The 110,388-nt window shown below is 64.0% G+C and carries 112 protein-coding genes, 1 tRNA gene and 2 pseudogenes (2 of these 115 cut by a window edge); 53 read left to right on the top strand and 62 right to left on the bottom strand.

Going from position 1 to position 110,388, the window contains the following annotated elements:
- The 3 genes in view from FJ972_RS08715 to FJ972_RS08705 are tightly spaced (at most 27 nt apart) and all read right to left on the bottom strand, a layout consistent with a single transcriptional unit that may run on beyond the window.
- A protein-coding gene (locus FJ972_RS08715) for a sarcosine oxidase subunit alpha (protein ID WP_140522450.1) crosses the window boundary here: on the bottom strand, window positions 1–502 show its 5' end (the start). 2,492 nt of this gene lie to the left of the window's left edge; only the first 502 of its 2,994 coding nucleotides appear in the window; the start codon lies at window positions 500–502; its stop codon lies off the left edge, out of view.
- The gene (locus tag FJ972_RS08710; protein WP_140496330.1) at window positions 499–810 is read right to left on the bottom strand and encodes a sarcosine oxidase subunit delta; all 312 of its coding nucleotides are present in this window, start codon (window positions 808–810) and stop codon (window positions 499–501) included. Before FJ972_RS08710 ends, FJ972_RS08715 begins: the two co-directional genes overlap by 4 nt.
- A 27-nt stretch (window positions 811–837) precedes the next feature.
- Window positions 838–2,091, bottom strand: a complete 1,254-nt coding sequence (locus FJ972_RS08705) for a sarcosine oxidase subunit beta (RefSeq protein ID WP_140496331.1) — start codon at window positions 2,089–2,091, stop codon at window positions 838–840.
- A gap of 265 nt (window positions 2,092–2,356) precedes the next feature.
- Here FJ972_RS08705 and FJ972_RS08700 point away from each other — a divergent pair.
- From FJ972_RS08700 to FJ972_RS08660, 9 genes and pseudogenes are all read left to right on the top strand, one after another.
- Window positions 2,357–3,114: pseudogene (locus FJ972_RS08700) on the top strand (SDR family oxidoreductase).
- A gap of 111 nt (window positions 3,115–3,225) precedes the next feature.
- A complete protein-coding gene (locus FJ972_RS08695; protein WP_140513719.1) occupies window positions 3,226–3,612 on the top strand; it encodes an SET domain-containing protein in 387 nt (128 codons plus the stop codon).
- Between the two features lie 179 nt (window positions 3,613–3,791).
- Window positions 3,792–4,058, top strand: a complete 267-nt coding sequence (gene rpsU / locus FJ972_RS08690) for a 30S ribosomal protein S21 (RefSeq protein WP_010911429.1) — start codon at window positions 3,792–3,794, stop codon at window positions 4,056–4,058.
- Window positions 4,059–4,199: 141 nt separating this feature from the next.
- On the top strand, window positions 4,200–5,042 hold the full coding sequence (locus tag FJ972_RS08685; protein ID WP_140496334.1) for a tetratricopeptide repeat protein: 843 nt from the start codon (window positions 4,200–4,202) through the stop codon (window positions 5,040–5,042).
- Between the two features lie 201 nt (window positions 5,043–5,243).
- Window positions 5,244–5,720 carry a DUF992 domain-containing protein gene (locus FJ972_RS08680; RefSeq protein ID WP_140522452.1) on the top strand — a complete coding sequence of 159 codons (477 nt, stop codon included), beginning with the start codon at window positions 5,244–5,246 and terminating at the stop codon, window positions 5,718–5,720.
- A gap of 415 nt (window positions 5,721–6,135) precedes the next feature.
- A complete protein-coding gene (locus tag FJ972_RS08675) occupies window positions 6,136–7,146 on the top strand; it encodes a hypothetical protein (protein WP_140522454.1) in 1,011 nt (336 codons plus the stop codon).
- Window positions 7,147–7,155: 9 nt separating this feature from the next.
- The gene (locus FJ972_RS08670; RefSeq protein WP_140522456.1) at window positions 7,156–8,163 is read left to right on the top strand and encodes a hypothetical protein; all 1,008 of its coding nucleotides are present in this window, start codon (window positions 7,156–7,158) and stop codon (window positions 8,161–8,163) included.
- Window positions 8,164–8,236: 73 nt separating this feature from the next.
- A pseudogene (locus FJ972_RS08665) lies at window positions 8,237–8,719 on the top strand (DUF992 domain-containing protein).
- Between the two features lie 178 nt (window positions 8,720–8,897).
- The gene (locus tag FJ972_RS08660) at window positions 8,898–10,334 is read left to right on the top strand and encodes an MFS transporter (RefSeq protein ID WP_140522458.1); all 1,437 of its coding nucleotides are present in this window, start codon (window positions 8,898–8,900) and stop codon (window positions 10,332–10,334) included.
- A gap of 16 nt (window positions 10,335–10,350) precedes the next feature.
- Here the strand turns inward: FJ972_RS08660 and FJ972_RS08655 are convergent, their stop codons facing one another.
- The 9 genes from FJ972_RS08655 to FJ972_RS08615 all read right to left on the bottom strand — a co-directional run bounded on the left by FJ972_RS08655 (window position 10,351) and on the right by FJ972_RS08615 (window position 19,499).
- The gene (locus FJ972_RS08655) at window positions 10,351–11,043 is read right to left on the bottom strand and encodes a response regulator transcription factor (protein WP_140522460.1); all 693 of its coding nucleotides are present in this window, start codon (window positions 11,041–11,043) and stop codon (window positions 10,351–10,353) included.
- Window positions 11,040–13,772 (bottom strand): sensor histidine kinase, encoded by a 2,733-nt coding sequence (locus FJ972_RS08650; RefSeq protein ID WP_140522462.1) that lies wholly within the window; start codon window positions 13,770–13,772, stop codon window positions 11,040–11,042. The genes FJ972_RS08655 and FJ972_RS08650 overlap by 4 nt, the downstream gene beginning before the upstream one ends.
- A 53-nt stretch (window positions 13,773–13,825) precedes the next feature.
- A complete protein-coding gene (kdpC, locus tag FJ972_RS08645) occupies window positions 13,826–14,395 on the bottom strand; it encodes a potassium-transporting ATPase subunit KdpC (RefSeq protein ID WP_140522464.1) in 570 nt (189 codons plus the stop codon).
- Window positions 14,396–14,407: 12 nt separating this feature from the next.
- Entirely contained in the window at window positions 14,408–16,501 is a 2,094-nt protein-coding gene (kdpB, locus tag FJ972_RS08640; protein WP_140522466.1) for a potassium-transporting ATPase subunit KdpB, read from the bottom strand.
- The gene (locus tag FJ972_RS08635) at window positions 16,498–16,728 is read right to left on the bottom strand and encodes a hypothetical protein (protein ID WP_224518924.1); all 231 of its coding nucleotides are present in this window, start codon (window positions 16,726–16,728) and stop codon (window positions 16,498–16,500) included. The genes kdpB and FJ972_RS08635 overlap by 4 nt, the downstream gene beginning before the upstream one ends.
- Window positions 16,729–16,740: 12 nt before the next feature.
- The gene (kdpA, locus tag FJ972_RS08630; protein ID WP_140522468.1) at window positions 16,741–18,441 is read right to left on the bottom strand and encodes a potassium-transporting ATPase subunit KdpA; all 1,701 of its coding nucleotides are present in this window, start codon (window positions 18,439–18,441) and stop codon (window positions 16,741–16,743) included.
- A gap of 22 nt (window positions 18,442–18,463) precedes the next feature.
- Window positions 18,464–18,553 (bottom strand): K(+)-transporting ATPase subunit F, encoded by a 90-nt coding sequence (gene kdpF / locus FJ972_RS08625; RefSeq protein WP_015315765.1) that lies wholly within the window; start codon window positions 18,551–18,553, stop codon window positions 18,464–18,466.
- Between the two features lie 429 nt (window positions 18,554–18,982).
- Window positions 18,983–19,207 (bottom strand): alkylphosphonate utilization protein, encoded by a 225-nt coding sequence (locus FJ972_RS08620; protein WP_140513729.1) that lies wholly within the window; start codon window positions 19,205–19,207, stop codon window positions 18,983–18,985.
- 202 nt (window positions 19,208–19,409) lie between these two features.
- Window positions 19,410–19,499 (bottom strand) — tRNA-Ser (locus tag FJ972_RS08615).
- 369 nt (window positions 19,500–19,868) lie between these two features.
- Here FJ972_RS08615 and FJ972_RS08610 point away from each other — a divergent pair.
- The 4 genes from FJ972_RS08610 to FJ972_RS08595 all read left to right on the top strand — a co-directional run bounded on the left by FJ972_RS08610 (window position 19,869) and on the right by FJ972_RS08595 (window position 22,819).
- Window positions 19,869–20,618, top strand: coding sequence for a hypothetical protein (locus FJ972_RS08610; RefSeq protein ID WP_224518923.1), 750 nt, complete (start codon window positions 19,869–19,871; stop codon window positions 20,616–20,618).
- Between the two features lie 129 nt (window positions 20,619–20,747).
- On the top strand, window positions 20,748–21,065 hold the full coding sequence (locus FJ972_RS08605) for a hypothetical protein (RefSeq protein WP_140513730.1): 318 nt from the start codon (window positions 20,748–20,750) through the stop codon (window positions 21,063–21,065).
- A 193-nt stretch (window positions 21,066–21,258) separates the two neighbouring features.
- Entirely contained in the window at window positions 21,259–22,248 is a 990-nt protein-coding gene (locus tag FJ972_RS08600; protein WP_140496350.1) for a BMP family lipoprotein, read from the top strand.
- 130 nt (window positions 22,249–22,378) lie between these two features.
- The gene (locus FJ972_RS08595; RefSeq protein ID WP_224655827.1) at window positions 22,379–22,819 is read left to right on the top strand and encodes a GNAT family N-acetyltransferase; all 441 of its coding nucleotides are present in this window, start codon (window positions 22,379–22,381) and stop codon (window positions 22,817–22,819) included.
- Here the strand turns inward: FJ972_RS08595 and FJ972_RS08590 are convergent.
- Window positions 22,814–23,191 carry a hypothetical protein gene (locus FJ972_RS08590; protein WP_140496352.1) on the bottom strand — a complete coding sequence of 126 codons (378 nt, stop codon included), beginning with the start codon at window positions 23,189–23,191 and terminating at the stop codon, window positions 22,814–22,816. The genes FJ972_RS08595 and FJ972_RS08590 overlap by 6 nt on opposite strands.
- A gap of 17 nt (window positions 23,192–23,208) precedes the next feature.
- The gene (locus FJ972_RS08585; protein WP_140513732.1) at window positions 23,209–23,418 is read right to left on the bottom strand and encodes a SlyX family protein; all 210 of its coding nucleotides are present in this window, start codon (window positions 23,416–23,418) and stop codon (window positions 23,209–23,211) included.
- A 215-nt stretch (window positions 23,419–23,633) separates the two neighbouring features.
- Here FJ972_RS08585 and FJ972_RS08580 point away from each other — a divergent pair, with 215 nt between their 5' ends.
- The 6 genes from FJ972_RS08580 (at window position 23,634) to deoA (ending at window position 29,855) form a co-directional block, all read left to right on the top strand.
- Window positions 23,634–25,166 (top strand): ABC transporter ATP-binding protein, encoded by a 1,533-nt coding sequence (locus FJ972_RS08580; RefSeq protein ID WP_140513932.1) that lies wholly within the window; start codon window positions 23,634–23,636, stop codon window positions 25,164–25,166.
- Entirely contained in the window at window positions 25,163–26,302 is a 1,140-nt protein-coding gene (locus tag FJ972_RS08575; RefSeq protein ID WP_140496356.1) for an ABC transporter permease, read from the top strand. Before FJ972_RS08580 ends, FJ972_RS08575 begins: the two co-directional genes overlap by 4 nt.
- Before the next feature lies 1 nt (window position 26,303).
- Window positions 26,304–27,275: an ABC transporter permease gene (locus FJ972_RS08570; protein ID WP_140522470.1), complete on the top strand. Its 972-nt coding sequence runs from the start codon at window positions 26,304–26,306 to the stop codon at window positions 27,273–27,275.
- 65 nt (window positions 27,276–27,340) lie between these two features.
- Complete coding sequence (gene cdd, locus FJ972_RS08565) at window positions 27,341–27,733, top strand: cytidine deaminase (protein WP_140522725.1); 393 nt, start codon at window positions 27,341–27,343, stop codon at window positions 27,731–27,733.
- Complete coding sequence (locus tag FJ972_RS08560) at window positions 27,730–28,536, top strand: purine-nucleoside phosphorylase (RefSeq protein ID WP_140522472.1); 807 nt, start codon at window positions 27,730–27,732, stop codon at window positions 28,534–28,536. Before cdd ends, FJ972_RS08560 begins: the two co-directional genes overlap by 4 nt.
- Window positions 28,536–29,855: a thymidine phosphorylase gene (gene deoA / locus FJ972_RS08555; protein ID WP_140522474.1), complete on the top strand. Its 1,320-nt coding sequence runs from the start codon at window positions 28,536–28,538 to the stop codon at window positions 29,853–29,855. Before FJ972_RS08560 ends, deoA begins: the two co-directional genes overlap by 1 nt.
- A gap of 30 nt (window positions 29,856–29,885) precedes the next feature.
- Here deoA and FJ972_RS08550 read toward each other — a convergent pair whose 3' ends face one another.
- From FJ972_RS08550 to FJ972_RS08540, 3 genes are all read right to left on the bottom strand, one after another.
- Window positions 29,886–30,449 carry a TIGR02281 family clan AA aspartic protease gene (locus FJ972_RS08550; RefSeq protein WP_140496364.1) on the bottom strand — a complete coding sequence of 188 codons (564 nt, stop codon included), beginning with the start codon at window positions 30,447–30,449 and terminating at the stop codon, window positions 29,886–29,888.
- A 186-nt stretch (window positions 30,450–30,635) separates the two neighbouring features.
- Window positions 30,636–31,265 carry a uracil phosphoribosyltransferase gene (gene upp / locus FJ972_RS08545; protein ID WP_140522476.1) on the bottom strand — a complete coding sequence of 210 codons (630 nt, stop codon included), beginning with the start codon at window positions 31,263–31,265 and terminating at the stop codon, window positions 30,636–30,638.
- Between the two features lie 130 nt (window positions 31,266–31,395).
- Window positions 31,396–32,370, bottom strand: a complete 975-nt coding sequence (locus tag FJ972_RS08540; protein ID WP_140513737.1) for an adenosine deaminase — start codon at window positions 32,368–32,370, stop codon at window positions 31,396–31,398.
- A gap of 133 nt (window positions 32,371–32,503) precedes the next feature.
- On the opposite strand from FJ972_RS08540, the gene ubiE reads away from it, so the two are divergent.
- From ubiE to coaBC, 4 genes are all read left to right on the top strand, one after another.
- Entirely contained in the window at window positions 32,504–33,280 is a 777-nt protein-coding gene (gene ubiE, locus FJ972_RS08535; protein WP_140522478.1) for a bifunctional demethylmenaquinone methyltransferase/2-methoxy-6-polyprenyl-1,4-benzoquinol methylase UbiE, read from the top strand.
- 13 nt (window positions 33,281–33,293) lie between these two features.
- Window positions 33,294–34,868, top strand: coding sequence for a 2-polyprenylphenol 6-hydroxylase (gene ubiB / locus FJ972_RS08530; protein ID WP_140522480.1), 1,575 nt, complete (start codon window positions 33,294–33,296; stop codon window positions 34,866–34,868).
- 74 nt (window positions 34,869–34,942) lie between these two features.
- Window positions 34,943–35,152 carry a FitA-like ribbon-helix-helix domain-containing protein gene (locus FJ972_RS08525; RefSeq protein WP_140496375.1) on the top strand — a complete coding sequence of 70 codons (210 nt, stop codon included), beginning with the start codon at window positions 34,943–34,945 and terminating at the stop codon, window positions 35,150–35,152.
- A gap of 2 nt (window positions 35,153–35,154) precedes the next feature.
- A complete protein-coding gene (gene coaBC, locus FJ972_RS08520; RefSeq protein ID WP_210239841.1) occupies window positions 35,155–36,627 on the top strand; it encodes a bifunctional phosphopantothenoylcysteine decarboxylase/phosphopantothenate--cysteine ligase CoaBC in 1,473 nt (490 codons plus the stop codon).
- 71 nt (window positions 36,628–36,698) lie between these two features.
- Here coaBC and FJ972_RS08515 read toward each other — a convergent pair whose 3' ends face one another.
- Window positions 36,699–37,274 (bottom strand): invasion associated locus B family protein, encoded by a 576-nt coding sequence (locus FJ972_RS08515; RefSeq protein WP_140522482.1) that lies wholly within the window; start codon window positions 37,272–37,274, stop codon window positions 36,699–36,701.
- 338 nt (window positions 37,275–37,612) lie between these two features.
- Between FJ972_RS08515 and FJ972_RS08510 the strand changes: the two genes are divergently transcribed.
- Both FJ972_RS08510 and FJ972_RS08505 read left to right on the top strand, forming a co-directional pair.
- Window positions 37,613–37,921, top strand: a complete 309-nt coding sequence (locus tag FJ972_RS08510) for a hypothetical protein (protein WP_140522484.1) — start codon at window positions 37,613–37,615, stop codon at window positions 37,919–37,921.
- Between the two features lie 123 nt (window positions 37,922–38,044).
- Window positions 38,045–38,521: an NUDIX hydrolase gene (locus FJ972_RS08505; protein ID WP_140522486.1), complete on the top strand. Its 477-nt coding sequence runs from the start codon at window positions 38,045–38,047 to the stop codon at window positions 38,519–38,521.
- Between the two features lie 5 nt (window positions 38,522–38,526).
- Here FJ972_RS08505 and FJ972_RS08500 read toward each other — a convergent pair whose 3' ends face one another.
- The 5 genes from FJ972_RS08500 to FJ972_RS08480 form a co-directional block, all read right to left on the bottom strand.
- Window positions 38,527–39,372, bottom strand: a complete 846-nt coding sequence (locus tag FJ972_RS08500; protein ID WP_140496383.1) for a citryl-CoA lyase — start codon at window positions 39,370–39,372, stop codon at window positions 38,527–38,529.
- Window positions 39,373–39,388: 16 nt separating this feature from the next.
- Entirely contained in the window at window positions 39,389–40,573 is a 1,185-nt protein-coding gene (locus FJ972_RS08495; RefSeq protein WP_140522488.1) for a CaiB/BaiF CoA transferase family protein, read from the bottom strand.
- A gap of 15 nt (window positions 40,574–40,588) precedes the next feature.
- Entirely contained in the window at window positions 40,589–42,112 is a 1,524-nt protein-coding gene (locus FJ972_RS08490) for a tripartite tricarboxylate transporter permease (protein ID WP_140522490.1), read from the bottom strand.
- A 4-nt stretch (window positions 42,113–42,116) separates the two neighbouring features.
- The gene (locus FJ972_RS08485; protein ID WP_140522492.1) at window positions 42,117–42,653 is read right to left on the bottom strand and encodes a tripartite tricarboxylate transporter TctB family protein; all 537 of its coding nucleotides are present in this window, start codon (window positions 42,651–42,653) and stop codon (window positions 42,117–42,119) included.
- Between the two features lie 130 nt (window positions 42,654–42,783).
- Window positions 42,784–43,761, bottom strand: coding sequence for a Bug family tripartite tricarboxylate transporter substrate binding protein (locus FJ972_RS08480; RefSeq protein ID WP_140496391.1), 978 nt, complete (start codon window positions 43,759–43,761; stop codon window positions 42,784–42,786).
- A gap of 183 nt (window positions 43,762–43,944) precedes the next feature.
- On the opposite strand from FJ972_RS08480, the gene FJ972_RS08475 reads away from it, so the two are divergent.
- Window positions 43,945–44,793 carry an IclR family transcriptional regulator gene (locus FJ972_RS08475; protein WP_224680568.1) on the top strand — a complete coding sequence of 283 codons (849 nt, stop codon included), beginning with the start codon at window positions 43,945–43,947 and terminating at the stop codon, window positions 44,791–44,793.
- Window positions 44,794–44,905: 112 nt separating this feature from the next.
- Here FJ972_RS08475 and FJ972_RS08470 read toward each other — a convergent pair whose 3' ends face one another.
- Window positions 44,906–45,445 (bottom strand): GNAT family N-acetyltransferase, encoded by a 540-nt coding sequence (locus tag FJ972_RS08470; protein WP_140522494.1) that lies wholly within the window; start codon window positions 45,443–45,445, stop codon window positions 44,906–44,908.
- 306 nt (window positions 45,446–45,751) lie between these two features.
- Here FJ972_RS08470 and FJ972_RS08465 point away from each other — a divergent pair, with 306 nt between their 5' ends.
- The 3 genes from FJ972_RS08465 to FJ972_RS08455 all read left to right on the top strand — a co-directional run bounded on the left by FJ972_RS08465 (window position 45,752) and on the right by FJ972_RS08455 (window position 48,785).
- Window positions 45,752–46,729: a tripartite tricarboxylate transporter substrate-binding protein gene (locus FJ972_RS08465; protein WP_140496395.1), complete on the top strand. Its 978-nt coding sequence runs from the start codon at window positions 45,752–45,754 to the stop codon at window positions 46,727–46,729.
- Between the two features lie 75 nt (window positions 46,730–46,804).
- The gene (locus FJ972_RS08460; protein ID WP_140522495.1) at window positions 46,805–47,266 is read left to right on the top strand and encodes a tripartite tricarboxylate transporter TctB family protein; all 462 of its coding nucleotides are present in this window, start codon (window positions 46,805–46,807) and stop codon (window positions 47,264–47,266) included.
- Between the two features lie 10 nt (window positions 47,267–47,276).
- The gene (locus FJ972_RS08455; protein ID WP_140513750.1) at window positions 47,277–48,785 is read left to right on the top strand and encodes a tripartite tricarboxylate transporter permease; all 1,509 of its coding nucleotides are present in this window, start codon (window positions 47,277–47,279) and stop codon (window positions 48,783–48,785) included.
- A gap of 1 nt (window position 48,786) precedes the next feature.
- Here FJ972_RS08455 and nth read toward each other — a convergent pair whose 3' ends face one another.
- Entirely contained in the window at window positions 48,787–49,590 is an 804-nt protein-coding gene (gene nth, locus FJ972_RS08450; RefSeq protein ID WP_140522497.1) for an endonuclease III, read from the bottom strand.
- Window positions 49,591–49,612: 22 nt separating this feature from the next.
- Here nth and FJ972_RS08445 point away from each other — a divergent pair, with 22 nt between their 5' ends.
- The gene (locus tag FJ972_RS08445; protein ID WP_140500184.1) at window positions 49,613–50,107 is read left to right on the top strand and encodes a DUF2244 domain-containing protein; all 495 of its coding nucleotides are present in this window, start codon (window positions 49,613–49,615) and stop codon (window positions 50,105–50,107) included.
- Window positions 50,108–50,152: 45 nt separating this feature from the next.
- On the opposite strand, the gene FJ972_RS08440 is transcribed toward FJ972_RS08445, so the two are convergent.
- Window positions 50,153–50,968 (bottom strand): class I SAM-dependent methyltransferase, encoded by an 816-nt coding sequence (locus tag FJ972_RS08440; RefSeq protein WP_140522499.1) that lies wholly within the window; start codon window positions 50,966–50,968, stop codon window positions 50,153–50,155.
- 114 nt (window positions 50,969–51,082) lie between these two features.
- Here FJ972_RS08440 and FJ972_RS08435 point away from each other — a divergent pair, with 114 nt between their 5' ends.
- From FJ972_RS08435 to FJ972_RS08420, 4 genes are all read left to right on the top strand, one after another.
- Window positions 51,083–51,961, top strand: coding sequence for a methylated-DNA--[protein]-cysteine S-methyltransferase (locus tag FJ972_RS08435; protein WP_140522501.1), 879 nt, complete (start codon window positions 51,083–51,085; stop codon window positions 51,959–51,961).
- A 163-nt stretch (window positions 51,962–52,124) separates the two neighbouring features.
- Window positions 52,125–53,030 carry a ribokinase gene (locus FJ972_RS08430; protein ID WP_140522503.1) on the top strand — a complete coding sequence of 302 codons (906 nt, stop codon included), beginning with the start codon at window positions 52,125–52,127 and terminating at the stop codon, window positions 53,028–53,030.
- 10 nt (window positions 53,031–53,040) lie between these two features.
- On the top strand, window positions 53,041–54,480 hold the full coding sequence (locus FJ972_RS08425) for an amidase (protein WP_140522505.1): 1,440 nt from the start codon (window positions 53,041–53,043) through the stop codon (window positions 54,478–54,480).
- A gap of 110 nt (window positions 54,481–54,590) precedes the next feature.
- Window positions 54,591–55,205, top strand: a complete 615-nt coding sequence (locus FJ972_RS08420) for a LysE family translocator (RefSeq protein ID WP_140522507.1) — start codon at window positions 54,591–54,593, stop codon at window positions 55,203–55,205.
- 173 nt (window positions 55,206–55,378) lie between these two features.
- Here the strand turns inward: FJ972_RS08420 and FJ972_RS08415 are convergent, their stop codons facing one another.
- Window positions 55,379–56,320: a nucleoside hydrolase gene (locus FJ972_RS08415; protein ID WP_140500193.1), complete on the bottom strand. Its 942-nt coding sequence runs from the start codon at window positions 56,318–56,320 to the stop codon at window positions 55,379–55,381.
- A gap of 301 nt (window positions 56,321–56,621) precedes the next feature.
- Between FJ972_RS08415 and FJ972_RS08410 the strand changes: the two genes are divergently transcribed.
- Together FJ972_RS08410 and FJ972_RS08405 are read left to right on the top strand one after the other, a co-directional pair.
- The gene (locus FJ972_RS08410) at window positions 56,622–57,047 is read left to right on the top strand and encodes an Hsp20 family protein (protein ID WP_013893014.1); all 426 of its coding nucleotides are present in this window, start codon (window positions 56,622–56,624) and stop codon (window positions 57,045–57,047) included.
- A gap of 76 nt (window positions 57,048–57,123) precedes the next feature.
- The gene (locus FJ972_RS08405; protein ID WP_140500195.1) at window positions 57,124–57,393 is read left to right on the top strand and encodes a DUF1150 family protein; all 270 of its coding nucleotides are present in this window, start codon (window positions 57,124–57,126) and stop codon (window positions 57,391–57,393) included.
- A 67-nt stretch (window positions 57,394–57,460) separates the two neighbouring features.
- Here the strand turns inward: FJ972_RS08405 and ptsN are convergent, their stop codons facing one another.
- The 6 genes from ptsN to lptC form a co-directional block, all read right to left on the bottom strand.
- The gene (gene ptsN / locus FJ972_RS08400) at window positions 57,461–57,925 is read right to left on the bottom strand and encodes a PTS IIA-like nitrogen regulatory protein PtsN (RefSeq protein ID WP_135898701.1); all 465 of its coding nucleotides are present in this window, start codon (window positions 57,923–57,925) and stop codon (window positions 57,461–57,463) included.
- Between the two features lie 58 nt (window positions 57,926–57,983).
- On the bottom strand, window positions 57,984–58,562 hold the full coding sequence (hpf, locus tag FJ972_RS08395) for a ribosome hibernation-promoting factor, HPF/YfiA family (protein ID WP_140522509.1): 579 nt from the start codon (window positions 58,560–58,562) through the stop codon (window positions 57,984–57,986).
- Window positions 58,563–58,828: 266 nt separating this feature from the next.
- Window positions 58,829–60,355: an RNA polymerase factor sigma-54 gene (gene rpoN, locus FJ972_RS08390; RefSeq protein WP_140522511.1), complete on the bottom strand. Its 1,527-nt coding sequence runs from the start codon at window positions 60,353–60,355 to the stop codon at window positions 58,829–58,831.
- A gap of 195 nt (window positions 60,356–60,550) precedes the next feature.
- Entirely contained in the window at window positions 60,551–61,369 is an 819-nt protein-coding gene (gene lptB, locus FJ972_RS08385) for an LPS export ABC transporter ATP-binding protein (protein ID WP_140500202.1), read from the bottom strand.
- Window positions 61,369–61,953, bottom strand: a complete 585-nt coding sequence (locus tag FJ972_RS08380) for an LptA/OstA family protein (protein ID WP_140500204.1) — start codon at window positions 61,951–61,953, stop codon at window positions 61,369–61,371. Before FJ972_RS08380 ends, lptB begins: the two co-directional genes overlap by 1 nt.
- On the bottom strand, window positions 61,940–62,653 hold the full coding sequence (gene lptC, locus FJ972_RS08375) for an LPS export ABC transporter periplasmic protein LptC (RefSeq protein WP_140522513.1): 714 nt from the start codon (window positions 62,651–62,653) through the stop codon (window positions 61,940–61,942). Before lptC ends, FJ972_RS08380 begins: the two co-directional genes overlap by 14 nt.
- A 383-nt stretch (window positions 62,654–63,036) precedes the next feature.
- Here lptC and sppA point away from each other — a divergent pair, with 383 nt between their 5' ends.
- The 4 genes from sppA (at window position 63,037) to FJ972_RS08355 (ending at window position 65,767) form a co-directional block, all read left to right on the top strand.
- Window positions 63,037–63,993, top strand: coding sequence for a signal peptide peptidase SppA (sppA, locus tag FJ972_RS08370; RefSeq protein ID WP_140522514.1), 957 nt, complete (start codon window positions 63,037–63,039; stop codon window positions 63,991–63,993).
- 80 nt (window positions 63,994–64,073) lie between these two features.
- Complete coding sequence (locus tag FJ972_RS08365) at window positions 64,074–64,358, top strand: integration host factor subunit beta (RefSeq protein ID WP_006200394.1); 285 nt, start codon at window positions 64,074–64,076, stop codon at window positions 64,356–64,358.
- Window positions 64,359–64,411: 53 nt separating this feature from the next.
- Window positions 64,412–64,744 carry a DUF1049 domain-containing protein gene (locus tag FJ972_RS08360; RefSeq protein ID WP_140522516.1) on the top strand — a complete coding sequence of 111 codons (333 nt, stop codon included), beginning with the start codon at window positions 64,412–64,414 and terminating at the stop codon, window positions 64,742–64,744.
- A gap of 57 nt (window positions 64,745–64,801) precedes the next feature.
- Complete coding sequence (locus FJ972_RS08355; protein ID WP_140522518.1) at window positions 64,802–65,767, top strand: ornithine cyclodeaminase family protein; 966 nt, start codon at window positions 64,802–64,804, stop codon at window positions 65,765–65,767.
- A 1-nt stretch (window position 65,768) separates the two neighbouring features.
- On the opposite strand, the gene FJ972_RS08350 is transcribed toward FJ972_RS08355, so the two are convergent.
- The 3 genes from FJ972_RS08350 to FJ972_RS08340 form a co-directional block, all read right to left on the bottom strand.
- Window positions 65,769–66,200: an EVE domain-containing protein gene (locus FJ972_RS08350; protein WP_140522520.1), complete on the bottom strand. Its 432-nt coding sequence runs from the start codon at window positions 66,198–66,200 to the stop codon at window positions 65,769–65,771.
- Window positions 66,197–66,592, bottom strand: a complete 396-nt coding sequence (locus FJ972_RS08345) for a VOC family protein (RefSeq protein ID WP_140513758.1) — start codon at window positions 66,590–66,592, stop codon at window positions 66,197–66,199. The genes FJ972_RS08350 and FJ972_RS08345 overlap by 4 nt, the downstream gene beginning before the upstream one ends.
- Window positions 66,593–66,684: 92 nt before the next feature.
- Entirely contained in the window at window positions 66,685–67,380 is a 696-nt protein-coding gene (locus FJ972_RS08340; protein ID WP_140522522.1) for a helix-turn-helix transcriptional regulator, read from the bottom strand.
- Window positions 67,381–67,514: 134 nt separating this feature from the next.
- Between FJ972_RS08340 and FJ972_RS08335 the strand changes: the two genes are divergently transcribed.
- The 6 genes from FJ972_RS08335 (at window position 67,515) to FJ972_RS08310 (ending at window position 74,472) form a co-directional block, all read left to right on the top strand.
- Window positions 67,515–68,588 carry a class I SAM-dependent rRNA methyltransferase gene (locus FJ972_RS08335; protein ID WP_140522524.1) on the top strand — a complete coding sequence of 358 codons (1,074 nt, stop codon included), beginning with the start codon at window positions 67,515–67,517 and terminating at the stop codon, window positions 68,586–68,588.
- Entirely contained in the window at window positions 68,588–69,448 is an 861-nt protein-coding gene (locus tag FJ972_RS08330; protein WP_140522525.1) for a TrmH family RNA methyltransferase, read from the top strand. Before FJ972_RS08335 ends, FJ972_RS08330 begins: the two co-directional genes overlap by 1 nt.
- 13 nt (window positions 69,449–69,461) lie before the next feature.
- Window positions 69,462–69,950: a signal peptidase II gene (gene lspA, locus FJ972_RS08325; protein ID WP_140522527.1), complete on the top strand. Its 489-nt coding sequence runs from the start codon at window positions 69,462–69,464 to the stop codon at window positions 69,948–69,950.
- Window positions 69,951–70,012: 62 nt separating this feature from the next.
- On the top strand, window positions 70,013–71,005 hold the full coding sequence (locus FJ972_RS08320) for an MDR family oxidoreductase (RefSeq protein WP_140500225.1): 993 nt from the start codon (window positions 70,013–70,015) through the stop codon (window positions 71,003–71,005).
- Window positions 71,006–71,090: 85 nt separating this feature from the next.
- The gene (locus tag FJ972_RS08315; RefSeq protein WP_140522528.1) at window positions 71,091–73,400 is read left to right on the top strand and encodes a PAS domain-containing hybrid sensor histidine kinase/response regulator; all 2,310 of its coding nucleotides are present in this window, start codon (window positions 71,091–71,093) and stop codon (window positions 73,398–73,400) included.
- Window positions 73,401–73,584: 184 nt separating this feature from the next.
- Entirely contained in the window at window positions 73,585–74,472 is an 888-nt protein-coding gene (locus FJ972_RS08310) for a GNAT family N-acetyltransferase (protein ID WP_140500229.1), read from the top strand.
- A gap of 117 nt (window positions 74,473–74,589) precedes the next feature.
- Here FJ972_RS08310 and FJ972_RS08305 read toward each other — a convergent pair whose 3' ends face one another.
- Together FJ972_RS08305 and grpE are read right to left on the bottom strand one after the other, a co-directional pair.
- Window positions 74,590–75,222: a trimeric intracellular cation channel family protein gene (locus tag FJ972_RS08305; RefSeq protein WP_140500230.1), complete on the bottom strand. Its 633-nt coding sequence runs from the start codon at window positions 75,220–75,222 to the stop codon at window positions 74,590–74,592.
- A gap of 155 nt (window positions 75,223–75,377) precedes the next feature.
- Window positions 75,378–76,013: a nucleotide exchange factor GrpE gene (gene grpE, locus FJ972_RS08300; RefSeq protein WP_140500232.1), complete on the bottom strand. Its 636-nt coding sequence runs from the start codon at window positions 76,011–76,013 to the stop codon at window positions 75,378–75,380.
- Between the two features lie 239 nt (window positions 76,014–76,252).
- On the opposite strand from grpE, the gene FJ972_RS08295 reads away from it, so the two are divergent.
- Both FJ972_RS08295 and FJ972_RS08290 read left to right on the top strand, forming a co-directional pair.
- Window positions 76,253–76,453: a hypothetical protein gene (locus FJ972_RS08295; RefSeq protein WP_140500234.1), complete on the top strand. Its 201-nt coding sequence runs from the start codon at window positions 76,253–76,255 to the stop codon at window positions 76,451–76,453.
- A gap of 164 nt (window positions 76,454–76,617) precedes the next feature.
- Window positions 76,618–77,640: a fatty acid desaturase gene (locus FJ972_RS08290; protein ID WP_140500460.1), complete on the top strand. Its 1,023-nt coding sequence runs from the start codon at window positions 76,618–76,620 to the stop codon at window positions 77,638–77,640.
- A gap of 107 nt (window positions 77,641–77,747) precedes the next feature.
- Here FJ972_RS08290 and FJ972_RS08285 read toward each other — a convergent pair whose 3' ends face one another.
- The 5 genes from FJ972_RS08285 to cysG form a co-directional block, all read right to left on the bottom strand.
- Window positions 77,748–78,281, bottom strand: coding sequence for a DUF934 domain-containing protein (locus FJ972_RS08285; RefSeq protein WP_140500236.1), 534 nt, complete (start codon window positions 78,279–78,281; stop codon window positions 77,748–77,750).
- A gap of 161 nt (window positions 78,282–78,442) precedes the next feature.
- Entirely contained in the window at window positions 78,443–79,207 is a 765-nt protein-coding gene (locus tag FJ972_RS08280) for a phosphoadenylyl-sulfate reductase (RefSeq protein WP_140500238.1), read from the bottom strand.
- On the bottom strand, window positions 79,182–80,852 hold the full coding sequence (locus tag FJ972_RS08275) for a nitrite/sulfite reductase (RefSeq protein WP_140522530.1): 1,671 nt from the start codon (window positions 80,850–80,852) through the stop codon (window positions 79,182–79,184). Before FJ972_RS08275 ends, FJ972_RS08280 begins: the two co-directional genes overlap by 26 nt.
- Window positions 80,853–80,900: 48 nt before the next feature.
- Window positions 80,901–81,194 (bottom strand): DUF2849 domain-containing protein, encoded by a 294-nt coding sequence (locus FJ972_RS08270; RefSeq protein WP_140500242.1) that lies wholly within the window; start codon window positions 81,192–81,194, stop codon window positions 80,901–80,903.
- Window positions 81,191–82,636, bottom strand: a complete 1,446-nt coding sequence (gene cysG / locus FJ972_RS08265; protein WP_140522532.1) for a siroheme synthase CysG — start codon at window positions 82,634–82,636, stop codon at window positions 81,191–81,193. The genes FJ972_RS08270 and cysG overlap by 4 nt, the downstream gene beginning before the upstream one ends.
- A 431-nt stretch (window positions 82,637–83,067) precedes the next feature.
- Between cysG and FJ972_RS08260 the strand changes: the two genes are divergently transcribed.
- Together FJ972_RS08260 and FJ972_RS08255 are read left to right on the top strand one after the other, a co-directional pair.
- On the top strand, window positions 83,068–83,517 hold the full coding sequence (locus tag FJ972_RS08260) for a host attachment protein (RefSeq protein WP_140513765.1): 450 nt from the start codon (window positions 83,068–83,070) through the stop codon (window positions 83,515–83,517).
- Window positions 83,518–83,732: 215 nt separating this feature from the next.
- Entirely contained in the window at window positions 83,733–85,517 is a 1,785-nt protein-coding gene (locus FJ972_RS08255; protein WP_140522534.1) for a cation:proton antiporter, read from the top strand.
- A gap of 136 nt (window positions 85,518–85,653) precedes the next feature.
- Here FJ972_RS08255 and FJ972_RS08250 read toward each other — a convergent pair whose 3' ends face one another.
- Together FJ972_RS08250 and FJ972_RS08245 are read right to left on the bottom strand one after the other, a co-directional pair.
- Window positions 85,654–86,091 carry a VOC family protein gene (locus FJ972_RS08250; RefSeq protein ID WP_140500250.1) on the bottom strand — a complete coding sequence of 146 codons (438 nt, stop codon included), beginning with the start codon at window positions 86,089–86,091 and terminating at the stop codon, window positions 85,654–85,656.
- A 91-nt stretch (window positions 86,092–86,182) separates the two neighbouring features.
- Complete coding sequence (locus FJ972_RS08245) at window positions 86,183–86,992, bottom strand: AraC family transcriptional regulator (RefSeq protein ID WP_140522536.1); 810 nt, start codon at window positions 86,990–86,992, stop codon at window positions 86,183–86,185.
- A 143-nt stretch (window positions 86,993–87,135) separates the two neighbouring features.
- On the opposite strand from FJ972_RS08245, the gene FJ972_RS08240 reads away from it, so the two are divergent.
- On the top strand, window positions 87,136–88,056 hold the full coding sequence (locus FJ972_RS08240) for a zinc-binding dehydrogenase (protein WP_140522538.1): 921 nt from the start codon (window positions 87,136–87,138) through the stop codon (window positions 88,054–88,056).
- 26 nt (window positions 88,057–88,082) lie between these two features.
- On the opposite strand, the gene FJ972_RS08235 is transcribed toward FJ972_RS08240, so the two are convergent.
- The 7 genes from FJ972_RS08235 to FJ972_RS08205 form a co-directional block, all read right to left on the bottom strand.
- Window positions 88,083–88,835: an SDR family NAD(P)-dependent oxidoreductase gene (locus FJ972_RS08235; RefSeq protein WP_140500256.1), complete on the bottom strand. Its 753-nt coding sequence runs from the start codon at window positions 88,833–88,835 to the stop codon at window positions 88,083–88,085.
- Window positions 88,836–88,885: 50 nt separating this feature from the next.
- Window positions 88,886–91,150, bottom strand: a complete 2,265-nt coding sequence (locus FJ972_RS08230) for a transglycosylase domain-containing protein (protein WP_140522540.1) — start codon at window positions 91,148–91,150, stop codon at window positions 88,886–88,888.
- A 137-nt stretch (window positions 91,151–91,287) separates the two neighbouring features.
- On the bottom strand, window positions 91,288–91,434 hold the full coding sequence (locus FJ972_RS08225; protein WP_140500260.1) for a hypothetical protein: 147 nt from the start codon (window positions 91,432–91,434) through the stop codon (window positions 91,288–91,290).
- Window positions 91,435–91,457: 23 nt separating this feature from the next.
- Window positions 91,458–91,712, bottom strand: a complete 255-nt coding sequence (locus FJ972_RS08220) for a GlsB/YeaQ/YmgE family stress response membrane protein (RefSeq protein WP_140500262.1) — start codon at window positions 91,710–91,712, stop codon at window positions 91,458–91,460.
- A 110-nt stretch (window positions 91,713–91,822) separates the two neighbouring features.
- Window positions 91,823–92,026, bottom strand: coding sequence for a hypothetical protein (locus tag FJ972_RS08215; RefSeq protein ID WP_140522542.1), 204 nt, complete (start codon window positions 92,024–92,026; stop codon window positions 91,823–91,825).
- Between the two features lie 83 nt (window positions 92,027–92,109).
- Window positions 92,110–92,730: a ribonuclease D gene (locus tag FJ972_RS08210; RefSeq protein ID WP_140522544.1), complete on the bottom strand. Its 621-nt coding sequence runs from the start codon at window positions 92,728–92,730 to the stop codon at window positions 92,110–92,112.
- Window positions 92,731–92,878: 148 nt separating this feature from the next.
- A complete protein-coding gene (locus tag FJ972_RS08205) occupies window positions 92,879–94,261 on the bottom strand; it encodes a M20/M25/M40 family metallo-hydrolase (RefSeq protein WP_140522546.1) in 1,383 nt (460 codons plus the stop codon).
- 474 nt (window positions 94,262–94,735) lie between these two features.
- On the opposite strand from FJ972_RS08205, the gene polA reads away from it, so the two are divergent.
- On the top strand, window positions 94,736–97,687 hold the full coding sequence (gene polA / locus FJ972_RS08200; protein WP_181173433.1) for a DNA polymerase I: 2,952 nt from the start codon (window positions 94,736–94,738) through the stop codon (window positions 97,685–97,687).
- Window positions 97,688–97,726: 39 nt separating this feature from the next.
- On the opposite strand, the gene FJ972_RS08195 is transcribed toward polA, so the two are convergent.
- The 8 genes from FJ972_RS08195 to FJ972_RS08160 all read right to left on the bottom strand — a co-directional run bounded on the left by FJ972_RS08195 (window position 97,727) and on the right by FJ972_RS08160 (window position 105,690).
- Window positions 97,727–98,131 (bottom strand): Fur family transcriptional regulator, encoded by a 405-nt coding sequence (locus FJ972_RS08195; protein ID WP_140500273.1) that lies wholly within the window; start codon window positions 98,129–98,131, stop codon window positions 97,727–97,729.
- A 184-nt stretch (window positions 98,132–98,315) separates the two neighbouring features.
- Entirely contained in the window at window positions 98,316–99,362 is a 1,047-nt protein-coding gene (mgrA, locus tag FJ972_RS08190; protein WP_140522550.1) for an L-glyceraldehyde 3-phosphate reductase, read from the bottom strand.
- A 133-nt stretch (window positions 99,363–99,495) separates the two neighbouring features.
- Window positions 99,496–100,638: a Gfo/Idh/MocA family protein gene (locus tag FJ972_RS08185; protein ID WP_140500277.1), complete on the bottom strand. Its 1,143-nt coding sequence runs from the start codon at window positions 100,636–100,638 to the stop codon at window positions 99,496–99,498.
- An 11-nt stretch (window positions 100,639–100,649) separates the two neighbouring features.
- Window positions 100,650–101,396, bottom strand: a complete 747-nt coding sequence (locus FJ972_RS08180; protein ID WP_140513775.1) for a sugar phosphate isomerase/epimerase family protein — start codon at window positions 101,394–101,396, stop codon at window positions 100,650–100,652.
- Between the two features lie 39 nt (window positions 101,397–101,435).
- The gene (locus FJ972_RS08175) at window positions 101,436–102,536 is read right to left on the bottom strand and encodes an ABC transporter ATP-binding protein (protein WP_181165360.1); all 1,101 of its coding nucleotides are present in this window, start codon (window positions 102,534–102,536) and stop codon (window positions 101,436–101,438) included.
- The gene (locus tag FJ972_RS08170; protein WP_140522552.1) at window positions 102,536–103,471 is read right to left on the bottom strand and encodes a carbohydrate ABC transporter permease; all 936 of its coding nucleotides are present in this window, start codon (window positions 103,469–103,471) and stop codon (window positions 102,536–102,538) included. Before FJ972_RS08170 ends, FJ972_RS08175 begins: the two co-directional genes overlap by 1 nt.
- Window positions 103,464–104,357 (bottom strand): carbohydrate ABC transporter permease, encoded by an 894-nt coding sequence (locus FJ972_RS08165; RefSeq protein WP_140500283.1) that lies wholly within the window; start codon window positions 104,355–104,357, stop codon window positions 103,464–103,466. Before FJ972_RS08165 ends, FJ972_RS08170 begins: the two co-directional genes overlap by 8 nt.
- A gap of 94 nt (window positions 104,358–104,451) precedes the next feature.
- On the bottom strand, window positions 104,452–105,690 hold the full coding sequence (locus FJ972_RS08160) for an ABC transporter substrate-binding protein (RefSeq protein WP_140522554.1): 1,239 nt from the start codon (window positions 105,688–105,690) through the stop codon (window positions 104,452–104,454).
- A gap of 402 nt (window positions 105,691–106,092) precedes the next feature.
- On the opposite strand from FJ972_RS08160, the gene FJ972_RS08155 reads away from it, so the two are divergent.
- The gene (locus tag FJ972_RS08155; protein WP_140500287.1) at window positions 106,093–107,136 is read left to right on the top strand and encodes a LacI family transcriptional regulator; all 1,044 of its coding nucleotides are present in this window, start codon (window positions 106,093–106,095) and stop codon (window positions 107,134–107,136) included.
- Window positions 107,137–107,238: 102 nt separating this feature from the next.
- On the opposite strand, the gene gndA is transcribed toward FJ972_RS08155, so the two are convergent.
- Both gndA and FJ972_RS08145 read right to left on the bottom strand, forming a co-directional pair.
- Entirely contained in the window at window positions 107,239–108,666 is a 1,428-nt protein-coding gene (gene gndA, locus FJ972_RS08150) for an NADP-dependent phosphogluconate dehydrogenase (protein ID WP_140500289.1), read from the bottom strand.
- A 136-nt stretch (window positions 108,667–108,802) separates the two neighbouring features.
- Window positions 108,803–110,388, bottom strand: the 3' portion of a protein-coding gene (locus FJ972_RS08145) for a copper resistance CopC/CopD family protein (protein ID WP_140522556.1). It continues 49 nt past the right edge of the window; the window shows 1,586 of its 1,635 coding nt (coding positions 50–1,635); its start codon lies beyond the right edge, outside the window; the stop codon is at window positions 108,803–108,805.

Below are 110,388 nucleotides of genomic sequence, written 5' to 3'. Positions count from 1 at the left end.
AGCGCGACGAGTAATGGTCGGGATCCGGCCTGTCGGGGGACACGCCAAGCCCGGCGGCTTCGCGGATCTTGGGTTCGTAGAGGCTCTTCCAGGCCGCCTTCGGCCACATGAAGGTCTTGTAGTAAAAGCCGGCCGAAAACAGCGGCGACGCCAGATCGTTGACCGCGCTGACGTCGAAGGACAGCGACGGCCAGCGGTTCTGCGAGTTGGCGGCGAGCCCGTCATAGAGCTCCTGCACGGTCGCGCGAACATTCGGCGTTTTGCGCGCGTCGTCGCGCACGATCTGCACCAGCGCGTTGGGCTCCTCCGCGCCGGCCGACAGCACGCCCCGCGGCCGGTGATATTTGAACGAGCGGCCTACCAGGTGCACGCCGTTGGCCAGCAGCGCCGAAGCCAGCGTATCGCCCTCGATGCCGGTATAGGACTGGCCGTCGAAGCTGAAGCGGGCGGTCTTGGCCTGGCTCAGGCGGCCGGCGCTCGGTATGCGGAACGCGCCGCTCATTTGGCAACCACTTCGCTGGAGTTTTTGGGCAGCTTGGAAGGCTTCGGCTCGCCGGCCTTGTAGGTCATGACGAACTTGTCGGTGACGGTGTCGCGCACGGCGTTGAAGAAGCGCGCACAGCCATGCATGTGTCGCCAGCGCTCATAGATGATGCCTTTGGGATTCGAGCGGATGAAGAAGAATTTTTCGAAATCCTCGTCGCTCTCGCCTGACATGTTGGCCGAGCGCGCGATATGCGCCTCGCCGGCGTTGCGGAACTCAAGTTCCGGACGCTCTTCCTCGCAATAGGGGCAGCGGATGAGAAGCATGTTTTCGTTCCTACAGCTCAGTCATCGTCAATGCGCCACCGCCGCCGCCGCCGCCTCGTCGATCAACCGGCCGGTGCGGAACCGCTCGATGGTGAAGGGCGCGTTGATCGGATGCGGATCGTCCCTGGCGATGGTGTGGGCAAAGACATGGCCGGAGCCGGGTGTCGCCTTGAAGCCGCCCGTGCCCCAGCCGCAATTGACGTAGAGGCCGGGCACCGGCGTCTTGGCCAGGATCGGCGAGCGGTCGGGCGTGACGTCGACGATGCCGCCCCAGGAGCGCAGCATCTTCATGCGCGTGAAGATCGGGAACATCTCGCAGATTGCGTCCAGCGTATGCTGTAATATGTGCAGGCCGCCGGTCTGCGAGTAGGAGACGTACTGGTCGGTGCCGGCGCCGATCACCAGTTCGCCCTTGTCGGACTGCGAGATATAGGCATGCACCGTGTTCGACATCACCACGCAGGGAACGACAGGCTTGACCGGCTCCGACACCAGCGCCTGCAGCGGATAGCTTTCCAGCGGCATGCGCACGCCGGCCATGTTCATAATGACCGAGGAATGGCCGGCCGCGACCACGCCGACCTTCTTGGCGCCGATGAAGCCGCGCGTCGTCTCGACACCGGTGACCGCGCCATTGGCCGCCCGCTTGACGCCGGTGACCTCGCAATTCTGGATGATGTGCACGCCCCGCGCCGAGGCGCCGCGCGCATACCCCCAGGCGACCGCGTCATGGCGCGCCGTGCCGCCGCGCCGCTGCAAGGCGGCACCGACGACCGGGTAGCGCGCATCCCTGGAAATATTGAGCGGCGGGCAGAATTCCTTCGCCTGCTCGGGTGTGAGCCATTCATTGTCGATGCCGTTCAGCCGGTTGGCGTGGACATGGCGCTTCAGCACCTGGATGTCGTGCACATTGTGCGCCAGCATCATGACGCCGCGTGCCGAATACATGACGTTGTAATTGAGCTCCTGGCTGAGCCCGTCCCACAATTTCAGCGCATGGTCGTAGATGCCGGCGCTCTCGTCATAGAGATAGTTGGAGCGGATGATGGTGGTGTTGCGGCCGGTATTGCCGCCACCGAGCCAGCCCTTCTCCAGCACCGCGACATTGGTGATGCCGTGCACGGTGGCGAGATAGTAGGCGGTAGCCAGGCCATGGCCGCCGGCGCCCACGATGACGACGTCGTATTCCTTCCTCGGCTCCGGCGAGGACCATTGCTCCTCCCAGCCCTTGTGGCCGCGCATGGCCTCACGCGCGATGGCGAATACAGAGTATTTCTTCACGTTCCAGCCTCGCGCCAAAGTCTCGCGGATTTGCGGCCGGGCTAGCAATTTCCCCCGGCGCGCGAGGTGTATCACTAGCGAAACAGCGCTGCCACCCTTGCGCTGTTTGCGACGGCTCTTGCCGTTTTGCGCCGCAACCGGCCGCGGCGTGCGAGGCCAGGGAAAATCGGCGGGTTCGCAGCTTTCGGGTGGCTGCGGCCATGCTCATTTGCGACGACGCATCCGACCGCCGGCAAGGCCGGCTTAGCGGAAGGATGACAGAAACATGCTCGCACTCGCCAACAAGATCGCCATCGTCACTGGCGCCAGTTCCGGCATCGGCCGCGCCACTGCAAAGCTCTTTGCCGAGGAAGGAGCCAAGGTCGTCGCCGCCGCGCGCCGCCAGGCCGAGCTCGATAGGCTTGTCGAGGAGATCGTGGAAACCGGCGGCACTGCGATCGCTCTTGCCGGCGACGTCAGGGACGAAGCCTATGCGAAGGCGCTGGTCGATCTCGCGACCGGTAGCTTCGGTGGTCTCGACATTGCATTCAACAATGCCGGCGCTGTCGGCATGATGGCGCCGCTGCCGGACCTGCCGCCGGCGTCGTGGCATGACACGATGGATACCAATCTGACCAGCGCCTATCTGGCCGCCAGGCATCAGATACCGGCGATGCTGGAGCGTGGCGGCGGATCGCTGGTCTTCACCTCCAGCTTCGTCGGCTATACCGCCGGCATGCCAGGCATGGCGGCCTACGCCGCGGCCAAGGCCGGCCTGATCGGCCTGACGCAAGTGCTGGCCGCCGAGTACGGGCCGAAGGGGTTGCGCGTCAACGCACTGCTGCCAGGCGGCACAGACACGCCCGGCGCGACCACAACCACGCCCGAGGCCCGCACGTTCGTCGAAGGCATCCATGCCTTGAAGCGGATGGCCCGGCCGGAAGAGATCGCCCGCTCGGCGCTTTATCTTGCCTCCGAGGCGTCGAGCTTCACCACGGAACCGCACTGTTCGCCGACGGCGGCGTGTCGATCAACCGGACGTGAGCGGTTTCGGCGCCGGCATGCGGATCAACGCGGGCCGCGATGTCGCAATCCGGGCTTGCATTTGGGCTCGAATTGACGATTCCGTTCTCTCCTTGGAAACGGGCCGGAACCATGCTGCTGATCAAAACCTATGTCGCCCAAAGCGCAATCGAGGGCGTCGGCGTGTTCGCCGCCGAGCCGATCAGGAAAGGCGCCTCGATCTGGCGGCTCGACCCGGATTTCGACCGGCTGATCCCGCTGGAAAAATACCAGGCGGCACCCTCGCATCTCAGGGAACTGCTCGACCGCTACGCCTATCCCAGCCCCGACCGGCCCGGCTTCATGGTCTATGAGGTCGACAATGGCCGCTTCATGAACCATTCGGCGACGCCGAACACGGACTTTTCGCAATATGGCGGGGCAACCGCGACCCGCGACATAGCGGCCGGCGAAGAGATAACCTGCGACTATGGCGAATTCTTCGAGGATTTTGAGCGGTTGCATCTGGCCACCGCGTAGTTGGCTGCCTATCTTGCGAGCGCCCGCTGGGCGAATTGGCCGCCTCCGTTCATTTCGGCTGTGGACAGCGCGGCGTGATTCTGCTATCAGCCGCCACAATTCGTGGTGTAAATCGCCGCGGAGGCTAGTGGCTATGGCCGCTTGCCTGTTGATATCAAACCCGAAAGACAGGATTGCCCGTGCAGGTACTCGTCCGCGACAACAATGTTGATCAGGCGCTTCGCGCTCTCAAGAAGAAGATGCAGCGCGAAGGCATCTTCCGCGAAATGAAGATGCGCGGTCACTACGAGAAGCCTTCCGAGAAGCGCGCCCGTGAAAAGGCCGAAGCCGTTCGCCGCGCCCGCAAGTTGGCCCGCAAGCGCGCACAGCGCGAAGGCCTGCTGCCGATGACGCCGCGTCCGGTGGCTGCCGGCGGTGCCGCCGGTGCAGCGCGTCCGCCGCGCTGATTAACGCCTATATTTCGTCCTTTTCGAAGGATACCAGGGGTGGCGCGATGCGGAATCGCCGCCACCTTTTTATTTTGATGTGACCCGGCCCGGAGGGGGGATCCGGACCTGAATGACGCGGCAAGTGAGGACAGGGCAGACATGAACGCAATCAGCGTGGAGAGCAAAACCACATTTCGTGGCTTTGCCCTGGCGACAGCCCTGCTTTCCGGATTGATGCTTGCCGGCTGCCAGACCTCGGGCCCGACCGGCGAGTTCAACAACATCGACAAGGCGCAAGGGTCGAGCGAGAACATCTCATCGCTGTCGGCGGTGATTCAGCGCAATCCGCAGGATCCTGAAGGCTACAATGTGCGCGGCTCGGCCTATGGCCGGGGCGGCCAGTACCAGGCGGCGCTCAAGGATTTCAACCAGGCCATCCAGCTTAACCCGAATTTCTACCAGGCCTATTCGAACCGTGCGCTCATCCAGCGCTTCCTCGGCAATCAGGAAGCAGCGCTGGCGGACTACAACCGCTCGATCCAGATCAACGGCAACTACGATGCCGCCTATATCGGCCGCGGCAATCTCTACCGGAAGGCCGGCCGCACCCAGGAAGCCTTCAACGATTTCCAGAAGGCGATCCAGCTCGACACGACCGATGCCCGCGCCTATCACAATCGGGGCCTGATCTATCAGAGCCAGGGCCAGCACAAATTCGCTATCGAGGATTTCTCGACCGCCATCTCGCTGGCCCCGGACGCCGCCGAGCCGTATAATGGCCGCGGCCTTTCCTACCTCGCCACCAATGACGAGGACAATGCCTTCTCCGATTTCAACATGGCCATCAAGCTCGACGGCAAGAACGCCGAGGCCTGGTCCAACCAGGCGCTGATCTACGAGCGGCGCGGCGACAAGGCCAAGGCGGCCAAGTCCTACCGCGAAGCCGTTCGGCTCGATCCCACCTACCAGCCGGCCAAGGATGGCCTCGCCCGCGTCAGCTGACATCAGGCAAGGCCGGCCAAGCCCACACGCGTCGGATGCGTGTCCGAAAGGACACGTATCGCCGCAGATCGCCATCAATCCGGTAACCGCGCGCTGACCCCGCTGCAAGCCGTGATCGCCTGCCTTGTTCGCGCCAAGGTTTCAGCGGAACGGTCTGGCCACCCAGCCGTTACTTTGAAGCGTTTTGCGAAAGGACCTCCCATGACCAAGAAACTCGTCTGCGCCGCTGCGCTCGCCACGACCATGTTCGCTGTTGCACCGGCAAGCGCCGGCAGATTGCAGCTCGGCACGCTCGACTGCACCATCGACGGCGGCACCGGCTACATCGTGACATCCAACAAGGGCGTGTCCTGTGTCTTCCGCCCCTATCATCACGGTCCGGCCGAGATTTACACCGGCGTCATCTCCAAGCTCGGCGTCGATGTTGGCAAGACGCACCAGGGCCAACTCGCCTGGGCCGTGTTTGCCGCGACCCGTGACCGCGACGCGGGCGACCTTGCCGGCAGCTATTACGGCGTCAATGCCGAGGCGAGCGTCGTGACCGGCGGCGGCGCCAATCTGCTGGTCGGCGGCTTCGACAGCGCCTTCATGCTGGAGCCGCTCAGCGTCCAGGCGCAGACCGGCGTCAACCTGGCCGTTGCCGTGACCTCGCTTGAGCTGATCCACTCTCTCAAGTAACGGCACGTTGATCTTCTCGGCACGGACGGCAACCGCGCGATGATCAAAATAGCGCGCGGTGGACTTGGTTCCGCCGCGCGCTTTGCATTTGCGAACTGCTGTGACCAGGCCAAGCTAGCAGATCGAAATTATTGCCGATGGAAGACTTGCTCGTTCTGTGCTACCAACCGGAAATGTTGCTGGCTCTGCGCGAAAATGCGCGCGAGCTCCGGCAGATGTAAAGACATCGTCGAATGCAATTTTGTTGCAGCTGCCGGAGGCCGTGATGGATTTCATCGAGCAGTTATTCGGATTTTCGCCCGATGGCGGGTCGGGATCCTTCGAACTTCTTCTGATACTCGCACCATTCTTGATTGCCGCTGTCTGGTTTTTCATGCGTCGACAGCGACGTTGACGAAATGGCCGCGGACTGGCCATGAACCCGCTCCCCAAAGTACTGGATTTCCTGAACGCGCTCGCCGACGCGTTCACCGAGTGGCCATCGAACCTGCGCCAGATCGCTGCCCGGATCTGCGCCCTCGCCAGATTGCTCTGCGAAAGAATGAAGCTCCCCGATCGGTTGGACCGAAGCGGGCCGCAACGTTGCGTCAAGATCAGCGACCCCGCCTATAAACGCCCGGATCCCCTGATCTACGCGCAGTATTATTTGATGGGCCAGGGCCTCGCCGTCACATGGGACAACCCCGACATCGAGATCCGAAGCGGCGGCAATCCTGTCGCACCACATATGCTGGCGCCCGACACCGAATATGAAATCGTCGCCCGTATCTGGAACAACTCGACCGAGGCCCCGGTCGTCGATCTGCCGGTGAAATTCTCCTATCTGAGTTTCGGCATCGGCACGGTGTCGCATTGGATCGATGAGACCAGGACCGATCTCGGCGTCAAGGGCGGGGCCAACCATCCGGCTTTCGCGTCGGTCAAATGGCGAACTCCGGCAGCGCCTGGTCACTATTGCATCCAGGTCCTGCTCGACTGGCTCGACGATGCGAACCCGAACAACAACCTAGGCCAGGACAACACCACCGTCGGTGTCGCCCATTCGCCCGCAAGATTTGAATTTCGCCTGCGCAATGGCGAGCGGGAGAGGATGGGATTTCGTCTCGAGGCCGATGCCTATTCCCTTCCTGAATTGCCGGTCTGTGAGCCGCGCCCTCGCCCGAGGCCGCGTCGCCGGCCCTTGCGCACCTTCCCCGGCACCATCGCGGCAGTGCCTGTCGGCCACACCCGTCAATCGCATCCTTTGCCCGCCGGCTGGCTTGTCACGTTCGAGCCCGCACAAGCGGACCTTGCCCCGGGTGAGGAAATCCCCGTCACTGTCAATATTGAACCGCCAGCCGGTTTCACCGGCCGTAAGGCAATCAACGTTCATGCTTTCTCGGCCCGCGGCCTCGCCGGCGGCGTGACGCTCTATGTCGAGCGATAGGGGGTCGCCATGGCTTATCGGCACTACACCAAATGCGTATCGGTCGGAAATCACCACGGCAAACAATACGGGCAGATGATCATTGCGGCGGCCGTGGTCGCTTTGCCGCTCATCCTTGTGGGCGCCCTTCCCGGACCGGCCGCCATGCTGGTGGCGCTTGCGGCCATATTGGCCTATTGCCGCTGGTGGCTGTACGACCGGCTGATCTGTCTCGGTGGCGACGAATGCGCGGTGGGCTGGCTGCTCAAGGTCGATCCGCCGGAGGAGAAGTCGGGACTGGACCGGTTCGACACCGACTACAGTCTCAATCTGGTGCCGGGCAATGTCGTCGAATTCACCAACCAGGCAACGGCCGAAAAGATAGCGCCGTTTGGACGCCTGATCGCCAACACGCCTGCGATCCAGGGCGCGGGCCTCGACTGGAAAGGTCAGGAAGCGCGCCAATGGGCCAATGACGACCCGACCGCGGTGCTGCATTGCGAGTTCGAAGGCGCTGGCGTCTACGACCTCATGATAGCCTGCCTTGCGGCAATTCCAGTCGCCACGGCCGCCGCGGTTGCTTGCGCCATTCCCTTCTTCGGCTGGATCGCCTGCGCGGTCCTGTCGCTCATCGCGGCGGTCATCGTCATCATAGGCGGCATAGTCGGCCTGCTCGACACAGCCAATCCGACGGATCTCGACGAGAATCTCGGCGATCTTCACGTCAACGATCCGACGCGCCGCGGCGCGGACATCCTGTTCGTCAAGGGAACGTGGGTCTACGATTCGGCACATGACGGCTGGAACGAAATCCATCCCATCAAGCACTGTCAGAAGATCGGCACCTGGAACAGCAGCTGGAACGAATCCCCGGTTCCCGACGGCAGCCCCGCGCGCTGGTGTGAAGCCGTTGAGACGGCAGGATCGCCATTGACCGTCGCATCCCAGCAGGAGCCTCAGAACCAGTGGACGATACATCCCGCCATAGACGGTTGCCGGCCAAAGCCCGACGATCACCGACCGGACCCCGTGCACTGACCTGGCATCCTTCGCTCGCGAAGCAGTGTCATCTGCTCCTCAAAGATGGCTGCAGCGAATGCACGAGGGGCCCATGACACGCAAAATGATCCTTGCTGCCATCGTTGCCATTGCCAGCCCCGCCTTGGCCCAGGCACAGGACCAGGGCATCGAGCTCGGCACACTTGAATGCGCCATATCGGGCGGCACCGGCTTCATCTTCGGCTCGAGCAAGGATCTGAGCTGCACCTTCACCCCTGCCGACAAGACTTTCGCGCCGGAAGCTTATTTCGGTGCCGTCAACAAATACGGCCTCGACATCGGCACGACCAAGCAGGCGGTGATGCGATGGCTGGTGCTGACGCCGCTGAAGAACATCTACGCGCCGGGCGCATTGGCCGGCGACTAAGTCGGCGCCAGCGCCGAGGTGACGGCAACCGTCGGCGCCGGGGCCAATCTGCTGGTTGGCGGCTCCTCGCAGTCCTTCACCTTGCAGCCGCTCAGCCTGCAGACCCAGACCGGCATCAATTTCGCCATCGGTGTCAGCCAGTTCCAGCTGCGCAGCACGGAGAACTGATTGGCCGGCGATGCCGGCCGGCCAGGGATGCGGGCATCCACGAACATGTCCAAAAAATCGCTTGAGCTCAAGCTTGGTTGAGGTTCTACAAACCCATCCGACCATGGTCCTGCCGGACCCCCGAGCCGGCTCCTGGCGCCATGCGTTTGCATCGGGATATGAAATTCGAGGGACCGAAGTGACCGACATCAGCACAAACAGGGTCGACTGGCGCGCATTGTGGGCGAGCGGCGACCTCGCGCGCTTCTGCTTCATCAGCCTCGGCATCCTGCTGCACGCCACCAACGAGACGATGGTGGCGACCGTCATGCCCGCCATGATCGGCGAACTGGCGGGCGTGCAGCTCGTCGGCTGGTCGCTGGCGATCTATGAACTGGGCGCCATCGTCGCCGGTGCCGCGGCCGGACGGCTGGTCAGCTATGTGGCGCTGCGCACCAACATGGTGGTCGCGGCGCTGCTTTACGCGGCCGGCGCGCTGATCTGCGCCACCGCGCCCTCGATGCAATTGTTCCTGGCCGGGCGCCTGATCGAGGGCCTGGGCGGCGGCGCGCTGGTGTCGCTGGCTTTTGTCTCGGTGGAGCGCCTGTTTCCGCGGGCCATCTGGCCGCAGCTTTTCGGTATCATGTCGGCGATCTGGGGCGTCGCCGCCTTCAGCGGGCCGATGCTTGGCGCGATCATGACAGAGCTTCTGTCATGGCGCTGGGCGTTCGGCATCTTCGTGTTCGGCGGTGCGGCGATGGCGCTGGCGAGCTTCGTCGTGCTCGACACGCCGGAAGCGACGAGGCCTAGTGCCGGCGCGGGCAAGGCACCACCCTTCCCGCTCATAGCGCTTGGCTGCCTTGCCGTCGCCGTCGTGCTGATCGCCTCGGCGGGCGTCGACATCGCCCTTCTGCGCTCATCGCTGCTGATGGTGCTCGGCCTGGTCGGCCTTGTGTTGTTTTTCCGTATCGATGCGCTGAAGCCGAAATCTCGGCTTTTCCCCTCGCAGCTGTTCTCGTGGCGCACGCCGGTCGGCAGCGGCATGACCATGGTCGCCGCCTTCTCGGTGGCGACCTGTTCCTTTGCCATTTACGGCCCGCTGCTTCTGACCACGCTGCACCACGTTCCGCTCCTGACCACCGGCTACATCATCGCCGCCGAATCGATCGCCTGGTCGATCCTGTCGATCCTTGTCGCCAACGCGCCACAGGAGCGTGAGAGATTGATCATCGTCATCGGCGCCCTGATGATCGCCACCGGCCTGGCTGGTTTCGCCTACACCATCCCGGCAGGCTCGATCCCGCTGATCCTGGTATGCGCCCTTTTGCAGGGTGGCGGCTTCGGCGTTGCCTGGCCGTTCCTGACGCGCGTCATCGTGGCCTCCGCGCCGGAAGATGAGCAGACCATCGCCTCGGCCGCGGTGCCGACCATGCAGCGCATCGGCTATGCGGTGGGTGCCGCCCTTGCCGGCATCGTCGCCAATGCCAGCGGCTTCTCGCAAGGCCTGAACCGGGACGCGGCGGCTGATGTGGCAACCTGGCTGTTTCTCGCCTTCGTGCCGCTCGGCATCATTGGCTGCGTCGCCGCCCTGCGCACATCGACGACCGCGAACCGGCTGCCGGAAGCTGTCGGCTAATCAGGCCAGGCAACGCTCATTCGACCTCGCGCAGGCGGTAGCCGACGCCGGTCTCGGTGGTGATGTAGCGCGGCTGGTCCGGCGTCTTCTCGATCTTCTGCCGCAACTGCCGGACATAGACCCGCAGATACTGCACGTCGGTCGAATCGTTCCACACCTGCTTCAGCAGGAACTGGTGCGTGAGAACCTTGCCCGCATACTGCACGAGAATGCGCAGAATGTCGTATTCCTTGGGCGACAGCTTTACCTCCTTGCCCCCGACCTTGACGATGCGCTTGACCAGATCGACGGAAAGATCTCCGGTTTGGAATACAGGCCTCTCGCCCTGCTGCTGGAACTTGTGCCGCAGTGCCACACGGATGCGCGCCACCAGCTCGTTCATTCCGAACGGCTTGGTGATGTAGTCGTCGGCGCCGAGTTCGAGCGCGTCGACGATGCCGGCCTCGTCGGCGCGGCTGGAGAGAATGACCACCGGGATATCGAGGCCGTCGTCGCGCCATTTGCGCAGCAGTTCATGGCCGCTCATGCCGGGCAGGCCAAGGTCGAGCAGCACGAGATCCGATTTTTCCTGCACCATCAGCTCGATAGCCGCCTTGGCGTTCGGCGCCTCGCTGACCGCGTAGCCCTGGCTGGCGAGGCCGACCCGGAGCAACTTGCGGATCGGCGGCTCGTCATCGACGACCAATATCCTGACGTTCGAATTGGTCATCGAGGCTGATCCGCGCTGGAGCCGATGCGATTGCCGATGTTGGGCAACTCCGCCGGCACCGGCATCCTGATGGTGAAGGCAGCACCCGAACGGTCGGTCCGGTTGGCGGCCGAGATCGTGCCGCCCATCGCCTCGATGAAGCCGCGGCAGATCGACAGGCCGAGCCCGGTGCCGGCGCGCACCTGGTCGCCCTTGCGCACCCGGTAGAAAGTATCGAACACGCGCTCAAGATCCTGCGGAGGGATGCCCAATCCCTCATCCATGATCTGAAGCACGACGGAGCCGATGTCGGTCCAGCCCTGCAGGCGGATCGTCGAGCCGGGCGGCGAATATTTCGACGCATTGTCGAGCAGATTGAACAGGACCTGCTCGAACAGCACAGGGTCGAGCTTCAGCATCGGCAGGTCGGGCGGAATATCGACCTCGATCTTGTGCTCGCTGGTGATCTTGCGGGCGCGATCGAGCGCGGTGCCGACGGCGTCGCCGACATAATGCAGCGCATAATTGGGCTCCATCGCACCGGATTCGATCTTGGTCATGTCGAGCAGATTGGCGATGAAGCGGTTCAGCCGCTCCGCTTCGTCGACCACCGTCGACAACAGCTCCGTCCGGTCCTGCTCGGGCAGATCAGGCGCGAACTCCCTGAGAGTGCCGGCCGCGCCCATGATGGCGGCGAGCGGCGTCTTCAGATCATGGGAGATGGAGGTCAGCAACGCCGAGCGCAGCCTGTCGGCTTCGGCCGCGAGCTTGGCACGGTCGACATCGGCGACGAGCTGGATGCGCTCGATGGCGACCGCTGCCTGGTCGGCCAGCGCGTCGAGCAGCCGCTGCTGCTCGGGCGTCAGCAGCGGACCTTGCTTGTCGTTGTCGAGGCCGACCACGCCGACCGCCGTGCGTCCGGTGCGCAGCGGCAGATAGAGCCGCTTCGCACCGGGCAGCGTATCGGCGCCGCGGCCGGCGGCGCGATCGTGCTCCCAGGCCCAGCGGGCGGCGGCGATATCGGCCTCGGCCAGCGTATCGTCGGGCGGATAGCCCGCCTTGACGGTGATGGCGCCGTTTTCGGGCAAAAGCAGTACGACCCGCAATTTCAGCATCGAGGCGATCTGGAAGGCCGTGACCCACAGAACGTCGTCGAGCGTGCCGGCGCCGGCAAGCTTCTTGGAAAACAGGTAGATATCTTCCGTGGCCCGCGCCCGTGAGCGGGCGGCGGCAGCCTGGCGCTGCACGCGCGCCGTCAGGTTGCTGGCGATGACGGCAACGACGAGGAAGACGGCAAACGCAACGATGCTCTCGGGATCCCTGATCGTCAGCGTGTAGCGCGGCTCGAGGAAGAAGTAGTTGAAGGCAAGGGCGCTCAGGAAACAGGCGTACAAGGCCGGCCACAGTCCGAACGTCACCGCCGATGTCAGCACCGCCAGCAGCAGCACGATCGCCAGATTGCGCACGTCGAGGAACTGATCCAGAACCGTGCCGACGGCCAGCGAGCCCGCGACATAGGCCGTGGCGAACAGATATGGCCATATCTGGAATGGCCGCTGCTCGGCCGCCGTCCTGACCTTTCTCGATGCTGCGTCGGTATCGCGCTCGGTTCCCGAGATGACATGGACGCTGATGTCGCCGGCATTGCGGATCAGATCATAGGTGAGCGAGCCCTCGATCAATTCCCGCCAGCGCGACCGGGTCGGCCTGCCGACCACGATATGGGTGAAATTGTTCGCCGTCGCATAGCGCACGATGTCCTGCGCGACGTTCTGGCCCGGAATGGTCGTCACCTCGGCGCCGAGTTGCTCGGCGAGGCGCAGATGGTTCGCCAGCCTGCCCTTCTCTTCTTCCGACATGGCGGCCGAACGAGGCGTGTCGACATGAAGCGCCGTCCATGGCGCGCGGAGCCGGTCGGCCAGCCTGCGCGCATAGCGCACGCGCGCCGCCCCGCCCGGACGCGCGTCGAGGCAAACGAGCACCCTTTCCCCCGCCGCCCATGGGCCCTGGATGGCATGGGACTGCATGTGGTTGAGCAGTTGTTCGTCGACACGCTGGGCGGTGCGGCGCAGCGCCAGTTCGCGCAGCGCCGTCAGATTGCCCGGCGAGAAATAGTTCTCGATGGCGCGCTGGGCGGTGTTGGGGAAATAGACCTTGCCTTCCTCCAGCCGCTTGATCAGGTCGTCGGGCGTCAGATCGATGATTTCGACGTCGTCGGCCTGGTCGATGATGGAATCGGGAACCGTCTCGCGCACCCTGACCCGCGTGATCTGGGCGACGACGTCGTTCAGGCTTTCGACATGCTGGATGTTGAGCGTCGTGTAGACGTCGATGCCGCGCGCCAGGATTTCCTGCACGTCGAGATAGCGCTTGGGGTGACGGCTGCCGGGCGCGTTTGTGTGGGCGAGTTCGTCGACCAGGACCAGTGCCGGGCGGCGTGCCAGGATGGCGTCTATGTCCATCTCGTCGAGGGTGCGTCCCTTGTATTCGACCGGGCGGCGCGGAATGACCTCGTAGCCCTCGACGAGGGCCAGGGTTTCCTTGCGGCCGTGCGTCTCGACCACGCCGATCACCACGTCGATGCCGTCGGCCAGCCTGGCGCGTCCCGACATCAGCATTTCATAGGTTTTGCCGACGCCGGGTGCCGCGCCCAGAAAGATGCGCAGACGCCCGCGGCCCTCGCGCTCGGCATGCTCGAGCAGCGCGTCGGGGGAAGGTCTGTTTTCGACGTTGCTTCTCTCGTCCGGCATCGGCATCCAGTTTGAACGGCGCCGGGGACGGTGTCGATCCCCGGCGCTGTTCTTCATTGCTTGGCTGTGTCGTCCAATGCGAGGTTAAGGACCAGCACATTGACCACCGGCTCGCCCAGCACGCTGAGCTCCCGGTCCTCGACATGGCTGTCGACGAGCGCCTTGACCTTGGCTTCATCGATGCCCCTTGCCTCGGCGACACGGGGAACCTGGAAATAAGCGTCGTCGGGGCTGATGTCAGGATCGAGCCCACTGCCCGATGTCGTGACGAGGCCCATTGGAACCGGCGCATCGGGGTTTTCGGCCTTCAGCTTCGCCGCGTCGCCCTTGATGCGCTCGATCAGCTTGGGGTTGGACGGACCCAGATTCGAGCCGCTGGAGGCGCCGGCGTCGTAGCCATTGCCGGCGGCCGATGGCCGGCCGTGGAAATAGCGTTCGCTGGCGAAGGCCTGGCCGATCAGTTCGGAACCGACCACCTTGCCGTCCTTCTCGATCAGGCTGCCATTGGCCTGTTTCGGGAACAGCGCCTGGGCGATGCCGGTCATGCCGAGGGGATAGATGAGCCCGGTCAGCACGGTGAAGAAGACTATCATGGCGATCGCGGGTCTGATTTGCTTGAGCATCGGAGTGATCCCTTATGCAAGGCCGAGGGCCGTGACGGCCATGTCGATAATCTTGATGCCGGCGAACGGCACGATGATGCCGCCGAGGCCGTAGACGAGCAGGTTGCGGCTGAGCAGCGCCCCGGCGCCGATTGCCCGGTATTTGACGCCGCGCAGCGACAGCGGGATCAGCGCGATGATGATCAGCGCGTTGAAGATGATGGCCGACAGGATGGCGCTCTGCGGCGTCGCCAGATGCATGATGTTGAGCGCCTGCAGCGGACCTGTGGTGTGGCCGGGTGCGACGTAGAACACGGCGAACATGGCCGGGATGATGGCGAAGTACTTGGCCACGTCATTGGCGATGGAGAAGGTGGTCAGCGAACCGCGCGTCATCAGCAGCGCCTTGCCGATCTCGACGATCTCGATCAGCTTGGTCGGATCGGAGTCCAAGTCCACCATGTTGCCTGCTTCCCGCGCGGCCACCGTGCCGGTGTTCATGGCGACGCCGACGTCGGCCTGGGCAAGGGCCGGCGCGTCGTTGGTGCCGTCGCCGCACATGGCGACCAGCTTGCCCTTGGCCTGCTCGTCGCGGATCAGTTTCAGCTTGTCCTCCGGCGTCGCCTGGGCAAGGAAGTCGTCGACGCCGGCTTCGGCCGCGATGGCCGCCGCCGTCATCGGATTGTCCCCTGTGATCATCACCGTGCGTATGCCCATGCTGCGCAGCTCGGCGAAGCGTTCGCGGATGCCGCCCTTGACGATGTCCTTGAGGTGCACGATGCCGAGCAGGCGTCCGTCGCGCTCGACCGCAAGCGGCGTGCCGCCCGATTTGGCGACCTCGTCGGCGATCGCCTGGAGATCCCTGATCGTATCGCTGTTCGGGCGCGTTGCGTGGCTGGCGACGGTCGACTGGTTGACATGGGCGAGCACGGAATCGACCGCGCCCTTGCGCACGGAGGAGCCGTCTATGTCGACGCCGCTCATCCGGGTCTGCGCGGTGAAGGGCACGAAGGTGGCGTGCAGTGTCGCCATGTCGCGGGCGCGGATGGCGTATTTCTCCTTGGCCAGCACGACGATCGAGCGGCCTTCCGGCGTTTCGTCGGCGAGCGAGGCAAGCTGTGCCGCATCGGCCAGTTCCTGCTCGGTGACGCCCTTCACCGGGCGGAATTCGGTCGCCTGGCGGTTGCCGAGCGTGATCGTGCCGGTCTTGTCGAGCAAAAGCGTGTCGACGTCGCCGGCCGCCTCCACGGCGCGGCCGGACATGGCGAGCACATTGAAGCGCACCAGACGGTCCATGCCGGCGATGCCGATGGCCGACAAAAGCGCGCCGATAGTGGTCGGGATCAAGGTCACGAACAAAGCGACGAGCACCGTGACCGGGATATAGCCCCCCGAATAGGAAGCGAAGCTCGGGATGGTAGCGGTGGCCAGCACGAAGATCAGCGTCATGCCGACCAGCAGGATGTTGAGCGCGATCTCATTCGGGGTCTTCTGGCGCTCGGCGCCCTCGACCAGCGAGATCATGCGGTCGAGAAAGGTGTGGCCGGCGGCGGCGGTGATGCGCACGCGGATCCAGTCGGAGAGCACCTGCGTGCCGCCGGTGACCGCGGAGCGGTCGCCGCCGGATTCGCGAATGACAGGCGCCGATTCGCCCGTGATCGCCGCCTCGTTGACCGAAGCCACGCCTTCGATCACCTCGCCGTCGGAGGGGATGATGTCGCCGGCCTCGACCAGCACGGCGTCGCCCACCTTCAGGCTGGTGCCGGGCACCAGCTTGAATTTCGTCCGGTCCTCGCCGGTCAGGAGCTTGGCCTGGGTCTCGGTGCGCGCCTTGCGCAGCGAATCGGCCTGCGCCTTGCCGCGGCCTTCGGCGACGGCTTCGGCGAAGTTGGCAAACAGCACGGTGAACCACAGCCAGATGATGATCTGGATGGTGAAGCCGAGGTTGCCGCGCCCGCTGGCGAGGTCCTTGACGAAAAGCACTGATGTCAGCGCCGAGACGACGGCAACGACGAACATCACCGGGTTCCTGGCCAATGTGCGTGGGTTCAGCTTTTTGAAGGCGCCGCCGATGGCGGGCCACAGGATGCCGGCATCCATGATGCTGGCTGATTTCGACTGGCTCATTTTGAAGCTCCAGCTTCGGTGTTGTTGGACGGCACCGAGCGGTCGGATGCCGAAAGAAGATGCGGAAGCCCGTAGGCCAGCAACCACAGAACGATCATGACGGCGGCGATGCCGAGGAATGTCGACATGGTGGGGAAAGGAGGAGGCCGTTCCTCCTTTCCGTTGTCGGCGGGATGGCGATCGTTGCGATGCCTGTTGTTGAACCAGGACATTTCCGTTTCAGCCAAGACAATTCCGTCTCAGAATGTCTGCCCGTGGATGGCGGCCAGATGCTCGACGATCGGCCCGACGGCGAGCGCCGGGAAGAAGGTCAGGCCGCCGACGATGACGATGACGCCGACCAGCAGCCCGACGAACAGCGGGCCGTCGGTCGGGAACGTGCCGGCCGAGGCGGGCACGGTCTTCTTCGCCGCCAGCGAGCCGGCGATGGCGAGCGCCGGGATGATGACGAGGAAGCGTCCCATGAGCATGCCGAGGCCCAGCGTGATGTTGTACCAGGGCGTGTTGCCGGTGAGGCCGCCGAAGGCCGAGCCGTTGTTCGCCGCCGCCGACGTATAGGCGTAGAGGATCTCGGAGAAGCCATGCGGCCCGCCATTGGCGATCGATGCCACGGCGCTCGGCAGGACCACCGCGATGGCCGTGAAGACCAGCATCGCCAGCGGCAGGCACAGGATCGCCAGCATCGCCATCTTGACCTCTTTGGCCTCGATCTTCTTGCCGAGACATTCGGGCGTGCGCCCGACCATCAGGCCGGCGACGAAGACGGCGATGAGGATGAACATCAGCATTCCGTAGAAGCCGGCGCCGACGCCGCCGACGATGACTTCGCCGAGCTGCATGTTGATGAGCGGGATCATGCCGCCGAGCGCGGTGAAACTGTCATGCATGGCGTTGACCGCGCCGCAGGAAGCCGCCGTGGTGATGACCGCGAACAGCGCCGAAAGCGCGATGCCGAAGCGGGTTTCCTTGCCTTCCATGTTGCCGCCGTCGATGCCCAGCGCATGGACCAGCGGATTGCCCGCGGCTTCCGCCCAATAGCAGACCGCGACCCCGGCGATGAACAGCGCGCCCATAGCGGCCAGGATCGCCCAGCCCTGGCGCTGGTTGCCGACCATGCGGCCGAAGACGTTGGTGAGCGCCGCGCCGATGGCGAAGATCGACAGCATCTGGATCAGGTTGGAGATGGCGTCCGGATTCTCGAAGGGATGCGCGGCATTGGCGTTGAAGAAGCCGCCGCCATTGGTGCCGAGCATCTTGATGGCGATCTGCGAGGCGACCGGCCCGACGGCGATGGTCTGCTGCGCGCCTTCGAGCGTGGTGGCGCCGACATAGGCTCCCAGCGTCTGCGGCATTCCGAGCCAGACATAGACCAGGGTGAGCACGACGCAGAGCGGCAAAAGCACGTAGAGCGTGGCACGGGTCATATCGACCCAGAAATTCCCGATCGACTTGCCGGAGGCGCGGGCAAAGCCGCGGATCAGCGCCATGGCGATGGCGATGCCGGTGGCCGCCGACAGGAAGTTCTGCACTGTGAGGCCGGCCATCTGCACGAGATAGGACATCGTGCTCTCGCCGCCGTAGTTCTGCCAGTTGGTGTTGGTCATGAAGCTGGCCGCGGTGTTGAAGGCGAGCCCCGGTTCGACCGCGCTCATGCCGGCCGGGTTGTAGGGCAGGCCGCCTTGCAGGCGCTGGAGGAAATAGAGCGCCAGGAAACCGGCAAGGTTGAACAACAGCATGGCGGCGGCATAGCCCGTCCAGTGCTGCTCCTGGTCGCCGGTTCCGGCCAGGCGATAAAGGCCCCGCTCGACGGGGCCGAGCACCAGCGAGAGCAAGCTGCGGTCGCCGGTGAAGACGCGATGCATGTAGCCGCCCAGCGGCTTCACGAGCAAAACCAGGATCCCGCAATAGAGGAGGATCTGTATCCATCCGTTGATAGTCATGATTTGGCTTTCCGTGCGCCGGTCAGAAGCGTTCCGGGCGGATCAGTGCGTATGTCAGGTAGGCGAGCAGGAACAACGTCACGCCACCACCGAGGATGTAATCGACAAGCATGTCCCGATCCTTCCGCTCAAATTCTGTCGCAGGCTTTGACGTAAGCGAAGGACAGGGCAAAAAACAAAACCGCTATCCCGAGAACAACGATGTCCATTGTGCTTGTTCCTTGCTTTCACTTTTCCACTTTGCGCCCGCTCGAAGCAGCTCGGCGATTACATGAAAACGCCCCGCCCACTTGGATTGGTGGCGGCGTCTGACGTTTTTCTCAAAGCGGAATATGGTCCCGATCGCCATAAAGGTTCGAGACGGGGCAAAGCGGAAAGAAATAGGAATCTTATAAAGATTTTCGGCGGAATGAGTTTGAAGTGGTGAACGCGTCCTGGCGCTCCAGCGATATCGTCAGTCGTAAGGGGTAACAGGTTGGCCGACGAAACGGCTCGCCGCCGGTAAACGCATTCTACCCCTGCGGCTCGACCGCCTTGAGGGTCACGCCTTCTTTACGAACTCGGTTTTGAGCACGAGGCCCTTCACTTGCCTGGTACTGCATTCGATCTCACCGGGATTACCGTTAAGGCGAATGTTCTTCACCAACGTGCCCCGCTTGATCGTCTCCGAAGTGCCCTTGACCTTGAGGTCCTTGATCAGCGTAACGGAATCGCCGTCACTCAACTGAGCGCCGTTGCTGTCGCGCACCATTACATCGTCCGGCATGCCATCTCCTGTGATCGGGATTACCACTACCAGATCACCAGGAATTCCAAAACCGGGTCGTGTGCGGACAGCTGCTTTTTTAATCGTGCAAGCCGGTCGGCAAGGTTGATGACCCTGCCCTCCTACGCTGAAGCTTCGGAGGGCATCCTGCTTCGCGTCGTCGATTGAGCCAATCCTGCGAAGCTCGAAGAGCGAAGCAGGATGGCGGAGAGAGCGGGATTCGAACCCGCGTTACGGTTTCCCGTAAACACACTTTCCAGGCGTGCGCCTTCAACCACTCGGCCACCTCTCCGTCCTTGCCTTTCGCGCCGGCCGGTTTCGCCGCGCGGGTTGGGGAGATGCTCTCCCTTTGGGCTGCGGAACTTCCGCACCGGGCGCCGCCAACCAGCGGACTCCCTGCCCGCACCTGAGCCGTCAAAGCAACAGGCGCGGGGCTCATCTAGTCGATCCGGCGCCGAATGCCAAGCCATAACGGCGGTCAATTCGCTTTGCCGGCCAAACGGCGTTCATGGGGGCCGCCGGCACATCCGTTTGGAGTCCCGCCACTTCAATCGCTGCTTGATGACGTGCACGGGCAAGGCTGCGAGGCCAGCCGCGCTTGACTTCGTCCCGAGCGGCCTGTCGAGTGTCCGAAAGGCTTTGCGGGGGGCATCGTCGCAACATGACGTCAAGCAGCGGAATTCCGGGCGGTACGCCTGGCAACGGACAGCCACCCGCCGAGGGAAATGTCCCGGCCCGACATCCGGACAGCGGACTTTCCTACGTCCCGGTGGGCTGGCTCGTTATCGTCATGGCCCTGTCGGTCTATTGGCTGGCGTCGGCCTTGTGGCTGGTGGGGAGTTCAGGCCTGCCGGACGCCGTTTTCTATTTCCTCTTCAGCGGGCTCGTCGCCGACGTCATCACCATCCTATGGGGACTTTACCTGCTCGGCCTCGCCTTCGGCCGTTCGGCGCGCTTCCCCAGCCACTTCACCATCTGGCAGGCCGCCACGATCATATGGCTGCTGGCAAGTCACGCTTACGCACTTGCCGTGCCGGGCTTCGTCTTCTCCGCCAGAAGCCTGGCCATCACCGCCGCCGAGATCGCCATCGGCCTGCTTTGCATCTACCTGTTGCGCCGCGGCTCCGGCGCCGAGACCGTTTATGCCAAGCCGCGAGCCGAAGCGCCGTCGGTCTTCGTTTCCATTGTCGCCGCGCTGCTCGGCATCATCCTCGGCGCGGTCGTCGGCTCGGTGGGCGGTTTCCTGGCCGGTTCGCTCATCGCCGATGTCACCGACGTGAGTTGCTTTGAGGGTGCGTGCGGCTACTTCGCCGCATTCATCGGCCTGGCCGGGCTGGTGGTCGGCGCCATTGCCGGCGGCATTCTCGCCGTCTGGCTCGCCAACCGGCGCAAGCGCAGGCCGGCCGGCTAGGCTGCGTCGGCCGCGATTCAATTCGCGTGCCGTGATTGCGAATAGGGCCTGCGCGCTCTATTTCTCGTTCGGAACACCGCCGGAGATCCTCGGGAGGATGTTGAGGATCGGCCAGGGGAAAGGTCTTTGATGTTTCGCTTTGTCTTTCGTCTCGCGGCCATGGTCGCGCTGTCGATTTCGGTCATCATGGCGGTGCTTGACACGACACGCACTGTGGCCGCCTCGGCACTGGTGCTGACCCCGCTCAATGCGAGCTGGCTGGCCGTGTCGCCCGACACGCGCGCCGCCTTTGAAAGCTTCGTTCGCGCCAAGGCCGGCCCGCTGCTATGGGACGGCGCCATCGCCTGGGTGCTCAACCAGCCGGGCTTTGCCGTGTTCGCGGTGCTTGCCTTGCTGCTCTACGCCATCGGCTACAGGCGGCAGCGGCGCACGGGGCAATTCGCCTGAAGGGCACGGGCATCGCACCCCGCCATGCTTTTCCAAAAGGTCAAAATTCCACGTGAATTTTGTTTCGGGCCGTGCCAGATTGCCGCTGAGCGGGAGGGGAATATACACTCCTGGCTGACGTCGCGCGCATGCCGGAGAACCGGGCAGGCGGGCGGGCGTAACGGAAAAAAATAACCGACAGGGTGTGGATCACATGAAACGTATCGTTCTCGGCCTTCTGGCCGCAACTGCAATGGTTCTTCCGGCTTTCGCCGCGGATGTGCAGCCGGCAATCCTTTATGATCTCGGCGGCAAGTTCGACAAATCCTTCAACGAGGCGGCCTACCATGGCGCCGAAAAGTTCAAGACAGAGACCGGCGTCCCCTATGTCGAGTTCGAGGTCTCCAACGCTTCGCAACGCGAGCAGGCGTTGCGCCGCTTCGCCGAGGACGGCCACAACCCGATCGTCATGGCCGGCTTCGCCTGGGAGGATGCACTGAAGAAGGTCGCGACCGAATATCCCGATCTCAACTTCGCCATCATCGACGATGCCGTCGACCTGCCCAATGTCCGCTCGCTCGTATTCAAGGAGAATGAAGGCTCCTATCTCGTCGGCATCATGGCGGCGATGGCCTCCAAGACGAAGAAGGTGAGCTTTGTCGGCGGCATGGACATTCCGCTGATCCGCAAGTTCGAATGCGGCTATGTCGGCGGCGCCAAATCGGCAGGCGCGACCGACGTCATCCAGAACATGACCGGCGACACGCCGGCCGCCTGGAACGACCCGGCCAAGGGCGGCGAGATCGCCAAGACGCAGATCGACCAGGGTTCCGACGTGGTCTATGCGGCCGCGGGCGGCACCGGCGTCGGTGTGCTGCAGGCGGCGGCTGATGCCGGCAAGCTCGGCATCGGTGTCGATTCCAACCAGAACGGCCTCCAGCCCGGCAAGGTCCTGACCTCGATGCTGAAGCGCGTCGACGTTGCCGTCTACACCGCCTTCATGGACGGCAAGAACGGCACCTTCAAGGGTGGCGTCGAAAATCTCGGCCTCAAGGAAGGCGGTGTCGACTACGCCATGGACGATAACAACAAGGCGCTGGTTACCGACGAGATGAAGGCGGCGGTCGAGAAGGCCAAGGCCGACATCATCGCCGGCAAGGTCGAGGTGCACGACTACACCGCCGACAACGCCTGCCCGTATTGATCTGCCAAACCGACAGCAAACCGCCGGGCATGGTCCCGGCGGTTTTGTTTTGGAAGTCGCTGCCGGGTAGACGCAGACGTCTCGCAAGAAACACGACCCCAGGCCAATGGTGCAGTTGACAGTCGAACCCATGAACGAACGTGACATTGCAGCGGTGGCGCGATTGCGCGTTGCCGCCTTTTTCACGGGCACCGGACGAACGCTGGACGACGACGTGGCCGGACTTCGTAAACTGCTGCACGGCGACGGCTTCGAAACGGCGTTCGTGGCCCGGATCGGCGACGTGCCGGTCGGGACCTGCCTGCTGGTCCGCGACGAACTCGAACCGGCGCATGATCTGACACCATGGCTGGCCGGCCTGGCCATCGCTCCCGAGCACCAGCACCGAGGGATCGGCACTGCGCTGGTCAGGGCAATCGAAGCTCATGCCACATCGCTCGGCGTGGAGGCGCTTTATCTCTACACGTGGGAGGCGCGCGATTTCTACATGAGGCTTGGTTGGAGGGTCGTCGAGCCGTTCAGGCAGAACGGGGAGCCGATGGCGCTGATGTCGCGCCAATGTGGGCTATAGCTTTCCCGCCAGATAACCCAATGCGAAAGCCACGACCAGTCCAATGGCGACCGCAAGTCCGCGCCGGTCGCCGAGAGAATAGAAGCCGACATCATGCGGCTTGGCGGGGCCCCGGATCACCGGTTTAGCGTCCTCAAGACCGACAGCGCGCATCTGCGGCAAGTCGCCGATGCGCTGCGTGATCTGCCGCCAGCGCTCCGCGCCACCGGCGGCTTCGGTGCGGTCGAAAATATGCAGGTGCTCAGCAAGCTGGACCACGGCATCGCGAAAGGCTGGATCGATCTCCAGATCGCGCTCGGCCCGTTCGCGCTCTGCATCGTTCATCAGGCCAAGCACGTAGTCGCCGGCTCTTGCGATGCGATCGCTGGCCATCGCTCGACTTCCCTCCCCTACCAGTGCGGCGGCTTAGTCACCGGCACGTCGGGTGCCGCCTGTTCCTCCAGCGCCAGGAAGCGGTCGGTCAGCGCGTCGAGCTTGCGCTGCATGCGCTCGATCACCTTCCACTGCTCGGCGATCTGGCCGGACAGTTCCTCGATGGTCTTCTCCTGCTCGGCGGAGCGGATCTCCAGCGTCGTCAGCCGGTCGGCGGGCATGGTCATGCGAAGTCCTCAGGCGTTGCGCCGCAGCGTCAAATCGGCTTGCCCATATTAGCGAATATGAGAGCTTCGGCCACGTTCCAAATTGACAAGCGCGCCGGGATTTGTCGAGAGTGGACGCTGCTCCGACCAATTGGCACGGGCGGAGCGTCATGCTAGGCATTTTGACCAAGCGATAAAAAAATAAGAGTGGGACAGGCTGCATGGCGCATGCCGCGATCGAACTGGCTGCAATCGAACTGATCGGCATCAACAAGAGTTTTGGCGCCGTGCGCGCCAACCGCGACATCAACCTGGAAATCGCGCGCGGCACCATCCACGGCATCGTCGGCGAAAACGGCGCCGGCAAGTCGACGCTGATGTCGATTCTGTATGGCTTCTACCAGGCCGACAGCGGCGAGATCCGCGTCGGCGGCAAGCCGGCATCGATAAGCACGCCCAACGATGCGATCGCGCTCGGCATCGGCATGGTGCACCAGCATTTCATGCTGGTCGACAATTTCTCGGTCCTGGAGAACGTCATCCTGGGCGCCGAAAGCGACGCCTTGCTGAAGAAAAGCATCGCCAAGGCGCGTTCCGAACTGGAGCGGCTGGAGCGTGAATACGGCCTCGAGGTCGATCCCGACGCCATCGTCGAGGAATTGCCGGTCGGCCTGCAGCAGCGCGTCGAGATCCTCAAGGCGCTTTATCGCGGCGCCGAGATCCTGATCCTCGACGAGCCGACGGGCGTGCTGACGCCGGCCGAGGCCGACCACCTCTTCCGCATCCTCAAGCAATTGAAGGAGCAGGGAAAGACGGTGGTGCTGATCACCCACAAATTGCGCGAGATCATGGCCATCACCGACACGGTTTCGGTGATGCGCCAGGGCACGATGGTGGCGACCAGGGAAACGAAGAAGACCACCGTCGCGGAACTGGCCGAGCTGATGGTCGGGCGCCGCGTGCTCTTGCGGGTGGAGAAGGGCGAAGCGGAAGCCGGCGCGGTAAAACTCGCGGTCAAGAACCTGACGGTCAAGGATTCCCGCGGCGTCACCATGGTCGACGACATCTCCTTCGACCTGCGCGCCGGCGAGATCGTCGGCATCGCCGGTGTCGCCGGCAACGGCCAGTCCGAACTGCTCGAGGCGATCTCCGGCATCAGGCACGCCGTTTCCGGTTCGGTGATGCTCGAGGGCAAGCCGATCGATCTCACCGGCAAGGCCGATCCCGGCGAACTGCGCGACCGCGGCCTCGCCCATGTGCCTGAGGATCGCCATCATGTCGGGCTGGTGCTGGCCTTCGAGGAGAACGAGAATTCCATCCTCGGCTACCATGACGATCCCCGCTACCTCAGAGGACCTTTCCTCAACATCGATGCCATCGTTGCCGATGCCAAGGACAAGATCGAGAAATACGACATCCGCCCCGGCAATCCACGGCTGAAGACCGCCAACTTCTCCGGCGGCAACCAGCAGAAGATCGTGCTCGCGCGCGAAATCGAACAGGACCCCGGCGTTCTCATCGTCGGCCAGCCGACGCGCGGCGTCGACGTCGGCGCCATCGAGTTCATCCACAAGCGCCTGATCGCCATGCGCGACCAGGGCAAGGCCGTGCTGGTCGTGTCGGTCGAGCTCGATGAGATCCGCTCGCTCTCCGACCGCATCCTGGTCATGTTTGCCGGCCGCATCGTCGGCGAACGCGGGCCGGAGGCGAGCGAGGGCGAGCTCGGCCTTCTGATGGCGGGTGTTGAGCGCCAGGAGGCGGCGCAATGAGCACGCCCTATGCCAAATTGCCGGCCTGGGCCGACTATGGGCTGATCCCGCTGATCAATCTGTCTGTGGCCTTCATCGTCGCGGGCTTCGTCGTGCTTCTGGTCGGCGAGAACCCGTTCCGTGCCGCCGTCATCTTGGTCGAGGGCGCCTTCGGCAAGGGAACAGGTATCGCCTTTACCCTCTTCTATGCCACCACCTTCATCTTCACCGGACTTTCGGTGGCGGTAGCAGCGCATTGCGGCCTGTTCAACATCGGCACCGAGGGACAGGCCTACATCGCCGGCCTCGGCATCGCCATCGTCTGTCTTTCCTTCGACAGCGTGCTGCCATGGTGGCTGACATTTCCGCTGGCCATCGTGGCTTCGGCGGCCGTCGGCGCCTTGTGGGCGCTGATCCCCGCCTATCTGCAGGCCAGGCGCGGCTCGCACATCGTCATCACCACCATCATGTTCAACTTCATCGCCGCTTCGATCATGGTCTACCTGCTGGTCGGCCCGTTGAAACCGGCAGCCTCGCAGGCGCCGCAGACGCGCAACTTCCTGGCGGGCGCGGAATTGCCGAAACTCAACTGGGTCATCGAGCTGTTCGGCGCCAAGATCCGCTCGGCACCGCTCAACATCTCCTTCCTGCTCGCGCTGCTCATGGCCTTCCTGGTCTGGCTGCTGATCTGGCGCACCAGGCTCGGCTATGAGATGCGCACCTACGGCCACAGCCCAAAGGCGGCGCGCTATGCCGGCATTTCCGAAACCCGCATCATCATCACCGCCATGATGATCTCGGGTGCGCTCGCCGGCATGATGGCGCTCAACCCGGTGATGGGCGACCAGCACAATGTCGCGATCGACTTCGTCAGCGGCGCCGGTTTCGTCGGCATCGCCGTGGCGCTGATGGGTCGCCTGCACCCTGTCGGCATCGTGCTGGCGGCCATCCTGTTTGGCATGCTCTACCAGGGCGGCGCCGAACTCGCCTTCGAGATGCCTGCGATCAGCCGCGACATGATCGTGATCATTCAAGGGTTGGTCATCCTGTTCGCCGGTGCTCTCGAACACATGTTCAGGCCTTACATCCAGGCGCTGTTCGCCTCGCTCAGCCCGAGGTCGGTCGGCATGGAAGCGGTCAAGGGAAAAGGCGCCTGAGATGGACACCTTCAACGCCATCGTCCAGACGCTGGACTCCACCATCCGCCTCTCGGTGCCGCTGCTGTTCGCCTGCCTGGCCGGCCTCTATTCGGAACGCGCCGGCATCTTCGACATCGGCCTCGAAGGCAAGATGCTGGTCGGCGCTTTCGCCGGTGCGGCGGCGGCCTCCGTGTTCCATTCGGCCTTTCTCGGTCTCGGCATGGCGGTCGTGATCTCGGTCGCGTTCGCCATGATCCACGGCTTCGCCTCGATCACCCATCGCGGCAACCAGATCGTCTCCGGCGTGGCGATCAATTTCATCGCCGCCGGATCGACCATCATCCTTGGCCAGGCATGGTTTCAGCAGGGCGGGCGCACCCCGGCGCTGCAGCCGGGCGAGCGGTTCGAAGCGATCATCTGGCCCGGCGCCGAAGCTGTCCGAGGCGTGCCGATCCTCGGGCCGATCTACGCGGAACTGATCTCCGGCCATTCCATACTGGTCTATCTCGCCTTCGCGATGGTGCCTTTCACCTGGTGGGTGCTGTTTCGCACGCGCTTTGGGCTGCGGCTGCGCGCGGTCGGCGAAAACCCGGCCGCCGTGGACACCGCCGGCATCTCGGTCGCCTGGCTGCGCTACAGGGCGCTGATCTGCACCGGCATCCTGACCGGCGTCGCCGGCGCCTATCTGTCGATGGTGCAGAATGGCGGCTTCGTGAAGGACATGACCGCCGGCAAGGGCTACATCGCGCTGGCCGCATTGATCTTTGCCAAGTGGAAGCCGGTCAACGCCATGTTCGCCTGCCTGCTGTTCGGCTTCCTCGACGCCCTGTCGATCCGCCTGCAAGGCTCGCCGCTGCCGCTCATCGGCAAGGTGCCGGTGCAGTTCATGCAGGCCCTGCCCTATATTCTCACCGTCATCCTGCTCGCCGGTTTCATCGGCAAGGCGATCCCGCCGCGCGCCGGCGGCGTGCCTTATGTCAAGGAACGCTGAGGATCGAGGGCGCGACGCAAAAGGCGCGCCGGCTTATGGACAAGATCATCGGAGAGAACACCGAAATGTCGCATGAATTATTCGAAGCGGCGAAGGCTGCCATGGCCAAGGCCTATGCCCCCTATTCGAAATTTCCGGTCGGTGCCGCACTTCGCACCGAGGACGGGCGCGTCTTCACGGGCGCCAATATCGAGGTCGCCTCCTATCCGGAAGGCTGGTGCGCCGAGACGACGGCGCTCGGCCATTACATCATGGGCGGCGGCGGCAAGATCATGGAAATCGCCGTCCTTGCCGAGCGCATGGCCAAATGCTCGCCTTGCGGCGGCTGCCGGCAGCGGCTGGCCGAATTCTGCCGTCCGGAAACGAAACTCTATCTCTGCGACAATGCCGGCGTCGCCGAAACCGTGACCATGGGCGACATGCTGCCTTACGGCTTTCGCGGCGACATGCTGAAATGAAGGAAGCGCTCGACCATCTGATCGAACGGCTGGACGGCCTGGCGCCGACCACGGCGCTGGTGCTGGGCTCTGGCCTGGGAGGGCTGGTCAGCCAGGTCGAGAACCCGATCCGTGTTTCCTATGCCGATCTGCCCGGCTTTCCCAGAAGCGGCGTTTCCGGCCATGCCGGAGAGGTGGTGGTCGGGCTGCTTGCCGGCACGCCGGTGCTGATGCTGTCGGGCCGCGCCCACTATTACGAGCACGGCAACGCGGCGGCGATGCGGCCGGTGCTGGAGGTGCTCGCCGGCACCGGCATCACCAAGCTGATCCTCACCAATGCCGCCGGCTCGGTCGATCCGGAGATGGGGTCGGGTTCGGTGATGCTGATATCGGACCACATCAATTTCTCCGGCACCAACCCGCTGATCGGCGAGCCGAGCGATCGCCGTTTCGTCGGCCTGACCGAAGCCTACGATGCCGGCATCCGCAAGGCGATCGAACAGGCGGCGAAGGCGACCGGCACGGCGCTGCACAAGGGCGTCTACATGTGGTTCTCCGGCCCGTGCTTCGAAACGCCGGCCGAGATCCGCATGGCGCGCATCATGGGTGCCAACGCGGTCGGCATGTCGACCGTGCCGGAAGTCATCCTTGCCCGCTTCCTTGGCCTGCGTGTCGCCGCCTGCTCGATCATCACCAATCTTGCCGCCGGCATGACCGGAGCCGAGCTTTCGCACCAGGAGACCAAGGATATGGCCCCGGTCGGCGGCGCGCGGCTGGCGACGATCCTGAAGCGTGTGTTCCGCGACGGACTGTTGGAGAACTGATGCTTCCGCAGGAAATCATCCGCCACAAGCGTGACGGCCACAGACTGCCGGCGCGCGAAATCGCCGACTTCATCGCTGGCGTAACCGATGGCGCCGTCACCGATGGCCAGGTCGCGGCTTTCGCCATGGCGGTGTTCTTCAACGGCATGGGCCGCGACGAGGCCGTGGCGTTGACATTGGCCATGCGCGATTCCGGCGACGTGCTCGACTGGTCGGACCTGCCCGGCCCGGTCACGGACAAACACTCGACAGGCGGCGTCGGCGACAACGTCTCGCTGATGCTGGCGCCGATCGTCGCTGCCTGCGGCGCTTATGTGCCGATGATATCCGGCCGCGGCCTCGGCCACACCGGCGGCACGCTGGATAAAATGGATTCCATCCCCGGCTACGCCAGCCAGCCCGACATCACGCTGTTTCGCAAGGCGGTGCTAGAGGCGGGTTGCGCCATCATCGGCCAGACCGCGGACCTCGCGCCGGCCGACCGCCGGCTCTATGCCATCCGTGACGTGACCGGAACCGTGGAGTCGGTGCCGCTGATCACCGCCTCGATCCTGTCGAAGAAACTGGCGGCAGGCCTGGGGTCGCTGGTGCTCGACGTCAAGGTCGGCAATGGCGCCTTCATGGAGAAGTCGCGCGACGCGACGGCGCTCGCCAACAGCCTGGTCGAAGTCGCAAGCGGCGCCGGATTAAAAGTTTCGGCGTTGATCACCGGCATGAACGAACCGCTGGCGTCGGCCGCCGGCAATGCGGTCGAGGTGCGCAACGCCGTCGATTTCCTGACCGGCCGCCTTCGCGACCGGCGCCTGGAGGATGTGACGCTGGCGCTCGCCGCCGAAATGCTGCAGGCGGCGGGTCTGGTGCCGTCCAACCAGGACGGCATGCGGCGGGCCACCGAAACGCTTGCCAGCGGCCGCGCCGCCGCCACCTTCGCGCGCATGGTGACGGTGCTCGGCGGCCCCGCCGATTTCATTGACAAGCCGGAACGATATTTGCCCGTTGCGCCAACGGAACACGCGGTGAGAGCGATCGCGGACGGCTTCGTCACCGGCATTGCCACGCGTGATATCGGCCTTGCCGTGGTCGGGCTGGGCGGCGGCCGCACCCGGCCAGACGACAAGGTCGACCCGGCGGTCGGCATCACCAGGCTGTTGCCGGTCGGCGCCGAGGTTCGAGCTGGCGAGCCGCTGGCGCTGGTCCATGCCCGCTCGGTGTCCGACGCCGAAGCCGCGGCGGCAACGGTGCTTTCGGCCTATGCGATCGGCGCTTCCAAGCCGCCTGCCGACAAGTCGGTCATCCGGCGCATCCTGCCGCGTGGCTGATATGACCCAGCCCCGAACGGCCGTGCCCGCTCACTGGACAAGAAGCAGCGTGCCGTTTTCGGCCTGATATTTGCCCAGCCGATTGAGAAAGCTCATGCCGATCAAATTGGTGTGCAGCGCCTTGTCGTCGAGCACGATGGCCTGCACGTCGTTGACGGTGATGCTGCCGATCTGCAAGCGGTCGATCATCACCACCGCCGCCTTGATCGTGCCGTTGGCCGTGTTGACCTCATGACTGAAATCCGACGGGTTCAGCGACAATCCGATCCTGCGCGCCGTCGAGGTGTTGACGGCGACCAGTGTCGCTCCTGTATCGATCATGCCATCGATCTGGCGTCCGTTCAGTTTGAAGGCCGACGAGAAATGCCCTCGCGCGTCGGCCGTGACGACAACCTTGCGGCCCATCGGCAACGGCGCCACCGGCTTGTCGGGAGCCGCTGCCAAGGCGACCTCCGGACGGGCGTCGGCCGCTGGCTTGGCCGTCACCGCCGTTTTCAGCAGGCTTTCGAACATCTGCGGATTCGACTGATAGACAATCGGGATGGATGCCGATGTACCGGCAAAGACGCTGAGGATAAGTAGCTTGCGCAGCATGGATCGGCCCCGGCGCATGACCCCGAAAATCGGGATCGATTTCGGAAAGGATCACGCGCAAATCAAAGTGCCGCAGCGTCCGACAGGACGCACGGCGCTGTCGTGAAGGCCGATCCTTAACGCCGGGATGGTGTTTGCCGTTTTAACGCCGCTCGAAACCGCGCCGTTGCGTAAACTTTCGGTAAATCACTTTGTCCCGTACATGCGGTCGCCGGCGTCGCCGAGGCCGGGCATGATGTAGCCCTTCTCGTTGAGCTGGCGATCGATGGAAGCCGTGAAGACGGGAACGTCGGGATGTGCCTTGGTGAAGCGCTCGATGCCTTCGGGCGCCGCCAGCAGGCACAGAAAGCGGATGTTGGTGGCGCCGCGCCCCTTCAGCTTGTCGATCGCCGCGATGGCGGAATTGGCGGTGGCCAGCATCGGATCGACGACGATGACCAGCCGGTCGGCAAGGTCGCTCGGCGCCTTGAAGAAATATTCGACCGCCTCCAGCGTCTCATGGTCGCGATAGAGGCCGACATGGGCGACGCGGGCCGCCGGAACCAGGTCGAGCAGGCCTTCGAGCAAGCCATTGCCGGCGCGCAGCACCGAGGCGAAGACCAGCTTCTTGCCTTCCAGCGTCGGCGCCTCCATCGTTTCGATCGGCGTTTCGATGGTCGTCGTCGTGAGTTCGAGATTGCGTGTCACCTCATAGCCGAGCAGCAGCGAGATCTCGCGCAGCAGCCGCCGGAAACCGGCCGTCGATGTCTCCTTCTTGCGCATGATGCTCAGCTTGTGCTGGACAAGCGGGTGGTCGACGACGGTGACGCCCTTCATGATGTGCTCCGACGTGGTTCGTGGTGAGTAGCCAATAGTGAGTAGTGAATAGTGAGCCGATTTGCGAGTCCCGATGCGCGCTCCGCCAAACTGCTCACTGCTGGCCACTCCCTGTCCACCCAGCCTTCATTCACCTGGCCTTCGCATCCAGCCGGCTGAGCAGCGTTGCCTTGGTCTTCCTGTCGACGAAAGCGGCCTCGATGGCCGTTCGGGTAACGGCCGCCAGCGCCTTCTCGTTCATCGAGAAATACTCGGCCGCAATGTCGTATTCGCGTTTCAGCGAGGTCCAGAAATAGGGCGGATCATCCGAGTTGAGCGTCACCTTGCAGCCGGCCGCTAGCAGGGCGGGGAACGGGTGGGCGGCGAAACTGTCGAACACTTTCAACGCAATGTTGGAGCCGGGACAGCATTCCAGCACCACGCCCTCATCGGCGATGCGCCGGACAAGATCGGGGTTTTCGATGGCGCGCACGCCATGGCCGATGCGCGACGGGCGGATGTGATCGAGCGCCGCCTGGACCGTCTCCCACCCCGTCAGTTCGCCTGCATGGACGGTAATGCCGAGCCCGGCCTCGCGGGCGATTTCGAATGCCCTGACGTAGTCCTCCATCTCGCCGACCCTCTCGTCGCCGGCGACACCGAAGCCGGTTACCAGCGGATGTCCGCAGCGCGCGGCAAAGCGCGCTGCCTGCTCGATGGACTCGACGCCGGCATGGCGCACGCCGGTGACGATCATGCGGCCCTCGATGCCGGTCTTGGCCTTGGCGCGGGCCATGCCTTCGCCGAGCGCGTCAGTATAGGCCTTGGGCGACAGGCCCGCCTTCATGGCATGATCCGGCGAGGTGAAGACCTCTGAGTAGATGGCGCCGTCACGAGCCAGGCTGGTCAGATAATGGTCAGCCAGCCGCGCATAGTCTTCCTCGGTCCGGAACAGGTCGGAGGCGAAATCATAGGCGGCGAGAAAAGAGGTGAAATCGTGCCAGACGAAAGAGCCGTTCTGGATATAGGGCGAGATGTCCTTGCCGTATTTCTGCGCCTGTCGGATGACGAGTTCCGGTGCCGCTGCCCCTTCGATGTGGCAGTGCAGTTCCGCTTTCAAAGGCATTCAAACATCCCGTCGGTCAGTCCAGGTCTCGAAACCCGCCACCTGGAAGCGCGGCCGAACACCGCGCCTTAAACAATAGCGCCCGCACCATCGATCGGCTATGGTCCCGCCGGTTTTATGACGGATCAAAAAAATGTCAGTTGAGAGAACCACGGCCGCCGGCGGCATGGAAACCTCCTATGGTTTCAAGCGTGTAGGGGCAGGCGACAAGCAGCCCCTGGTCAACGATGTTTTCCACAAGGTCGCCAACCGCTACGATCTGATGAACGACCTGATGTCGGGCGGCCTGCACCGGCTGTGGAAGGACGCCATGGTAGCCTGGCTCAATCCGCCGAAGCGGCCGGGCTGGTGCGTGCTCGATGTCGCCGGCGGCACCGGCGACATCGCCTTTCGCATCGTCGATGCCAGCCATGGGCATGCTCATGCCACCGTGCTCGACATCAACGGCTCGATGCTCGCCGTCGGTCGCGACAGGGCGCAAAAGAAAGGCATGTCCGGCAACACCGATTTCGTCGAAGCCAATGCCGAGGAACTGCCGTTCGCGGACGCCACCTTCGACGCCTACACCATCGCTTTCGGCATCCGCAACGTTCCCAGGATCGACGTCGCCCTCAGCGAAGCGTTGCGCGTGCTGAAGCCGGGCGGGCGGTTCCTGTGCCTGGAATTTTCCGAGGTCGAGATGCCGTTGCTCGACAGGGTCTACGAGGCCTGGTCGTTCAAGGCCATTCCGAAGATCGGCAAGGCCGTCACCGGCGACGGCGAGCCTTATTCCTATCTGGTCGAGTCGATCGCGAAATTCCCCAACCAGGCGAATTTTGCTTCCATGATAACCCGCGCGGGCTTCGATCGGGTCTCGTTCCGCAACTATTCCGGCGGCATCGCCGCGCTTCATTCGGGCTGGAAACTTTGAGGCAGGCCCGGGCATGAGCACCGTCAGCGCTGGATTTCGGCTCATGCGGGCCGGCTGGGTGCTTGTGCGCGAGGGCGTCGTCGCCGCTTTGCCCGGCGAGGAACTGTCCGGCCTGCCGAAATTGGGCTGGCGGCTGGCGCGGCTGTTTACCCGCCGCCGCGCGCTCGCCTATGAGCGCAGCGATCGGCTGGCCAAGGCGGTGGTCCGGCTCGGGCCGTCCTATGTCAAGCTTGGCCAGTTTCTGGCGACACGACCCGATGTCGTCGGCAACGACGTGGCGCTCGATCTCGCCATGCTGCAGGACAAGATGCACACCTTCCCGACTGCCGAGGCGGTGGCGGCCATCGAGGGCTCGCTCGGGCGCAAGCTCGGCGACCTCTACACGCGGTTCGGCGACCCGGTCGCCGCGGCCTCCATCGCCCAGGTCCATGCCGCTGAAACCGTCGATGGCGGCGTCGCCAGGAAGGTAGCGGTCAAGGTGATCCGGCCGGGCGTGCGCCGCCGCTTCTTCCAGGATCTCGAAAGCTATTTCCTCGCCGCCCGCCTGCAGGAGAAATACATCCCCTCCTCACGCCGGCTGCGGCCCGTGGAGGTGACCGAGACGCTGGCGCAGACCACCAAGATCGAGATGGACCTGCGCCTCGAGGCGGCCGCGCTTTCCGAACTTGGTCAAAGCACCAGGGAGGATCCGGGCTTTCGCGTCCCCTCCGTCGACTGGGAGCGCACCGGCCGCGACGTGCTGACCATGGAATGGGTCGACGGCATCAAGATGAACGACATCGCCGGACTCGCCGCCGCTGGACACGATCTGAGGGCAATCGCGGCCAACCTCATCCAGTCGTTCTTGCGCCATACGCTGCGCGACGGCTTCTTTCACGCCGACATGCATCCGGGCAACCTGTTCGTCGAGGCTGATGGCACGATCGTCGCGGTCGATCTCGGCATTGCCGGCAGGCTCGGCAAGAAGGAGCGCCGGTTTCTCGCCGAAATCCTCTATGGCTTCATCACGCGCGACTATCTGCGCGTCGCCGAGGTTCATTTCGAGGCCGGCTACGTGCCGCGCCAGCACAATGTCGCGGCCTTCGCCCAGGCGATCCGCGCCATTGGCGAGCCGATCCATGGCCAGCCGGCCGAGACCATTTCCATGGCCAAGCTTCTGACGCTGCTGTTCGAGGTGACCGAACTCTTCGACATGGCGACGCGGCCCGAACTGATCCTCCTGCAGAAAACCATGGTGGTGGTCGAGGGCGTGGCGCGCACGCTCGATCCGGCCTTCAACATGTGGAAGACCGCCGAACCCGTGGTCAGCGGCTGGATATCAGGAAATCTCGGTCCAAGCGGCCTGCTGGCCGACGCCCGCGACGGCGGCAAGGCGATGCTGACGCTGATCCGCCAAGCCCCCGAGTTGGCAGCGCGCACCGAGCGGCTGTCGCGCGAGATCGACCTGATGGCCGAACATGGTCTGCGCTTCGACGAGGCGACGGCCCGCGCCATCGGCAAGGCCGAAGCGCGCTACAACCGCTCCGGCCGCGTGGCGCTTTGGGTGATAGCCCTGACGCTGGTCTATATAGCCTGGAAGCTGCTCTGAGTGACTGCAATGACAGCGATGCTGTCATTGCAGTCGAAAGGCGGGATAGCTATATTGTGCGCAGGAGTGCGACTATGGCCAGGATTACTGTCCGGAATCTGGAAGATCATGTCATGCAGCGATTGCGTGAACGCGGTGCTGCGCGCGGCGTTTCCATGGAGCAGGAGGCGCGGGATGTGCTCGCGGCATCAGTTGGGCTTCCGACCACGAAAGGCTTCGATGGCGGACGCCTGACATTTAAGGACGAGGCCAAGGTTCAACCAATGGCAGGCAGGCAAAGTTAGCAATGGGTACCCTGACCATTCGTAATCTCGACGAGGATTTGAAACAAAGACTGCGCGAGCGGGCTGCCCGTCATGGTGTGTCGATGGAGCAGGAGGCAAGAAGTCTGCTGCTCAAGGAAGTGGCGCCCACCTTCAAAGGTGCCGAGGATTTCGTTACGGCGGAGGAGATCCTCGAATTCGGCCGGCAGCTGCAAAAAGTAGATTTTGATCAGAAGAAACTCGCTGATGATCTCTGGTCCTCCATGACCCTCTCCGGCAAGCGCATCCTGCTCATCATCGGCGGCGGCATCGCCGCCTACAAGGCACTCGACCTGATCCGCCGTCTGCGTGAAAGGGGTGCGGCGGTGCGCGTGGTCATGACGTCGGCTGCGCGGGAATTCGTCACCACGCTGTCGGCCGGTGCGCTCTCGGCAGACCATGTCTTTACCGATCTCTTCGATCGTAATGACGAGCACGATGTCGGCCATATCAGGCTGTCGCGCGAGGCCGATCTGCTGGTCGTGGCGCCCGCCACCGCCAACCTGATGGCCAAGCTCGCCAACGGCCACGCCAATGATCTTGCCTCCACCGTGCTCCTGGCCACCGACAAGCCGGTGTTGATGGCGCCGGCCATGAACCCCAGGATGTGGGCGCATCCGGCGACGCGGCGCAACCGTGCGGCGCTGCACAAGGATGGCATCACCTTTGTTGGCCCCGCCAAAGGCGAGATGGCCGAGAGCAACGAGGCTGGCGAAGGCCGCATGGCCGAGCCGCTGGAGATCGTCGCCGCCATCGAGGCGCTGCTCGATACCGGATCCAAGCCGCTGGCCGGCAAGAAGATCATCGTCACGTCTGGCCCGACGCACGAGCCGATCGACCCCGTTCGCTACATCGCCAACCGATCGTCGGGAAAGCAGGGCCATGCCATAGCGGCGGCATTGGCCAGGCTCGGCGCCGACGTGAGGCTGGTCTCCGGTCCCGTCAGCATCGCCGATCCGGCTGGAGTGAAAACCATCCACGTCGAGCGGGCACAGGAAATGCGCGATGCCGTGGAACAGCTTCTACCGGCCGATGCGGCGGTATTCGTCGCCGCCGTCGCCGATTGGCGCACCGACAGCCCAGCCGGCGAGAAGATCAAGAAAGCGCCGGGCGAAGGCCCGCCGGTGCTGCGCATGATCGAGAACCCCGACATCCTTGCGGGCGTCGGGCATCACAAGCAGCGGCCGGCGCTGGTGGTCGGCTTCGCCGCCGAGACGCAGGACCTTTTGCGCAACGCCGAAGCCAAGCTGAGGAAGAAGGGCGCCGACTTCATTGTCGCCAACGACGTGTCGCAGACCAGCGGCGTCGGCCCATCCGGTGTGATGGGCGGCGACCGCAACCGTGTTCGCATCGTCTCGAAGACCGGCGTCGAGGAATGGCCCGAGATGAGCAAGGACGAAGTGGCGACCCGGCTCGCCACCCTGATCGCGGAACGGCTGAAAACGACTGCAGCGTGACGAGCTGGACCGTCGGAATTCCTAAAACAAAGGCTTAGCGCAAGCTAGCGATTCTGTGGAACGCTGAACCGCTAGTCGGCAAGAAGCTCGGCCGTCCGGGCAAGCGCACTTCCGAAGCCATTGAGCGGGATGGAGAAGCTAACCGCTTGCCCCGTATCCGCCGCGAAGGCATCGACCTTCAAGGTGGTGCCCGCCTTGAGCACGGGGACGACGTTGGCATCGAACGCCACCGGCACCAGGCAGCCGACGGCTTGGCAAGTGTTGAACTGCAGGCTGCCGTCCAGCTTCTGGTCGTCGATCGTCAGGGTGACGCCCTTGGCGAGCGCCAGGCCGAACGGCAAAGCGAGCGTACCGGTCGCGTCTTCGCCCGTCCTGCTCGACAGCTCTATCGCCAGCAGACGCTGGTTGCTTTGCTTGTTGAACTGCTGGTGTGACAGGCTGCATGCCTTGGCCGCGCCCGATATCTGGCAGTTGACCGCCCAGTCGCCATGGGTTTCGGACAGGGCCGATGCGCCGCCGGGCAACTGTGGCTGGTTGGCGGCGGGCGCGGCCGCCGCTTTGTCGCCTTTTGTCTGCGCCGCCGCGGCCGGCAGACCGGCGATGCAGGCAGCCCCCAGCATCGCCAGCAGATACGCATGCTTCCTCATAAGGACCCCTTTTGCCCGGCTCCATCCCTGAGCCAGCTGGAAGCTGACCCTGAGGGACGCACTGTCGGCGTTCTGTTTGACCGTTTCCTCGAAGGCGCCGTTGCATCCAACGGACATGCCGACGCCGTTGACGCCATGGAATTTGGAGGCCGGCGTCAACCCGATAGAGCGGTGAATCGACCGCTTCCGTCAAGTGCGATGCGGGCGGCGGGGCAGATTCTCCTCCGCCGCGAAGGGGGCGGGATCACGCGATTTCCTGTTAATCGGCACTCTGGCGTGGCACGAGGGGACAAACGCACTATATGTAGAGTGAATTTTGTTTGTGCGGGAATGAGCAGATGTTGGCGCTTCGGCCATCAACGGTTTTCATGACGGCGGCATTGGCAGCCTCGACGCTGGCGGGCATCCGTCTGCCTGCTTCCGCGCAGGTGCTCATTCCCTCCGTCGACAACAACGCGTTGATCCAGCAGAACGATCTGCAGGCCTTGCAAAACCGTGTCCAGCGGCAGCAGTTTCAGCAACAGCAGCAACAGAATCGGGCTCAGGACCGGGTGATCGTGCAACAGCCGCCGCCCATCGTGCCGCGGGTCAGGCCGAACTGCCAGACCCAGATAATCGGCAACACCGCCGTAAGCACCTGCCGCTGAGGCGGGCTTCCCTTTTATTTAGCCGACTTACATGGTAGGGGCGTTCCGGTGCCCTTGCGGCAGTTTGGGTTTTGCAACGACACCGCGTCACGGTATGGGCACTGCACCGACTGGATTTTACGAATGGCAGCCACCAAGAAAAAGGCCGTGCGCAAGGCCAAGAAGGGCGAGACGATCCGCCAGGTCGCGGCTATCCCTTTTCGGCTGGACCAGCGCGGCGACATCGAGGTGATGCTGGTCACCTCGCGCACCACCAGGCGCTTCATCGTACCCAAGGGCTGGCCGATGAAAGGCAAGAGCGGACGCAAGGCGACCACCATCGAGGCGCAGGAAGAAGCGGGCGTGCTCGGCAAGACCCTGAAGCAGCCAGCGGGCACCTATTCCTATTGGAAGCGGCTGGCCAACCGGTTCGTGCGCGTCGATGTCATCGTCTATCTGTTGGAAGTAACGCAAGAGCTTGCCGACTGGCAGGAAGCCAAACGGCGGCAACGGGCCTGGCTGGCGCCGGCCGATGCGGCCATGCTCATCGACGAACCCGAACTTTCGACGCTGGTAAGGACCTTGAAGCTTCCCCAGCCGGCACAAATCGGCCCTACGTAAAGGCCTCACGCCCCGGCGCCGTCCTCTTCGGGGAGCGGTCGCACTGGCGTCCCGGCATAGGCCCACAGCCATTCGCGTGGCAGCGGACCTTTGTTCCGCTCGGCTTGCTGGGATTGTTCCCAGGCATGCGCCAGGATGCCGACCGAGCGCGACAGCACGAAAAGCCCCCGCGTTAGCGGTGGCGGAAAGCCGAGCTCGCCGTAAATGACGGCGGTCGCGCCATCGATGTTGAGCGGTATCTTTTTGCCCTTGCGCCGCGCGACCTCCGCCTCGATCGCCTCGGCGATATCGGCGAAGCGGCCATTGATCACGCCGCGCGCGGCAAACTCCCGAGTCAGTTCCATCAGGCGCGGCGCGCGCGGGTCGACCGGATGGAAGCGATGGCCCAGCCCCGGCACGTAGCCCTTTTCCCCGGCAAAGAATCGATCAAGCCGCCCCGAGACAGCCTCTTTCAGCGTCGTGCCGCCATCGAGCGCCGCGGCAATGTCGCCATAGAAGGCAAGCGCCTGCTCGCCGGCGCCGCCATGGACGTCGCCAAGCACGTTGATGGCCGAAGCCATGGCGCTGTTGATGCCGACACCGCAGGTCGCCGCCATGCGGGCGATAGCGATCGACGGCGCCTGCGGCCCGTGGTCGACTGCGGCGCCCAGCGCAATGCCGAGCAGCGCGGCCTGTTCCTCGCTGGGCAATTCGCCGCGCAGCATCAGCCAGATGACAGCCGGGAAGCTGACGCGGCCGATCAGGTCCTGGATTTCATAGCCGCGCAGCCGGATGACGCCCGGCCGCATTTCGATGATGCCGGTCTGCCACCACTCCTCTGCACGCTCGCGGCCCGTCTTTTGCTCACTCATATCGTCTTTTGCTCGTTCATGTGAGTGCCTTTGTCTTCGCTCGGGGCGACAGGCCGGCGAAAACTTCGTCCATGTGCTCGCCCAGGGCCGGTGGCGGGGAGGCCGGCAATGGAGCCGTACCATCGACCATGAAGCCGCCGCGCAGAACCGTCAGCGGTCTCTCCATGTCAGCCACGCCGTCGAAAGCCCTGGTCATCTGGCGCTCCAGCACCTGCGGTTCGGCCAGCACTTGCGGGATCGTCAGCACCCTGCCCGCCGGCACCCCGGCGCGGTTCAGTTTTTCTTCCCACGCAGCCGCCGGGCCATTCGCCAGGGCCCCCTCGATCTCGATCTTCAGCGCCGCACGGTTCCGCTTGCGCGTCTCGCGCTCGGCAAAGCGTGGATCCGACGCCAGCTCCGGCCGTTCGATAAGCCGGCAAAGCGTTACGAACTGCTCCTGCTTGTTGGCGGCGATGTTGAGCAGACCGTCGCCGGTGCGAAAGGCGCCCGACGGTGCCGCCGTCATGTTCTCATTGCCCATCGGCTTGGGATCGACCCCGGCCGTCAGATAGTTGGAAACCGGCCAGCCAAGCGCCGACAATGTGCATTCAAGCATCGACACGTCGAGAAAAGCACCCTCGCCGCTCGTCTTCTGCCTTACCAGCGCCGAGACGATGGCGAAGGCCCCGACCAGTCCGCCCAGCGTGTCGGCGACGGGATAGCCGACCCGCAAGGGTGCCGTCTCCGGCGTGCCGGTGATGCTCATAATGCCCGAAAGGCCCTGGATGATCTGGTCATAGGCCGGATTGTCGCGCATCGGCCCGGTCTGGCCAAAGCCCGATATCGCGCAGTAGACAAGGCTGGGGCGAACCGCCTTCAGCGCCTCGTAACCGAGGCCAAGCCGGTCCATGACGCCGGGGCGGAAGTTTTCCACCAGCGCATCGGCGCTGGCGACCAGGTCGAGGAAGCGTTCGCGCTCGGCTTCCTTCTTGAGGTCGAGCACGACGGAGCGTTTGCCGGCATTCTGAGCCAGGAACGAAGCTCCCATGCCGGCCTGGTTGAGTTCCGGCGAACCGCCGAGCTGTCGCGCCAGGTCGCCGCCTTGCGGCGCCTCGACCTTGATGACGTCGGCGCCGAGCAGCGCCAACTGGTAGGCGCAGTAGGGCCCGGCCAGGACGTTGGTCAGGTCGAGCACGCGAATGCCGGAAAGCAGGTCTGTCATGTCACTTCAAATCGATCAGGCATCGCCCGGCACATGCTCCGGCCCCCGCAATCGGCGGCGTTCGATGTAGCCCCAGATATGCGGCCCGACCAGGCCGATGAAGGCCAGCGTCAGCAGGGTCAGCGACAGCGGGTGCTTGTAGAACACCGACCAGTCGCCGTTCGAGATCGTCATGGCGCGGCGGAATTGGGTTTCGGCGAGCGGTCCCAGGATCATGCCGATGATGACGGGCGCGGTCGGGAAATCGAAGCGCCGCATCAGGAAGCCGGCAGCACCCAGGAGATAGAGGATGGCGAGGTCGATCGGCGACTGCGAAATGCCGTAGGTGCCGACGGTGGCGAAAACCAGGATGCCGGCATAGAGCTGCGGCGCCGGGATCTTCAGCAGCCGCACCCAAAGCCCGATCAGCGGCAGATTGAGGATGACGAGAATGACGTTGGCGATGAACAGGCTGGCGATCAGTCCCCAGACCAGGTTGCCTTGTGTCGTCAGAAGCAGCGGGCCTGGATTGATGCCGTAGCTCTGGAAGGCCGAAAGCATGATTGCCGCCGTCGCCGAGGTCGGCAGCCCGAGCGTCAGCATCGGCACCAGCACGCCGGCGGCCGAGGCATTGTTGGCGGCCTCCGGACCGGCTACCCCCTCGATGGCGCCAACCGTGCCGAATTCCTGCTTGTGCTTCGAAAGCTTCTTTTCGATGGCATAGGACAGGAAGGTCGGGATCTCGGCGCCGCCGGCCGGCATGGCGCCGATCGGGAAGCCGATCGCGGCGCCGCGCAACCAGGGCTTCCACGAGCGCCTCCATTCGGCCGCCGTCATATAGAGCGAGCCCTTCAGCGGCACGATCTCGTCCTTGCCGGCATAACGGCGCGAGGCCATGTAGAGCGTCTCACCGACGGCGAACAGGCCGACGGCGGCGATGATGACGTCGACGCCGTCGAGCAGTTCGGTCATGCCGAAGGTGAAGCGCGGCTGGCCGGTCTGCAGGTCGACCCCGATCATGCCGATAACAAAGCCGGCGAACAGGCTGGTCAAGCCGCGCACCGAGGACGAGCCCAGCACCGCCGAAACCGTGATGAAGGCCAGCACCATCAGCGAGAAATATTCGGCCGGGCCGAAGGCCAGCGCGAACCTGACCACGATAGGCGCCAGGAAGGCGACGCCCAGCGTGCCGAGAGTGCCGGCGACGAAGGAGCCGATCGCCGAGGTGGCAAGTGCGGCGCCGCCGCGCCCGGACCGGGCCATCTTGTTGCCTTCCAGCGCGGTGACGATGGTAGCGCTTTCGCCTGGCGTGTTGAGCAGGATCGAGGTCGTCGAGCCGCCATACATGGCCCCGTAATAGATGCCGGCAAACAGGATGAAGGAGGCCTCCGGCGCAACCTGGTAGGTGATCGGCAGAAGCAGCGCGATGGTCAGCGCCGGTCCGAGGCCGGGCAGCACGCCGATGGCGGTGCCAAGCGTGGTGCCGAGCAGGCACCACAGAAGGTTGACCGGAGTGAAGGCGACGGCGAAACCGTGTGCCAGATGGCCTAGCGTTTCCATGGCGTCAGCCCCTCAGCGTGCTGGTGAACGCATCGATCACCGTATTCAGCTGGTTCTCGATGAAACCGGCGCCGATATTGACGCCGAGCGCCCTGGCGAAGCCGAAATAGGCGGCCAGCGCCAGCACGAGGCCAGTGAGCGCATCGCGCAGCGTATGCCGGCTGCCGAAGCCGTAGCAGACCAGAACGAACATGATGACGGATGCCGCGGTAAAGCCGAGCGGCTGGATCAGGAGCAGGTTGGTGACAAGGCCGATGACGACGAAGCCCATCGCCTTCCAGTCGGTCGGCGTCTCCTTTTCCTCTTCCGGCTGCCAGCCGCCGCGCAGTGCGGCGACGATGAGCAAGAGCGAAAGAACCACCAGGCCGAACATGGTGAGGTAGGGAAAGACGGTCGGGCCGACCTTGGAGTAGAGCGGCGACACCGGGATCGCCAAGGTCTGCCAGGCGACCGCCCCGGCACAGGCCAGAAGCCCGATGCCGATCAGCAGTTCGGGTACGGCAAGGCGCGAGGACGCAGCCTGCTGGTCGCTGGTGCTCATGAATGTCCTCCCAAGACAGCCGGCGTCTCACAGCCGGCTTTTATCCTATCTTCATCCCCGGTGGATCGCATGTCCATGCGAACGGCGGGAGGAAAAAGGGCGGACCATGGACCCGCCCCCTTCAGGGAAATCAGGCGAGCCCGAGATCCTTGAGGATGGCTTCGATGCGAGCCGTATCCTCGGCAAGGAACTTCGCATAGTCGTCGCCGGTGAGCAGGATGGGCGTCCAGTTGCGGTTCTTGCATTCCGTGGCCCAGGCATCGCTCTTGGCCATGGTCTCGACCAGCGTGATCATCGCCGCCTTATCGGTATCGGAGACGCCGGGGGGTGCGAAGACGCCGCGCCAGTTGAACAGTTCGACGTCGATGCCGGCTTCCTTCAGCGTTGGCGCATCGATGCCCTCCTGCCGCTTGTCGGCGGAAATGGCGAGCAGCCTGAGCGCCCCGGCCTTGACCTGTTCGGAGAACTCGCCAAAGCCGGAAATGCCCGCCGCCACCTGGTTGCCGAGCAGCGCTGACAGCGCCTCGCCGCCGCCCGCGAACGGCACGTAGGACAGGTTTGTCGCCGGCACGCCCGCCGTCTTGGCGATCAGGCCGAACAGGATATGGTCCGAACCGCCGGCCGAGCCGCCGGCGACGGGAACCTTCGTCGGATCCTCTTTAAGCGCGGCGACGAAGTCGGCGGCCGTCTTGAACGGCGAGGCCGCCGGCACCACCAGCGCTTCGAACTCGCCGGTGAGCCGGGCGATCGGCGTGACCTGCGTCAAATTATTGGCAGCCTTGTTGGCGATGATGGCGCCGACCATGACCATGCCGCCAACCATCAGCGAATTGCCCTTGCCGTTCCATTGACTGATGAATTGCGGCAGCCCGACCGTGCCGCCGGCGCCGCCGACATTGGTGATCTGCGAGCCGGAGATCAGCTTCTCGCTGCGAAGCACCTGGTCCATCGTGCGCGCGGTCTGGTCCCAGCCGCCACCGGGCGCCGCCGGCACGAAAATCTGTATCTGCGGCGTGCCTTGGGCAAGAGCGGGAGAAAGACGCGACGCCACCAGCCCGGCGGCCCCCGCGGCAGCGGTGCTCATCAAAAATTTGCGTCTGTTCAGCATGGGATTCCTCCAAATCACGACACCTCCTCCGGTGCCCGCCAAAAACGCGCCTGAAACCAGACCCGTGCTTGAGTTCAAGCAGACTTTACCGCGTTCCGTCAACAGGAACGATATTCTGCTGGACAGAATGCTTGAGCTGCGCGACACAATCGCGCCGCTCGACCTTTGTTCGACTGGGGACCAATGAATTCGGCAGGCAAACCAGCTGGCATCGAAATCCGGAGCGCGTCAGCCGACGGTGTTGCCGCGCTTGACCGGGCCATTGCCATCCTCGATGCATTCACCACGGCGGACCGCTCGCTCAGCCTTTCCGAGATCGCGGCCCGAACCGGCCTCTATAAGAGCACCATTCTGCGGCTGGCCAATTCGCTTTTGCGCGGACAATTGCTGGAGCGCCTGGACGACGGACGCTACCGCATCGGACCGGCCAGCTTCCGGCTCGGCGCGCTCTATCAGCGGTCGGTCGTGGCGGTCGACATCCTGCTGCCGATCATGCGCGATCTCTGCGAGCTAAGCTGGGAAAGCGTTGCGTTCTATGTCCGGTCGGGAGACGTGCGCACCTGTCTCTATCGCGTCGAGTCCAAGCATCCTATCCGCTATACGATCCGCGAGGGTGACGTCCTGCCGTTGCTGGTGGGCTCCGGCGGGCGTGTGCTGGCGGCGTTTTCCGGACAACCGGGCGAACCCTACGAAACCATCCGCAAGACCTGCAACTGCCTCGCCATCGGCGACCGCGACCCGCAGACGGCGGGCGTCTCGGCGCCGGTGTTCGGGCCTGGGCGGGTTCTGCTCGGCGCCTTGACCCTGGCCGGCCCGAGCACACGCGTCGACGCGGCCTTCCTGCGGCGCATGCGGCGGCCGCTGCTCGAGGCGGCGGCCCGCGCCACCCGCGCCTTCGGCGAGGATGCCTCGATGCTCGATGAAGCGGCTCGCGAAGCCGCGGTGCAAACGGATAATGCCAGTCCCGGCGCGGTTATCAGGAGCAGACGGCGTTCTCGGATCATTTCGACGCCCTTGCGGAACGACCGCTAATGCATGCCGCCCAAAGGGACCTCGGCTTTGGGAGAACGACGTAAAACAAGAAAGCTAAGCGCAGCGCATGAATCCGTTTCGACGCCGCGCGCTTTAGGCACTTGGCGAGTGCTCAGGCCAACCGCTCCAGCAGGATGGTCGGGGTTTCGTGATAGATGGTCCGCGCCACCTCCCGGTAGCCGCACTTCGTCGCCACGTTCAAGGAAGCGGTGTTTTCGGGGTCGATGATGCAGACGGTTTTGCCACGTCCGAAGGTCTCGTCGCCCCAGCCAAGCACGCGGCTGACGATCTCGGTGGCGAGGCCGGCGCCGTGGGCGGCCGGAGCGAGCGCCCACCCGGCCTCCGGAATGCCCTCTATCGGCGGCTCCATATCGCGCTTGAGGTCGTGAAACCCGGCCTCACCGACGAAACGGCCCGTCGCCTTGTCCTCGATCGCCCAGAAACCGTAGCCGAGCAGCGACCAGAGCCCGGCGTGACGCAGGAAGCGCATCCAGCTCTCTTCTCGCGTGCGCGGCCTGCCGCCGATGAAGCGGGTGACGACCGGATCGGCCCACATGGCGACATAGGCGTCGAAATCCTCCAGCCGGTGCGCTCGCAGGATGGCGCGCGTCGTTTCAATAACCGGAACGCCGCTTGTGTCGTGATGGTTCATGGGTCGCCCTCGCTCAAACCTGCAAAGCACCTAGCAAATCACCGGCCGCGAGCAAGGGCCAGGCCGGGCGGATCATCTTCCAGACAGACGGCGCGCGCTTGGCGTGCCCCGATCCAGCCGGGACAGTCGTTCCTCCGATGGTCCGGCCGCCTCATGGATCGCAAGCCAGAACGGTTGCGGATATCAGCACTTTGCCATTTGAGTACGATTGCAATCTGTTAGCCTGCCCTAGTTGTACCCGTGCAGCCGGTGTCGAGGAGAACTCCGCGCAGCGGTTGAAGATTTAAGCTCTGGGAGGAAATCACGATGAGAAGATTTGTCGCCGCTCTGGCTGCCGCCGTGGCCGTCACGCTTTATCCGGTCGCCGCAGGCGCGCAAACCTATCCCGAACGCACCATCACCGTCGTGGTGCCGTTTGCGGCCGGCGGCCCGACCGACACGGTCACGCGTCTTGTCGCGGAAGCCATGTCCAAGGATCTCGGCCAGCAGGTCATCGTCGAGAATGTCGGCGGCGCCGGTGGCACGCTGGGCGCTGGCCGCGTCGCGAAGGCCGAGCCGGACGGTTACACCCTGCTCCTCCATCACATCGGCATGGCCACCAGTGCCACACTCTACCGAAAGCTCGCCTACGACACGCTGAACGCCTTCGAATATGTCGGCCTCGTCACCGAGGTGCCAATGACCATCGTTGGCCGAAAGGACCTCGAGCCGGCCGATTTGAAGGGATTGGTCGAGTATGCCAAGGCCAACAAGGATAGCGTCACCGTAGCCAATGCCGGCATAGGTGCTGCCTCGCATCTCTGCGGCATGCTGTTCATGAGCGCTATCAAGACGCCGCTGGTCACCGTCCCCTACAAGGGCACCGGCCCGGCCATGACCGATCTCCTCGGGGGCCAGGTCGACATCATGTGCGACCAGACGACCAACACCACCAAGCAGATCCAGGGCGGCACGATCAAGGCTTACGCCGTCACCTCGCCGGAGCGCCTCGATGTGCTGCCCGATGTCCCGACGACGACGGAAGCCGGCCTTCCCGACGTGCAGGTCAGCATCTGGCACGGTCTTTATGCCCCCAAGGGCACTCCGGCGGAGATCACCGAACGGCTGTCGAAATCCCTGCAGGTCGCGCTGAAGGACGAGAACGTCGCCGCCCGCTTCGCCGAGCTCGGCACCAGGCCGTCGCCGCAGGCCGACGCGACGCCGGCCGCGCTGAAGGCCAAGCTGGAAAACGAGATCGCGCGCTGGAAGCCGATCATCGAAGCCGCCGGCCAATACGCCGACTGAGTTTTGAACGGGGCGCCGCCGGCGCCCCGTTTTCGCTTCGGTATCGTCGCGCGCCCGCAGCTTGGGAGGAATGTCATGAAGGCTTTCGCAATCGACAGGACGAACGGCACATGCGCTGCGCTGTTCATCGTTTTCGGCGCATTTTTCGCGTTGCAGTCGCTCGGCCTGGAAATCGGCACCGCCTTCCGCATGGGGCCGGGCTATTTCCCGCTGGTGCTGGCGATCGTGCTGATCCTGCTTGGCCTCGTCATCCTCTTCCAGGCGGTGCGATTCGAGGGCGATCCGATCGGCTACATTGCGTGGCGCGGCTCGCTGTTCATCCTTCCCGCTCCGATCTTCTTCGGCCTGACGGTGCGCGGCCTTGGCTTCATTCCGTCAATCTTCCTGACGGCGCTGATCGCATCGTTCGCCAGCGGCCGCATGAAACCGCTGACCGCGTTCGTGCTGTCGGCTGGCCTGACCCTGTTTGCATTTTTCGTCTTCAGCTACGCACTCGGCCTTCCGTTCCGACGCTTTGGCCCATGGCTGCCATTGTGAGGAGATGAGCATGGAGCTCCTCGACAATCTGGCGCTCGGCTTTTCGACCGCTTCATCGCTGACGAACCTTGGTTTCTGCCTGATCGGCGTCCTTCTTGGCACGCTGATCGGCGTCCTGCCTGGAATTGGCGCCACCGCGACCATCGCCATGCTCTTGCCGATCACCTTTCAGATCGGCGACCCGGTTTCCTCCCTCATCATGCTCGCCGGCATCTATTACGGTGCGCAATATGGCGGCTCGACCACGGCCATTCTCATCAACATGCCCGGCGAATCGTCCTCGGCCGTCACGGCGATCGACGGCTATCAGATGGCCAGGAACGGCCGCGCCGGCGCGGCACTCGCGATCGCGGCGATCGGTTCGTTCTTCGCCGGCACGGTGTCGACCTTCCTCGTCGCCATCTTCGCCCCGCCGCTGACCTCGATCGCGCTGGAGTTCGGCGCGGCCGAATATTTTTCGCTGATGGTCGTCGGCCTCGTCTCGTCGGTCGCGCTTGCGCACGGTTCGATCGTCAAGGCGCTGGCGATGGTCGTGCTCGGTCTGTTGCTCGGCATTGTCGGCACCGATATCTACACCGGCACGCCGCGCTTCACGCTCGGCATCCCCGAATATGCCGACGGGCTGAATTTCGTCGCCGTGGCGGTCGGCGTCTTCGGCATTGCCGAGATCCTGCGCAACCTCGAGAACGAGCATGAGCGCTCGGTAATGATCCGAAAGGTTTCAGGGCTCATGCCCACCCGCGACGACTTCAGGCGCATGGCGGCGCCCATCGTGCGCGGAACGATCATTGGTTCAGCGCTCGGCATCCTGCCGGGAGGCGGCGCGATCCTTGCGGCCTTTGCCTCCTACACGGTCGAGAAGCGCGTATCGAAAAACCCGGAAGAATTCGGCAAGGGCGCGATCGCAGGCGTCGCCGGGCCGGAATCGGCCAACAATGCCGGCGCGCAGACCTCCTTCATCCCCATGCTGACGCTCGGCATTCCAGCCAATCCGGTCATGGCGCTGATGATCGGCGCGATGATCATCCAGGGCATCGTGCCCGGCCCGAATGTCGCGACCGAACAGCCGGCGCTTTTCTGGGGCATCATCGCCTCCATGTGGATCGGCAACCTGATGCTGATCGTCCTGAACCTGCCGCTGATCGGGCTCTGGGTGAAGCTGCTTACGATCCCCTATTACGTGCTTTTCCCGATCATCATGGCGTTCTGCTCGATCGGCGTTTACAGCGTCAACACCAATGTCTACGACCTCTACGCCGTCGCCTTTTTCGGCTTCCTCGGCTATCTCCTGACCAAACTGCGCTGCGAACCCGCGCCCCTGCTGCTCGGCTTCGTGCTTGGCCCCCTGCTTGAGGAAAATCTCCGCCGGGCCATGATTCTGTCGCGTGGCGATCCCAGCGCCTTCGTGACGAGACCGATCAGCGCCGGCCTGCTCCTCATCGCGCTCGCCGTGCTCGTCATCGTCTTCCTGCCCGCGGTCAAGAAGAAGCGCGAAGAGGTGTTTGTGGAGGAGAGTTAACTTATTGAATTCCGCTCGCTTCCTCGAGCGGAGCGATCTCGACCAGCGGCGCCGGCACGCTGGTCGTCTTTTCCTGCGCCTTGCAGAGGTCGGCGATGACGCAGGCCGGGCAATCCGGCTTGCGCGCCTTGCAGACGTAGCGGCCATGCAGGATCAGCCAGTGATGCGCGTGGCGCATATATTCGTCGGGAATGATCTTCAACAGCCCCTGCTCGACCTGGTCGGGCGTCTTGCCGGGCGCCAGTCCTATGCGGTTGCCGATGCGGAAGATGTGCGTGTCGACGGCCATCGTGTGCTGGCCGAAGGCCATGTTGAGCACGACATTGGCGGTCTTGCGCCCGACCCCCGGCAATTTGACCAGTTCGTCCCGGCTGTCCGGCACCTCGCCACCATGATCGCGAATCAATGCCTGCGACAGCGCGATGACGTTCTTGGCCTTGTTGCGCCACAGACCGATGGTCCTGATATAGTCGCCGACCCTGGCCTCACCCAGATCCAGCATTTTGCGCGGCGTATCGGCGATCTTGAACAGCGCCCGCGTCGCCTTGTTGACGCCAGCGTCGGTCGCCTGCGCCGACAGCACGACGGCCACCAGCAGGGTGAAGGGGTTTACATGTTCGAGCTCGCCCTTCGGCTCCGGCCGCTGGACGGCAAAGCGCCGGAAAATCTCGTGCACCTCCGCCGGACTGTAGAGCGTTCTGGATCGGGCCGGCCTGGGGCTGGGCTTGGCGTTCGAGCCGTCGCGCGGTCCAGGCAGTGGCTTCTTTTCGGATTGTGCGGGTACTTTGGACTTGGGGCTTGCCATTTCCTTCCTATAATATCCAGATATGAACGACACAAATGCCTCGTTCCAGGCGGACGAACCCTTCTTCAGCGCCTTGCTGACCCCGCACCGGTCGCTGGGCAAGACCGGCTTCGCCGTGCTGATGGTCGCGCTGCTGTTCGGCTGGCTGGTGACCGGGGCTTTTTTCCTGTCGCGCGGCGCCTGGCCGGTTTTCGGCTTCTTCGGTCTGGACGTTGTCGCCGTCTACATTGCCTTCCGCATGAACTACCGTGCCGCCCGCGCCCGCGAGGAGGTGTCGATCTCGCGCACCAGCCTCGATATCCGCAAGACCGCGCCGTCGGGAAAATCGGAAGCGCACCGCTTCAACCCGTTCTGGGCGCGCTTTTCGGTCGCCCGTCACGCCGAAATCGGCATCACCCGGATGGCGGTCGAGGCGCAGGGACAAAACGTGGCGATCGGCGGCTTTCTCGACCCCGATTCCCGCGAAAGCTTCGCCACCGCCTTTTCACGTGCGCTCGCCACCGCCAAGGCGCGCTAGCCGAACAGCTTGCGTCCGGACCGCGTCGAACAAGGGTACGACGTTTCAGAAGCGATAGCGCAAAAGCCTGCCGATCTTGCGCAGTGCGGGAATGTATTTCCAAAGCCGAACGAACAGCTGCGCGGGCCAGCCCATGCGGGCGGCGTGTTCAGGTCCATAGGCCGGGATGTCTTCGATGAATCGGAGCTTCGGGACAGCCAGTTCCAGTTCGTGCGGATCCTCGATCGCCCAGTGGACCTCGGCGCCTGTCGCCCTGATCGCCGGATTGAGGCGCAGCAGCTTCAGGCCGAAACCGCTGTAAGCGTCGAAAATCAGGTCGCCGCCGGCAAGATGTATCACCAGGCGCGAGAACAGGCGGAACCCTTCCTCGGCCGGGAGATAGGGCGTCAGCCCCTCCGCCACCACGATGGCCGGTCGGTTCCGGGGCACTTCAGCCAGCCAGTCCGGCTCTGTTACCGACGAAGCGATGAGGCGATAGCGGTCGCGCGGCGGGTAAAGCTTGCGCCTGAGTTCAATGACTTCCGGATAGTCGACATCGAACCAGTCGACGCCTGGTGGCGGATTGACCCGGAAGATGCGCGTGTCGAGCCCGCACCCCAGATGCAGCACGATGGCATCAGGATTTCTGGCCAGAAACTCCTCGACGCGGACGTCCAGCGTCTTTGCCCTGATCGCCAGGCCGATGCCGAGATTGCTGTCGACCTTGAGTCTTGAGAAATCATAGTCGATCTTACGCACCGCCTCGTCGGCGAAACGATCCCCAAGCAGCGAATGGGGCATCCGGCTTTCCAGCGCCTTGCCGTAGAGCGTCATCAGCAAGGTTTCTTTCGCGCCGGCGAGATTTACCTTTTCACCCGCCATGGCGACTCCTGGGCTCGAAAACCAGAGTTTATCTGGGTATGCGCCGCAAGAAGGCAAGTTTCGGGTGGCGATCGGCGCCCCAAGGGCTGATATTCCGGCTCAAGGAGAATTCCCATGAGCACCCAGACAGCAGTCCTCAAGAAGGACATCACGCCCGAAGGCAACGACTACGAAATCGTGCGCCGCGCCATCGAGAAGATCAGCCTCGACTATCGCGACCAGCCTTCTCTCGAGGAGCTTGCAGAGGAGGTCGGCGAGACGCCGACCGGCCTGCAGAAGCTGTTCACACGCTGGGCAGGCCTGTCGCCCAAAGCATTCCTGCAGGCGGTGACGCTGGACCATGCCCGCAGGCTGCTCGATTCCGGCATGCCGCTGCTCGAAACCTCGTTCGAGCTCGGCATGTCCGGCCCCGGCCGGCTGCACGACCTGTTCGTCACCCATGAGGCGATGTCGCCGGGCGACTACAAGACGCGCGGCGCCGGGCTCACCATCCGCTATGGCTATCATACCTCGCCATTCGGCACTGCCCTGATCATGGCCACCGACCGCGGGCTTGCCGGCCTCGCCTTCAGCGATCCGGGCGAGGAACGCGCCGCTTTCGCCGATATGTCCAGCCGCTGGCCGAATGCCGTCTATGTCGAGGATATGGTCGCGACCGGTCCCTACGCCGCGCGTATCTTCGACCCGACGCTGTGGCGCCCGGACCAGCCGCTGCATGTCGTGATGATCGGCACCGACTTCCAGGTTCGCGTCTGGGAGGCCTTGCTCCAGATTCCGATGGGCAAGGCTCGCACCTATTCCTCGATTGCCGCCAGCATCGGCGCGCCGAGCGCCAGCCGCGCCGTCGGCGCCGCCAACGGCGCCAACCCGCTCTCCTTCGTGGTGCCTTGCCACCGCGCCATCGGCAAATCCGGCGACCTCACCGGCTACCACTGGGGCCTGACCCGCAAGCGCGCCATTCTGGGCTGGGAGGCGGGACAGGTCACCTCTTGAAATCGGGAACGCCGGCGAACCTTCCGCCGGCATTGTCACGTGGAAAACGACGACGCCCCGCTGACTCGCAGGACGCGGCACCGCAGCGCTTGCCATATCGGCATGCACTGGAAAGCAACGATCTTACAGGATAGCTTCCCGCTCATTCATGAGGAGGCATTCCTTGATCATCGTCGTCGGCTCGATCAATCTCGACCTTATCGCCAATGTCGACCGCTTGCCGAGCCCTGGCGAGACGGTGAGCGGCTCCGGTTTCGCCACCGCGCCCGGTGGCAAGGGCGCCAACCAGGCGTTGGCCGCCGCGCGCGCCGGCGCCAAGGTGCGCATGGTGGGAGCCGTCGGCAAGGATAGTTTCGCCGGCGAGGCCCTGGCGCTGCTGCGCCAGGCCAAGGTGGATCTGTCTGGCGTGGGCGAAACTTTTGCCTCGACGGGCACCGCGCTGATCATGGTCGGCGACGATGGCGAGAACATTATCGCCGTGGTGCCGGGTGCCAACGCCTCGGTGCTGCCCGGCGACCTGTCCAAGGCCTTCCCCGGAAAAGGCGATGTCATGCTCCTGCAACACGAGATCCCGCTTGCGACCGTCGAAGCCGCGCTCGATCAGGCAAGTGCGGCCGGTGCCGTCACCGTGCTCAACACCGCACCCTTCCATCGCGACGCGGCCGGCTTGCTCGGCAAGGCCGACTATGTCGTCGCCAACGAGACCGAGTTCGACCTGTATGGCGAGGTGCTGTCGCTGAGCGGGCGCGACCGCGCGGCACGGATGCGCGACTTTGCCGGGAAAACCGGCCGCACCATCGTCGTCACGCTCGGCGGCGACGGCGTGATGGCGGCGACGCCGACCGATTCCCTGACGGTGCCCGCATTGAAGATCACCCCGGTCGACACGGTTGGTGCAGGCGACACCTTTTGCGGCTATTTCGCCGCCGGCCTGTCGTCGGGCCTGCCCCTCGAACAGGCGCTCGCCCGGGCCGGCGCGGCCGGCTCGCTGGCATGCCTGAAGCCGGGCGCCCAGCCGGCGATCCCGTTGGCCGCCGATGTCGACCAGGCACTCCTGAAATCCCGCTGAGACGACCAGAATGCGCCCCCAGACGAAGCATGCCGCGCCACCGGCCGGCGACATATGCCGCCTGCCCGCCGTCGAACTGGCCGACGCGATCCGGCAAAGGAAACTTTCGGTACGTGAGGTCGTGACGGCATTCCTCGACCGCATCGAAGCCGTCAACCCGCTCGTCAATGCCATCGTTTCCATGCGCGATCGTAGCGATATCCTGCGCGAGGCCGACGCAGCCGATGCCCGTCCGGACCGGGCCGGTGCGCTCTTCGGCCTGCCGATCGCGGTCAAGGATCTCGCAATGACCCGCGGCCTGCGCACCTCCTTCGGCTCGCCGATCTTCGCCGATTTCGTGCCGCAGGAGGACGATTTCTTCGTCGAGCGCATGCGCAAGGCCGGCGCCATCATCATCGGCAAGACCAACGTTCCCGAATTCGGCCTCGGCTCCAACACCTACAATCCCGTGTTCGGCCCGACGCTGAACGCCTTTGATCCAGATTTGAGCGCCGGCGGCTCGAGCGGCGGCGCCGCGGTGGCGCTGGCGCTGGACATGGTGCCCGTCGCCGACGGCAGCGACTTCGGCGGCTCGTTGCGCAATCCAGCCGCCTGGAACAATGTCTATGGTTTCCGGCCATCGCAGGGGCTCGTCCCCGGCGGCCCGGACGTCGAGGTCTTTCATGCCCAGATGGGCGTCGATGGGCCGATGGGTCGCAATGTCGGCGACATGGCGCTGCTGCTCGACGTGCAGGCGGGCCATCATCCGCGCGCACCCTTGTCCTATGAGAAACAAGGCTCCTTCCTCGAAGGCCTGCATATGCCCGCCAAAGGCGGCCGTGTCGCCTGGCTCGGCGATCTGGGCGGGCATTTGCCCATGGAGCCCGGCATTCTCGAGCTCTGCCAAGCCGCGCTCGACCGCTTCGGGGAGGCATCGTTCAAGGCCGAGGCACTGGTACAGGATTTTGATTTCGAGGCCTTGTGGCAGGCCTTCGTGACGTTGCGCCAGGCAAGCAGCGGCTGCGCGCTGAAAGTGCATTATGACGATCCCGCCAGGCGCGCCCTGTTGAAGCCCGAAGCCGTCTGGGAGGTGGAGAACGCGCAACTCCTGACGGCGCCCCGGATTCGCGCCGCCTCGGTCGTCCGGACGTCCTGGTACCGGATGCTGCTGTCGCTGTTCGACCGCTTCGACCTGATTGCATTGCCGACCGCGCAAGTCTTTCCGTTCGACGTCGGCACCCATTGGCCGCGCGAGATCGCCGGCCAGCCGATGGACAGCTATCACCGCTGGATGCAGGTTTCGGCGCCCGCGACCATGGGCGGCTGCCCGGCCGTCAGCGTGCCGGTCGGCTTCGACGCCAGAGGCCGGCCGATGGGCATGCAACTGATCGGCCGGCCGCGTGGCGACATGGCTGTGCTGAAGGCGGCGGCGGCCTATGAGACGACACTGCCGTGGCCGTCCGGCGCCTGAATCCGGTGCATCTGCGTATCGCGCGGCTCCATGTGCCGGCTTGCACCGGCATCGCCGCCATGCATTGATTGTGGCGCCGCACAGGCGGCATTCTGCCCGAGGGAAAAATCATGTCGCTGGAACTCTATGCCGCCTATGTCCTTGCGTGCGTCGTCATCATCCTGGTGCCAGGGCCGACGGTCACGCTGATCATCGCCAACAGCATCCGTCATGGCTCCCGCGCCGGCCTGGCCAATGTCGCCGGCACGCAGGCCGGCCTGGCGGTCATGATCGCCATCGTCGGCATCGGCCTCAACACGCTGATATCGGGTATGGGGCACTGGTTCGAATGGGTGCGGCTGATCGGTGCCGCCTACCTGATCTGGATGGGCGTGCAGATGTTCCGGTCCAAGGGCAAGCTGAACGCCGACGGAACGGCGCGGAAGCCGCGCGGCGGCTTTTTCGTGCAGGGCCTGCTGGTAGCGCTCAGCAACCCGAAGACGCTGATCTTCTTCGGCGCCTTCTTTCCGCAATTCATCGCGCCGCAAGGCAATTATTCGCTGCAGATCGCCGTCATGGGCCTCACCGCCATGATCTTCGCCGCCATGTCGGATTCGACTTATGCGCTGGCCGCCGGCCGCGCCGGTCGCATCCTGTCCGCCCGCCGCGTCAAGCTCCTGTCCAGGATCAGCGGCAGCTTCATGATCGGCGGCGGCCTGTGGCTGGCGTTTTCACGGTCGAAGTGAGCACCGCCGCCTTTCCTTCCCCCTTGTGGGGGAAGGTGGATCGGCGCGCAGCGCCGAGATGGTTGAGGGGTGCGTGACGGAGTGAGGCGTCGGCGTTCCCCGGAACACCCCTCATCCGACCTCGCTTCGCGAGGCCGCCTTTTCCCGCGAGGGGAGAGGGTAAGGAGGCGGATTTAAAGCCGCCCCAGCCGTTCCAGCAACAGCGCGAAGAAGCCGTCATGGTCGATGTCGCCCATCACCTTGGCGTTCTTTTCCCGCTTGGTGACGCCCCACCAGTCGATCACGGTCATGCCCATGGTCAGTTCCGAGCTGGTTTCCACGCTGACATTGCAGTTACGGCCTTTGAACAGCTCCGGTTTCAACAGGTAGGCGATGACGCAGGGGTCATGCAGCGGCCCGCCATCGGTGCCGTATTTCTCCTCGTCGAAACGCTCGAAAAACTCCAGCATCTCGGCCGTTGCGGTACCGACCTTGGTGCCGAGCTTGCGAAAGGCCTGGGTGCGCTTGGCGGTGGTCAGCGCCTTGTGGGTGACGTCGAGCGGCATCAGCACGATCGGAATGCCGGATTTCAACACCACCTCGGCCGCGTGCGGATCGACATAAATGTTGAATTCGGCCGCCGGCGTGACATTGCCGCCTTCGAAGAAGCCACCGCCCATCAGGATGATTTCCTTGATGCGCGGCGCGATCTTCGGCTCGCGGATCAGCGCCAGCGCGATATTGGTGAGCGGCCCGAGAGCGCACAGCGTGATGCTGCCGCTCTCTTCCTTCATCAGCGTCTCGACGATGAAATCGACGGCGTACTTATCCTGCAGCTTCATCGTCGGTTCGGGCAATTGTGGCCCGTTGAGGCCAGTTTGGCCATGCACCGCCTCGGCCGTAACCAGTTCACGCGCCAGCGGACGGACGGCGCCGGCATAGACCTTGATGTCGGGTCGGCCGGCCAGTTCGCAGATCTTGCGGGCGTTCTTTTCGGTAAGGTTCAGCGGCACGTTGCCGGCTACGGCTGATATGCCGACGATCTCCAGCTCGGGGCTGCCAAGCGCCAGCAATATGGCGACGGCATCGTCCTGGCCAGGATCCGTGTCGATGATGATCTTGCGTGTTTGGGGCATTTCAATTCCTTGTTTGGCCATGAGCTCATGCGTCCGAGCGAGCATGCGAAACGCACCGAACCGGCCTTGAGCTGCCGAACCGCTCCGCCCGGGGGACGAATCCCGGCGCAGCGCTTCTCCTTGCATCTCACTGCCGTTTCAAGCGCCATGTCGATCATTCTTGTGAGTCCACGACGTGGTCTTTTTGGGCGGGTGTTTTGATGGCTTGAACTTGGTCGTGGGGCGGACCATATCAAGACCATCGGGAAAAATGCCATCTGGGTTTTTCCAGTTTATGTCGCTCTTGAGAGGACAATGTAACATGAGCCGAATGACGCCTTTCTCCAGCCCGCTTCTCCTGGGTTTCGACGCCATGGAAAAGACGCTGGAGCGCCTGGCGAAATCCGGTGACAGCTATCCTCCTTACAACATCGAGCGGCTCAGCGGCGCCGACGGCAAGGCCGAAAGGCTGCGCATCACGCTCGCTGTCGCCGGTTTCGCCGAAAGCGATCTCGATGTCACCACGGAGGAAAACCAGTTGGTCGTGCGCGGTCGTCAGACCGACGATACCGAGCGCGAATTTCTTCACCGCGGCATCGCCGCACGCCAATTCCAGCGCTGCTTCGTGCTGGCCGACGGCATGCGGGTGATTGCGGCGGAGCTGAAGAACGGCCTTTTGTCGATCGATCTCGATCGGCCCGAGTCCGAGCGGCTGGTACGGAAAATAAACATATCGGTGAAAGACTGATCTTTGCCGATGGCTCTCATGCGGGATGGCCTACTGCCCAGAACCAGGGCGGCGTCTCGCGCCAAGGAGGCTTGAAATGACCAGAACTGACCAAAATCCTACACAAAATCCCACCATGACCAGCGGTGAATTCGCCCATCTCGGCGAGGGCTCGGTCGCTTATCTGCGCAAGGTTACGAGCGAGGAACTGCTCGGCCGTTTCCCGGGCATTGGCGAAATCGCGCCCGGCATGGAATTGTGGGCGCTGTTTGCCGCCAACGGCCAGCCGATCCTGCTTTCAGATGCGCGCGATCGCGCGCTGGCCGGCGCCATGGAAAACGACCTGACCACGGTCGCCATTCATTAAGGCGATTTTCCGCTGAAAACGAACGGGGCCGCCCGTGGCGGCCCTACCATTGTTCATCCAGAAAACGTCAGGCCGCGTGCGAGGCCTGGGTGTCCGATAAAAGCGCGTGGATCGCCACGGCGTCGCGCGTTCCCCTGATCTTGGCCACCGTATCGGCGTCGCGCAGCACCCGCGCGATGCGCGACAGCGCCTTCAGATGATCGGCGCCGGCCCCTTCAGGGGCCAGCAGCAGGAACACCAGGTCGACCGGCTGGTCGTCGAGCGCCTCGAAATCGACCGGCGTCTCCAGGCGGGCGAACACGCCGGCGATGCGCTTCACGCCGGCCAGCTTGCCGTGCGGAATGGCGATGCCGTTGCCGACCCCCGTCGAGCCGAGCCGCTCGCGCTGCAGGATCGTGTCGAACACCTCCCGCTCCGGAATGCCGGAAATCGCGGCCGCCCTCTCCGACAGCAATTGCAGAAGCTGCTTCTTGGAGTTCGCCTTCAACGCCGGCAATATCGCCGGAACGTTGATGAGATCGCTCAGATCCATACTTGAAAATCCCTTGTTCGCCTGCCGTCACCAGTCCCCACCCCTCGTGCGGCCGGTTTTATCCCTGTGCGACCTTGGTCGTGGACGGATCGATCCAGCCGATGTTCCCATCCGGCCGGCGATAGACGATGTTGATGTGATTGTTTCCGGCGTTGCGGAAGACGAAGACCGGACTGTCCTTTGTGTCGAGTTCTATGACCGCCGACGCCACCGACATGGTCTTCAGCGTCATGGTCGATTCGGCGACGATGGCCGGCGCAAAATCCTCCGGAATGTCCTCGTCGTCATCGGCGAGTGGCGCCATCACCGTGTAGGCGATATCGGTGAGCTCGCCATTGCCCGAATTGTGCGATTTCAGCCGGCGCTTGTAGCGCCGAAGCCGGGTTTCCAGACGATCCGCCGCGGCCTCGAAAGCCAGCGTCGGGTCCTGGGCATCGCCGGTCGCCTGCAGCGAAGCGCCGGAATCCAGCCGGATCATGCAATCCGCCGAATAGCGCGAGCCCGATTTGATGACGGTGACATGTCCGGCAAAGCCGCGGTCGAAATATTTGCCGATCGCCTCGCCGACACGATCGTTGATGCGCGTACGGAACGCATCGCCGATATCCATGTGTTTTCCCGATATGCGCAGATTCATCTGAAAACTGACCTTCCTTGCTCAGGCTTCAAACTGGCCGGAGTTTATACTCGTGGTCCGTGCGCACAAGCTTTGCGGCGTCACTCGCGCCGATTTAAATCCAAACTTTCCGGTTGATCACAAGCCGCCTTCTTGACCATCCCTAGGCCATTGTCGTGACGGACCATCCGCTAGCGGGCGTCGAGCCCGTCTCATGCGGGCGGGCTTCTAGCCACTTCGCCGCAGCTTGTCAATGAAGCGCGAAACCCTGTGGAAAATCGCCGAACCTAGCGCCCGGCGCTGGCAAGGGCCCGCTTCTCGCGCCGGCGCTGCACCGAGGACGGGATATTCATGCCTTCCCTGTATTTGGCGACCGTGCGCCTGGCGATATCGACGCCGCTTTCGCGCAACATGTCGACGATCGCGTCGTCGGACAGGACGTCGACGGTTTTTTCCTCATCGATCAATTGCTTGATGCGGTCGCGCACCGCTTCCGACGAATACGCCTCGCCACCGCCCGACGCGGCTATCGAGGCGGTGAAGAAATAGCGCAGTTCGAACACGCCGCGCGGCGTCAGCATGTACTTGTTCGCGGTAACCCGGCTGACGGTCGATTCGTGCATGCCTATCGCGTCGGCCACCGTGCGCAGGTTGAGCGGCTTCAGCTGGCGCACGCCATGGACGAGGAAGGCATCCTGCTGGCGCACGATCTCCGATGCGACCTTGAGAATGGTCTTTGCCCGCTGATCGAGGCTGCGCGTCAGCCAATTGGCGTTCTGCAGGCACTCGGCCAGGAAATCCTTTTCAGCCTGGTTCTTGGCGTGCGGCGAAACCTGCGCGAAATAGATGTGGTCGACCAGCACGCGCGGCAGCGTTTCGGCGTTGAGCTCGACCGTCCAGCTGCCGTCATTGGCCGCGCGCACCTCGACATCGGCAATGACGGCGTCGCTGGCGCCGCCCGAAAATGCCATGCCCGGCCGCGGATCGAGCGCCCGGATCTCGGCCAGCATGTCCAGCAGGTCCTCTTCGTCGACGCCGCAGATCCGCTTCAGCGTGTGGAAATCGCGGCGCGCCAGGAGTTCGAGATTGGCAATCAGCGCCTTCATCGCCGGATCGAGCCTGTCGCGCACGGCAAGTTGCAGCGACAGGCATTCGGCAAGGTCGCGGGCGAACAGGCCGGACGGCTCGAAGGTCTGGCACACCGACAGCACCTTGGCCACGGCGTCGGCGCCGCTACCAAGGCGCGAAGCTATCTCAGCCGTATCGGCGCGCATATAGCCGGTCTCGTCGAGGCCGTCCGCGAGTTCGCCGGCGATCAGGCGCGCCGCCGGATCGGCGAAAGCGAGCGCAATCTGCTCGCTGACATGATCGCGCAGCGTGATCGCGGTCGCAGCCATGTCGCCGGCATCGAAGCCTTCGGACGAGGACGTGCCGCCATTGCCGGTCGCCGATTTCCACTGTGCCGTGAGGTCTGGTCCGAGTCGCTCGCTGGTGCCCGGGTCGTCCGGGAACAGGTTCTCCAGCGATGTGTCGAGCTTTTCCGAGATTGCCTCGGCGCTCCATCCCGCTTCGGTCTCGAACCAGTCGCCGTCGTCGGCCGTTTCCGGTGCCGCCTCGGTCCTCGGCACCTGGTCGCTGGCGGCGTCGTCCTGCGGCTCGGCGCGCTCCAGCAACGGATTGCGCTCGATCTCCTCGTCGATGAAGTGCTCGAGTTCAGCATGGGTGAACTGCAGCAGCCGGATCGACTGCATCAGCTGTGGCGTCATCACCAGCGACTGCGACTGTCGTAGCTGTAGTTTCGCCGCCAACGCCATGGTTCGGTTTCAAACGCCTCGTCTGCATCCGGACTGCCGGAAGGAATTTTCGCGAACCGATAGAAACTGGCCCGGCTTTTGCTTGTCAAGGCAAACGCTAGCAAAACCCGCTTACCGGAGCGTTATCCCGGAGCAAAATCGCGAGAAAGCGGCCCCTGACAGGAAAAAAATCGCGTCAGGAAACAAATTTCACGCTCAAAGCGTGAATCCCTCGCCCAGATAGAGCCGCCGCACGTCGGGATTTGCGACCACTTCATCGGCCCGGCCATGAGTGAGCACCTGGCCGGCATGGATGATGTAGGCGCGGTCGATCAGGCCGAGCGTCTCGCGCACATTGTGATCGGTGATGAGCACGCCGATGCCGCGCGCCGTCAAATGACGCACCAGTTGCTGGATGTCGGCGACGGCGATCGGGTCGATGCCGGCGAAAGGCTCGTCGAGCAGCATGTAGGCCGGGCGCGTGGCCAGCGCACGCGCGATCTCCAGGCGCCGACGTTCGCCGCCGGAAAGCGACATCGACGGCGCCTTGCGCAAATGGCTGATATGGAACTCCTCGAGCAGTTCGTCGAGGCTGCGCTCGCGCTCCTTGCGGCTCTTTTCGACCACTTCCAGCACGGCGCGAATGTTCTGCTCGACGCTGAGGCCGCGGAAGATCGAGGCCTCCTGCGGCAGATAGCCGATGCCCAGACGCGCACGCCGGTACATCGGCATGGAGGTGACATCGAAGCCGTCGATCTCGATCGTGCCCTCGTCCACCGGCACCAGGCCGGTGACCATGTAGAAACAGGTGGTCTTGCCGGCACCGTTCGGACCGAGCAGCCCGACGGCCTCGCCGGCACGCACCCCGAGCGTGACGCCGCTGACCACCTTGCGACCCTTGTAGCTCTTGGTCAGGCCCTTGGCGATCAAGGTTCCCTTGAACTTCGCCTTATCGGCGGTGACCGTGGCCGGAGCCGAAACCTTGCCGGCGGCCCGCCCCGGAAGACGCGCCGTCAGCGACGACAGGCTGGCCATCAGGGGTTCGTCGCTCCCGATTTCGGCGGTGGCGTCATCGACATGATGACACGTCCGCCGCAGCCGTCGACATTGGCGAGGCCGGTCTTCATCTGCACGGTGAGCTTGCAGCCCTTGAGGACATTGGGGCCTTGCGACAGCACCACTTCCTTGCCGGACAGGACCAGCACCTGCGTCTTCATGTCGAAGGTGCCATTGTCGCCGGTCGCGATCTGGTCATTCGACTTGATGTAAACTTTTCCGCTGACTTCAAGGTGGTCGATGTTGGCGGAGCCGGTCATCGCCGCTCCCGCTGCTTCCGTCCCCTTTGCGGCCGCGTTCGGGTCCTTGACGTAGTAGACCATCATCTTGCCGGACTTGAGCAGGGTCGGTCCCTGCACGACCGTGACGTTGCCGGTGAACACGGCGACGTTGTCTGCCTGCCGGACCTCCAGCTTGTCGCTCTCGATCTGGATGGGCTTGTCGCCCGACAGTTTGAGCCCAGACGCGCTCTCGGCGGTGGATTGCGCCAGCGCCGGCGCAAGCCCCAGCAAAAGCAGCGCCGAAGCTGCGGCGGCAAGCCGTGTCGAACTAATGAGCCACATTCGCTTCTTCGCCCTTTGCCTCTGCCGCCTTCAGATTGGCGGGATCGATATTGACGCGCACCTTGTTCTCGAACACCAGAACCTTGCCATTGTCCTGCACCGACAAGGAATTCGCGGTGATCTGCGACCCGTCACGGCTGACGTCCACGGGGTCATCCGTCTTCATAGTGCCTTTGCCCATGTCGAGGAAGACCGATTTGAACCTGGCCTGAAGGCCGTCGGTCGTGGCGATCGTGACGTCGCTGGTCAGGTGCATCGTATTGCCGTCGCGATCGTAGGTACCATGCGTGGCTTTGATCGCAGCGACATTGTCGGCCGCGATCGGCACCTTGGCGTCGATGCCGTCGAGTTCGATGATGCCTTGCGTGCTGACGTCCTGTATGGCGCGCAATGCCGTCATGGAATAGGGCAATTTCTGCTTGGTGAAGCCGTTGAGCTTGGGGTTGGCCATCACCAGCTTGCCGTTGGAAAAGGCGGTGCCTTCCGCCTGGACCGCGACGGACACCGGTGCGGCGAGGTAGGAATAGACCGGGAAGGCAATGGCGATCAACGCCGCTAGCACCGGCACGGCGAATTTGAGCACGCGCACCCGGCGCGAATGCCGCCGTGCGCGATCGAACGCGTCCCCCCTCGCCGGGCCGTCCGCCGGGGGAGCCAACTCCGTCTCGGTGCTGCTCGCTTCACTCGTTCGCGCTAACATAACTGCTTTCTTCTAAAACCCCTGCCCCGCCGGGCAACACCGCCTATAGGTGGGACGTCGGCGCTTTCAAGCAAGCACAAGCCGACGAAAACCGCGAAAATGTGACAGTTGCTGTCGTGCAGATCAGAACGGATCAACACTGACAGCCCTGCTTCATAGCAGAAATAGACGTCTGGCGTACATTTTTCGTTACCATCGGCTCTCTCCTTACCTGCCGTTCGTTTCACGGACCAATCACGAAACCGACGTCTTGGCGGACGCTGACGCGCACTTGCCTCGCGTGCGCCGCGCGCGGATTGCCGCGTCATGCGCAGACGGAATTGCTTCCAGACCGGGACGTCATGGTCTAAAAGCATCTCTTTCCATCGACCGTGAGGCTGACCATGGCATTGAGAGCCGACGACCTGATCGACCGCCGCCGCTTGCGGCGTAAGCTGACCTTCTGGCGCGCTGCGGCCATCGCCATCGTTGCGCTCGGCGTGATTGCGATCTCGGCCTGGTTCTATCGCGACGATTTCGGCGGGTCGGCCGTCGATCATATCGCCAAGGTCAGGATCGAAGGCACCATAACCGAGGACGACGAACTGATCGAGCGGCTGGAAGCCATCCGCAAGTCGCCGAGGGTGAAAGGCGTGATCCTCGCCATCGATTCCCCCGGCGGCACCACCGTCGGCGGTGAATCGATCTATGAGGAGGTGCGCAAGCTCGCCGCCGACAAGCCTGTCGCGGCCGAGGTCGGCACGCTCGCCGCGTCGGCCGGCTACATGATCGCGAGCGCCACCGATCACATCGTCGCCCGCAAGACCTCGATCGTCGGCTCGATCGGCGTGTTGATCCAGTATCCTGATGTCAGCGGCCTGATGGACAAGCTCGGCGTCAAGCTGGAGGAAGTGAAATCCTCGCCGCTCAAGGCCTCGCCCTCGCCTTTCAAGCCGACCAACGACGACGAGCGCGCCATGGTCCGCAAGCTCATCCTCGACAGCTACGACTGGTTCGTCGGCATCGTCGCCGAACGCCGCAAGATGACCCGCGAGCAAGCGCTGGCGCTCGCCGACGGATCGATCTTCACCGGTCGCCAAGGGGTCGCCAACGGCCTGATCGACGCCGTCGGCGGCGAGACCGAGGCGATCGACTGGCTGGCGACCAAGGGCGTCGACTCGAAACTCAAGGTGGTCGAATGGAAGGACACGGAGCGGCGCGGCGGCTTCCTGTTTTCCAAAGCGATGGTGCGCACGATCGCCGGCGCGCTCGGCCTGCCGGACTACAGCGGCGATATCATCCATGAACTTGGCGCCGACCGCTTGTTTCTTGACGGTCTCGTTTCCGTCTGGCACCCTTGAGATGCCGTTTGGGGTGGATGAAAAAGCAAACAAAATCATCCTCATAATTTCGACCGCACCGATTTCAGGGGACCCGTCCGATGATCAAGTCCGAACTTGTGCAGATTATTGCCACGCGCAATCCGCATCTTTTCCTGCGCGACGTTGAAAACATCGTCGGCGCGATTTTCGACGAGATCACCGACGCGCTCGCCGAAGGCAACCGGGTCGAATTGCGTGGCTTCGGTGCCTTTTCGGTGAAAAATCGCCCCGCCCGCACCGGCCGCAACCCGCGCACCGGTGAATCCGTCGAGGTCGAGGAGAAATGGGTGCCTTTCTTCAAGACCGGCAAGGAACTGCGCGAAAGGCTGAATGGCGGAAAATAGGCGCGACGCCAGACCGGCCCTTCCCGGGAGGCCGGTTTCCGACGGAAAACATCATGCTCAATCGCTTCATGCTCATCGTGGTCTTCGTGCCCCTGGCGGTCATCCTGATCGCGCTGGCCGTCGCCAATCGCGAACTCGTCGCCTTCACGCTGGATCCGTTCAATCCCGGCAATCCGGCGCTGACGCTCACTTTGCCGCTGTTCATCTTCCTGTTCCTGGCCCTCGCCGTCGGCATGGTCGTCGGCAGCCTGGCGACCTGGGTCAAGCAGGGACGTTACCGCAAGCTGGCGCGCCAGCGCGGCGTCGAGGCCGAGAACCTGCGCCAGGCGATCGGCCGCACCCCGTCGACACCGCAGGGACCGGTGCTGCCGAAGCCGACCAACTGACCGCCGCACGGCGCTGCGGGCCCTCTCGGGCCCGCGATTTTCTTCACGGAGTTTCCCATGCTGACCATTTCGGCCGCAGAGGTCGACCAGTCGTTGACCTTCCCGGGCCTAGTGGACACGCTGCGCGTGGCTTTCCGTGACGGCGCGGTGCAACCTGTCCGGCACCATCACACGGTCGAACGGCCGGACGGTGCGGCCTCGACCTTGCTGCTGATGCCGGCCTGGACCGATTTCAACGCAGCCGGCATCTCGGCCGGGGGGCATATCGGCGTCAAGATCGTTACCGTCTCGCCCGACAACAATGCCATCGGCAAACCGGCAGTGATGGGGGTCTATCTCCTGCTCAACGGCGCCACCGGCGAACCGGAGGCCCTGATCGACGGCCAGCGGCTGACGCAATGGCGCACGGCCTGCGCCTCGGCGCTCGCCGCATCCTATCTGGCGCGCGAAGACGCTTCCCGGCTGCTGGTGATCGGGGCCGGTGCGCTGTCGCCATTCCTCGCCAAGGCGCATTGCGCCGTGCGGCCGATCAGGACCATCCGCATCTGGAATCGCACCTTGGACAACGCCGAGAAGGTCGCCGCCGGACTGCGCGCCGAGGGCTTCGCGGCGAGCGCAGCGACCGATCTCGATGCCGAGCTCGGCCAGGCCGATATCGTCTCGTCGGCGACGATCGCCACCGATCCGCTGATCAAGGGCGCCCGCCTGAAGCCGGGAAGCCATGTCGACATGGTCGGCGGCTTCACCCCGACAATGCGCGAAAGCGACGACGAGGCGATAGGGCGCGCCCGCGTCTATGTCGACACCCGCGCCGGCGCCACCAAGGAAGCGGGCGACATCGTCATACCGCTCGCTTCCGGCGTGCTGAAATCGGAAGCCATCATAGCCGATTTGCACGAGCTGGCGCGCGGTCAGAAGCAAGGGCGCCGGAGCGCCGACGAGATCACGCTGTTCAAGTCGGTCGGCGCCGCGCTCGAGGACCTTGCCGCCGGCATTGCCGTCTACAAGGCGCTCAGGACCTAGCTTACTGTCCCGGCTGGTTAGCGCCCATAGCTTCGGCGATTACGGCGAAATCGGCCGCGCTTATCGAGAACAGGCCGAAGCGCAGTTGATACCCCCAATTCGGCTTGCCGGCCGTGAAGTCCAGCCTGTCGAGCAATGGCTTGATCGGCGCTTCCCCGGCCGCCGCCCAGTCGACGTCGCGGCGAAAGGGCGTGAAGCCGCCGCCCATGTCGCCTTGATAGGGTTCTCCCTCCCGCACCGTGCCGATCGCCGTGAACGCCCGCAGCCCGTCTTTCTCGCCCAAAATCGTTGTCGGCGAATAATAAACAATGCCGTCCCCGGGCTGGACCCGCCGCAGCGGCGCCGCCTTGCCGTGGTTGACCTGCATGAAGCCGCCCTCGCGGCCGCGCCGGACGTGCTGCGCCGACGCCACCGCAATCCAAGACGCACTCATTCCTGCTCCCCGTCTGCCTGCTGCCCGTCCGACAGCCAGTAGACCCGCAGGCGATGGTTGTCGGGATCGAGCGCAACGAAGGTGCGGCCGAAATCCATGTCGGTTGGCGCCTGCAGGATTTTCAGCCCACGTCCGGACCAGTCGGCATGGGCGGCATCGACTGCCTCGGGCGTATCCAGGGCAAAGACGATCTCGGCGCCGCCACCGGTCGCTGCCGCCGCCGGTTCCACCGTATGCCTCGACCAGAGACCGAGTTTGAAACCGTTGTCGAGCACGAACAGCACGAATGTCGGCGCGCTTTCGACCGGCTCGCGGCCGAGCAGAGCGCTGTAGAAGGCGCCGCTACGCTGCGGCTGGTCGACGTAGAGGATGACGAAATTGGGGGTGACCATGTCTGTTCTCCAGGGGTTTCGACCAGGACAGACATAAAGCGCGCCACTGTCAGATTCTGGCAGTATGCGTAACGAGAGGCGCCGTAGACAGCTTACAACCGCTCCTGCCGTGGGGTGTCGAGCGTCGCCCGCCATTCCTTCAGCAGCGCCTGACGGCGGCGCGGATAGCGCAGATCCGTCGTCTTGAGCTCGGCTATGCGGTCGGCGCGAAAATGCCGGAAATCCTGCCGTATTTCGCACCACGCCACCACGACCCGCACCTTGTCGAAGAAACCAAGCGCGAACGGCCACACGATGCGCCGCGAGCCCGCGCCACCGGCATCGCGATAGAAGAAGTCCAGCTTGCGCTCGTTGCGGATCGCCTGCCGCACCAGGCCGAGATCGATGCTTTCAACAGTCGGGGCGGGCGGCCCGACCAGCAGTGTGGTGGCGTCGAGATCCTCGCGCAGATCATCAGGCAGCACCGACGCGATCTTGGCAAGCGCGTTGACGGCCGCTGACGAAAGCCGCGAATCCGGCTGCTTGGCGACCCAGCGCGAACCGAGCACAATTGCCTCGATCTCCTCGTCGCTGAACATCAACGGCGGCAGCATGAATCCGGGCTTCAGCACATAGCCGAGCCCCGCCTCGCCCTCGATCGGCGCCCCCTGGCCCTGCAGCGTTGCGATGTCCCGGTAAAGCGTGCGAATTGAAATCCCGAGTTCGTCGGCGAGCGACTGCCCGCTCACCGGCATGCGATGCCGGCGCAATGTCTGGATCAGGTCGAGCAGGCGTTCGGAGCGGGACATATCGAAGATTTGCCTGTTTCTTTGATATTGGTCCATCGCAAGCCGACATGACCAGGCGACGCTTGCGCGGCGGACTTGGTTGCGAAGCCGGTTGCCCTATGTCAAAAGCGGCCACGCCTCGGAGATGCTCCTGCTTGAAATCTTTTCGCGACAAACGCCGCGACAGCCGTCCGCCCGCAAAAAGCGGTGCACAACGGGTGCGTCCGCATGAAGGCCGTGGAACGGCCAGGCCGCAGGAGCGGCCCGAGGCCAAGGTCGACGAGCGCCCCGAGCAGAAGTCGGCGCCCCGCATCCTGGCCCGTCGCGACGGCGCTCTTCCGGCCGAACAGCTTCCGCTGATCCTCGAAGTGGCGCCCAATGCCGATTATGCGCTGCTTGACAGCGGCGCCGGCCAGAAGCTCGAACAATACGGTCCTTATCGGATCGTCCGCCCAGAGGGCCAGGCGATCTGGCAGAAGGCGCTGCCGGCAAGGGAATGGGACCGCGCCGACGCTGTCTTCACCGGCGATACCGACGAGGAAGGCATTGGCCGCTGGCGCTTCCCCGGGACGTCGCTCGGCGAGACCTGGCCTATGAAGCACGACGGCATCGACTATCTCGGCCGCTTCACCTCGTTTCGCCACGTCGGCGTGTTTCCCGAGCAGGCCTCGCACTGGGATCACATGGCCGGACTGATCGCGGCGGCCAGGCGGCCGGTCAAGGTGCTCAATCTGTTCGGCTATACCGGCCTTGCCTCGCTGGTGGCGGCGCGCGCCGGCGCCGAGGTCACCCATGTCGATGCCTCGAAAAAGGCGATCGGCTGGGCCCGCGAAAACCAGGAGATGGCCGGACTTGGCAACAAGCCGATCCGCTGGATCGTCGAGGACGCGGTGAAATTCGCCGAGCGCGAGGAGCGCCGCGGCAGCCGCTATGACATCGTTCTGTTCGACCCGCCCGCCTATGGCCGCGGCCCCAAGGGCGAGGTCTGGCAGTTGTTCGAGGACCTGCCGGCATTGACCGATCTCTGCCGATCGATCCTGACCCCGAAACCGCTTGCCGTGGTGCTGACCGCTTATTCGATCCGCGCCTCCTTCTTCGCCATCCATGCTCTCATGCGCGACACCTTTGCCGGCATGGGCGGCAGGGTTGAATCGGGCGAATTGATCATCCGCGAAAAATCGGCGGGCCGCGCGCTGTCGACCTCGCTGTTCTCGCGCTGGGTGGCCTGATGAGTGGATATAACGGCGCCCGTCCGGTCGGGCAGGTGAAAGAGGTCACCAGCCTCACCAATCCGCTGGTCAAGGAGATCAAGGCGCTGGCCTTGAAAAAATTCCGCGACCAGCAGAACGCCTTCATGGCCGAGGGACTGAAGCTGGTCATCGATGCGCTCGACCTCGGCTGGCAGATCAGAACCCTGGTCTTCGCCAAGGCCGGACGCGGCAACGCGGCGGTTGAGAAGGTCGCTGCGCGTACGGTTGCCGCCGGCGGCACCGTGCTCGAAGTCTCGGAAAAAGTGCTTGTCGCCATAACCCGTCGCGACAATCCGCAAATGGTGATCGGCGTTTTCTCGCAGAAATTCCTGGCCCTGAAGGATATCCGCGCCGACAATGGCGATGTCTGGGTGGCGCTCGACCGGGTGCGTGATCCCGGCAATCTCGGCACCGTCATCCGCACGGTGGACGCCGTAGGCGCGAAGGGCGTGATCCTGGTCGGAGACACCACCGATCCCTTTTCGGTGGAGACGGTGCGCGCCACCATGGGCTCTATCTTCGCCGTTCCGGTGGCCAAGGCGACGACCGAGGCATTCCTCGCCTGGCGCGGCGGGTTTTCGGGCCTCGTCGCCGGCACACACCTCAAAGGCGCGGTCGACTACCGCTCGGTCGATTTTTCCCGGGGGCCGGTGCTGCTGATGATGGGCAATGAACAGCAAGGCCTGCCCGAAAGCCTGGCGGCGAGTTGCGACAGGCTGCTCAGGATTCCGCAGGCAGGGCGTGCCGATTCGCTCAATCTTGCCGTCGCCACCGGCGTCATGCTGTTCGAGATCCGCCGCGGCGCGCTGAAGCTGGATCCAATGGTGGATCCGCAATGAGGGTTGCCCAATCGTGAAATCATGGTCTCCCTATGCGCTGCTGGTCGTCGCGGCGATCGCGCTCGACCAGTGGATAAAACATTTGGTCGAGACCGGCCTTCCCTTTCAGGAAAAGCTCGATCTCCTGCCCTTCCTGGCGCTGTTTCGCACCTATAATACCGGCATCGCCTTCTCGATGTTCTCATCCTTCGGCGATACCGGGCTGGTGATCATCGCCGTTCTCGTCGTCGCCTTCGTGCTCTATCTGGCCACGCACACGCCCGCGGGCCATGTTATTGCCCGCACCGGCTTTGCCCTGATCATCGGTGGCGCGCTCGGCAATCTGATCGACCGCGCCGTCTACGGCCACGTCATCGACTACATCCTGTTCCACACTCCGGTCTGGTCCTTCGCCGTGTTCAATCTCGCCGATGCCTTCATTTCGGTCGGCGCCGCGCTGGTCGTGCTTGACGAAGTTTTGGGCTGGCGGCGCCAGCCCAAGCCCCAGGGTCCCGACGCCTGAGCGATTGACCCGGCACGGCCGCCGCAGCAGAGTGCAAACGTCGATAGATCGAGGAGAGAAAAATGCCCGAAACCTTCAAAGCCATCCTCGTTTCGCGCGACGCCGAAAAGAAACAGTCGGTGGCGGTGACCGACCTCACCGAAGCCGATCTCATGGACGGTGACGTCACCGTCGCAGTCGAAGCGACGACGGTGAACTACAAGGATGGGCTCGCAATATCAGGCAAGGCGCCGGTCATTCGCCGCTGGCCCTTGGTGCCAGGCATCGATTTCGCCGGAACGGTCTTATCCTCTTCCCATCCCGACTGGCGCAAGGGAGACAAGGTCATCCTGAACGGCTGGGGTGTCGGCGAGACGCATTTTGGCGCCTATGCCGGGCGCGCCCGCGTCAACGGCGACTGGCTGGTGCCGCTCCCCGACGGCATCAGCGCGCATGACGCGATGGCGGTCGGCACCGCCGGCTATACCGCAATGCTGTGCGTCATGGCACTGGAGCGGCACGGCATCGTGCCCGATCGCGGGCCCGTGGTGGTGACGGGCGCGGCCGGCGGCGTCGGCTCGGTCGCGGTCTCCATCCTGTCCAGCCTGGGCTATCACGTCATTGCCTCGACAGGGCGCAATGCCGAAAGCCCGTATCTCATCGATCTTGGCGCCGCGGAGGTGATATCGCGCGACGAACTCAGCCAGCCGACCAAGCCGCTCGCCAAGGAGCGTTGGGCGGGCGGCATCGATTCCGTCGGCAGCCACACACTGGCCAATGTGCTCTCTATGACCTCCTATGGCGGTGCCGTCGCGGCCTGCGGCCTGGCCGGCGGCATGGACCTGCCGTCGAGCGTGGCACCTTTCATCCTGCGCGGCGTTTCGCTGCTCGGCATCGATTCGGTGATGGCGCCGAAACCGGTGCGGCTCGAGGCCTGGCGCCGCATCGGCGCCGACCTGGATCTGCGCAAGCTCGCCAGCCTGTCCACGACCATCGGCTTCGACAACATCATCGACGCCGCGCGCGACATCGTCGACGGCAAGATCCGCGGCCGCGTCGTCGTAGACATGCAGTGAGTTCGCCGGGGTAAAACAACCTATCCGCTAAAATTCGAACGATCCCCCGCAGGCTTCCATAATTTCTGTCCGGTAGGGTTTTCGCATGGTCGCGGAATCCGGCATCCAGGAAGCGGAGACTGGCGAAGACGTCGATGCGGTACCCCCGCCGGCGTCGGCGCGGCGGTTCGTCGCCGCACCGCCGCTGGCGCCTGAGCCGCAACAGGCCAGGAATGAGCCGCGATTGGCCGGCCGCGAAGGCTTGCCGCTGCTGACCTTCGTCGCCATCATCATACTGGCGGGGTTGACCCACCTGACCGGCGCGCCGATCTTCATCAGCCTCGCTTTGCTGGCGACCGGCCTTGCCGGCTTCGGCCTGCACCTGCGCGCCAGAAGGAACGAATCCCGCACCGCCGCGCTGCTTGATGAAACCACGGCTCGCAGCCGTGCCGAGATCGAGACGCTGGCCGATCGCATGTGGGAGATGCAGGAGAGCGAAGAGCGCTTTCGCGGCCTGATCGACGCGCTTGGCGATCTCGTCATTCATCGCGACCGCGACGGCTATATCGTCTATGCCAACAAGGTGTTCGCCGATCTCGTCGAGGTCGATCAGCGCGACCTCGCCGGCAAGACCCTGGCGGAACTTGGCATCGAAGTCGGTATCGTTCCCGACGCCGCCTTTTCCGACCATGAATGCCTGAGTTCCACCGACGTCGCCATCCGCACCCCTGGCGGTTCGCGCTGGTTCTCGTGGATCGAACTGTCGGTGCGCGACAAGGACAGCGGTTCTGTCTCACATCGCGCCATCGCCCGCGACATCACCGCCCGCAAGCGTGCCGAATCCTCGCTGATCACCGCGCGCGAGCGGGCCGAATACGCAAGCCAGGCCAAATCGCGCTTCCTCGCCACCGTCAGCCATGAAATCCGCACGCCGATGAACGGCATCATGGGCATGGCCAGGCTGTTGGCCGATACCAGCCTGTCGCCGGAGCAGCAGACCTATGTCGGCGCCATTTCGACCTCGGCCAGCGCGCTGCTGGCCCTCATCGAGGACCTGCTCGACTATTCCAAGATCGAGGCGGGACGCTTCGATCCCGAACCGCAGCCAATGTCGGTGCGCGAGATCGCCGACAACGTTGTCGAGCTCCTCGCCGCGCGCGCCTTCTCCAAGGATATCGGCCTCGGCTGCCATGTCGAGCCCGACGTGCCGCAATTGATCACCGCAGATCCGGGCCGGGTCAGGCAGGTGCTGCTCAACCTGATCGGCAACGCCATCAAGTTCACCGACAGCGGCGGGGTGCTGGTGAGTATAGCGCGCGCCCGCACTGAAACCACCGACCGCATATGCTTCACCATCGCGGATACCGGGCCAGGCCTGCATGAAGACGACATGGAGCGCATTTTCGAGGAGTTCGAGCAGGCCGACGGCACCTCGACGCGCGCGCATGGCGGAGCCGGTCTCGGTCTTGCCATCTCCAAGCGCCTGGTGACCGCCATGGGCGGCACGATTTCCGTCTCCAGCCGGTTGGGTCAGGGTTCGGAATTCGTCTTCGATATCCCGGCCATCTCCGCGAGCGAGCCACCACCGGGCCGGATGGACGCGCTTCAGGGCAGGCACGCGGTAATCCTGTCGAGAAATATCGTCGAGGCCGACGCCATCGCCCGCAGCATCCGCGCCAACGGCGGCGCGGTCGATATCGCCACCACCGTGGCGCAGGCGGCATCGTTCTCCGGCGATTGCGACGTGCTGCTGGTCGACGCGGCCATGGAAGAGGGCGACGGAAGACTGCTCAAGCGGCTGCGCCAAAGCGGTTTTTCCGATTGCGAAGCCATCACGCTGATCGCCCCGACCGATCGCGGCATGCTCGGCGAGTTCCGCGCCAGCGGCTACGCGACCTTCCTCGCCAGACCGGTGCGAGGCGGAACACTTTTGCGTGTGCTTCTGAGCAGTCATGCGCCGGCGCTTGCCCCGACACGGCCGGAAAAGCCCCACCCGCCGGCGCTTCGCGCCGCCAGTGATCGCCAGCGTGGCCTGTCGGTGCTGATCGCCGAGGACAATGACATCAACGCCATGCTCGCTCGCGCCACGCTGCTGAAGGCCGGTCATCGCGTCAAGGTTGTCGGCAACGGCAAGGCGGCGGTCGAGGCCGTTACCGGTGCCGGACACAAACACCGCTTCGACGTGGTGCTGATGGACCTGCACATGCCGGTGATGGATGGGATGGACGCCATCGCCGCCATCCGCCGACATGAGGAGGAGACGGCCGTGCCGCCAGTGCCCATCATGGTGCTGTCGGCCGACAGCCAGGAAAAGACCCGCCATGCGGTGCTCGCCCACGGCGCCAGCGGCTTTGTCACCAAGCCGCTCGACCCCGATGCACTGGTCGACGCCATCGAGGGGCAGGTCGCCGCCTAAGACTTTTTTTTCTTCAATCTCCTGCCGAGCGGCGCCACCTTGCTTTTGCATAACGTAGCCGGTTGACCGTATTCGCCAGCCGACGAAGTATTGCCCGCGACGCCGTATCACGGTACTGTCACAATCCTGTTGCACCTACACCGTATCCCCGTGCCAAGAGGGATGGCTCGAAGGAGAATCACTCGTGCATACAGTTATGCCGGAATGTGACACTCGGCCGAACGCCGGCGGCGCCTTGCTTGCCGGGCGCAATGTCGATTCCGTCACAAAGGGCGCAGCGCTCGGCCGTATCGGCAACCTCGAAGTGCGGCTGGCCCGCAACGAGGCCGAGATCGCGGCCGCGCAGGAAGTGCGCTACCGGGTATTCTACGACGAGCTTGGCGCCAGGAAGAACCTGTTTCAGGTGCAGGACCGCCGTGATGCCGACCGCTTCGATCCGCACTGCGATCACCTGCTCGTCTTCGATACCTCGCTTTCCGGCCCCGAACATCGCCGCATCGTCGGGACCTACCGGCTGCTGCGGCAAGAAATCGCTGCGGCCGCCGGCGGCTTCTATTCCGAAGGCGAGTTCGAGCTGACCAAGCTCATCGCCCGTCACCCCGGCCAGCGCTTTCTCGAGCTCGGCCGCTCCTGCGTCCTGCCGGAATACCGTTCGAAGCGCACCATCGAGGCATTGTGGCAAGGCATCTGGGCCTACATCAACCACTACGGCATTGGCGTGATGACCGGCTGTGCGTCTTTCCAGGGCACGGTGCCGGCGGCCCATGCCGAGGCGCTCACCTATCTGGCGCATCACTGCCGCACGAATTCGGCTTGGGACGTGCGCGCCGTCGCAGGCCGCTATTGTTCCATGGATCTGATGCCGATCGAGGCGGTCAATGCCAAGGCAGCGATCGCTGCGATGCCGCCCTTGGTCAAGGGCTATCTCAGGGTCGGCGCCCGCATCGGCGACGGCTGCGTCATCGATCGTGAATTCTCGACGGTCGATGTGTTCGTGGTGATGCCGGTCAAGGAGATCGGCGCCCGCTACGTCAATTATTACGGCGGGGAAGCGCAGCGTTTTGCTGCGTGAGCAGTAGTCAGTAGTCAGTAGTGAAGACATCATAATTTACACCTACTGATTAACCCTAATCACTACTCACTACTCACTACTCACTAATCACTAATCACTAACCCCTAATCCCTTCTCTCACGAAATATCCTCCGGCCGCCTGCCGGGCCGGCTCTTGTAAGACGCAAACGACCAGCCGAATTTGAGCGCGCCGCCGCGCACGGCGAATGCCGCGGCGAAACCGGCCAAGCCTGAGACGATCTGCGGCAGTCCGGCGACATCGCCCAATGTGAAGATTGACGCGCCAACCAGGGCGGCCGTGACATAGATTTCCGGCCTCAGCAGCACCGAAGGCTCCCCTGCCAGCACGTCGCGCAGGATGCCGCCGAATGTGGCGGTCAGCACGCCGGTGATGACGGAAACGACCGGCGAACCGGTGATGGCCAACCCTTTGGCCGCACCCATCACCGAAAAAGCGGCTAGCCCGACGGCGTCGAGCCAGAGCAGCCACTTCCAGCGGGATTCGACACGGTGTGCGCTGAAAAACACCAGCACCGCAACCGCCGCGCAGATCAGCACATAGCTGGAATTGGCGATCCAGAAAACCGGCAGGTTAAGGATGACGTCGCGAAGAGTGCCGCCGCCGATGCCGGTGACGCACGCCAGGAAAAGGAAGCCGATAACGTCGAGCTGCTTGCGCGACGCGGCAAGCGCACCTGTCGCCGCGAAGACCGCAACGCCGGCATAATCGAGAAGCGCGATGGGGTTCAAGGGCGGGACCAGGAAGTAAGGGAGTAGGGGAGTAGGGGAGTATGTTTAGCACGAAGCCGTACTGTTGATACGCCCCTTACTGCCTTACTGCCTTACTGCCTTACTGCCTTACTGCCTTACTGCCTTGCCCTATTCCCTATTCCCTATTCCCCTAACTACGCGTCCTTCTCCGCCTGCTCGTTGACGGGCCCCGGCTCGACCGGCGCTTCGCCGGCGGCGATTTTCGGGCCGCCCTTGGCAACGCCGACCATGGCCGGGCGCAGCACCCGCTCCCCGATCGAATAGCCCGGCTGCACGACCTGCACCACCGTGTTGGCCGGCACATCGGGATTGGGCACTTCGAACATGGCCTGGTGGAAATTGGGATCGAACTTCTCGCCTTCCGGCGCGAGCTTCTTGACGCCGTGCCGCTCCAGTGCGGACAGCATGGCACGCTCGGTGAGATCGACGCCGTCGATCAGCGCCTTGAAACCCGCATCGCCGGACGCCTTGGCCTCGGCGGGAATAGCGTCCAGCGCGCGGCGCAGATTGTCCGAAACCGACAGCATGTCGCGGGCGAAGTTCGCGACCGCATAGGTACGCGCGTCATGCACGTCGCGCGCGGTGCGGCGACGCAGGTTCTCCATCTCGGCCGCAACGCGAAGCGCCCTGTCCTTCAGCTCTTCATTCTCCTTCAGGAGCCGCACAACCGCTTCATAATCGCCATCGACGCCACCTTCCGTGCGCTCGGCATTGGCTTCGGTCGCCTCAATTTCGTCGGGCGCGCGTTCGTCTTTTGCCTGGTCGCTCATCGCCGTTTCCCATCATCTCGAATAGTGTGGATTTTGAGCCCGATATCGAGGTTTGGTGGGCAAAAATCAAGGGGTAAGCGAAGGCACGCGCCCAGCCGTTCAAACCGAATGGCGATCAGTGCGATGCTTCGATTTTAATTCAAACTTTACCATAGCTTCCACCTTTGCTTGCCCCGGCGGCGCGATCGGGGAACCATTTGCTGGCTGGAGGATTTTCGAACCGACACAGGATTTTTGAAATGACACCCCGCGACAAGGGCGAAAAGAAAGATCGGATCGCCGCCGAAATCCGGCGCCAACTAGGCACGGCGGCGGTGAGACGCTTTCTGCATGCGCTGCCGGCCTTTCGCGCCGAGAAAGACATTCCCGACCGCTTCCGGGACCAGCTCGAACGTCTCGACGGCCTGGAAAACAGCATGGCTGGCGGCGCGCGCCATTGATGCATGTGACCGGATGCGATCCGGGTTGGCAGAGTTGCAAGGGTTAGAACAGAACCTGAAGTCGCGGCCTGGATCGAGGATCCCGCGCCCCATCGCGACAATTACGCGCGGTAATTTCTCGTGATTAGCCTTGCGGGAGCCGGGCCCTCCGCCTATGCTTCATGATGAACATGATTTCCCCTGAGACTGCCGCCAATAGTAAGCGCGCCTGGTTGAAGATCCTGGCGCGCTACAAGAAGCCGGACAGGCGGCGCAGCGCCGTCGAACTGGCGATCACCCTGATCCCTTTCGCAGCACTCTGGGCGCTGTCCTCGATCGCCTTTGCCTATGGCCATTGGTGGGGGCTGGTGCTGATCTTGCCGGCGGCGGGCTTCCTGGTGCGGATTTTCATGATCCAGCACGATTGCGGGCACGGATCTTTCTTCGCCAACCGCACCGCCGATGACTGGATAGGCCGCGTCCTGGGCGTGCTTACGCTGACGCCTTATGATTGCTGGCGGAGTGCTCATGCCACCCATCATGCCAGCGCGGGTAATCTCGACGAGCGCGGCGTTGGCGATATCAAGACGTTGACGGTCGCGGAGTACCGGCGGATGTCCTGGAGAGGTCGCCTCGCCTATCGTCTCTATCGCCATCCCCTGGTCATGTTCGGACTGGGGCCGATATGGCTCTTCATCTTCGAGCAAAGGCTGCCGGTCGGGATGATGCGCGGTGGCCTGAAGCCCTGGGTATCCTCGATGGCCACCAACCTCGCCATCGTTCTGGCAGCGTCGATCCTGATATGGTTCGTCGGTATTGGCGCTTTTCTGGTCGTCCACCTGCCGATCGTCATCCTTGCCGGATCCGCCGGCATCTGGCTGTTCTATGTCCAGCACCAGTTCGAGGAGACCGAATGGGCGAAGGACGATGAGTGGGAGTTCCAGCGTGCCGCCTTGCACGGATCCTCCTATTATGACCTGCCGCCGGTGCTGAACTGGTTCACCGGCAACATCGGTGTCCATCATGTCCATCACCTCTCCGCGAAGGTGCCAGGCTACCGCCTGCAGGAAGTGCTGCGCGATTATCCGGAACTGCGCGGCATAGGCCGCATCACCCTTCTTGAGAGCCTGCGCTGCGTCAAGCTGGCGCTGTGGGATGAAAACAGCGGCAAGCTGGTGTCGTTTCGCCAGGCACGGATGGCGGCGTAGCCATCTTCTGCCTGGCTCTGCTGTCCCCGATCCGCCGGCGGCACCTCCTGTCGTCGTGACGGGAGAGGACAGGCGGCCGCAAACCTGTCGCTGGAAGTGTCGTGACGTCAGCCGGCACGCAGCCGACGCCAGGAGTATTTTGGTCCCTTGGGCTTCGGCACGGCGGCAGGCTGGTAGTAGAGTCCCAATCCGCCGGTGCGGCCTTCGTCCAGCCGCTTCAAGAGCACGGGATTGGAGATTTCGAATTCATCGAAACCGAGCCGCAGCATATGCGGCAGTTGGTCGACCAGCACCTGGCCGGTGGCGCGCACGGCACCTTCGAAATGATGTCGGCTGCGCAGCAATTCGCCCTTTGAGAAGGAGCGGCCATCGCTGAACGACGGAAAAGCCAGCGCCACCAGCGACAGTTGGTCGAGCAGGCCAGCAATCCTTTCGAGCTGATCGCCGGGTTGCAGCACGACACCGATCCTTTCCTTGGCCGACCGGCGCACCTCCGGATCGAGATCGAGAAACGCCTGCAGCGGCAGGATGAAGCGGCCATTGCCGGACAGCGCTTCCGCGCCTTCGGCATGAGCCCACTCATCCTCCCGAAAACCCGTCGGGGTCCAGAGGCGGGTCTCCGGTATCGTCGGTTCAGTCATCGAAATTTCCTAAAATTCAAAGAGCTCAAGGGGGTGTGGAGATTCAAGCAGGCCCGAGTCGAAAACGGTAGCTTCCGAGAGCCGGAGCGGAGCGTACTTGTAGTACGTGAGCCCCCGAAGCCGCCGTTTGCAGGCCGGCCTCACCTGAATATCAGCATACCCTATAACGATGCGTCGGTCAGCGACTTCTCCAGTCCCGACAGGTGAATGCCGCACTCGGTCTTGGCATGGCCGGCCCAGCGGCCGCTGCGCGCGTCCTCGCCCGGCTGCACCGGCTGGGTGCACGGGAAGCAGCCGATCGACAGATAGCCATAGGCGACCAGCGGATTTTCCCGCAGTGCATGCGCGCGCATGTAGTCCGCCTGGTCCGACGTCGTCCAGTGCGCCAGCGGATTGATGCGGATACGTGGGCCGACCGCCTCGAACACCGGAAGTGCTGCGCGCGTCGAGGCCTGGAAGCGTTTGCGGCCGGTGAACCAGGCGCGGAAAGGCGCCACGCCCCGTGCCAGCGGCTCGACCTTGCGCACGTCGCAGCAGGCGTCGGTGTTGGTCTGGTGCAGATTGCCGGTCGGATCGATCCGCTCGAGTGCTGCCTCGTCGGGCTTGATCACCTGGATGTTGGTCAACCCGAAATCGGCGACCAGGGCGTCGCGATAGCCGAGCGTCTCCTCGAAATGCTTGCCAGTATCGAGAAAGATGACCGGCAGCGAGCGATCGACTTCGGAAATCATGTGCAGTAGCACGGCCGAATCGGCACCGAAGGAAGACACCGCGGCAATCTCATCGTGAAACAGGTCGCCTGCCGCGCGTTCGATGATGTCGAGCGGATTCAGGTGGCCGTAAAGCGCGTCAAACCCCGCCGCTTTGGCGGCGATGCCGTCATCGGCGTCGACGATAGGGTCAAGCGGCCTTGGCTTCGCCAGCATAGAGCGCCTCCTTGAACGGCGCGGGACCGACACGGCGGTAGGCGTCGATGAATTTCTCTTGTGAGTTGAGCCGAAGGCCGAGATAGGTCTCGACGATCTGCTCGATGGCGTCGGTGATCTCTTCCGACGAGAAGCCGCGGCCGATGATCTCGCCCACCGAAGTGTTCTCGTCGGCCGAACCGCCAAGCGTCACCTGGTACAGCTCGGTGCCTTTCTTTTCGACTCCGAGAATGCCGATATGTCCGACATGGTGATGGCCGCAGGCATTGATGCAGCCGGAGATCTTCAGCTTCAACTCGCCGATCTCGCGCTGCCGCTCCAGCGAGGCGAAGCGACGCGAGATCTCCTGCGCGATCGGGATCGAACGCGCTGTGGCCAGCGCGCAATAGTCGAGGCCCGGGCACGAGATGATGTCCGATATCAGGTTCGAATTGGCGGTCGCCAGGCCGATATCGACCAGCGCGTCATAGACCGCCTTCAGGTCGGCGCGCGCCACATGCGGCAGGATCAGGTTCTGCTCGTGGCTGACGCGCAACTCGTCGTATCCATACTTCTCGGCGATATCGGCAATCGCTTCCATCTGGCTGTCGGTCGCATCGCCCGGCACTTCGCCGATACCCTTCAGCGAGATGGTCACCGCCGCATAGTCGGGGTGGCGATGCGTCACCACGTTCTGGTCGAGCCAATCCGAGAAGCCCTTGGAATCGAGGCGTGCCAGCTTTACAGCCTCGTCGCCGTCCGGCCGCGCGGTCAGCGCTGGTGGCGCGAAATAGGCGTCGATGGCGCGGATGTCTGCTTCCGGCAGCTTCAACTCGGCGTCCTTCAATTGCAGCCATTCCGCCTCGACCTGGCGCGTGATCTCCTCGACGCCGGTCTCGTGGACCAGGATCTTGATGCGCGCCTTGAACTTATTGTCGCGGCGGCCATGCAGGTTGTAAACGCGCAGGATCGCCGTGCAGTAGGACAAAAGGTCGGCTTCCGGCAGGAAATCGCGGATCTTCCTGGCGACCATCGGCGTGCGCCCCTGGCCGCCGCCGACATAGACGGCGAAGCCGAGCTCGCCGGCCGCGTTCTTCTTCAGGTGCAGGCCGATGTCGTGGGTCTGGATGGCGGCGCGGTCGCGCTCCGCGCCGGTTACCGCGATCTTGAACTTGCGCGGCAGGTAGGAAAACTCCGGATGAACAGATGACCACTGGCGCAGGATTTCCGCATAGGGACGCGGATCGGCGACCTCGTCGGCCGCCGCACCCGCGAAATGGTCCGCGGTGACGTTGCGGATACAATTGCCGCTGGTCTGGATGGCGTGCATCTCGACACTTGCCAGATCGGCCAGGATCGCAGGAATGTCGGACAGCGCCGGCCAGTGGAACTGGATGTTCTGGCGCGTGGTGAAATGGCCGTAGCCCTTGTCGTATTTGCGCGCGATGTGGCCGAGCATGCGCAACTGCTTGCTGTTCAGCGTGCCATAGGGCACCGCGATGCGCAGCATATAGGCGTGCAATTGCAGGTAGACGCCGTTCATCAGCCTGAGCGGCCGGAACTGGTCCTCGGTGATCTCGCCGGCGAGCCGGCGCTGGACCTGGTCGCTGAACTCGGCGACGCGGGCCTGGACAAAATCGTGATCGAACTCATCGTAGCGGTACATGCTTCGTCTTTCAGGGCGCGTCCGCCCGTGTTCACTTCTGGTCTGGGCTTACGCCGCCCGGGAGGCCTGCTTGCCAAGATCGTTGCGAATGGTCGGGCCCGCGGCGCGGATCTTCTCGCGCAACCGCACCGGCTCGACAACGCCGTTCACGATTTCGGCATCGATGAGGTTGACGTCGAGGACTTCGTTGTCGGCGTGGGCCTTGGCACCGATCGCTTCCAGGCGATCCTCGGCCGCCTTGTCATGGGCGAGGTCGGCATGGTCCGCCCTCTCGGCCCAGCCGCCGTCTGCGTACCAGACGGCGATGCCGTCGGCGAGCCGGTTGGCGGTCAGTATCTTCATTGCTGAACTCCCTCGGTGGCAGCTATGGGCGCACCTTCATGCCTGTGTGCGGCGAGCGGTTCGGACCGTTCGAAATTGGCGCCGGCGACCGCATCGCCGATGATGGTCATGACCGGACCTGAGAGATCGGCGCGCGCTTCCAACGACGGCAGGTCGGCAAGCGTGCCGTGGAAACGGCGGCGATTGCCGAGGCTGGCATTCTCGACCACGGCTACCGCCGTATCGGGCGAAAGCCCGGCCTCGATCAGCCGGCCGGCAACCTCCGCGGCCACCGAGCGGCCCATATAGACAGCAACGGTGGCACCCGAAATGGCAAGCTTGGCCCAGTCGGGCAGCGAATTGCCCTTGAGATCATGACCGGTGGTGAACACCATCGAGGAGGAAACCCCACGCAGCGTCAGCGGCAATTCGAAATCGGCGGCGGCAGCGAAAGCAGCGGTAACGCCCGGAACCACCTCATAGGCGATGCCGGCATCACGCAGCGCCGCCATCTCCTCGCCGGCCCGGCCGAACACCAGGGGATCGCCCGACTTCAGCCGCACCACACGCTTGCCTTCGCGGCCAAGCTCGACCAGCAGCGCATTGATCTCGGCCTGGCTCTTGGTGTGACAGCCCTTGCGTTTGCCGACCGCCAGCCGCTCGGCGTCGCGTCGGCCCATGGCGACGACAGCCTCCGGCACCAGCGCGTCGTGGACGATGACATCGGCCTCCATCAGCAGGCGATGCGCACGCAGCGTCAAAAGATCCTCGGCACCGGGGCCCGCGCCAACCAGGGCGATATGGCCTGAAGCGGATGCAGCCGAACGCAGAAGATCGGCGGCTGCGTCATGCGCCTGCGAAAGCTTGCCAGCTTCGACGGCGCGCGCCGGCGCACCGCCGAAGAACTCGCTCCAGAACCGGCGGCGCGAATTGCCCCTGGGCAGGCTTTCAGCGGCGGCCCGGAAGGACGCGGCGAGAGCCGCCAACCTGCCCAACGAGGGCGACAGCATGCGGTCGATGCGGGCACGCAGCATCTGCGCCAGCACCGGCCCAGCGCCTTCCGTGCCGATGGCGATCGCGACCGGTGCGCGATTGACCAGCGCCGGGGTGAAAAAATCGCAAAGCTCCGGCCGGTCCACCGCATTGACGGGGATGCCGAGCCGGCGCGCATCCTGGACAACGCGCCGGTCGAGCGCCTCATCGCCGCTGGCAGCGAACACCATCACCGAGCCTTCCAGCCGGCTCGCCTCATAGGCCGCGATGTGGGTGGCGCCGCTCTGCGCGATGAAGCCGAGCATGTCCGGTGAGGCGCTCTCCGCGACGATGCGTAGCGTAGCGCTGGACTGCCCAAGCAATCGTGCCTTGGCCAACGCTTCGTCGCCGCCGCCGACGATCGTTACGGCTTCGTCCTCGACCCGTACGAAGACGGGGAAGGCATTGAGCTTGGGGGCGGGCTGCGGCATGGATACGAACGGAATCCTGATCTGGTCTTCACTTCTACGCGTGGGCGCGAAAAAGCTGAAGAAACCCACTCGCGCATCACCTTCCGGGATGCAATCGCTTTTTCTAAAGGGCCGCAGCCAAGAGAAAAATATTCCACCTTGTTGCGGAGACCGGCATCAAGCCGCTGTCGCGGGCCTTGATTTCTCCTCTTTTTGGGCCGAACGCGCTTTATGACAAAACCGTTTTTTCTAAATTCTACTAATTTAGTAGATTAAAGCTGCCTGGCGGTCGTGCGCGCGCCTCCACCTCGACGGAGCGCCCGTATGACCTGGCTTTTTGGCTGGAACATTACCGGATCGAGGCGCGTTCCTTCCGCATGCGCAATTCAAAATCATACCTGGCCGCGGCGTGAAGCCAAGCGTGGCGGCAGCGAAGGAAGGAGCCCGGCGTCATGAGCGCGATCAAGTTGAAGCACGGCATCTGGATCATGGTGGCCGACGGAGAAAAAGCGCTCTTCCTCAGAAATGCAGGTGACACCAAATTTCCGAACCTCGAAGTGGTGCAGGAAATGAGGCAGGACAACCCGCCAACGCGCGAGCAAGGCAGCGACAGTCCCGGTCGCTACAATGACGGCCCCTCGGTTCATCGCAGCGCGGTTGAGGAGACGGATTGGCATCGGATCGGCAAGGAGCGCTTTGCCGACGAACTCGCCGAACGGCTCTACAAGCTGGCTCATCGAGGCTCTTTTGACGAAATCATCCTCATCGCGCCGCCGCTCGTGCTCGGCGCGATGCGCAAGATCCTGCACAAGGAAGTCAGCGACAAGGTCAGCGCGGAAATTCCCAAGACGCTGACCAACCACGCGGTATTCGAGATCGAGGCCCTGTTGCGGGCAGCTTGATCGTTGGCGATCGAGCGCCGCCGTTGCGGCGCATGATTTCGGCTGACCTCGAATTCCGGCTTGCTTGCCCACCGGCGAGGTATTTGTCGCTTCACCGGCAATTCCCGGTTTAGCGGGGTTGCGTGGCCGACACCCAATCCACCATATTGCAAACAGGCGGCGGCTTCGGGCGGCGCATATCCTGCATCGCTGGCTTGAAAGGCGCTCCATAGACAATGCCGCATGACACTCCCCTTATCGCCACCATCGTAGCCGGTCTGGGGCTCGCTTTCGTCTTCGGCGCTCTCGCCAACCGCTTCCGCATTCCGCCGCTGGTCGGCTATCTCGTGGCCGGCGTGCTGGTTGGGCCGAACACGCCCGGTTTCGTCGCTGACGCCGGCCTTGCCAATGAGCTCGCCGAAATCGGCGTCATCCTGTTGATGTTCGGCGTCGGCCTGCATTTTTCGCTGAAGGATCTCCTGTCGGTCCGCGCCATCGCCGTGCCCGGCGCCATCGTCCAGATCGGCTTTGCCACGGCACTCGGCGCGGGGCTTTCCTGGATGCTCGGCTGGTCGGCTGGAGCAGGACTGGTCTTCGGCCTGGCGCTGTCGGTGGCCTCGACCGTGGTGCTGCTGCGCGCCCTGCAGGAGCGCCGCCTGATCGAGACCGAGCGCGGCCGCATTGCCGTCGGCTGGCTGATCGTCGAGGACCTGGCCATGGTGCTGGCCCTGGTGCTTTTGCCGGCGCTTGCCGGCGTGCTTGGCGGCCAGGAGCAGGCGGATGCCCATGCGAGCGGCCTGCTGTCGCTGCCCGCGAGCTACGGCATCTGGGGCGTCGTCGGCATCACGCTGGCCAAGGTCGCCGCCTTCGTCATCGTCATGCTGGTGGTAGGCCGCCGCGTCATTCCCTGGATCCTGCACTATGTCGCCCATACCGGCTCGCGCGAGCTGTTTCGGCTTTCGGTGCTGGCGATAGCGCTTGGCGTCGCCTTCGGCGCGGCCAAGCTGTTCGGCGTCTCGCTGGCACTGGGCGCTTTCTTCGCCGGCATGATCATGAGCGAGTCCGAACTCAGCCACCGCGCCGCGGAGGAATCGCTGCCGCTGCGCGATGCCTTCTCGGTGCTGTTCTTCGTCTCGGTCGGTATGCTGTTCGACCCGTTCAGCCTGTTCAGCAACGGCTTGCCGATTCTGGCAACGCTCGCCATCATCGTCGTCGGCAAGTCGCTGGCGGCCTTCCTCATCGTCGTCGCCTTCGGTTATCCCCTGGCGACGGCGCTGATGATTTCGGCGAGCCTTGCCCAGATCGGCGAGTTCTCCTTCATCCTGGCCGAACTCGGCGTCGGGCTGAAACTGCTGCCCGAACAGGGGCGCGATCTCATCCTGGCGGGCGCCATCCTTTCGATCGTGCTCAACCCGGTGATGTTTCTGGTCATCGACTGGATGAAGCCATGGCTCGAGGCCCGCGCCGCCAGGACGGCGCCGCCTGTGGAGCCCAAACCGGTCGGCCCGGCGACGGAGCCCGGCCAGGTGGCTTCCGTCGCCTCGGCGGCGAAGCAGGAAGATGGGCCGCCGCCAAGAACAGCCCTTAGCGGCCACGCGATCCTGATCGGCTACGGCCGTGTCGGCAGTCTCGTCGGCGCTGCGTTGAAGGAAGCCGCCCTGCCCTTCCTGGTGGTCGAGGATGCCGACAAGACACTGGTGAAGCTCAGGGCCGAGGGCATCGAGACCGTGGCCGGCAACGCCGCCAATGCCGAAGTGTTTGCAGCCGCCAACCCCGAAGGCGCGAAACGGCTGATCCTGGCCATCCCCAATGCCTTCGAGGCCGGTCAGATCGTGCTGCGTGCGCGCGCCGGCAATCCCGCCATCAACGTCGTCGCCCGCGCCCATTCCGATGCCGAGGTCGAGCATCTCAAGGGGCTCGGCGCCGATACGGTGATCATGGGCGAACGCGAGATCGCGCGCGGTATCGTGGAAGAGGTGCTTGGTCACAAGCCGCGGGCGGCTGAACCGTCCGCCGCCTGAGCCGATCCTGCACGGACCTAATCCGTGCTTAGCGAGAACGCGGCCGATTGTGGAGGGCTGGACCTCGAACAGGTGGGGCGGCCTTGGACGCCCCCGCTGACATCGGTCACTCCTGCCATTTGTCTTCGTATCGCGCTCAACCGAGTTCTTGGGCGAGTCCGATGAGCAACCCCTCAGGCCCACGGATGTAGCAGAGCCGGTACACGTCTTTATACTGGACTACTTCGCCTACGAGCTGCGCGCCGCGCGTGCGGAGCCTTTCAAGCGTCTCGTCGATGTCATCCACGGTGAACATGACGCGGAGGTAGCCTAGGGCGTTGACCGGGGCGTTCCGGTGATCTGCGACGACAGGCGGCCTGAGGAACCGGGAGAGCTCGAGCCGGCTATGGCCGTCCGGTGTGCGCATCATGGCAATCTCGACATGCTGATCGCCCAGTCCGGTGACACGTCCGGCCCATTCTCCTTCGATCGTGGCCCGTCCTTCGAGCTCGAGGCCGAGTTCGCGAAAGAAATCAACCGCCTCTCCGAGGTCTTCGACGACGATTCCTACGTTGTCCATTCGCTTGAGCGCCATGTTTCCAATCTCCAAGGTGTCGTTCGAATCTACAAGGCGTCGCCTGGTCCAACAATGTATGCTCGAGGTGCTCCGCCTGGAGCCAGGTTGATCACGCCACGAAGGCAGAGCCGCCATTTTGCGCGACGCTGCCGAGGTATTTTGCCGGGGGCTTGCCAAGCGCCTTCTTGAACATGGTGATGAAGGCGGTGACGGAATCATAGCCGAGATCGCCGGAGACCTGCTGCACGCTCGCACCGGAGGCCAGTTCTCGAATTGCGACGATCAGATGCAACTGCTGGCGCCAGCGTCCGAAGCTTAGGCCAGTCTCCTTCACGACGAGACGGGCGAGACTGCTCTCGCTGAGCGCAACCCGGCTGGCCCATTGCGACAATGTGCTGCGGTCGGCGGGATCCTGCGCCAACGCTTCGGCGATCCGCCTCAATCGCGGCTCGGATGAGATCGGCAGATGCAGCCGCTGGACAGGCATGCGCGGCAGCTCGGCAAGCAGCGTCATGATCAAAAGCGCATCCCTCGCCTCATCATCCCCCACGCCATCGGACAGTTCGATGATCAGTTCGCGCAGCAGCGGCGAGACCGAAAGGGTGCAGCACCGGTCCGGCAATTCGGCGGCTCCCGGCTCGATGTAGACGAAGAAGATCCGGGCGTTGGCGGTCGCGATATTGCTGTGCTCCATGTCGCCGGGAATCCACACCCCGCAATGCGGCGGCACCATCCACAGGCCGCTCGGGACGCGGCATGTGACGCCACCGCCGAGCGCGAAGACGAGTTGGCCTTTGCGATGCCGATGGGAGGGGACTTCGGCCCTGGTTTCGGTAACGTCGACGCGCACGGCGATTGCCGGTGCGAGGACGTCATCCACATTGAAATCGAGCCATGGGTAACGAAGAGGTTGTCTCATGATTGACGGCTTTTAGCGATTAAACGCCACGATAGCTAAATTCTTCAAGCTGGGAAGTCGATAGGTTCCAGCTTGCCCATGCACCCGGTTGATCAGGATGCCACCGCGCTTTGCATCCACAAACCAGCAGGAAGGTACGTCTCATGCTCGCCCTAGTCATGTCTTCCGACAGCCCCGCCGGACTGACGCTTGCCGAGGTCGAGGACCCACGGCCTCTCGCAAACGAGGCGCTTGTCTCGGTCCACACAACCTCGTTGAATCGCGGCGAATTGCGCCTGCTCACCATACGCCCGGACGGCTGGATACCCGGCCAGGACCTCGTCGGGATCGTCGAACGGCCAGCGGCCGACGGCTCCGGGCCAGCCGTGGGCGCCCGGGTCGCGGCTCTGGTCGACCAGGCGGGCTGGGCCGAACGCGTCGCGGTTTCGACTGACCGCCTCGCCGTCCTGCCGGATGACGTCAGCTTCGTTTCCGCGGCCACGCTTCCGGTCGCGGGCACCACCGCGCTCAGGACTTTGCGCCATGGCGGCGACCTTGCCGGCCAACGGGTCCTGATCACCGGCGCAAGTGGAGCGGTCGGCCGTTTCCAGATCCAGATCGCGCGCGAACAGGGCGCGAGCGTGACCGCGGTCGCGGCCTCCCGGCATGGCGAGGATCTCCGCCGCCTGGGTGCCGGGCAAGTCGTCGAGGCGATCGAACTGGCTGAGGGGCCGTTCTCGCTGATCACCGAATCGGTCGGCGGCCAAAGCCTTGCCCACGCGATCGAACGCGTCGCGCCCGGCGGGACGATCGTCATGTTCGGCTCAAGCAGTGGCGAACTCACGCCAATTGGCTTCCGCCAGTTCGTTCCGGGTCACGAGGGGGCGAGGCTTCAGACTTTCGCCTACTACACGTCTGGCGCGGGCATTGGCTCGGACATCGCCTCGCTGCTCGCTCTCGTTGCGGCCGGCCGGCTGGAAACCCGCGTCGCCCTGACCATGCCATGGACCGACATCGCCCAAGCCCTGGATGCGCTGCGACAGCGCAGCTTCAGCGGCAAGGCTGTTCTCACCATGACCGGATGAACGATCCCTAGCCTGAGGTCAGCCCATCACACGTGCTGGCCGCCATTGATGTGGATTTCCGAGCCGGTCACATAAGACGCCTGCCCGGAGCACAGGAAGAAGATGATGTCGGCGACCTCGGCCGTGGTACCCAGCCGCCTGAGCGGAATGGTCTCGACGATCTTGTCCGTGCCCGGCGACAGGATCGCCGTGTCGATTTCGCCCGGCGCAATGGCGTTGACGCGGATCCCGTGCGGCCCGAAATCATGCGCCATCTCGCGCGTCAGCGAGCCGAGCGCCGCCTTCGATGTCGCATAGGCGGTGCCGGCGAAGGGATGCACCCGGGTGCCGGCGATCGAGGTGACGTTGACGATCGACCCTTTCGCCGATGCCAATTCCTTGAACAGCCCGCGCGCCAGCATGATCGGCGCGAAGAAATTGACCTGGAACACGTCGCGCCAGACATGCATCGGCGTGTCGATGGAGTTCATGCGGCTGTTGCCGTCCTTGAGCTTTGGCGAAATGCCGGCATTGTTGACCAGCGCGTGCAGCTGGCCGCCATGCGCCTCGAGCCGGTGGCGGATTTCGGAGACGGCGATGCCGACATCCTCCTGGTCGGCGAGATCGACCTTGATGTGGTCCTCGGGCCCGGCCGGCCACGGGCAATCCTCGGCAAATGCCTGGCGCGAGCAGGTGATGACGCGCCAGCCCTCGCGCGAGAAACGCTTGACCGTGGCATGGCCGATGCCACGGCTGGCGCCGGTCAGCACAATGGTCTTCCTGGTGTCGATCTCTGCCATGTCGGGAGGTGTAGCCGAACGGTGTGGCGCTGGCGAGAGGCGAGTTGCCGCTAGCCTCCGCCGAGAATGTCGAGGATCGAGGTCTGCCGCTTCTTGAGCGGACCGCCGACACTGCCCGGCGGCACCGGATGTCCGACCGACGCGGTGGTTCCGGAATCGCCCGGCATATCGAAACCGTCGGCGTCGACGGTCTGGGCCGGGCGGGGCGCGCGAACCGGCGCTGGCTGCGCCGCGACGGCAGCGGGCGCCGACTGGCCGACAGGCGCTTGCGGCTTCGGAGCCGGCTGCGTCGCATCGGCCGACGGGATTTCGTCCGGCACGATCCTATCGGCCGGCGTCGACTTCCAGGTACCAGGCAGCGGCCGCACGGGCACGCCCTCATGCGCGGCGACCATGAACTCGTGCCAGGCCTGCGCAGGCAGCGCGCCGCCGGTGACCTTCTTCATCGGGCTGCCGTCGTCATTGCCGAACCATACGCCGGTGGTGAGATTGGCGGTGTAGCCCACGAACCAGGCGTCGCGCGAATTCTGGCTGGTGCCGGTCTTGCCGGCCGACGGCCAGGTGAAGGCCGCCTTCCTGGCCGTGCCGATCTCCACCGTCCCGGTCATCATCGAGTTCATCATGCCGACGATCTCGGGCTTCACCACGCGCGGCGCGCTGCCGCTGCCGGCGTCGTACAGCACCTTGCCCTCGGCTGATGTCACGCGGCGGATGAAATGGATGTCCGGCTTGTAGCCGCCATTGGCGAAAGGCACATAGGCCGAGGTCAGCTCCAGCGGCGTCACTTCCGACGTGCCGAGCGCGATCGAGGTGTTGGCCTGCAAATCGGACTGGATGCCCATGCGATGCGCCGCCTCGACCACTGCGTCCGGCCCCACTTCCATGGTCAGCTGGGCCGCCACCGAGTTCAGCGACTTCGCCAAGGCGGTTGCCAGCGTCACCTTCCCGAAATACTTGCCGCCGTAATTGTCGGGTGTCCATTTGCCGATCTTGATCGGCGCATCGTTGCGCACGCTGTCGGGCGTGCGGCCGGCCTCGAGGGCGGCCATGTAGACGAACGGCTTGAACGCCGAACCGGGCTGCCGGCGCGCTTCCGAGGCGCGGTCGAACTGGCTGGTCGAATAATCGTAGCCGCCGACCATGGCACGCACCGCGCCCGAATCGTCGATCGACACCAGCGCGCCCTGGGTGACGTTGAGCTTCTTGCCGCTTTCGTCGATCAGCCGGCGGATCGATTGTTCCGCGAGCTTCTGCAGGTTCAGGTCGACGGTGGAATCGATGACGATGTCGCCGCGCACGTCGCCGATCAGATCGGGCAGTTCTTCCATGATGGTATCGGCGACGTAGTTTTCCGAGCCTGTCCAGTAGGACGGCGCGCGCGTTGCCGGCGCGCTCATCGCCGTGGTCAGCTCCTTGGCGCTGATCTTGCCCTCGTCGCGCATGGCGGCGAGCACCAGCTGCGCGCGGTCCTCGGCGGCCTTGGGATCGCGCGCCGGCGACAGTCGCGACGGCGCCTTCAGGAGACCGGCAAGCAGCGCCGCCTCCGACAAGGTGACATCGCGCGCGCTCTTGCCGAAATAACGGCGCGAGGCCGCTTCGACGCCATAGGCGCCCGAGCCGAAATAGACCCGGTTGAGGTACATTTCGAGGATCTGGTCCTTGGTGTGCTTGTGCTCCAGCCACAGCGCCAGCAGCACCTCCTGCACCTTGCGCTCCAGCGTCCGGTCTGGCGTCAGGAACAGGTTCTTGGCCAGTTGCTGCGTCAGCGTCGAACCGCCTTGCGAGAAATGCCCGCCGGCGAGATTGGCGACCATGGCGCGCGACAGGCCGATCGGGTCGACGCCGAAATGCGAATAGAAGCGGCGGTCCTCGATGGCGATGACCGCCTCGGGGATGTAGGGCGACATTTCGTGCAGGCCGACCGCCTCGCCGCCGCTCATGCCGCGATTGGCGAGCAGTTGGCCGTCGGCGGAGACGATCTTGATATTGGGCGCGCGATCGGGGATCGACCAGGTCGTGGCCGCCGGCATCTTGGCGCCGTAGTAGACGACGACTCCGGCCACCGCGATGCCGCCCCAGATGGCCAGCACGAAGCACCAGTAGACCAGCCGGCCGAGCACGCCGAACAGGCCGCGCCGGCTTCGGTCGCGCCTGGCACGCGACGATTTTGCCTTCGGCGGTTTGCGTTTGGCGGAGGCTTTGCGGTTGCTGGGCACGACGCGATCCTCCTCGCTCACCGAAAGACCGGTCTGGGATCTCGCTTGTGGCGGTCCCTCGAAACTGGGTTCGATGCGGCTGTCTCTGCGGTTCGCCATGCGCTGCGCTTGATATCCCGATGCCTATGGCGTTCGGGTTGCAGAGTAGATGCGGCGGTTTAAAGGCGGGTTAAATCCGGCAGGCAGCGATAGTCAGGCGTGGGGAGCAATGCGGAGCCGGCAAGCCCGGGCTCCGTTCAGTTCTGCTGGATCGAGATGCCCTTGTCGTCGATCTTGAGCTCCACGCCTTTCGGCTTGGTCTGTTCGCGGTAGACGTAGACGCCGAGCGCGATGACCACGACGACGAGCGCGCCAATGACGAGATAGAGCGTATTCTGTTTCATGGCGCGCTCCTCGGTGCCCGGCCTCAGGCTCGCTTCAGGACCCTGACCAGGATCAGCAGGATGATGGCGCCGATCGTGGCGTGGATGATCGAGGCGAGGATGCCGCCGCCGATGGACAAGCCGATCCGCGGGAACAGCCAGCCCGCGATGAACGCGCCGATGATGCCAACGATGATGTTGCCGATCAGGCCGAAGCCGAAACCGGAGACGATGAGACCGGCGAGCCAGCCGGCGATGGCACCGATGATGATGAAGACGAGCAGGCTTTCGACGCCCATGGCGATTTCCCTCCGAGCAAGAGGCGAGCGCGGAGCGGAAAGCCCCGAATCGGCCTCGATATCAACGGCTTCAGGCTATGCGAAAGCCGCCGCCCTCGCCAGCGGCCTGCTCATTGGTCGCCGTCGTCGCTCGCGGCGGGCCGCCAGCTCGTCGGCTCGACCTTCTTCTGCGTATCGCTGTCGATGTAGACCCACCAGCCGCCGTCCCGGTATTGCGCGATGGATTCGTTGAGCACGCCGTCGCCGTCCTTCCAGGTCACGGTGACCTTGGAACCGTCGGTGGGCGCGGTCGATATGGGCTTCCTGTCCGTCATGTCATCCCTCTTTTCGAGCCGACGGAACACGACGGCCGGCATCTGGTCCCGGACGGAACATCGGCGGCAGCGCCGCGACGCCGTCAGCTATGAGCGAAAATATCCTCTTCGTCCCAGCCCATGAGGTCAAGCTTGGCGCGTGTCGGCAGGAAGCGGAAACAGGCGTCGGCCTCTTTCGTGCGATCCTCGCGCGCCAGCCGCGCCGCCAGCACGTCGCGCAGCCGGTGCAGATAGAGCACGTCGGATGCGGCGTATTCGAGTTGTTCGGGCGACAGCGTTTCGGCCGCCCAGTCCGACGATTGCTGCGCCTTGGACAGGCCGACGCCCAGAAGCTCGAAGCAGATGTCTTTGAGCCCATGCCGGTCGGTGTAGGTGCGGGTCAGCCGTGAGGCGATCTTGGTGCAGAATACCGGCTCGGGCATCACACCGAACGCATGGTAGAGCACGGCAAGGTCGAAGCGCCCATAGTGGAACAGCTTGGTCACGCTGTGGTTTCCCAAGAGCTTGACGAGGTTCGGCGCTTCCCTTTGGCCCGGCGCGATCTGGATGACGTCGGCGCTGCCGTCGCCGGGTGAAATCTGCACCACGCACAACCGGTCGCGATGCGGGTTCAGTCCCAGCGTTTCCGTATCGATGGCAACCGCCCCGACATTGTAGCGGGACAGGTCGGGCAGATCGTTTTTGTGGAAACGGATATCGCTCATCGTCTTCTCCGGGGTCGCGCTTTCGGCATCGCGCATCCATCGAGCGGACGCGCGCGCTCCAGCACGTTGCGCTGGCAACCCGTCCTTGCCGTGATCGGTGGAAAAATCAACATAAACTTGATTTTCCCGCCTTTCGTGAGTTCCCGGCTCAGCGCGTCAGCGCGTCCAGAATGCGTGCCCAGGAGCGCTGGCCCTTGTGGAACGAACTCAACTCATACTTTTCGTTGGGCGAGTGGATGCGGTCGTCGTCGAGGCCGAAACCGACCAGCAGCGATTCCATGCCGAGATAGGTCTGGAAATCGCCGACCACGGGGATCGAGCCGCCGCTGCCGATCGTCACCGCCGGCTTCGGCCATTCGTCCGACAGCGCCGTCTTGGCCTTGGCCAGGAACGGCGAGTCGTAGGAAAGCTGGATCGCCGGCGAGCCACCATGCGGGTGGAACTCCACCGAACAGTCGGCCGGAATGCGCTCCTTGACGAATTGCTGGAAGGCGGCGCGGATCTTCTTGGGATCCTGCTTGTGGACGAGGCGGAAAGATACTTTCGCCGAGGCCTGCGCCGCGATCACCGTCTTGAAGCCCTTGCCGGTGTAGCCGCCGGTGATGCCGTTGAACTCGGCCGTCGGCCGTGCCCAGGTGAGTTCCAGCAGCGAACGGCCCTTTTCGCCCGACGGGATCGAAAGGCCGACAGGGCCAAGGAACGTCTCGGCCGTTTCGCCCAGCGTTTCCCATGATTTCAGGATCTGCGACGGCGTTTCCTCGACGCCGTCATAGAAGCCCGGGATGGTGATATGGCCGTCCTTGTCGTGAATGTCGGCCAGCACCTTGGCCAGGATGCGGATCGGGTTGGCGGCGGCGCCGCCATAGAGGCCCGAATGCAGGTCGCGGTCGGCGGCCTTCACGGTGATCTCCTCGCCGACCAGCCCGCGCAGCCCCACGCAGATCGACGGCGTGTCGCGGTCCCACATGCTGGTATCGCAGACCAGCGCGAAATCAGCCTTGAGTTCATCGGCATTGGCTTCGAGGAAGGGCTTCAGCGACGGCGAGCCTGACTCCTCCTCGCCCTCGAACAGGATGGTGATGCGGCACGGCAGATTGCCATGCACCTGCTTCCAGGCCCGGCAAGCCTCGACGAAGGTCATCAACTGACCCTTGTCGTCGGCCGAGCCGCGCCCGGTGATCACCTTGTGGCCGGGCTCGATCTCCTTGACCGCCGGCGCGAACGGGTCGTTTTCCCAAAGCTCGATCGGATCGACCGGCTGTACGTCATAGTGGCCATAGAACAGCACATGCGGTGAACCGGCCGGCCCATCATGATGCGCAACCACCATCGGGTGGCCGGGCGTGTCGCGGACGCTGGCGTCGAAGCCGATCACCTTGAGTTCTTCCACCAGCCATTCAGCCGCCTTGCGGCAATCGGCGGCATAGGCCGGATCGGTGGAGATTGACCTGATCCGGAGCAGACCGAAGAGGCGCTCCAGGCTGTGGTCGAGATTCTTGTCGAGACGGTCGAGAACGGGGGAAATTGACATTGGCGAGCCTTTCGATTCAGTGCCGGAACCGTAAAGGCAGAGCGGGCAAACGAAAAGCCCGGGACCATTGGACCACGGGCTCAAGCGCGTATTCGAAACAAAAAAGACCGCCGTGGTGGAGGGGGAACCACGGCGGCCCTTCTACTCGAAACGATGCGGCAGCCCGGAGAGGGGGGATAGGCTGCCGCAGGTGTCCGGGATAGGCGGGGGACGGGCCTTGCTCCGGACGTCGGCGAAAATTGCCGATGGCATTTATCTGTGTCCTCGAACGTGGCGATTCAAGGGCACGAATATTACACTTTTGTAACATGGCCGTGAGCTGCCGTTCGACAGGCGGGACCAAGCCCTCCCGCGGGCGAAAATAATGCCGATTTCAGCTCTTTCCAACCAACCCGTCGCCTGCCTGTCAGGGTGTTGCTGGAAGCGGTGCCTTTGGCATGGACCAAGCCGCCGCGCCGCGCTATCCCTGCCGGCATGAAAAAAGGCGATCATCTCTTTCTTGTCGACGGCTCCGGCTACATCTTCCGTGCCTATCATGCGCTGCCGCCGCTGACCCGCAAGTCCGACGGCCTGCCGGTCGGCGCCGTGTCCGGCTTCTGCAACATGCTTTGGAAGCTGATGCAGGATGCCCGCAACACCGATGTCGGCATCGTGCCGACGCATTTCGCGGTCATTTTCGACTATTCGTCGAAAACCTTCCGCAACGATCTCTATCCCGAATACAAGGCCAACCGTTCGGCGCCGCCGGAAGACCTGATCCCGCAATTCGGCCTCATCCGCCAGGCGACCAGGGCGTTCAACCTGCCCTGTCTCGAGATGGAAGGGTTCGAGGCCGACGACCTCATCGCGACCTATTGCCGGCTGGCCTGTGAGGCCGGCGGCGACACCACCATCATCTCCTCCGACAAGGACCTGATGCAGTTGGTCGGCCCGACGGTGAGCATGTACGATCCGATGAAGGATCGCCAGATCGGCATTCCCGAGGTCATCGAGAAATGGGGCGTGCCGCCGGAGAAGATGATCGACCTGCAGGCATTGACCGGCGATTCCGTCGACAATGTTCCCGGCGTGCCGGGCATCGGACCGAAGACCGCGGCGCAATTGCTCGAACAGTTCGGCGACCTAGACGGACTGCTTGAGCGCGCCGGCGAGATCAAGCAGGAGAAACGACGCGAATCCATCATCGCCAATGCCGACAAGGCGCGCATCTCGCGCCAGCTGGTGACGTTGAAGAACGATGTGCCGGTGGCCGAGGGGCTGGACGAATTCGTCCTGCACGCGCCGGACGGGCCGAAGCTGATCGGCTTCCTCAAGACCATGGAATTCTCTTCGCTGACCCGCCGCGTGGCGGAAACGACGGGAACCGAGGCAAGCGACGTCCAGGCGATCGCTGTGACGGTCGAACGCGCCGACTCCGCGCATGGGCCGGATGTCGGCGCCGGCGCGCTGGTCGCGCCCAGCGCCGAGGCGAAGCAGGACGGCGAGACGGCCCTGGAAGCAGGCGGCGGCACGAAGGAGGGCAACACCCCTTCGCTTCTGTCGGCGCTTCGCCTGGAGGCCGCCACCGCCCGCAAGATCGACATTTCGGCCTATCAGTGCATCCGCGACGTCGCCAGCCTGAAGGCCTGGGTCGCCGAGGCGCTGGAGACCGGCATCGTCGCCTTCGATACCCGCGCGACGTCGCCCGATCCGATGCAGGCCGAACTGATCGGCTTGTCGCTGGCGACGGCGCCAGGTCGCGCCGCCTATGTGCCGTTCGCCCACAGGAGCGGAAATGGCGACCTGCTCGGCGGTGGTCCGATCGACAACCAGATCCCGCTGCGCGAGGCGCTGGCCGTGCTGAAACCGCTGCTCGAGGACAAGTCTGTCCTCAAGATCGCGCAGAACCTGAAATACGATCTCGTCATCATGAGCCGCTACGGTATCGACGTCGGCCCTTTCGACGACACCATGCTGATCTCCTACGTGCTCGATGCCGGCACCTCGCATGGCCACGGCATGGACGCGCTTGCCGAGAAATGGCTGGGCCACAGTCCGCTTCAGCTCAAGGACGTGACCGGCTCCGGAAAAAATTCGGTCGGCTTCGACCAGGTCGATGTCGACAAGGCGACCGCCCACGCGGCCGAGGACGCCGATGTGACGCTCAGGCTCTGGCTGGTGCTGAAGCCGCGGCTCGCCGCCAAGGGCCTGGTGTCGGTCTATGAGCGGCTGGAACGGCCGCTGGTGCCGGTGCTGGCGCGCATGGAACAGCGCGGCATCTCGGTCGACCGGCAGATCCTGTCGCGGCTGTCGGGCGAACTGGCCCAGGGCGCAGCCCGGCTCGAGGAAGAAATCTACCAGCTCGTCGGCGAGCGCATCAACATCGGCTCGCCCAAGCAGCTCGGCGATATCCTGTTCGGCCGCATGGGTCTGCCCGGCGGCTCCAAGACCAAGACCGGCCAATGGTCGACCTCGGCGCAGCTTCTGGAAGACCTCGCCGCCGAAGGCCACGAACTGCCGCGCAAGATCGTCGACTGGCGCCAGCTGACCAAGCTGAAATCGACTTACACCGATGCGCTGCCCGGCTTCGTCAACCCGGACACCAAGCGCGTCCACACCTCTTACGCGCTCGCCGCGACGACGACGGGGCGGCTGTCATCCTCCGACCCGAACCTGCAGAACATCCCGGTGCGCACCGCCGAAGGCCGCAGGATCAGAACGGCCTTCATCGCCGACAAGGGCAACCGCCTGGTTTCGGCCGACTACAGCCAGATCGAATTGCGCGTGCTCGCCCATGTCGCCGAGATCCCGCAATTGCGGCAGGCCTTCGCCGACGGCGCCGACATCCACGCCATCACGGCCTCGGAAATGTTCAACGTGCCCGTGGAGGGCATGCCTTCGGAAGTGCGCCGCCGCGCCAAGGCGATAAATTTCGGCATCATCTACGGCATCTCGGCTTTCGGCCTTGCCAACCAGCTGTCGATTCCGCGCGAGGAGGCCAGCAACTACATCAAGAAATATTTCGAGCGCTTCCCCGGCATCCGCGACTATATCGAAGAGACCAAGGCCTATGCCCGCGAGCACGGTTTCGTCGAAACCATCTTCGGCCGCCGCATCCACTACCCCGAGATCCGGTCCTCCAATCCCTCGATCCGCGCCTTCAACGAGCGCGCCTCGATCAACGCGCGCCTGCAAGGCACCGCCGCCGACATCATCCGCCGCGCCATGGTGCGCATGGACGAGGCGCTGGAGAAGGCCAGGCTTTCGGCCCGCATGCTCTTACAGGTGCATGACGAGCTGATCTTCGAGACGATCGAGGCGGAAGTGGAGGCGACGATCCCCGTCGTGCGCCATGTCATGGAGAATGCGGCCATGCCGGCGGTGTCCATGTCGGTGCCGCTGCATGTGGACGCTCGAGCGGCGAACAACTGGGACGAGGCGCACTAGCGCCGGGCCGGCATCACCTGAATATCAACACACCTTAGACTAGGCAGCTTGTGCCCGGCACTTGGCACAGGTCCCGCGGAACTCGATCACCGCCTTCTTGGCGGCAAAGCCGGTGGAGCGCACCCATTCGTCCAGCCGGTGACCGACATCATGGTCGGACATTTCGCTCACCTGGCCACATGTGTCGCAGATGGCGAAGGCGGTCATGGAATGGCTGTGATCGTGCGGCTCGACGCAGGCGACGAAGGAATTGAGGCTTTCCAGCCGATGCACGAAGCCGGACTTCACCAGCGTGTCGAGCGCGCGGTAGACCTGCAGCGGCGCGCGGAAACCCCGCTCGCGCAGTTGGTCAAGCAAGGTGTAGGCGCTGAGCGGCCCGCTGGCGGCCTCGAGTTTCTCGAGCACGCACAGCTGGTTCTTCGTCAGCACATCCCTTGCCGCCATGATCCTGTTTCCGACCTGCCTTGTGTCACATACAAGCCGTTTCCACATGCAAACGGCCCGTCCCATTCAGATAGCGACGAACCGCTGTCTTTGCTACTCCTCTATTGAAACGCGCTGGCGCGGCATTCCGCGAACGACAACGACGGGAGGGGCTCCCGCCGTCGTTGTCTACCGGCTTCCATGCCTACTTCCTCGGCGGGCCGTTGCGCTCGGCCGAGGCTGCCCACAGATTGATGTCGGACTCGCGCGCGTAATTGTCGATCTCGGCAAGCTCGGCGTCGCTGAAGTCGGGCGCCTTCAGCGCGCCGACGCAGTCCTCCACCTGCTCCGGCCGGCTGGCGCCGATCAGCGCCGATGTCACCTTGCGTTTGCGCAGAACCCACGCCAGCGCCATCTGCGCCAACGTCTGGCCACGGCGGCCCGCGATCGCGTTCAATGCCTGTATATTGGCGATGGTCTTGTCGTTGATGAAGGCCGGCCGCAGCGACTTGCCCTGGGAGGCACGGCTGCCCTCGGGGATGCCGCCGAGATATTTGTCGGTCAGCATGCCCTGTGCCAGCGGCGAGAACACGATGGAGCCGACGCCCAGCCCATCAAGCGTATCGAGCAGGCCATCGTCCTCGACCCAGCGGTTCAGCATCGAATAACTCGGCTGATGGATTACGCAAGGCGTGCCGAGCCGCTTCAGTATATCGGCCGCCTCGCGCGTGCGCTGCGAATTGTAGGACGAGATGCCGACATAGAGCGCCTTGCCCGCGCGCACCGCATGGTCGAGCGCGCCCATCGTTTCCTCCAGCGGCGTATCCGGATCGAAGCGGTGCGAATAGAAGATGTCGACATAGTCGAGCCCCATCCGCTTCAGGCTCTGGTCGAGGCTGGCCAGCAAATATTTGCGTCCGCCCCATTGGCCGTAGGGGCCCGCCCACATCTCGTAGCCGGCCTTGGTCGAGATGATGAGTTCGTCGCGGTAGGCGGCAAAGTCGGTGCGCAATATCTCGCCGAAAGCAATCTCGGCCGAGCCGGGCGGCGGCCCGTAATTGTTGGCGAGGTCGAAATGCGTGATGCCGAGGTCGAAGGCCTTGCGCACGATCGCCTGCTTGGTCGTGTGCGGCGTGTCGTTGCCGAAATTGTGCCACAGCCCCAGCGAGATCGCCGGCAGCTTCAGGCCGGACCGCCCGCAGCGGTTATAGACCATTTTTTCGTAGCGGTTTTCGGCGGCGACATAGGGCATGGGGAAATCCTCGAAGCTGGATGGACTGGGCACTGTCATCGCGAACGCGACGCGCAGGCCCTGCGCCCCAACCCTTACCCTCTCCCCGCGAAAACGGGGAGAGGGTTCATCAAAATTATCGATAATCCGCGATCTAGCTCTTCTTCGCCATCAGCGCCTTGGCTTCCTTGATGCCGAGCGCGGCTGGACGTTCGCAGGTGGTCTGCATGGCGACGAACTTGCCGGTTTCGCCCGAGCGCAGGATTCCCGTCATGACGTCGACGGCGTGCAGCGCCAGCTCCATCGAGCAGCGGTGCGGCCTGCCCTCGGAGATCGCAATCGCCATGTCGGCGAGGCCGGCGGTGCGATAATTGGCCATCATGCCCTGCGAATGCATCTCGTTGGGTACGCCGAACGGATGCTGCCATTTCGGCAGCTTCTTGACCGGCTTGGCCGCTTCGGTGAAGCGCACGTCGCCGCCGAAGAAGTTCGGATCCGGCACGAACACGCTCCCCATCTCGCCATAGAGCTCCATCGGCGCATGGCCGTGGCTCCAGACGTCCCAGCTGGTGTTGAGCGTGATCACGGCTCCGTTCTCGAACTCCAGCAGGCCGTGGATGGTGGTCGGCGTGTTGACCGGGATCCTTTCGCCCGCGCGCGGCTTCGAACTGATCGTGCGTTCCTTGGCCGGGGTTGTGGCGAAGGCCGCCACCTGCTTCACCGGTCCGATCAGCTGGATCAGATTGGTGATGTAATACGGCCCGATGTCGAGCACGGGGCCGGCGCCCGGCTGGAAGAAGAAGTCCGGATTGGGGTGCCAGTGCTCCATGCCGTGCCCCATGACATGGCAAGTGCCGCTGGTGATCCTGCCGAGCTTGCCGGTATCGATCAGGTTGCGCACCAACTGATGCGCGCCGCCGAAGAAGGTGTCGGGTGCCGAGCCGATGCGAAGTCCCTTCTTCTCCGCCCGCTTCTTCAAGTCGAGCCCCTCCTTGACCGAAAGCACGAAGGGCTTTTCCGAATAGACATGCTTGCCCGCGTCGAGCACCTGTTTCGACACTTCGTAGTGCACGGCCGGAATGGTCAGGTTGACGATGATGTCGATGTCGTCGGCCTTGAGCAGGTCCTCGACCGTCTCGGCGCGCAGCTTGAACTCCTTCGCCCGCGCTTTCGCGGCGTCCATGTTGATATCGGCGCAAGCCCGCATCTTGATGCCGCGAAACAGCGGCGCCAGCGAGAAATATGCCTTCGAGATGTTGCCGCAGCCGATGACGCCGACGCCAAGTTTGTTTGCCATGATGCTTGTTCCTAATAGGCCTTTACGGTTGCGATCGAACGGCGGGCGAAGCGCTCGATGTCATTGGGATTGTCCTGTTCCATGACGAAGTATTTGGCCGCGCTCTTGGCCCGCAGCGCCTCGATCAGGCCGGCCCAGTCGATCGTGCCGTGGCCGACATCCGACCAGCCGTCCTCGTCCAGCCCCTCGCCCGGCCTTGCCATGTCCTTGACGTGGACGGCAACGATGCGCTTGCCGTGCTGTTCGATCCAGGGCAGCGGATCGGCGCCGCCGCGCACCACCCAGGCGACATCCATCTCCCAGCCGATGTCGGGCGCGGAAGCCAGGATGTGAGCCTGTGGCAGCGAGCCGTCGGCGAGCTTCTTGAACTCGAAATCATGATTGTGCCAGGCAAAGCCGTAGCCGGCCTTCTTCGCCGTCTCGCCGACCTTGGCCAGGCGCTCGCCGAAGCCGCGCCAGCCGGCAGCGTCCGAAGGCCTGGACTCAGGCATGAGGTAGGGGCAGATCAAAAGCTTGATGCCGAGCGCTTCAGCTATCCTGCGCACGCCGTCGAAATCCTTCTCCAGTGCGTCGATCGAAAAATGCCCGGTCGGCATGGCAAGGCCGTTTTTATCGAGTTCGGCCCGGAAGGCCTTGGGATCGTCATAGACGCCGCCGAAGCCTTCGACCTCTGTGTAGCCGAGCTTGCCGAGCATCTCGAGCACGCCTTCCCAGGGCTGGAAATTGCGCGCGCTGTAAAGTTGGAATGACCAGTTCATCGTCTTTGTCCGTTCTGCTTGGGGGATGGTTATCGGGCTTTAGATGCGGCTGCCGGTTTGGGCATCGAAGAGCGAGGCGCGCATCGGGTCGAAGCCCACCGTCACCGCCTCATCGTTCTTGGGCGTCCGTTCCGAGGTGACCCGGACGCTGAAATTCTGCTTTGCAAGCTTCAGCCACACCAGCGTGTCGGACCCCATCGGTTCGACCACCTCGACATTGGCCGCCGTCGAGAATGGCCAGCCCGTGCCGCTGTTCAGGCTGACATGCTCGGGCCTGATGCCGAACACGGCAGGGCCGGCTTCCGGTTGCTTGTCGAAATGATAGGTGCCGAGTGGAACCTTGAGATTGTCGGCCACGAAAAACCAGTTGCCAGCGTCTTTCTCGAGCCTGCCGTCAATGAAGTTCATCGCCGGCGAACCGAGGAAGCCGGCGACGAAGCGGTTGACCGGTTTGTTATAGATGGTCTGCGGCGCGTCGAGTTGTTGGATGACGCCGCCGCGCATGACCGCGATACGGTCGGCCAGCGTCATCGCCTCGATCTGGTCATGCGTGACGTAGATCATGGTGTTCTGCAATTTGCGGTGCAAAAGCTTGATCTCGACGCGCAGTTCGGAGCGCAGCTTGGCGTCCAGGTTCGACAGCGGCTCGTCGAACAGGAACACGTCGACGTCGCGCACCAGCGCGCGCCCGATCGCCACGCGTTGGCGCTGGCCGCCGGAGAGCGCTGCGGGCTTGCGCTGCAACAGCGGCTCGATCTGCAGGATCTCGGCGGCGCGCGCTATGCGCTTCGCGATCTCGTCCTTGGGCACGCCAGCGACGCGCAGCCCGAAGGATAAGTTCTTCTCCACCGTCATCTGCGGATAGAGTGCGTAGGACTGGAACACCATGCCGATGCCGCGGTCCTTGGGCTCTTCCCAGGTGACGTTCTTGCCCTTGATGAAGATGCGGCCGTCCGAAATGTCGAGCAGTCCGGCGATGCAGTTGAGCAAGGTCGACTTGCCGCAACCCGAGGGTCCGAGCAGCACTATGAACTCGCCCTCGGCGACGTCGAGGTTGAGCGTCTGCAGCACCGAGACCAAGCCGAAGTTCAGCGACAGGTCCTGGATCGAAACGCTGGTGCCGTTTGCCGCCATCGACATCACCCTTTCACCGCGCCGGCGGCAATGCCGCGCACGAACAATTTGCCGGAAATGAAGTAGACGACCAGCGGCACCAGCCCGGTCAGGATGGTGGCGGCCATGTTGACATTGTATTCCTTCACCCCCTGCACCGAGTTGACGATGTTGTTGAGCTGCACCGTCATCGGATAGGTGTCGGGGCGCGTATAGACGACGCCGAACAGGAAGTCGTTCCAGATGCCGGTCACCTGCAGGATGACGGCGACGACGAAGATCGGCAGCGACATCGGCAACATGATGCGCAGATAAATGCCCCAGAAGCCGGCGCCATCGACGCGCGCAGCCCTGAACAGTTCCTCCGGCATGGAGGTGAAATAGTTGCGGAACAAGAGCGTCAGGATTGGCATGCCGAAAATGGAATGCACGATCACCAGGCCGCCCAGGCTGCCATAGAGGCCGATCTCGCGCAGGATGATGACGATCGGATAGATCATCACCTGATAGGGGATGAAGGCCCCGACGATCAGGATGACGAAGAACGTGTCGGCGCCCTTGAAGCGCCAATTGGCCAGCGCGTAGCCGTTCACCGAGGCGATTGCGATCGACAGGATCACCGAGGGGACGGTGATGCGCACCGAGTTCCAGAAGCCGCGAGAGAGACCGTCGCAGTTGAGACCGGTGCAGGCCTGCGACCATGCCTTGACCCACGGCTCGAACGTGATCTCGACCGGCGGCGAGAAGATGTTGCCGAGACGAATTTCCGGCATGCCCTTGAGCGAGGTGACAACCATCACGTAGAGCGGCAGCAGGTAATAGAGCGCCACCACGATGAGCGTGCCGTACAGGAAGATGCTGCGGCGCGACAACATGTGCCGGGGCTTCGGTCCGCTCGGTCCCGAGGCATCGGCGCGAATGGCGGCTTGGGACGCGGCCAGGGAGACGGCATGATCAGACACGCTTGCGGCCCCCGAATTCGAGATAGGCCCACGGCACGATGACGATCATCACCGACAAGAGCATCATGGTCGAGGCGGCAAAACCCTGGCCGAGGTTCTGGGCGAAGAACATGTAGTCGTAGACATATTTTGCTGGCACTTCAGAGGAAATACCGGGACCGCCGCTGGTCTGCGCGACGACGAGGTCGTAGACCTTGACGATGCCCGACGCGATGATCACCAGCGTGGTTATGAAGACCGGTCGCATCATCGGGATGATGATGAAAAGATAGGTCTTCCAGGTGGGGATGCCGTCCACCCGCGCGGCCTTCCAGATGTCCTCGTCGATGCCGCGCAGGCCGGCCAGCATCAGGCACATGATCAGCCCGGTGCCTTGCCACAGCGCGGCGATCAATATGCCGTAGATAACGATGCTCGAATTGTAGAGCGGATCGAAATTGAAGCTTGTCCAGCCGAGGTCGCGAACCACTCCCTGAATGCCGAAATCGGGATTGAGCAGCCATTGCCAGACGAGGCCGGTGACGATGAAGGAAAGCGCGAAGGGATAGAGAAAGATGGTGCGGAACGTGTCCTCGAAACGGATCTTCTGGTCGAGCAGGGCGGCGAGCAGGAAGCCGATTACCAGCGAGAAGACGAGCGACAGCACGCCGTAGATCAAGAGATTCTCGATCGAGACGAGCCAGCGCGGCGTCGCCCACAGCCGGTAGTACTGGTCGAGCCCGACGAAATGCAGCCGCGGCAGAAGCTTCGAATTGGTGAAGGAATAAAGCACCGTCCAGGCTGTGCCGCCGACGAACACCACCAGCGCGGTGAGGATCATCGGGATCGAGGCGACCTTCGCATTGAGGTTGCGGAAGAGTTGGCTCGGGCGTTCGCTCTTGCTCATCGGTGCAGCCATGCTGGATCGGGTAAGGGCGACAAGGTCGGCACGCCTCGCTCCCGGCCCTGAGGTGGCCGGGAGCGAGGCGGCTTGTCGGCGGTCAATCGGCCGAGGCGATGATGTCGGCGAAGCGCTTTTGCGCTTCTTCGAGCGTCATGTCGGGCTTGGCGAAGAACTCCGAGAACAGGTCCTCCTTCTGCTTCTGGCTGTCCTGCGAGAGCAGTTGGTCCGTCCAGGGAATGACGGCCCCCTTGGCCAGGATGTCGAGCCCCTTCTTCATGCAATCGTTGGCAGCGTTGAGGTCGACGTCGCCGCGCACCGGCAGCGAGCCTTTCTTGAGATTGAAGGCGACCTGGGTCTTGGGATCGAGCAAGGTCTCGGCCAGCACTTCCTGCGCCTTGGACTTGTCGGCGTCCTTGAGCAGCGGGAAGTAGAAGGCGTCGCCGCCGGTGGCGATGACCTCGTTCAGGCCAAGCCCGGGAAGGCAGGTATAATCCTTGCCGGCTGTCTTGCCGGCGACCTGGAATTCGCCTTGCGCCCAGTCGCCCATGATCTGGCCGCCGGCCTTGCCGGTGATGACCATGTTGGTCGCCTGGTTCCAGTCCTGCACATTGGTGTTCTTGGCCATCTTGCGCGCATCGTCGGCGGCCTTGAAGACCTTGGCGACTTCAGGACCGGCGGCGAACGTCGCATCCTTGTCCTTGTAGACCTTGAGGAAGGTGTCGGTGCCGCCCACCGCGGCGAGCAGCACGTCGAATGCGCCCGACGCCTGCCAGGCCTGCCCGCCGACCGCGAGCGGGACGATGCCGGCCTTTTCCAGCGCCGGGGCGGCGGCGACATATTCGTTCCAGTTCTTCGGCACCGGCACGCCCGCCTTCTCGAAGGCCGCGTTCGACAGCCACAGCCACTGCCAGGAGTGAATATTGACCGGCACGCAATAGATCTTGCCGTCGATGGTGCAACCGTCGAGCAGGCTCTTCGGCCGCACGACCTCGGTCCACTTGCCCTTGATGGCGACATCGGTGAGGTCGCGCATCAGGCCTGCCTGCACCAGCTCTTCCGCCTGCCGGCCGTGATTGAACTGGGTGGCGCCCATCGGGTCGCCGCCGGTGATGCGGCTGATCATGATCGGCCGCGCCGTGCCGCCGGACCCGGCGATGGCGCCGTCGACCCAGTGGTTGCCGGTTGCGTCGAAGGCCTTGGCGAGTTCGGCGACCGCCGCGGCCTCGCCGCCGGATGTCCACCAATGGGTGACTTCCAGATCGGTTGCGGCCGCCGGCCCGGCAAAATTCAACGCCACCGTCGCCGCAAGCGCGGCGGTCAGGAATTTGTATCGCATTTCGGTTTCCTCCCAGAATCTGAAACGTTACAGATTTTCGATACGGCAATTGTAAGACATGCGCAACCCTTCCCTTGAAAGTCAGTTCGATATTTTTCGAGCCGCGAACAAAATCCTTTCGGGATGGAGCCCGTTGTGCAGCGCAATACGCAAAATCCCACATGGCAAGACAGAACGCTCGCAAGAAGCTTGCTCCCAATGCCTTTCCTGCTGATTCCCAACGCTTTTCGGCGGCGAGCCCATGCGGACTTTCGACCTCGGCCACAGCCTGGTCGAACACCGGTCGTGACAATCTGTAACGTTTCAGTATAGGCTTGTTCAGCTAAGGAGACGCGCCATGGGAGCGACGGCGGCATTGCCGGCCTGGCCGGCGGCTGCTAAGCGCCTGACGGGGCGGGACGAATGGACAGACGGCGCACGGACAGCGATGACGAGACGTCGGCCAGGGAGCGGCCGACGCTGAAGACGCTTGCCTTCATGACCGGGCTCGGCGTCACCACCGTGTCGCGGGCGCTGAAGGACGCGCCGGAGATCGGCGCCGAGACCAGGCGCCGCGTCCAGCTCGTGGCCAAGCAGATCGGTTACCGGCCGAACCGCGCCGGCGTGCGCCTGCGAACCGGCAAGACCAACGTCATCAGCCTCGTGCTCAACACCGAGCACGAGATCATGAGCTTTGTCTCAGACATCATCTACGGCGTCACCGAAGTCATCGCCGATACGCCCTACCATCTGATCGTCACGCCCTACTCGCGCTCGCAGGATCCGCTGGATCCGGTGCGTTATCTGGTGGAGACTGGCTCCGCCGATGGCGTCATCATTTCGCGCACGCAGCCCAACGATCCAAGGGCCCGCTACATGCTGGAGCGCGGCATACCTTTTGCAACGCACGGCCGCACCGATATGGGGCTCGTGCACCCCTATCATGATTTCGACAATTACGCCTTCGCGGCCGAGGCGGTGCGCCATCTGGCCGGCTTGGGCCGGCGTCGGCTGGCTCTGGTGACGCCGCCGGTCGGCCTGACCTATCACGGCCACACCGTGAACGGCTTTGCCGACGCGCTGAGCGAAGTCGGCGCCTCGGAGGTGCCGTTCAACACCGTTTCGATCGACCACTCGATCGAGCAGATCAGGATGAGGACCGCGCAGCTGATGCGGCGCGACATCAGGCCGGACGGCATCGTCAGCAGCGCCGCGGCCGCCACGCTTGCCATTGTTGCCGGCATCGAGGACGCCGGGTTGAAACTCGGCCGCGACATCGACGTGGTGTCGAAGCAGTCGTCGGAACTGCTGCATCTGTTCCGCCGGGAACTGCTGATCGTCAACGAGAACTTCCGGCTGGCCGGCTCCGAGCTCGCCCGCGCCGTGCTCGGCTGGATCGGCGGCGCGGCGCCCGGCTCGCTGCAGTCACTCAGCGCGCCGGGCGAAGTTGTGGCCTATCGCGGCTGATTGAAGCCCCGCCGCCAGAGCAATTCCCGCGTAGCTTTCCTAAGGCATTGCCCAAAAAACAAAGAGATAGAGCGGTACGCCGTTCCGCGAAACGCTGAACCGTTAGCCGGCGGCGCCGCTCCCCCAGGGTCCATGGAAGGCGCCCTTGTCATCGATACGCTCGAAGCCATGCGCACCGAAGAAATCACGCTGTGCCTGGATCAGGTTCGAGGTCCCGCGGCCCTGGCGATAGCTGTCGAAATAGGCAAGGGCCGAAGACAGCGCCGGCACCGGCGATCCGGCTTCGGAAGCCCTGGCCACGACGCGCCGCAGTGACGGATGCGCCTCCTGCATCATGGTGATGAAGGCCGGCGCCATCAGGAGATTGGTCGAAGCGCCGCCGCGGCCGAAGGCTTCGGCCATGGTGTCGAGCATCTGCGATCGGATGATGCAGCCGGCACGCCAGATCTTGGCGATGGTCGGCATCGGCAGGTTCCAGTTGAACGCCTTCGAAGCGCCGCTCATCACGGCGAAGCCTTGCGCGTAGGCTGATATCTTGCCGGCGAACAGCGCCAGTTCCAGATCCTTGAGCAGGTCTGCCTTGTCGCCCGAAATCCTGGTGACGCCGATGTTGCCATAGGCTTTTTCCGCCGCAAGCCGCTCGTCCTTGATCGATGACAGGACGCGTGCCGCCACCGCCGCCTCGATGGCGGTCGCCGGAATGCCGAGTTGCTGTGCCTCGATAACCGACCATTTGCCGGTGCCCTTCTGGCCGGCGCGGTCGAGGATGATGTCGACCACCGGCTTGCCGGTCTTGGGATCATCTGACGCCAGCACCTTGGCGGTGATCTCGATCAGGTAGGAGTTGAGCCGGCCCTTGTTCCAGCCGGCGAATACGGCGCCGATCTCCTTCGGCGCCATGCCCAGGCCATCGCGCAGGATGCCGTAGATCTCGCCGATCATCTGCATGTCGGCATATTCGATGCCGTTGTGGATGGTCTTGACGAAATGGCCGGCGCCGTCGGTGCCGAGCCAGGCCGCGCATGGCTCGTCCTTGAACTTGGCGGAGATTGCCGTCAGCACCTTCTCGACGCGCTTCCAGGACTCCTCGGTGCCGCCGACCATGATCGACGGCCCGTGGCGCGCACCCTCCTCGCCGCCGGACACGCCCATGCCGATGAAGGTGAGGCCGGAGCCCGCCAGCTCGGAAAAGCGCCGCATCGTGTCGCGGAAATTGGCGTTGCCGGCATCGATGACGATGTCGTCATGGGACAGCACGCCGCGCAATGCGGCGATCTGTTCATCGACCGGCTTGCCGGCCAGCACCATGATGATGATCGGACGCGGCGGCCGGATCGCGGCGGCGAGTTCTTCCAGGCTGTAGCAGGGGACAACCATATCCCTGAGCGCGCCGGCATTCTCGACAAAGGCATCCGTACGCGCCTTGGTGCGATTGAACACAGCGATGCGGTGCCCGTGCTCGGCGATGTTGAGCGCCAGGTTGGAGCCCATCGTGCCAAGGCCGATCAGGCCAATTTCGGCTTTTTCCATGTTTCTTCCCTGCTTTCGGATCTTGTTTGTTCGAGCCCGCGATTGCCCGGGTTTTTGCCAAGATGCATCCTGCCAGGATGATTGACGGGCCTTCAGGCTCGCGTCAACCGCCTCGCCGAATTGTGTTGGAGAGCCATCACGGCCTGATGTCTACCGGCGCCTCGATCTTCACCATCTCGAAATCGGAGACCAGTATGTCGATGCGCGCCGTCCACCGGCCAGGGACCGGGATGACGAGATCGTCGACACGCCAGCTGCCGTCGCCGGGCTTTGTCGCGGCCCGCTTCAGCGGCTCGATGCCGGAGTCCGGCTTCGACAGCACCAGCGTCACCTCCTTGGCGTCGAGCGGCCCGAAATCGCCGGTCATGATGATCATCGAGGCGGCGACCGGCCCGGCATGGCCGGGCGTGATGCTGAGGTCGGCCATCGCCTTCAGCGCGTGGATATGAACCGACACCGGCTGCGCCGCGGCAATCGCCAGCGCCCGTGGCGGCGGCGTGAAGCGCCAGCCGGCGGCAACACCGAAGATGGCGAGTACGATCAGTATTTCGACGCCGATCGAACGGGTGAGCCTGCGCCGCACTTCCGTCGCCCCCGCCTCGGCCATTGCCGTCAACCTCCAGCGGTTGACGGCGGCGAGCGTGAACAGGAAGACCAGCAGCGCGAGCTTGACCAGCAGCAGCCGGCCATAGGCGGTGTTGACCAGCGCTGCGGGTGTTTGCACCTGGATGACGGCCAGCACCACGCCGGCGGCGGCAAGCAAGGCCACCACCGGCATGATAGCGGCGGAGAACCGGCGAAGGAACGTGACGGCTTCGGCATCCTGCCGTTTCAGCGCGAGTCCGAGCGGCGCCAGCGCGCCGGCCCAGAAGGCAATGCCCGCGCCATGCAGGAACACCATCGGCCGCGTCAGCCATTGCGGCTCGGCGGCACTTGCGTGGCCGCTGGCGGCGAGCGCGAGACCCGTTCCGGCCAGGCCGGCGAGCGCGAGGGGCCTGGCGGCCGCGCGCGGCCCGGCCAGCGACAAAAGACCGAGCCCCAGCGCGATCAACGCGATCAACGCCGTCCAGCCGAAGCTGGTGCCGAGACCGGCGGTCCAGATGGCCGGCTGCGCCATATGCGAGAGCGGCGCGCCGAGCGCATCCAGCCCTTGAAAGCCAAGCGACAGGGTTGCCGCGACCAGCCCGCACAGGATTGCGGCGGCGACGAAGCGCTGTCCGGCGCGGCCACCCCGCGCCAGCCAGGCGAGAGCGAAGGCGCCGCCGACCCCGAGGAATAGGCCGATATAGAGGCAGACCTTGCCGATCCAGATCGCCGAGCGCAATTGCCAGTCGACGGCTTCGGAAACAGCCGGCGGCTGGCTCGCCGCGCCGATGGAAAACAGCAGAGAGCCGCCGACCGGATGACCGTCGGCGGAAATCACTCGCCAGCTCAGCACATGCGTGCCCGATCCAAGTGCCTGCGGATCGTCGATCACGACGGTCTGGTCGCTGAGGCGGAAGGACGTCAGCGGAACGGGCGTGCCGTCGGGCTTCACCAGCGTCAGCACCAGTGGCGAGACCGGTTCGCTGAAAGTCAGCGCGAATTGCGCCGGGGCCTGCGACAGCACGGCGCCGTCGGCCGGATCGGTCTTGATCAGCGCGGCGTGCGCAAAGGCCTGATTTGTCGTGGCCACGGCAATCAGCATGGCCAAGGTCAGCAGCCCTATGGCAGCTCGGCCGA

This window comes from Mesorhizobium sp. B2-1-1, assembly GCF_006442975.2.
In the GTDB taxonomy this organism is placed as follows: domain Bacteria; phylum Pseudomonadota; class Alphaproteobacteria; order Rhizobiales; family Rhizobiaceae; genus Mesorhizobium.
The sequence above is the reverse complement of the archived record's forward strand: the minus strand, read 5'-3'. Positions and strand labels throughout refer to the sequence as shown.

Excerpts from the sequence above, each read along its gene's own strand:
- FJ972_RS08710 (WP_140496330.1), bottom strand. The coding sequence starts at position 810 with ATGCTTCTCATCCGCTGCCCCTATTGCGAGGAAGAGCGTCCGGAACTT.
- FJ972_RS08695 (WP_140513719.1), top strand. The coding sequence starts at position 3,226 with ATGCTGCTGATCAAAACCTATGTCGCCCAAAGCGCAATCGAGGGCGTC.
- FJ972_RS08685 (WP_140496334.1), top strand. The coding sequence starts at position 4,200 with ATGAACGCAATCAGCGTGGAGAGCAAAACCACATTTCGTGGCTTTGCC.
- FJ972_RS08680 (WP_140522452.1), top strand. The coding sequence starts at position 5,244 with ATGACCAAGAAACTCGTCTGCGCCGCTGCGCTCGCCACGACCATGTTC.
- FJ972_RS08675 (WP_140522454.1), top strand. The coding sequence starts at position 6,136 with ATGAACCCGCTCCCCAAAGTACTGGATTTCCTGAACGCGCTCGCCGAC.
- FJ972_RS08670 (WP_140522456.1), top strand. The coding sequence starts at position 7,156 with ATGGCTTATCGGCACTACACCAAATGCGTATCGGTCGGAAATCACCAC.
- FJ972_RS08655 (WP_140522460.1), bottom strand. The coding sequence starts at position 11,043 with ATGACCAATTCGAACGTCAGGATATTGGTCGTCGATGACGAGCCGCCG.
- FJ972_RS08650 (WP_140522462.1), bottom strand. The coding sequence starts at position 13,772 with ATGCCGGACGAGAGAAGCAACGTCGAAAACAGACCTTCCCCCGACGCG.
- kdpC (WP_140522464.1), bottom strand. The coding sequence starts at position 14,395 with ATGCTCAAGCAAATCAGACCCGCGATCGCCATGATAGTCTTCTTCACC.
- kdpB (WP_140522466.1), bottom strand. The coding sequence starts at position 16,501 with ATGAGCCAGTCGAAATCAGCCAGCATCATGGATGCCGGCATCCTGTGG.
- kdpA (WP_140522468.1), bottom strand. The coding sequence starts at position 18,441 with ATGACTATCAACGGATGGATACAGATCCTCCTCTATTGCGGGATCCTG.
- kdpF (WP_015315765.1), bottom strand. The coding sequence starts at position 18,553 with ATGCTTGTCGATTACATCCTCGGTGGTGGCGTGACGTTGTTCCTGCTC.
- FJ972_RS08620 (WP_140513729.1), bottom strand. The coding sequence starts at position 19,207 with ATGCCGGACGATGTAATGGTGCGCGACAGCAACGGCGCTCAGTTGAGT.
- FJ972_RS08610 (WP_224518923.1), top strand. The coding sequence starts at position 19,869 with ATGACGTCAAGCAGCGGAATTCCGGGCGGTACGCCTGGCAACGGACAG.
- FJ972_RS08605 (WP_140513730.1), top strand. The coding sequence starts at position 20,748 with ATGTTTCGCTTTGTCTTTCGTCTCGCGGCCATGGTCGCGCTGTCGATT.
- FJ972_RS08600 (WP_140496350.1), top strand. The coding sequence starts at position 21,259 with ATGAAACGTATCGTTCTCGGCCTTCTGGCCGCAACTGCAATGGTTCTT.
- FJ972_RS08595 (WP_224655827.1), top strand. The coding sequence starts at position 22,379 with ATGAACGAACGTGACATTGCAGCGGTGGCGCGATTGCGCGTTGCCGCC.
- FJ972_RS08590 (WP_140496352.1), bottom strand. The coding sequence starts at position 23,191 with ATGGCCAGCGATCGCATCGCAAGAGCCGGCGACTACGTGCTTGGCCTG.
- FJ972_RS08585 (WP_140513732.1), bottom strand. The coding sequence starts at position 23,418 with ATGACCATGCCCGCCGACCGGCTGACGACGCTGGAGATCCGCTCCGCC.
- FJ972_RS08575 (WP_140496356.1), top strand. The coding sequence starts at position 25,163 with ATGAGCACGCCCTATGCCAAATTGCCGGCCTGGGCCGACTATGGGCTG.
- FJ972_RS08570 (WP_140522470.1), top strand. The coding sequence starts at position 26,304 with ATGGACACCTTCAACGCCATCGTCCAGACGCTGGACTCCACCATCCGC.
- cdd (WP_140522725.1), top strand. The coding sequence starts at position 27,341 with ATGTCGCATGAATTATTCGAAGCGGCGAAGGCTGCCATGGCCAAGGCC.
- FJ972_RS08560 (WP_140522472.1), top strand. The coding sequence starts at position 27,730 with ATGAAGGAAGCGCTCGACCATCTGATCGAACGGCTGGACGGCCTGGCG.
- deoA (WP_140522474.1), top strand. The coding sequence starts at position 28,536 with ATGCTTCCGCAGGAAATCATCCGCCACAAGCGTGACGGCCACAGACTG.
- FJ972_RS08550 (WP_140496364.1), bottom strand. The coding sequence starts at position 30,449 with ATGCTGCGCAAGCTACTTATCCTCAGCGTCTTTGCCGGTACATCGGCA.
- upp (WP_140522476.1), bottom strand. The coding sequence starts at position 31,265 with ATGAAGGGCGTCACCGTCGTCGACCACCCGCTTGTCCAGCACAAGCTG.
- FJ972_RS08540 (WP_140513737.1), bottom strand. The coding sequence starts at position 32,370 with ATGCCTTTGAAAGCGGAACTGCACTGCCACATCGAAGGGGCAGCGGCA.
- ubiE (WP_140522478.1), top strand. The coding sequence starts at position 32,504 with ATGTCAGTTGAGAGAACCACGGCCGCCGGCGGCATGGAAACCTCCTAT.
- ubiB (WP_140522480.1), top strand. The coding sequence starts at position 33,294 with ATGAGCACCGTCAGCGCTGGATTTCGGCTCATGCGGGCCGGCTGGGTG.
- FJ972_RS08525 (WP_140496375.1), top strand. The coding sequence starts at position 34,943 with ATGGCCAGGATTACTGTCCGGAATCTGGAAGATCATGTCATGCAGCGA.
- coaBC (WP_210239841.1), top strand. The coding sequence starts at position 35,155 with ATGGGTACCCTGACCATTCGTAATCTCGACGAGGATTTGAAACAAAGA.
- FJ972_RS08515 (WP_140522482.1), bottom strand. The coding sequence starts at position 37,274 with ATGAGGAAGCATGCGTATCTGCTGGCGATGCTGGGGGCTGCCTGCATC.
- FJ972_RS08510 (WP_140522484.1), top strand. The coding sequence starts at position 37,613 with ATGTTGGCGCTTCGGCCATCAACGGTTTTCATGACGGCGGCATTGGCA.
- FJ972_RS08505 (WP_140522486.1), top strand. The coding sequence starts at position 38,045 with ATGGCAGCCACCAAGAAAAAGGCCGTGCGCAAGGCCAAGAAGGGCGAG.
- FJ972_RS08500 (WP_140496383.1), bottom strand. The coding sequence starts at position 39,372 with ATGAGTGAGCAAAAGACGGGCCGCGAGCGTGCAGAGGAGTGGTGGCAG.
- FJ972_RS08495 (WP_140522488.1), bottom strand. The coding sequence starts at position 40,573 with ATGACAGACCTGCTTTCCGGCATTCGCGTGCTCGACCTGACCAACGTC.
- FJ972_RS08490 (WP_140522490.1), bottom strand. The coding sequence starts at position 42,112 with ATGGAAACGCTAGGCCATCTGGCACACGGTTTCGCCGTCGCCTTCACT.
- FJ972_RS08485 (WP_140522492.1), bottom strand. The coding sequence starts at position 42,653 with ATGAGCACCAGCGACCAGCAGGCTGCGTCCTCGCGCCTTGCCGTACCC.
- FJ972_RS08480 (WP_140496391.1), bottom strand. The coding sequence starts at position 43,761 with ATGCTGAACAGACGCAAATTTTTGATGAGCACCGCTGCCGCGGGGGCC.
- FJ972_RS08475 (WP_224680568.1), top strand. The coding sequence starts at position 43,945 with ATGAATTCGGCAGGCAAACCAGCTGGCATCGAAATCCGGAGCGCGTCA.
- FJ972_RS08470 (WP_140522494.1), bottom strand. The coding sequence starts at position 45,445 with ATGAACCATCACGACACAAGCGGCGTTCCGGTTATTGAAACGACGCGC.
- FJ972_RS08465 (WP_140496395.1), top strand. The coding sequence starts at position 45,752 with ATGAGAAGATTTGTCGCCGCTCTGGCTGCCGCCGTGGCCGTCACGCTT.
- FJ972_RS08460 (WP_140522495.1), top strand. The coding sequence starts at position 46,805 with ATGAAGGCTTTCGCAATCGACAGGACGAACGGCACATGCGCTGCGCTG.
- FJ972_RS08455 (WP_140513750.1), top strand. The coding sequence starts at position 47,277 with ATGGAGCTCCTCGACAATCTGGCGCTCGGCTTTTCGACCGCTTCATCG.
- nth (WP_140522497.1), bottom strand. The coding sequence starts at position 49,590 with ATGGCAAGCCCCAAGTCCAAAGTACCCGCACAATCCGAAAAGAAGCCA.
- FJ972_RS08445 (WP_140500184.1), top strand. The coding sequence starts at position 49,613 with ATGAACGACACAAATGCCTCGTTCCAGGCGGACGAACCCTTCTTCAGC.
- FJ972_RS08440 (WP_140522499.1), bottom strand. The coding sequence starts at position 50,968 with ATGGCGGGTGAAAAGGTAAATCTCGCCGGCGCGAAAGAAACCTTGCTG.
- FJ972_RS08435 (WP_140522501.1), top strand. The coding sequence starts at position 51,083 with ATGAGCACCCAGACAGCAGTCCTCAAGAAGGACATCACGCCCGAAGGC.
- FJ972_RS08425 (WP_140522505.1), top strand. The coding sequence starts at position 53,041 with ATGCGCCCCCAGACGAAGCATGCCGCGCCACCGGCCGGCGACATATGC.
- FJ972_RS08420 (WP_140522507.1), top strand. The coding sequence starts at position 54,591 with ATGTCGCTGGAACTCTATGCCGCCTATGTCCTTGCGTGCGTCGTCATC.
- FJ972_RS08415 (WP_140500193.1), bottom strand. The coding sequence starts at position 56,320 with ATGCCCCAAACACGCAAGATCATCATCGACACGGATCCTGGCCAGGAC.
- FJ972_RS08410 (WP_013893014.1), top strand. The coding sequence starts at position 56,622 with ATGAGCCGAATGACGCCTTTCTCCAGCCCGCTTCTCCTGGGTTTCGAC.
- FJ972_RS08405 (WP_140500195.1), top strand. The coding sequence starts at position 57,124 with ATGACCAGAACTGACCAAAATCCTACACAAAATCCCACCATGACCAGC.
- ptsN (WP_135898701.1), bottom strand. The coding sequence starts at position 57,925 with ATGGATCTGAGCGATCTCATCAACGTTCCGGCGATATTGCCGGCGTTG.
- hpf (WP_140522509.1), bottom strand. The coding sequence starts at position 58,562 with ATGAATCTGCGCATATCGGGAAAACACATGGATATCGGCGATGCGTTC.
- rpoN (WP_140522511.1), bottom strand. The coding sequence starts at position 60,355 with ATGGCGTTGGCGGCGAAACTACAGCTACGACAGTCGCAGTCGCTGGTG.
- lptB (WP_140500202.1), bottom strand. The coding sequence starts at position 61,369 with ATGGCCAGCCTGTCGTCGCTGACGGCGCGTCTTCCGGGGCGGGCCGCC.
- FJ972_RS08380 (WP_140500204.1), bottom strand. The coding sequence starts at position 61,953 with ATGTGGCTCATTAGTTCGACACGGCTTGCCGCCGCAGCTTCGGCGCTG.
- lptC (WP_140522513.1), bottom strand. The coding sequence starts at position 62,653 with ATGTTAGCGCGAACGAGTGAAGCGAGCAGCACCGAGACGGAGTTGGCT.
- sppA (WP_140522514.1), top strand. The coding sequence starts at position 63,037 with ATGGCATTGAGAGCCGACGACCTGATCGACCGCCGCCGCTTGCGGCGT.
- FJ972_RS08365 (WP_006200394.1), top strand. The coding sequence starts at position 64,074 with ATGATCAAGTCCGAACTTGTGCAGATTATTGCCACGCGCAATCCGCAT.
- FJ972_RS08360 (WP_140522516.1), top strand. The coding sequence starts at position 64,412 with ATGCTCAATCGCTTCATGCTCATCGTGGTCTTCGTGCCCCTGGCGGTC.
- FJ972_RS08355 (WP_140522518.1), top strand. The coding sequence starts at position 64,802 with ATGCTGACCATTTCGGCCGCAGAGGTCGACCAGTCGTTGACCTTCCCG.
- FJ972_RS08350 (WP_140522520.1), bottom strand. The coding sequence starts at position 66,200 with ATGAGTGCGTCTTGGATTGCGGTGGCGTCGGCGCAGCACGTCCGGCGC.
- FJ972_RS08345 (WP_140513758.1), bottom strand. The coding sequence starts at position 66,592 with ATGGTCACCCCCAATTTCGTCATCCTCTACGTCGACCAGCCGCAGCGT.
- FJ972_RS08340 (WP_140522522.1), bottom strand. The coding sequence starts at position 67,380 with ATGTCCCGCTCCGAACGCCTGCTCGACCTGATCCAGACATTGCGCCGG.
- FJ972_RS08330 (WP_140522525.1), top strand. The coding sequence starts at position 68,588 with ATGAGTGGATATAACGGCGCCCGTCCGGTCGGGCAGGTGAAAGAGGTC.
- FJ972_RS08320 (WP_140500225.1), top strand. The coding sequence starts at position 70,013 with ATGCCCGAAACCTTCAAAGCCATCCTCGTTTCGCGCGACGCCGAAAAG.
- FJ972_RS08315 (WP_140522528.1), top strand. The coding sequence starts at position 71,091 with ATGGTCGCGGAATCCGGCATCCAGGAAGCGGAGACTGGCGAAGACGTC.
- grpE (WP_140500232.1), bottom strand. The coding sequence starts at position 76,013 with ATGAGCGACCAGGCAAAAGACGAACGCGCGCCCGACGAAATTGAGGCG.
- FJ972_RS08295 (WP_140500234.1), top strand. The coding sequence starts at position 76,253 with ATGACACCCCGCGACAAGGGCGAAAAGAAAGATCGGATCGCCGCCGAA.
- FJ972_RS08290 (WP_140500460.1), top strand. The coding sequence starts at position 76,618 with ATGAACATGATTTCCCCTGAGACTGCCGCCAATAGTAAGCGCGCCTGG.
- FJ972_RS08285 (WP_140500236.1), bottom strand. The coding sequence starts at position 78,281 with ATGACTGAACCGACGATACCGGAGACCCGCCTCTGGACCCCGACGGGT.
- FJ972_RS08280 (WP_140500238.1), bottom strand. The coding sequence starts at position 79,207 with ATGCTGGCGAAGCCAAGGCCGCTTGACCCTATCGTCGACGCCGATGAC.
- FJ972_RS08275 (WP_140522530.1), bottom strand. The coding sequence starts at position 80,852 with ATGTACCGCTACGATGAGTTCGATCACGATTTTGTCCAGGCCCGCGTC.
- FJ972_RS08270 (WP_140500242.1), bottom strand. The coding sequence starts at position 81,194 with ATGAAGATACTGACCGCCAACCGGCTCGCCGACGGCATCGCCGTCTGG.
- cysG (WP_140522532.1), bottom strand. The coding sequence starts at position 82,636 with ATGCCGCAGCCCGCCCCCAAGCTCAATGCCTTCCCCGTCTTCGTACGG.
- FJ972_RS08260 (WP_140513765.1), top strand. The coding sequence starts at position 83,068 with ATGAGCGCGATCAAGTTGAAGCACGGCATCTGGATCATGGTGGCCGAC.
- FJ972_RS08255 (WP_140522534.1), top strand. The coding sequence starts at position 83,733 with ATGCCGCATGACACTCCCCTTATCGCCACCATCGTAGCCGGTCTGGGG.
- FJ972_RS08250 (WP_140500250.1), bottom strand. The coding sequence starts at position 86,091 with ATGGCGCTCAAGCGAATGGACAACGTAGGAATCGTCGTCGAAGACCTC.
- FJ972_RS08245 (WP_140522536.1), bottom strand. The coding sequence starts at position 86,992 with ATGAGACAACCTCTTCGTTACCCATGGCTCGATTTCAATGTGGATGAC.
- FJ972_RS08240 (WP_140522538.1), top strand. The coding sequence starts at position 87,136 with ATGCTCGCCCTAGTCATGTCTTCCGACAGCCCCGCCGGACTGACGCTT.
- FJ972_RS08235 (WP_140500256.1), bottom strand. The coding sequence starts at position 88,835 with ATGGCAGAGATCGACACCAGGAAGACCATTGTGCTGACCGGCGCCAGC.
- FJ972_RS08230 (WP_140522540.1), bottom strand. The coding sequence starts at position 91,150 with ATGGCGAACCGCAGAGACAGCCGCATCGAACCCAGTTTCGAGGGACCG.
- FJ972_RS08225 (WP_140500260.1), bottom strand. The coding sequence starts at position 91,434 with ATGAAACAGAATACGCTCTATCTCGTCATTGGCGCGCTCGTCGTCGTG.
- FJ972_RS08220 (WP_140500262.1), bottom strand. The coding sequence starts at position 91,712 with ATGGGCGTCGAAAGCCTGCTCGTCTTCATCATCATCGGTGCCATCGCC.
- FJ972_RS08215 (WP_140522542.1), bottom strand. The coding sequence starts at position 92,026 with ATGACGGACAGGAAGCCCATATCGACCGCGCCCACCGACGGTTCCAAG.
- FJ972_RS08210 (WP_140522544.1), bottom strand. The coding sequence starts at position 92,730 with ATGAGCGATATCCGTTTCCACAAAAACGATCTGCCCGACCTGTCCCGC.
- FJ972_RS08205 (WP_140522546.1), bottom strand. The coding sequence starts at position 94,261 with ATGTCAATTTCCCCCGTTCTCGACCGTCTCGACAAGAATCTCGACCAC.
- polA (WP_181173433.1), top strand. The coding sequence starts at position 94,736 with ATGAAAAAAGGCGATCATCTCTTTCTTGTCGACGGCTCCGGCTACATC.
- FJ972_RS08195 (WP_140500273.1), bottom strand. The coding sequence starts at position 98,131 with ATGGCGGCAAGGGATGTGCTGACGAAGAACCAGCTGTGCGTGCTCGAG.
- mgrA (WP_140522550.1), bottom strand. The coding sequence starts at position 99,362 with ATGCCCTATGTCGCCGCCGAAAACCGCTACGAAAAAATGGTCTATAAC.
- FJ972_RS08185 (WP_140500277.1), bottom strand. The coding sequence starts at position 100,638 with ATGGCAAACAAACTTGGCGTCGGCGTCATCGGCTGCGGCAACATCTCG.
- FJ972_RS08180 (WP_140513775.1), bottom strand. The coding sequence starts at position 101,396 with ATGAACTGGTCATTCCAACTTTACAGCGCGCGCAATTTCCAGCCCTGG.
- FJ972_RS08175 (WP_181165360.1), bottom strand. The coding sequence starts at position 102,536 with ATGTCGATGGCGGCAAACGGCACCAGCGTTTCGATCCAGGACCTGTCG.
- FJ972_RS08165 (WP_140500283.1), bottom strand. The coding sequence starts at position 104,357 with ATGAGCAAGAGCGAACGCCCGAGCCAACTCTTCCGCAACCTCAATGCG.
- FJ972_RS08160 (WP_140522554.1), bottom strand. The coding sequence starts at position 105,690 with ATGCGATACAAATTCCTGACCGCCGCGCTTGCGGCGACGGTGGCGTTG.
- FJ972_RS08155 (WP_140500287.1), top strand. The coding sequence starts at position 106,093 with ATGGACAGACGGCGCACGGACAGCGATGACGAGACGTCGGCCAGGGAG.
- gndA (WP_140500289.1), bottom strand. The coding sequence starts at position 108,666 with ATGGAAAAAGCCGAAATTGGCCTGATCGGCCTTGGCACGATGGGCTCC.